The sequence below is a fragment of the Pseudarthrobacter sp. R1 genome, assembly GCF_024494415.1.
In the GTDB taxonomy this organism is placed as follows: domain Bacteria; phylum Actinomycetota; class Actinomycetes; order Actinomycetales; family Micrococcaceae; genus Arthrobacter.
Window position 1 is genome coordinate 988,180 of sequence record NZ_JAMKFI010000008.1, and the last position, 109,796, is coordinate 1,097,975.

The window sequence follows — 109,796 nt, forward strand, 5'->3', positions numbered from 1 at the left end:
GGGACCATCCTGTTGCCGTGCGCGAGGTCCTGGAAGACCTCCAGCGGGACAGGACCCTGGCCTATACCACCATCATGACGGTTATGGACAACCTTCATCGCAAAGGTCTCCTCACTCGTGAGAAGGAGGGCAGGGCCTACCTTTACCGTCCGGCGCAGACCCGCGAACAGCACACCGCGGCCTTCATGGGTGAGGTCCTGGCCGGCAGCACTGACCGGCGGGTGACCCTGCTCCACTTCCTGGAGCAAATACCCGCTGACGAAGTAGCCCGCCTTCGCCAGGCGCTGAGTGAGTACGTCCCGGGCGGAAACGCACAATGATTGCCCCGGTCGTTCTGATCCTTCTCGCAGCAGTGCTTGTCGCGTTTGGGCCAATGGTGCTGAAGCGCAGCACCTGGCTGGAGCGCTCCCCGCGGCTGGGCGTTGCCGCCTGGCAGGCCCTGAGCATCTCCCTTGTATCCACCGTCGTGCTCGCCGGCCTGTCCCTGGCAGTTCCGGTGATTCCCTGGACGGCAGATTTGGCCCACCTCGTCCGGGCCTGCGCGATGGCCCTCCAGGAGCAGTACTCCACCCCGGGCGGCGCCATTGTCAGCAGCACCGGCCTCCTTGGCGCTGCAGCCGTGATGGCCAGGGTGGCCTACAGCCTGACCAGGGGCATGACGGCGGCGGCCCGGAGCAGATCCCGGCAGCTGGAGGCCGTGGGCATGATCGCCAGCCCGCACGAGAACCTGGACGCGCTGGTCATCGAGCACGCCGCGCCGGCGGCCTACTGCCTTCCCGGCCGGAACAGCCAGATCGTTTTGACGAGCGCAACCCTCTCGGTCCTGGATCCGAAGCAGCTCGACGCGGTACTCGCCCACGAACGCGCCCACCTGCACGGGCGCCACCACCTCATACTTGCAGCCGCCGATGCCCTGCTGCACGCTTTCCCGGGCATCCCGGCCTTCCGCGAGGCCCGCGCGGCGCTCGGACGCTTGGTGGAAATGATGGCCGACGACGACGCCGCCGAAAGCAGTGACCGCATGACCGTAGCGACTGCACTCGTCCGCCTGGCAGAGCGCAGCGTGACCCCGGCAGCGGCCCTGGGCGCTGGCGGCGAATCGGCGCTGAGCCGGGTCCGGCGCCTGCTGGCCCCGGCCCGTCCTCTCGGCACGGGCCGGACTGTTGTGGCCACCATGGCAACAGGCGCGCTGCTGGCCATGCCGGTGTTCTTCGCCATCGTGCCCGCCGCTGCCGCCGGGACCATGCCCCCCTGCCCGGTGGACGGCATCTCAACGTCGGCCTAAACACCGCTTCCCGCTGGTCCGGGCCAGCCCCAGGGTGTGCCGTACCGCCGGGGAGGCAGGTACGGCAGCCGCTATCAGGATGTGGTTTCGAGCAGGGTGACTGCTGTCAGGATGAGGATGCACGCGGCGATGGTCAGGGCCCTTCCCCGCCGTGTTCTGGGGTCCTCGCGGAGCGGGAACAGCAGCTGCCGGCTGAGGGTGTAGACCGTGACGGTTGCTACGAAGACCAGTCCGGGAATATTCAGTGGCGCCGCCAGCATGAAGGGCACCGTCCCGATGCCGATCAGCAATGCAAGGAATGCCTCGTAAAGCTGGACCGGGTGTCTGCGGCGGCCCAAGCGGCGATCGGAGGACCACACTCCCCACCGTGAGGCGGTCGGCCGGCCGGCGCAGCAGCCTGTGAAAAAGCAGCCGGGGCGCCCCACCGCCATTCCGAAGAAAAGCCCGGCCGCCGTGGCATCAAGGATCCGACCCGTCGGCATGCCAAAGATCAGCGAACCGATAATGACGGTCCCCAGCGCCCCGGCGATGAAGCCCTGGATACAGGCCCCTGCCTTAAGAAAATTCGTCAGCGGCTGGCGTTTCAGCGCCAGCCACCAAAGCCGGGCGCCCACCCCTCCCACGGCGTTGGCCACGATGGTCAGCCAGAGGGGACCGGCAGGATCGATGCCCTGCCTGCTCAGGAACACGGCCTGAAGCACCATGGCCAGGATGGCACCCAGCGCTACCAGGAGCGGCCACAAGGCGACATGGACCCCCGGCCCCTGGGCGAGGGCGGCGAACCGGGTAAGAGCTGTGGAGGAGACCGGGACCGTTCCTGGAAGTACCTTGCGGGCCGCGGGTGACGATGCGGGTATCCCGCCCCGGACAGGCACCGATGTTACGTTCCAGGTTCCCGCGCCGACCCCGCTCACGCGCGAGGTGACCGCGATCCTGCCGGTCCCGGGCGTGATGGAATCCACGTCTTCGTATGTCTCGAATTGTTCGGCAGGCGCTCCGGGTTCGCTGGCGGTCCTGGTGCCGGAGAAGCGCACCGACACCCTTGTCGGGCCCTCCCACGTGTCGGTGTCGATCCAGTGCGTCGCCGCCAGCCCCTGCGGGTCCAGGCTGTCGAATAATCCGGGGTGCTCCTTGCCAGCGGCGGGATCCTGTGCTTGATCCGGGCCCGGGGGAGGGCCGTCCAAAGGCGGGGAGGACGGATCTGTCGGAACCGGGGAGGACACAGGGCCCGAGCGCAGGTCCGGGGGAGGCATGGTTTTCGGCTGGGAGTGTCGAATGCCGGATTGGGCTGGTTTATTCGTGTTCTGCCGTGGGCCGGCGGGCACATTATGCTTGGCCGCGACCGCTGCGACTATGTCGATCCCGCCGTGAAGGCCGGCACCGGGGCCCTGTTGCGGGCGTGGATTGTTCGTGGTGGCCGCGGTCGGCCTCTTCGATACCGGCCTGCGCCGTTTCTTGGTCATGATGAAAAACCTGTCTTGTGGGAATGGTCCGCGATGTGCACGGTGAAGGGCTCCGGAAGGGGCGGATGCGCCTGCGGCAGACGGGCAGGCGGAAACTCGTCGGAAGATGAGGGCGACCAGCGCCGGGCCGGAATAAACGTGTCGGCCAGGGCAGGTCAAGGAAACCGTCAGCGGGCAGCAAGGCCACGGCAGGACGGTGCCTGCATACAGCGGGTTCTTTATGTCCGGCTGATCGAAAGTTGCGTTAGAGACAGAGCGTTTGGGGCGCGGGCGCGGATAGCCTGGGCAGCCTCGGAGAAGGTGCCCGGAGCTGGCATCTCGCCAGAGAGCGGCGGTGCATCAGCCAGCTGCACAGATTGTGTCTGCTCCCGGGCGCTGGCAGGGACGGGCGTGTCACTCGCGCAGGAGGGAACCGAAACGGGCGCGGCTGGATTCTGGATTGCCGAGGCGGGGCAGGAGCCATTCGTGGCTTGCGCCGGCGCCGCTTCCTGAATGCCGTCAAGAGGGCCTGCGGCCAAGGCCGGCTCGGCCGGGAAGGCAGTGCCGGAGGGTGAAAAGTTTGTGGCACAAACAAAAGACAGGGCCAGTGCGATCAGGATGAGCAGCGCTGGGGCTGCCGGGACCGGCCCCTGTCGTGCCGGACGTCGTATGGAGGGACCGGTCCGACGGGCAGACATCACGGCCGGCCGGCCCGCCCATACGGTTACCGCCGCCCCGTCCGCAGGATCAACAGGCGGGAGAGGGCCAGTACCGGGGCATTGAGCGGAAGGGGCCAGACCGGAAGAGCCCCGGGGCTTACAACCGGGCATGGAGTTTTCCTTGCGGTGTTGGGTCCCTGGCTGGCGGGGCTACTTGGGGTCCGGCTGGGCCGATTGCGTGCGCAGGGCCGCGATCTCGGCTTTGAGGCGCGCGGCTTCTTCGGTGCCCGCTCGGTCATGGCATGCTGTGTCCGTGCCGGAGGCCAGCTGCCCCATGGCGCAGTGGCCCTGGCGCATGGGCCGGATGCAGAAGAAATATGTTGCTGCCAGGGAGAGCAGCAACACGAGGAGGGCCGTAAGGGTTCCTGTCATCGGGTTCCCTTGTCGGCGGCTCCGCTTTCGTGGGCGAGGTTCTGGCCCGAGCGCAGCCTGTCAAGATCAGCGCGCAGCTGGGCGAGCTCTGCCGCAGACGCTTCCGTAGGGGCATCTGCCGGCGCTTTCTTGCCCGAACGCATCATCAGCCACATCATGGCGCCCATGCCCAGCGGGCAAGCCAAAACTGCCAGTCCGTAGAAAATCTGTTCCATTGTTTCGCTTCCTTATGTCAGTGATCGTGAAGACGAATGGTCAGCCACCCGGCTTTTTGACTGCCAGAGGCCGGCGGGTCGGCCGGACCCTGAAACGAGCCCGAGCCCAACCACCCACATCTACTAAGTAACATAGTAGTGCATGGGGTTGCAGTAGTCGAGGTTTCAGCCCGCCAACCCGGAGACCTTGCCCTCACCAGGGGCTTGCGGACCGTCCAGCACGCTCAGGCGCCGCCTGTACTCGTCGTCATCAATCTCGCCCGCCGCAAAACGCCGGCGCAGAATCTCACCGGCCTCCTGCCCGCCGCGCGGGACTCCACGCTGCGGGACGGTACCCCGCCGGACGAGCCAGGCGACCAGCAGTGCCACGCACGCCACTGCGGCCAGTACGAGCAACAGGGCCGGAACGCTCCACGCAAGGGACCAGCCGCCCATCATTCCGTCGCCGTAACCCATCATGCCCATCACACTCTCTTCAGTACCTGACCTACGCCACAATATTACTATTCTTGATAGTAGGTAGGAAGAAGCGGGAGTTGTGCATTCCATCGGGACCTGCAGGAGAGCCGGGGGCGAAGCCGGTCCACGGCAGCTTCCATCACCGGTGCGGGTGCCGGCACTGGCGGTGCTGCAGGGCTCAGACCGGGGTTGAGAAGATTCCGATCAGATTCTGGAGCTGATAGATCCACTGGGTCCAGACGCCGGAAACCATGAGCAGTCCCAGGACGGCCAGGATAATGCCGCCGGCGATGTTGAATTTACGGATGTGCCGACTGATGAACGAGACCGTTCCGCTGACCCAGTTAACGCCCAGCGCCACCAGCAGGAACGGGATTCCGAGGCCGATGCAGTAGGCGAACGCAAGCAGGGCGCCGCGCCATGCAGAGCCGCTGGCCGTACTCAGAGCCAGTACGGCACTGAGCGTGGGTCCGATGCAGGGCGTCCAGCCCAGACCGAAAACAACGCCCAGGAAAGGTGCTCCCGCGGTCCCGGAGGATGGCTTCCACGGCAACTTCACTGTCCGCTGCAGGAAGGGGAGGCGCCCGATGAGCACCAAACCCATTACGATGACGACGATGCCGAGAACCCGGATCAGCAGGTCCTGCCACCGGGCGAGCCAGCCGCCGACGGCACCGAAGGCCGCCCCGTAGAGCACGAAGACCACCGCGAAGCCCAGAACAAACAGACTGACCCCGAGGACGATCCGGCGCTTTGCCCGTGCATGGTCCGTACCTGCCAGACCGGATACGTAGCCGAGATAGCCAGGCACCAGAGGCAGCACGCAGGGGGAAATGAACGAGACGATTCCAGCGGTAACGGCCAGCGGGACCGCGATCAGAAGCGCACCTGACAGCGCTGTCTGCGCGAAGAATTCACCGGGGCTCATGGTGCTCCTGTAGCTCATCGGGATCTGGAGGCCCGCCAATACTACCGGATGTAGTACTTAGGACCTGTGAGGGCATCCCGCACCGGGGAGCACGCTCCGTCCCCTGGTACGGGACAACGCTTGGTCGTCCTGCAGATCCGCATCCAAATTTCGTCCGCGTCCGTGCCGGCGGTGCTGTCAAAACGATTCACAGCCGGCGGTCCGGCCGCGCGTTTCTCTTCCGTCTCTGCAAGCGCTCCGGTCAGCTGTCGACACCGCCGGAGCAGACAGCGCCGGGTTCGGGGGCATCGGGGCTTTGCCGGTACTTCTTAATGAAGGTGGCGATGCGTTCATCGCTGCTTGTGTCCACCGAGAGCTGCTTACCCCATGCGGTTGCGGTAATGGGCGAGGTCTGATCGGTGACCGGGCTAAGCAGGAGGTAGTCTTGGGCGCCAGCCAGTGACGCGAGTTCGGCAACCTGGTCCTGTGGGAGGTCTGACCGGTAGGAAAGCCATACGGCCCCGTGCTCGAGTGAATGCACCGCCCGGGTCGGTTCGACCGGAGCAGTGTAGACGTCGCAGTTCGTCCAAACCGGTGCGTGATCACCGCCCGTCGGCGGGTTCCTGGGGTAGCTAACGGACCCGCGGATGTGGTTTCTGGATTGATCGGGGAACTCCTGCACGCCTTCAATTGGCCTGGAGGCCTCAGCCGTGACTGTCTCCTGTTTCTGGACCTCACCGATAACGACGAAGGCCGTGGCCCCGATGATGGAGGTGATGATGACGCCGCCGGTACCGTAAATCAACCAGGCTTTGCGCCGATCGGCCGCGCGTTGTTTGCTCCGCATCGCCTCGACCAGGGCTTTACGTTCCTCCGCGCTCATTCTCGATGATGGCATCTGTCTTCTCGCTTTCGTTAGTGCGGTCAGAGGCTGCGGCGCAGCTCTTGAAGGGCAGTGATTTCTGCTGTCTGGGCATCCATGATCAGGGTCGCGAAATCCCGTACCGTCGCGGTCTCTGCCAAACGTACTGCGGCAGAGGCCATGGCGACGCCGCCCTGGTGGTGGCGGATCATCAGGTCGATGAACAGTCGGTCAGCGTCAGCGCCGGAGGACTGACGCAGCGCCTGCATCTGCTCAGGGGCGGCCATGCCCTCCATTACGCCGTTGCCGCCGCCCGAGCCACTTTGTGAGGCATGCGGCGAGGCGCTTCCGTGACCGCCTGCCCCTGATTCCATCCATCCCATGGGCGGGATGGACCGTGCCTGTGACAGCCCCCAATCCTGCAGCCAGGCGTACATCTGCCCCTTCTGGTGCTGCTGGCTGGTGGCAATGTCGTAAGCGACAGCCCTGATCTCCGGATTACTGGACTTATCACGGATCAGCAGGGCCATCTCAACGGCCTGCGCGTGATGTTCCTGCATGTCCCGGGCAAATCCGGCGTCCACGCCCGTATCCGGCACGGGCCGCGGTGTGGCGGACGACCAACCTATACCAAAGAAAATCAGAGCAGTGAGGATAACAACGGCAACGGAGCCAAACCACAGATACCCGGCCCGTGGCCGGGGAATAACCGGTTCGATGCCGTCCGGCGGCATTGTGGATGGAAGCGGCATTAAAATCCTTCGGGTATCAACGTCGGCTAGGACGTTCCTCATACAGTTCGGGCCGGCGGCGCATCCGGACACGTCGGCAAATTCTGAAGGCCCGACACCCGCCCCTTTGGGGGAAGGGTAGGTGCCGGACATCAAGTACTATACAACCTAGTAGGGTGTGGTGTTTACCGTCGGAATGCAGTAACGCCGACGGCCGGACAGCCTGCTGGTCTGGCAGGCAGCCCCGGCGACTGTAACGAGACCGAATGGAAAAATTATGCATCTTTTCCCATGGATCTTTAAGTATTTAATCTGATGCGGCATGACAAGATGCTCCCCAAGACGGCCAAGGGAATCGCGATCAGAAGTTCCCACAGCCCCCGGGGGTACCTACTGATACGACATGCTCCTGTACCCGGGGACCTAGATGAGTAAGTCTTATTGCCGTGGCGGGGCGCGGGAGCTTTTAAAGTAGGGCGGAGAGTGTTAAGCCGGGGTTGTGAACTCGCAACTAAACGCCCGACTCTGACAACCAGCACCCGCTCCGGCCATACACTACCGACGAAAGCGAGCCCAGTGATGCCCCAGCCGCGGACACCCCAGGAGGATCGACAGGCGATCCTGAAGGCACTTCAAGCGAAACAACGTGCCAGGGACCGCCGAAAGGCCTGGCTGATCTACGGGACCGCCGCCTTCGTCGCGGCCTCCATCATCGGTGCCGTGGCGTTTGTGGTGGTTGGCGAGGTGCGCCAGCGCGAGGAAGCCAGCGCCGCAGCGTCCCGCCCGATAGAGGGTGAACAGGACTTCCCGGACCAGTCACGGAACCACACGGTCGATCCTGTCAGCTAAGGGCGTTCCACCCAAGGAAGAAGTGGCTGTCGAGGACATCCGTCTCGCACCCGGCCAGATTGTGGTGACGGTGCGTAACGACGGGCCGGATCCGGTGGCCATCGCCCAGGTCAGCGTCTCGGACTATTATGCCCAGTTCACTCAGACCCGGGAAACCATGGCCCCGCTGGAGGCGTCCACCCTGACCATCAGCTACAACTGGGTGGACGGTGGCCCCTACGAGGTGGCTCTCGTGGCCGCGATCGGCGGCAAGATCAACGCGGACATCCCGGCCGCCGCCCTGAGCCCCGAACGTGACAGTTCCTTCTTCGGTCTCATGACGCTTCTGGGTATTTATGTCGGCGTCATCCCGGTGGCCCTGGGCATGCTATGGATGCCGTTCGTCCGCCGCTCTTCCGCAGCCTGGATCCGGGTGCTCCCTGGCTTCACCATCGGCCTGCTGGCCTTCCTGACCTTCGACGCCACGCTCGAAGGCTTTGGATTCGTCGCCGGCAACGGCTCCTTCGGCGGCCCCCTCGTCGTGATCCTGGGAGCCATCATCTCCTATCTGATATTGGAGGCAACCGACGAGTGGATGCGGCGGAACCAGGACCTGCACAGCGCAGGGCAGCCGGGTGCACTCCCACCCCGCAGGCTGGCACTGCTGATCGCCGTCGGCATCGGACTGCACAACCTCGGCGAAGGCCTCGCCATCGGCTCGGCATACGCGGTGGGTCCGCTGGCCCTGGGCTCCTCGCTGATCGTCGGCTTTGCCATCCACTACACCACCGAAGGACTGGCCATTGTCACGCCCCTGGCCCGGGAGCGCCCGGGCCTTGGCCGGCTCGCGGTCTGGGCCTCATCGCCGGGGGCCCCGCGGTGCTCGGGGCCCTCATCGGCGCCAACGTGGCCCAGCCCACTCTGAGCGCGTTCCTTCTGGGGCTCGACGCCGGCGCCGTCGGCCAGGTAGCCATCAAGCTCCTGCCGATGCTCAAGGACCCCACGGGCCGGAGCGTACCCCGTTGACGACAGCGGGAATCGTGGCCGGAATCGCCGTCATGTTCGCCACCGGGCTACTGGTCATCGCGTAAAAGCTCCGCGGGGCCAGCTCAACTCGAGCTGGCCGCCGGACTGGAACGCAAATTCACGCTCAAGTTCCGCAATATGGGCTGCGTCTCCGGAATCTGCGGCTCGCACCCAGGAAACCCGGCATCGAAGCAGCAGCCGGACGGGATGGCTGAGGACGGCCCCTCGGTCCGCCCCGCAGGCACACTGACATCCGTGCCGGCCGGATCGGCCGGCACGTCAACTGCCACCGCCCGCAGTGCCTTGCTGCTCTTGGCGAGGTCCCATGCGAATGCGATGAACGCCACATGCTCGTTGCTGCAGTTCGCGGGAGCCGCCGGCATTCTGCCCTAGATCCAGGACGGCATCCACATCCGGAACCGCCAGTCCTGGTACGGAATGATCTCCGCGGTCCAGATGGGGTAGAAGAACGCCGAGAGCAGCACCGTTCCGGCCACAAACAGCGCCACCAGGTACAGCCCGGAGCGTCTGCGCCACAGCGGGTCCTGCCGCCGCCCAAGCACCAGGCCCAAACAATATGTTAGAGCGAGTACCAGGAACGGTTCAAAGGACACTGCGTAGAAGGTGAACATGGTGCGTTCCGGGTACAGGAACCACGGGAGGTAGCCCGCGCCGACCCCCGCCAGGATGGCACCGGCCCGCCAGTCCCGGCGGCCCGCCCACCAGAACAGGAGGATCACCAGCGAAACCGTGGCACTCCACCAGATCAGCGGGTTGCCCACCGAGAGGATGGCCGAGGCACAGCTGGCAACGTCGCAGCCCGGGCTTCCCGCCTTGGGGGACTCGTAGAAAAAAGATGTGGGGCGCCCCATCACCAGCCAGCTCCAGGGGCTGGCCTCGTAGGGGTGCTCGGAGCCGAGCCCCTGATGGAACTTGTAGACTTCCATATGGTAGTGGGCCAGGGACCGCAGCGGCTCCGGGATCCAGCCCCACTGGGCCGAGGGGTTGGTGTCGGCCCAATGGCGGAAGTACGCATCCTTGGACTGGAACCAGCCGGCCCACGTTGACACGTACACCAGTGAGGCAACAGGGACGATGCTCAGGAAAGCGGGGATACCGTCCTTGATGATGCCGCCGCTGATCCAGCCCCGGATCCCGGCGATCCGGCGCGCGCTCAGGTCCCAGCAGACGGTCAGCAGCCCGAAGCCAGCTATGAAGAACAGCGCTGACCACTTGGTGCCCACGGCGAGGCCCAGACAGACACCCGCCACAATGCGCCACCAGCGGACGCCCAGCCATGGTCCGGAAACCAGCTGAAGCACCGACAGCCTGCCGTCCGGGGAGGCGGCCGACTGGCGGCCCAGCCGCCCGGCCAGCCGCCGTCGGCCGTCGTCGCGGTCCATCAGGAGCGCACCGAAAGCGGCGAGGATCCAGAACATCAGGAAGATATCCAGCAAGGAGGTCCTGGACATCACCAGATGATGTCCGTCGACGGCGAGCAGGAGGCCGGCGACAGCACCCAGAGTCAGGGAGCGGAAGATTTTTTGCGCGATCAGGGTGATCAGGAGGATGGACAGGGTTCCGGTCAGCGCTGTGCCGAACCGCCAGCCTAGGGGATTGTCGGGCCCGAAAAGCCACATGCCTGCCGCGATCATCCACTTGCCGACCGGCGGGTGGACCACGTACTGGGGGGTGTCCAGCAGAACGGTCGGGTTCCCGGCATTGAAGGATTCGTTGGCCTGGTCCGGCCAACTGCGTTCATACCCGCTCACCAGCAGCGAATACCCGTCCTTGACATAGTAGGTTTCGTCGAACACCAGGCTGCGCGGAGTGTCCAGGCGGATGAAGCGGAGGACGCCGCCAATCGCGGCGTTGATGGCCGGAATCAGCCAAAACCACAGCCGCAGTGACGGCGGATAATCGCGCCATGAACGGATGCTGCCGAGCAGCCGTTCCTGCAGGGCGCCTTCCGTGAATGCCTCCTGCGGTCGGTGGATCCACCGGTGCCTCTCAAGGTTTCGGCCCAGCACCCCGGACGGCTGTTCCAAAGGTACCTGGGGGGCCTCGACAGGTGGTACGGAGGTCTGCGTCACCTGCCCATGCTATCTTTTGTCGCTGGCGCAACCTGCCAGTAGCAGGCTTGGCCCGTGGACCATACGACCGGTTCCGGAGGCCTTTCCCGGGGCCCGGTTCTCCTAGGGCTTCGCGGGTGACAGGGCCGATTTCGCCCTAGCCGAGGAGCCGGAGTCCGGGCATCACGGCGGATTTTCGCGTCCGCGCACCGGCTTCCACGATCGTGGCGCTGCCCCACGATCACTCCGTTCAAGGGCAGAGGCAGCCCGCCCAGCACGCCGGACACAATGTTGACTGACCCCTGACCCCTGACCCCTGACCCCTGACCCCTGGGCCCTGACCCCTGGGCCGTGAGGCTTCGAAACCGGGGTCGCTGTCATGCGACAGATCAGGGGTCGTGCCGGCGACACCGAGGAAAACCCCGTCGGACGCATCAAAGGGGCCCGCAGGCTGCTGACAAGTGCCGCGGTGATCATGAGCGCATTTCTGATCACGACCAGCTTCATCACCGTCGTCCTGATCCCGGGGCAGGAGTTCCAGCCAGGCGGTCCGGCGAACGGCCGGGCATTGGCGTTCCTGGCGCACGAATACCTTGGCGCAGGCTTTTGTGTGACATCAGCACCATCGCCATCCTCTGGTTCGCCGGCGCCTCGGCGATGGCAGGCCTGCTGAACCTCGTCCCCCGGTATCTTCCCCGTTACAGCATGGCCCCCCGGTTGGGCCAAGGCAGTACGCCCCCTTGTGTTGGTGTTCACCTTGATCGCGTTCCTGGTTACTTACCTCTTTGACGCCGACGTAGATGCACAGGGCGGCGCCTACACCACTGGCGTGCTGGTACTGATGACCTCCGCCGCCATAGCAGTGACGCTCTCAGCTCGTCGCAACAAGGAACCCCGGAGCACCATCGGCTTCGGGGCCATCGCCGTTGTCTTCGTCTACACGACTATCTCGAACATCATCGAACGGCCCGAAGGCATCCGGATCGCGGGGTTCTTCATTCTGGCCATCATCGTCATCTCGCTGCTCTCGCGGGTCAGACGATCCTTCGAGCTGCACGCAACCCACGTCCATCTGGACCGGGCCGCCCTGGAATTCATGTCCAGTGACCTCGCCGGGCCCATCTCCATAATCGCCCACGAGCCGCTTCGCATCAGCCCCGAGGCCTACCGCGCGAAGCGCACCTCTGCCATCGAGGTCAACCACCCCCTTCCCCTGGAGCACAATGCGATATTCCTGGAAGTCACTGTCGATGACTCCTCCGACTTCGAAACAGCATTGGAAGTCCGGGGAGTGATGCGTCACGGCTACCAGGTCCTCGACGTCCACGGCCCGGTACTTCCGAACACTATCGCCTCAGTGCTCCTGCATATCAGGGACGTAACAGGACGGATGCCGCACGTCTACTTCCGTTGGACCGAAGGCAACCCCGTGGTCAATCAATCTCCTGAACTTCCTGTTCCTCGGCGAGGGCGAAATCGCCCCTGTCACCCGCGAAGTCCTACGAGAAGCCGAACCCGACGTCACCAAACGGCCCTGGGTGCACGTGGGATAGACATACCCTCAGGCAGCCGAGGCCCTGAAGAGGGCCCCTGCCGGGCCAGCCTTGTGAAAAAAGAAGGGTCCGAACCACGGATCCGAAGCGTCCCGCGAACAATCGTCACCGGACGCTCAACCCGCCTGATCCGGCGAAAACGATGAACCTCCGCCTACTGCAGCCTGACGTTCCACACCCACCGCGGGGGATCTGGCGAGCCGCCGGTGAGCTTTCCGGCATCACAGCCCGGAGTAGGAATGCAGTCCGCTGAAGAACTGGTTCACGATGGCGAAGTTGAAGACCACACACAGGTATCCCACGATCGACAGCCAGGCCGCGCGGGTTCCGGTCCAGCCGCGGGTGGCCCGGGCGTGCAGGTAGCCGGCGTAGACGACCCAGATCACGAACGTCCAGACTTCCTTGGTGTCCCAGCCCCAGAAGCGGCCCCAGGCTTTTTCGGCCCAGATGGCGCCGAACATGAGGGTGAAGGTCCAGCCAATGAAACCGATCGCATTGATGCGGTAGGAGAGGTTTTCCAGGCTCAGGGCGTTGGGAACCAGCCGCATGAAGCCCAGCTTGTCAGGACCGCCGGCAGCCAGGGTCTTCTGCCGATGCGTCTGGACGAGCTGCAGGGCGGACATGGCGAACGTCAGGGTGAAGAGAGCCGAGGACAGCACGGCGATGGAGACGTGGATGATCAGCCAGTAGCTCTGCAGCGCAGGTACGAGGTGCCCCACGGGGGTCCAGTACAACACGGAGGCGGCCACCAGCATGATGATGGCCAGGCCAATCACGAAAGTGCCGAGGAACCGGAGGTCGCGGCGGATCAGCACGAGCAGGAAGACGGCAACGGCTACGAACGCTCCGGTGGTGAGGAATTCGTACATGTTGCCCCACGGGACGCGGCCTGCGCCGAGGGCCCGGGTGATCACGCCGGCTGCGTGGATGACTGCACCCAGCACGGTCAGTGCCACGGCAACGCGGGCGGGGACACGGCGTTCGGCTCCGTAGCGCATGCCGGGGTCGGCCGTCTGCCCGGTGGCAGGGCCGTTTGCCTGTGATGCGCGGCCGGTGGCCGATGACGGGCGCTCGGCCCGTCCCGCGGGCCCGCTGACGTCTATGCCGGCCCGATCAGCTGGACCGTCAACTGCGCCGGCACCCGCTCCGGCCGCCACCGGAATCCTGGTCGGCGCCGCGGAGGCCGCGGCGGCTTTCAGATCCACCGCGCGCAGTGCCTTGCTGCTCCTGGCGAGGTCCCAGGCGAAGGCGATGAACGCCACTGTGTACGTGCCGGCAGCCAGCAGCATAAAGAGTTCGCTGTAGGCGCCCATGGTTTCGTTGAGGTCGGGCATTATTGTTCCTTCGTTCGCTCGTACGGGCCTGCTGTTGACTGGATGAGGCCTGCTGTGGGCTGTGCCCGGGAGGAGTCTGTCACGTCATGATCCGCCTGATCGCTGGGAGCCGTCCGGGGATCGAGCCGTAATTGCCCGGCCAGCAATGACCGGACGGCCGCGGCCTCCGCTGCCAGGCGGTGGTCCTCGCCGCGGGCCAGGAGCCCGTACTCGACCATGGTCCGTCCGTCCTCGTGGATGCCTGCGCGGACCCAGACCCGGCGGCGGTTCACATAAAGGGAGGTCACCAGCCCGGCGACTGCCAGCAGTGAGAATGCCAGGACGCCGCCCTGGCCTGGAACAGTCCGGATGTCGACGCCGATGTAGCGTTTGAGTCCGTCGAAGCTGATCGAACCCTTGCCGTCGGGCAGGGTGTAGGTCTGCCCGGCGTTCAGGACAATTCCGCCGGCCGGAAGGTCGCGGCCGTTGAGCTGCGTGAGCTTCTTTACGTCCAGGCTGTAGACGTTTTGGGGCGTTCCGCCGTCCAGTCCGAGGTCGCCGTAGTAGGAGTTCAGGTTCAGCTGCGGGTTCAGTGGGTCCGGATCGAAGCTGTACGCGACCCCTCCCTCGTTTTTGATTGCGGATGGCAGGAAGAAGCCGGCAAAGCCGAGCTGGGATGGTCCGGCGTCCGGGGCCTTGATCACTATGGTCGAGGTGTAGACGCCGTCGGTGGGGATGGAGACGATCGGGCCGCTGAACGCGGTCGCGCCGTTTCCGTCTTTCACCGTGACGATTGGTGCGTAGCCGTTGCCGACGAGAAACATTCCGGTCTCCCCGAAGTACACCGGTTCGTTGACTTTCAGGATCTGCTGCCGCGGTGGCGCGCCCGGTCCCTCCTGGGTGGTCAGGGCGGCGGTGAAGTCGATCGGCTGGCCGAACTGCTTGGTTGATTCGCGGTCGAAGCGGACCTCGAATTTGTCCAGGGTGACGGTGAAGGGGTCCAGTTGGGTGCTCTGGAAGTTGGTCCCGGGCGTGAAGTTGTCGTAGCTGACGAGCGTGTTGACGAAAGTGCCGCCTTCGATGAGGATTTTCTGTCCCCGGTAGCCGAACAGCCCGCCAATCGCCATGCATACCAGCACGCCGATCAACGAGCTGTGGAAGAGAAGGTTGCCAACTTCTTTGAGCAGACCGCGTTCGGCCCCCAAAGACGGCATCGGGGTGTCGGCGTCCCGGACCTCCACGCGGTAGCCGCGCTTCGTCAGCGCTGCCGCGGCGCCCCTGATCGCGTCCCCGGGCGGGATCCCGGCGTCTGCGGGCAGCATCAGGGTGCCGTACTCCGGCAGGCGGGATAGTCGTCTGGGGGTGCGCGGCGGGGCGGAGCGCAGGGTTTTCCAATGTGCCCGGGCCCTGGGCAGCACGCAGCCGATCAGGGAGACGAACAGCAGGATGTAGATCGCGGAGAACCAGGCCGAGGAATACACATCGTAGAGCTGCAGCGCGTCAAGGATTTTCCCGTAGTCGGGGTTGTTCTTGATGTGTTGAGCCACGACGGCAGGATTCGCGGGCCGCTGAGGAAACAGCGAACCCGGCACCGCGGCTACCGCCAGCAGCAGCAGGAGGAACAGGGCTGTGCGCATGCTGGTCAGCTGGGTCCAGGACCAGCGCAGCATCCCGGGGAGCCCAAGCGGCGGGGGAACTGCGGTTCCGGCCTCCGGAGCGCTGTGTACAGGCATCGGCTACTTTCCGGTTGTGGCGGCGCGGGTGAGATTCCATTGACCGCGTCTTCTACAATACGTAGAAGTGATGATTGTGTATATCTTCATACGATTATATGAAGGCGCCAATCGCCGCGTGGCCCGGGCCTTTGACGTGAGCCGCATGGGTGCCCTCAGCACATGAGGTTCGCATCGCATCACCGGCACTGTGGCCGTCGACGTCCCCGTGGCATGAGGTACCGTTCATCCCCAAACAACCACAAAACGAAAGAGAACCAAGGTGGCCACTGACTACGACGAAGCAAGACCCGATGTCGCAGAATCGCGCTATGCCACGCTTGCGGCCCTCCGGTCCGCGAACGCCCCGGATGCCCGCAGTGTGGTCCGCGAGCTGGATGAGGCTGACCTGACCGACGGTATGGACCTGCCCGGCGCTGACCTCTCCGATGAGGTGCTGGCCATCGAGGTCATCCCGCAAGGGGACGACGAGTTCACCTGCTACTCCTGTTTCCTGGTCCGGCACCGTTCACAGATAGCCACCAGGACTGACGGCTACGCTTCCTGCCTCGAATGCGAAGGCTGACCCTTGCGACCACAGCCGGAACCAGCATTGCCCCGGCCGCGTGCGGCTGGCAAGGCAATCGATCAGGCTGCGGGGCGAACCGAAAACGAGCCCACCGAACCTGGCTCTCGATCTTATCCGGAACGATCGACGCAGCAGCAAGGGTCCGGATCTTCGCCGATGACCGGACCTTGCGGTGGCGAAGGACACTCCACCAGGTTTGGAAAGAGCCGTCACTTAGTTTAGTCGGGTCATATACGGACACCTGCCTGCTGCGCCCTGTTTGCTGCGCCGGTGCGGTTTTGCCTGGCTTTGTCGTTCTGCGAAGGCGGACATTCGCGTTCTGACGGCCGGTGTGGCAAGAGGCTGCGCCAATTTAGTTGAGGCAGTGTCGCGGTCGGTGGCGGGAACTGACAGGACTGGCCGCCTACCCGGCAGTCGTCAGTTGGTAGGCGTAGAGCAGGGGCGCGTCCACACTGGACGCAAGTATTTCCAACGGGCCTGATTTGGTAACGCTGATTTTGGCTGTTTCCTTGGCGCCGTTGCAGGCCGCCCCCAGTTCCACCACCTCGTTGCCGCCGGATCGCACGGTCAGGAAGGCCTTGCCGCCGCCTTCGCACACCAGCGTCAACGTGTAGCTGCCTGCCTACACGTCCTTCGTGTGAACCATCGGCTGCCTGTTGAGGATCCTGCCGGCGTCCGCCGCTACGATTCCCGAGCCGGCGTGAAGTGCGGTGGCCTGCCATGCCGGTACGTCGCGTCGCCCACTGAGACCTGCTTCGCGCAGCCGGACAGGGCTCCCAGGACAGCGTCGGCAGCCACACAGGAAAGGGCGCGCAGAAACTGAGGAGAAAGGTGTGCCATCCCTCTAAATTACCCGCCGCTCAGCTCCGGCACTCACCCACCCATGCAGGAGGCTGGCGCGGCAGCGCCGGTACCCGTTCCAGCGCTGCAGGTCTCGAGCCGGCCATTGTTTCCGGCGTCAGGGTGCGGGTGCTCCGACAGTGTCGCACATTGCGTAGTCATCGATGGTGAGGTGGCGTTACTGAAGAGGTTCAGGCCGAAGCTGATGGTGGCGCCGGGTTTGCTTCGCCCGGGAATCGACCAGCGGCGGCGGGGCAGGCACGGTTGTCCCGGTACGCCCGGCGGATCAACGGCGGTCCCTAATCGCCACAGCTTGCCGCCAAAGCCGGCCGCTGTGGCAAGCGCTAAGCTTACTTATTCCCGGCCCGGACTGCGGGCTGATGAGAGGACGATCTTGGAAGATGAACGACGTCACCGGACCGATGAAAGCGTGCAGGGTGAGTTGAATCAGGACCGGTTCGTCGGGGGCCGGGACCTCACCCGATGGCATTACCGGGCCGCCCGTTCGCTGGTCGATGCTGTCCAATGGATCAGTGAAAGGCTGGGCCCGCATGGTGCCCTGATACTGACACTGGCGGCAGGTGCGGTGATCGCTGCAGCCCTGACGTCGGTCTTTGCGGAGGTCTATGAGTCCGTCACCGAAGCCGACGGCGTAGCCGGGCTGGACCAGCCGGTTCTTGAGGCAGGGAAAGGTGTCCGTTCCCCTGCCATGGACGTCATCGTGACCGCGTACACCAATATCGGTGGCGGGATCGGCATGCCCGTGCTTGCACTGATCGCTATCGCTGTCCTGGGTTTCCGGCGGCGGTCCTGGACCCCGGTTATCCTGATCGCGACCTCCGGTGCCGGGGCAGTGCTGATGATCACGTCCGGCAAGCAGCTCATCGGCCGGTTACGTCCTCCGTTCAGTGATGCCGTGCCGCCCTATCAGTACTCCGCGGCCTTTCCCAGCGGCCACGCTCTCGGATCGCTGGTTGTTGCCGGGATCGTGGCCTACTTGGTAGTCCTGCGCCTGAAAACCTCCCGCCGCCGCCTGCTGGCTGTTGCCGTTGCTACAGTATTCGCGGCGACGATGGGTTTGAGTCGGGTATACCTTGGACACCACTGGCTCACCGACGTCCTCGCGGCCTGGGCCTTGGGCGCGGCATGGCTGGCAATGGTCATCACCGCCCACCGCCTCTACCTTACTGTCAGTGCGAGCAGGCAACTGCGCCCCGACCCGCCTCCCGGCTGAAGCTGAAGCGTTGTGGTGAGCGCGGCACGCGTAGCCTCGCTGGCGTTGATCCGCCGATAATGTAGGGGTTCACGGTGCTTTAAACCCGAAAATGTCGCCTGGCGGAACCTAAAAAGCCCGCCAGAGCCATTGGCCATCACCAGGCAGTCTTACTACCCATGGGGCTCGCACGTCAGGGGACCGCCCGCAGGCAGAAAGCACAGTCCATTGGCCTGCTTTGCCTCAAGTGAAACCGTTGAACGACGAGCTCAGGGTCGGTGTCCCCGTAGAACATAGGCGTGGCCGGTGTCGTGTCTGCGGAGGACTAATCTCAGCTGCACTGTATTGGAACATTCCATTGGCTGTGCCTCAGGAATTCCTAAGCTGAGACCGATACATCCAAAGCGAGGTCAAGTCGCCCGATCACCGACGCGGCGGGACAAACGATGAGGGGAAGAGATGTCATGGGACACCACGGCAGATTCAAAGGACACGGCAGCGGGCATGGAGGTTCCAGGCGCGACGGCCGTGGCTACGGCAGGGGTGACGCCCATGAGCACGACGGGCATGGCGGCGGACACGGACGAGGGCACGGGGACCACGGACGAGGGCGCGGGGGCACACGTTCGGGCGGCATCATCAGATGGCCGATGCGGCTACATATCAGAGGGCGGCACCACTGAACAGGTTGAGGAAGTGATGGCCGGTCTTCGGCACGCCCTGGCGTTCGGCGATGACGTCACAGCGGGACGCGGCGGCGCATCGCCGGGCCAGGCCGTGCTGCCGACACACAGGACCACCGGGCTGGCGGATGTCCCACATCCAGAGACGAGGACTCCGCGTCTGGAGAGGAACTGTTGTGGTGGGTGATCCTGGTGCCCGGGTGGCCGTGTCGGGGCAGTGGGTGGACCCGCGGGAGGTTTGCGCGCGGGCGTGCTTTGTGTGACGTTGCCGGTCACCAGATACATCGGAACGTTGTCCTGGCCGCCGCCAGGCCCCCGGTGCGGGAGTTTGTGGAGGCAGGCAATCAGGGCCGGCTGCCGGAGCTGATCCCGTTGCGGGTTGGCCGGATGCTTTCCTCCCCGTTCGCTTTCTTCCGGGGAAGTGCCGGGCTGATGGCCGGTGACCTCGCCGCAGGCCCGCGCAGCGGTTTGAACGCGCAATTGTGCGGTGATGCGCACGCGGGGAACTTTGGGCTGTATGGTACACGCGATGACCGCATCGTGATGGACATCAATGACTTCGACGAGACGGCACCGGGCCCCTGGGAATGGGACCTGAAGCGCCTGGCGGCCAGCCTCATCCCGGCCGGCCGGGTCGGCGGCGTCTCCGAGGCAGGTTGCCGTGACGCGGCGGAGGACGCGGTGCGTGCCTACCGCCGAACCAGCGGGCATCTGGCCCGGTTGCCGTTCCTGGACTCATGGACCGCGCTGGGGGACGAGTCCGTGCTGGACAGGGTGAAGGCCGACGATCTGATGGACGACTTCGCCGCGGCCACCCGCAAGGCCAGGAAGAACACCAGCGCTCGGATCGCAGCGAAATGCACCCGTCAGGACGACCGGGAGTGGCGTTTTGTCCCCGACCCGCCGGTGCTCAGTGCGGTGACCGCGGCAACGGCCGATGCCGTGATCGGCGCGCTGCCGCTCTACGCGGAAAGCCTGCACGAATCCCGCGGGCATCTGCTAGCCCGCTACGCCGTGTCCGATGTAGCCTTCCGCGTAGTGGGGACCGGCAGTGTCGGGCTGCGCAACTACCTCATCCTGCTCCGCGGCAACGGGGAGGAAACGCTCGTTCTGCAGGCAAAGCAGGCAAAACCCAGTGTCCTGCACGGTTACCTGGGCCACCCGCGGCCCGAACATGAGGGCAAGCGGATCGTGCACGGCGCGCGGCTGGTGCAGTCCGAAACGGATCTCTTCCTTGGCTGGACAACGATCCAGGGGCGACCGTTTATCAGCCGTCAATTCCGCAACCGGAAAGGCGAGATCGATGCGACAACGCTCAACCAGACCACCTGGATGACTATGGGCGCCTTGCCGGTGCCCTGCTCGCACGCGCCCATTCCCGCTCGATCGACCCCCGGCTGCTGGCCGGATACTGCGGTGACGAGGTGTGGATGGACGCCGCGTTCGCCACGTACGCCGTCGACTACGCCGAGTCCGATCATCTCGAGCTTGTGAAAGCGGTGAGCGGAGGGAAGCTGGCAGCAGAAATCGAGGACTGATCCGGCCGCGATACGCCGCGCAGTGCCGGCCACTTCTCCGTCCATCCTGACACGCTGCCCTCATGTCGTGGCCCTGCTGAGAGGCGGCTTGGAACGGGCGGCAAGCCGGGCCCTGTGTACACCCATGGCCGTCGCTGCCCATCAAAACCTCTGTCATAGGCCCGGACCATGGCGCCGCCAGCCTCGCGCGGGCGACACCACCGGCTGCCACTTCACGTAGAGGTGCTGTTCGGTTCAAACCCTGAATCCCGCAGAACCGCCCATCGACGTGGATATCATGTGGGCATGGATATTGGCAGACCCACATCCGCTCCCGAGGAACCCGAGGCCCGGAAGCCGGGCACGCGGCCCCACCGGTCGAAGCGGCTATGGATCGTTTTCGCCACCGTCGTGGTCCTCACCGCCGGGGCGTTCTTCGCCATCGGCCGGCTGACCGCAGTCCCCGCACCGGTGCAGGTCAATGATGCCGGCGCTGACGCCGGATTCGCCCGGGACATGCAAACCCATCACGCCCAGGCCGTCGAAATGGCCCTGCTGATCCGGGACAAGTCCGCCAACCCCGAGATCCGCGCCATAGCGTACGACATCGCCACCTCCCAGCAACAGCAGAACGGGCAACTGTTCGCCTGGCTACAGGACTGGGGCCTGCGCCAGGCAGGCACCGCACCGCCCCGAGCATGGATGGGGGCAGATGCCGGTGCCGGGCATACCATGACACCGGACGCCGGAGGCGGAATGGAGAACGCCGGCGGGATGGCGGGCATGGCCAGCGCCGAGCAGATGCAGGCGCTGCGCCAGGCGTCCGGCGCCGAGGCCGACCGGCTCTTCACCGACATGATGATCCGCCACCACCAAGCCGGCGTCGACATGGCCAAGGCCGCCGTCCGCCTCGCCGAGACGTCCAAGGTCCGGGACTTCGCCGCGCGCATCGTGGACGCCCAGACAGCGGAGATCACCGCCCTCCAGGAACTGCGCGGCAGACTCTGACCCCGTTTTGGAAGAAAGCGAGAAACCCACACATGCCGCCATCACGGAAGAGCGCCGCGGAACGAAAAGCCATCCTGAAGACCATCCAGGCAAAGCAACGCGCCAAAGACAGGCGGAGGGCGTGGCTGATCTACGGCACGGGCGCTGCCCTGATCGCTTCGATCATCGGCGCCGTGACCTTCGTGCTCGTCGCTGAAGTGCAGCAGCGCGAGCAGGCCAAAGCAGCCGCGGCCCGGCCTATCGAGGGGGAACAGGACTACCCCGGCCAGTCCCGGAACCACACCCGCGAACCCGTCAGCTATCCCCGGACCCCGGCCACCGGCGGAGACCACGCGCCGGTGTGGACCAACTGCGGGACCTACACCGTCCCGGTGGAGCAGATGCAGGCCGTGCACTCCCTCGAACACGGCGCGGTCTGGCTCTCCTACCGGCCGGACCTTTCCAGTGAGCAGATCGCCGAACTGACTTCGCTGGCGGGCAACCAGGACTACGTTCTGCTTAGCCCCGTCGCCGGCCAGGCCTCGCCCGTAACCGTGACCGCCTGGGGCAAGCAACTCTCACTGGACAGCGGCAGCGACGGGCGCCTGGCGACGTTCATCCAAAAGTACCGTCAGGGTCCGCAAACCCCCGAACCCGGGGCCGTCTGCACGGGCGGCGTCCAGGGCTGACCGCGCGGCGGCGCCGCACCAGCAAGCCCCTCCACGGCGGTAAACAGGACATCAGAAAGCGTTGCGCCTGGACGGGCGCAAGTGAACGTTCCAGCCCAGATCATTGGACCAGAGCCACGAGGGCAATAGACCAACGAGAGTCGTCCCGGTTCCCGGTTCCCGGTCCCCGGTTCTCGGAACCGGACGCGATCCCCCAGACCTTCAGGTGGCCGGCGCCTCTCCCCGCGCCACCCATCAGTGGGGGTGGCCGGCGCGGGGAGGTTCCGTGATGGTCTTGACCGGCGCCGGGCAGAACTGAAGCCGCGCGAAGCGGTATGCTGGGGTGGTGTTGAATGAGTTTTGGGCCACCGCTTCCGCATCCTACAAAGCCGTCGTTTTCGGTGCGATGGGAGCGATCGCAGTCGGAATCGTCCTCACCGTTGTGGGGCAAATTTCCAGGAACGAGACCCTGAGCTTCATATCGCTGGCCGTCATCGGTGTGGGGCTGGTGCTTCACAGCGCAGGTGTTGTCATTCGCGGCCACAAGGTCCAGAAAAGCCTCCGGAAGTAGCCACCTGCCAGGCGGCGTCGGTGCCGGACCGGCGACAGGCGGGCCTCCTGACTGGCATCCGACCCGTTTGCGGGGAACCAGCCGGACAAGACACGGCCCGGACTGCCTCCAGGGGGTTGCTACGTGGGAATTGTGTGCCGCCGTCGGGCCCGCCGGCGCCTCCACAGCCAGGACTGGCTGCGCTCTGCAACACCCATGATCCGCACGGCGATGGCCCAGTAGGCGATGCCTGCGGCCACGGACAGCACCACGGCCAGTACTGGTTGGCTGTCTTTGAAGTCCGGGAAGACCACCCAGTGGGTGACGTAGATATACAGCGATGCGCTGGCGACGACTCCGACGGCGCGGTGAAGAACCCGGGGTAACGGGATGGCCGGAATCCACGCGATCATCAGGATGCCCGCCAGGATGGTGGCTTCGCGCCGGGGGGCGTCGAAGTAGCCCGGAAGGGTCGCCGCAGCGCCTGGCACTCTCCATCCTGGAACAGCTGCCAGAGCATTCATCCACCACGGACAGGCCGGTCAGTACCAACCCGGCACCGCGGAGCAGGTGGCTGTTGATGACCGAGAGCCCGTAGCAGTAGTACATGGGCAGGGTGGTCATTGCCCGGTCATCGCCAGTGATGCCGAGGTACCCGGCGATGGACTCGGCATTGGATTGCAGGTTGCTGTGCGAAAGCCGCACGAGCTTTGGGGAACCCCGTGGAGCCTGACGTGCTCAGGAGTAATGCCAGATCCGGGTGCAGTTCGTGGATGGTCCCGGCCCGGACCTCATCGAGCTAGCGCACCCGCCCCGTTTGCATCAGACGCAGGGCGGATGACGACGTCGGGATCATTGGCCGCCACGAGGGGATCAAGGGCCGTGGGTTTGTCCGCTGGCGCCAGGAGCAGCGGATGGCCGCCGGAGAGCGCGGCCAAGTAGGCCACGAGGGCGTCGATGCTGTTGTCGGCGGCGAGCACGACCAGCCGTCGGCAGCTCCCCAAACGGTGCGCAAGATCCTGTACGCGCCCGGCCACTTCACTATAAGTGACGGCCCGGGAACCCGTGAGGATGGCGGGCCGGTCGCCATGGCGGGCAAGCCCCGCGGCAAAGGCAACCCCGGCGATTTCAAGGGGAAGAGTCACCGCGGCACCATGGAGGGAAGCTTGCCTAACTTCAACTGGAACAATTAGGAGACGGTTTTGCGACGTATAGCGTCGGTTATTCGGGCTGGGGGGGTAGGCAAACGAGTGTCCGGCCTACTGTTGTGGCCAATGACCGTTTCGCCAACCCTCAATCTCCCGGACCGCCATCGCCTGAGCCTGGTCTCGGGCGGTTCCGCTTCGTGGTGATCAGTGCTGAAGGGCAAGGGCGCCCGGCCGTGGAGACGGCCCGCGGCTCCTGGTCAGGGCCCTGGGACAAAGGCCGGCGGCAATGGCCGCAAAGGTCCTTGGATACCAGGTACGGGGTCCTGGAGGCCGGATACCCTCCAAATGGGCCAGGGGCCCAAGGCCTTGCGCTGACGCCCGCGCAGCGATTTACAGGGAACGCTCAGGCTCCCGTAAACCTGCCGTCATCTGGCCCTTATAGGTTGCTTGGTGTCCCTGATGTCGCGCGAAGGAAAACCATGACACGTCCTGCTGTTCGCCCCGCCGTTCCCGGGCCGTCCCAGCCATCGGCTTCCACAGCCCGCAGACTGCCGTTCCTGGCCGGGCTGAGGTCCGATGTGCCGGCTTCCCTGGTGGTGTTCCTGGTGGCGCTGCCGCTGTCCCTGGGCATTGCGGCGGCCTCAGGCGCCCCGGTGATGGCCGGTCTCATCGCAGCCGCGGTCGGCGGGATCGTGGCCGGCAGCCTGGGCGGATCGCCGCTTCAGGTGAGCGGGCCCGCGGCAGGCCTGACCGTGGTAGTCGCCGGGCTGGTGCAGGAGTTCGGCTGGGCGGTGACCTGCGCCATCACGGCAGCAGCCGGACTTGTGCAGCTCCTGCTGGGAATCAGCAGGGCCGGGCGGGCCGCGCTGGCCGTTTCCCCTGTGGTAGTCCGGGCGATGCTCGCCGGCATCGGGATCACCATTGTCCTGCAGCAGGTGCAGGTGCTCCTCGGTGGCAAGCCGGCAGGGTCCGCCGTGGAAAACCTGGTCCGGCTTCCTGCCGCCTTGGCCGGGGTAGAGCTCCACTCAGCCCTGCTGGGCCTGGCGGTCATTGGCCTGCTGCTGGTCTGGAAGTACCTGCCCGCAGCCGTCCGTAAGGTGCCCGGGCCGCTGGCCGCCGTCGCCGCCGGCACAGCCATCTCCGTGACAATGGCACCCGGGATCGAGCGGATCACCCTGGACGGTTCGATCTTAGCATCAGTGGCCCTCCCGGACCTGCCTGCGGGCAACTGGGGCGCGGCAGGGCTGGCGGTCATCTCGGTTGCCCTGATCGCCAGCATCGAATCGTTGCTCTCAGCGGTGGCGGTGGACAAGATGCACACCGGAGCCCGCACCGACCTCAACCGCGAACTCATGGGCCAGGGATCGGCGAACATCGTTTCCGGGCTGCTGGGCGGGCTGCCCGTGACGGGAGTGATCGTGCGCAGCGCCACGAACGTGGAAGCCGGTGCACGGACGCGAAAGTCCGCGGTGCTGCACGGCCTCTGGATCCTGCTGTTCTCGGTCCTGTTCGCCGGACTGATCCAGCTGATTCCCCTGGCGGTCCTGGCCGGGCTCCTGATCGTGATCGGGGTCCGCCTGATCAAGATCGCCGAGATCAGGACGGCAGCCCGGACCGGGGATCTGGTGGTGTATGCCCTTACGCTGCTGTCCGTGGTGTTCCTGAACCTTCTGGAAGGGGTGTTCATCGGGCTGGCGGTCGCTTGCGCGTTTGTGCTGTGGCGGGTACTGCGCGTCTCCACCCACGCCCACCCGGCCCCGCCGGAACAGGGCGGTTGGCGTGTGACGATCGCCGGGTCCTGCAGCTTTTTCGCGCTCCCGCGACTGAACCGGGTACTGCACACGGTTCCCGAGGGCGCTGAAACGCTCGTGGAGCTGAATGCCGATTACGTCGACCACGCCTTCCGCGAAGCCGTGCTGGCCTGGCAGAAGCAGCACACCGCCGCCGGCGGAGCCGTCCTGCTCGAAGAACACGGCAACACTGCGTTCCGGGACGCGGCAGAAAGCACCCCCCGGCGCCAGGAAACCCGGGAGTTCCCGCTGCCGCCCCGCGCCAGCTGGCTCACAGGTTACTTTCCGGCCGAACGCGTCCAGAGACCGGAAGACTCCCGCGTTGACGACGGCGCAGGACAGCCGCTGGTACCTTCCATCCTGCAGGGCATTGACAGGTACCACCGCCGCCATGCCGACAAAGTTCTTCCGCACGTAAAGGACATGGCCGATGGGCAGAACCCGGACACCCTCTTCATCGCCTGCGTGGATTCGCGCGTGAACCCCAATCTGATCACCAGCAGCGGCCCGGGGGACCTGCTCACCCTCCGGAACATCGGCAACGTCCTGTGCCAGGAGGGCCAGGATCCCTCCACCGAATCGGCTCTGTCCTTCGCAGTGAACGCCCTGGCAGTGGAGTCCATCGTGATCTGCGGACACTCGAACTGCGGAGCCATGAAAGCCGTGATCGATGACGCCGCAGGCACGGCCCCGGCCCTTGGTCACTCCTTCGACACCTGGCTCGGCCATTCACGGCCCAGTTACGGCGAACTTTTGGACGGCCACCCGGTAGCGATGGCCGCGGCAGCAGCGGGATACAACCAGGTCGACCAACTGGGCATGGTCAATGTTGCCGTCCAGTTGGACAAACTCAGGCAGCACCCCATCGTCGGACCGGCACTGGCCGAAGGCCGGGTGCAGGCCACCGGGCTGTTCTTCGACATCGCCACCGCCCGGGTCATCCGCCTCAACGCAGATGCCATTGACACTTTTGGCGCCATGGCTGCGGCACCGATAGGCTCCGTATCACAAAGCACCAGGTGATACTTTGTGAAATTGGGTGGGGCGTGCCAACGGCACCCATGCCGCCGGTTCGGGAATTCGTGGAGACTAACCGGCTGGCGGAACTGATGCCGCAGCGCAGTGGCGGATGCTCTCCTCTTCGTCCAGGACGAACACCAGCGAACGGGTCGCCGCGAAGCGCACCCGTCAGGACGGTAGGCATTGGCGGTGCCGCCGCACCGGCGCTCAGCGCGGTGACCGGAACGACGGCCCGTCCCAGCTTTCGCAGGGCTGACGCTTTATGCGGACAGCCCGCACGAATTTGCGGACATCTGCCCGCGCTGCACACCGCGTCCGGGGCCTTCCGTGTGGTGGGGACCGGAAGCGTCAGATTGCGCAGCTACCCGATCCTGCTCCGCGGCGACGGGGAGGAAACACCTGTTCTGCAGGCCGGCCAGGCAATATCGAAGGGTCCTGAAGGTGTTTCCCGTGAGCATCAACGCCCGGTAGCCCGGTGCACCGGGCGATAGTGTCCCTCGGATGCCGCGGCTACGATAGGGGGCATGAACCGTCGTCTTGCCGCTGTCATCGGTATCCCTTCCCTTCTCGCTGTAACCGGCTGTGGCTTGGCGCAGGACGGCGCGAAAGGCATCGCCAGCGACGCCGCATCACAGGCAGCCACGGCCGCCGCTGACATGGTACGGGGCCAGATCTGCTCGCCGCTGCAGGACGGGCGGCTCAGCTCACAGGACAAACAGGTCCTCTCAGACCTGCTCTCCCCAGCGGAGACCGCAGGCGTCCCGGCCGAGTTCGTCACCCCGCTTGAGCAGATCGCGAAGGCCGGCGACGAGGTGCCGGGCGCCTCGGTCACGGCATTGCTCCAGGCGTGCGGCATCACACCGACCCCGGCGCCCACCAGCATGTAGCGTCCCCGCACCCGGTGCCGGGGTGCAGGCCATCGTGGACCTGTCCGCGGCCCAGTCCGCGATCACGAAGAGCAGTTGGTAAAACCGCCGTCACCGATGACTACCGCCGCGTCAGCGCCCCGCCGGTCGCCATCGGCGCGGCGCTTTCATGCCCGTCCGTCGCCACGGACCGTGACGGCCACCTCGTCAAATAACGCGACCGGTAACACCCTCCCAGCGAACTACAAGCTTAGTGTGAGCATAATATGATCGAAGCCTTGGTCAACCGCTATTTGACCAGGGCTTCGCCAATTCAAGGAACGAGCAACGAATGGCATAGTTCGCTACTAACAGGTGGTCCCATGAAGGTGGCATAAAACGGGCTACAGCGGTCCCATCCTCGCCTGGCAGGCGACGCGCTACCGCTGTTGAGCGGCGCACCACCCACCTGCAGAACAGGCGGGCCCGCAGTTTCCGGCGCCGTGGCCCTCGCATCGGCGCTCACGGTTGTCGGGTGGGTGCTGCTCCTGCTGGCCGGCGGGGCTGCCGCTTTCGTGCACCGCCGGACTGTCCCGCGGACTGCCCCCATTGCCCTGAGCAGTTTCCTCTCCCGCAAGTGAGGGCCGAACGCCACTATCGGTGAGCTGCCGCTTCTATGCGGACAGCCTGCAGGCTCACCGCCGACCGGTCCGGTCTGCGTCGGGTGTGGCGTCGTGGCGGCCGAGGTGGTTGTGCCACCGGCGCAGGAGGTGGTCGATGACGATGCCGAGCACGATGGCGAACGCCACCGCGATGCCGGCGCTAAGCAGAGGGTTGCTGTGCAGCCAGGGGAAGGAGCCGGCCAGGATGCCGATTCCGAGTGAATACACCACCCAGGTGAGGCATGCGAAGGCATCCAGGACTAAGAACCGACGGCGCGGGAAGGCGGTGGTGCCCGCGACGTAATTCACGGCCACCCGTCCCCACGGGATGTAACGGGCGGTAAAGATCAGCACGGCGCCGCGCTTCTCCAGCTCGTACCGCGCCCAGCCAAAAACCTTCCGGACCTGGGGTTTACGCATCCATCCCCAGCGTTCCACGCCGATTTTCCGGCCGAGCAGGTAGGCCATATTATCCCCGGCGACGGCTCCGAGCAGGGCGGTGACGCCCAGAACCTAGAGGTTGGGCTCGCCGCTTTGCCGGGCGAACGCGGCCAGCGCGACGATGAGAGTCTCGCTGGGGACAACCATCGCGAAGCCATCGACAAAGAAGAACACGAGCAATAGCGGGTAGATCCACCACTGCCCGGCCGCTTGGAGCACAGTTTGACTAATTAAATCCACGCGGGCAGCTCCCAGACAAAGATATAGGCGAGGTCTTCAGTGTCCCATGCCGGGGGTGTCGTTCGCAGGCGCAGTCCGATCCGCAGCCGGCCCCGGTTCGACCTGGTGGCCGGGTTGGCTCACCGGGGCCGGTACGACAACCTTCCGCCGGTCCGGGCCTCCCCGCGGCCGGTCCATCGATTCTGCGCCACAGGCAACGGCAAGAAGAATGTCAGGAAGAACGGCACACCGTGGACGGAACCCGCAACAATGAGCACCAGCTTCCTGTCCCGTCGTTTATTCATCTCGTAGTGGAAGCCCTGGCCCGTGCCAACCAGGTGACCCGCGATCGACCGCCAGGCCGTGCGGGTGCCGTTCCACCCCCGGGTGGCGCGGGATGCAGGTTCCAAGTCCGACGCTGCCGTACCGGTTTGGTAAGAGCAGGTCCTCGAGGCCGGAGAAATGCACGACGTAAAAGCGGCTGGCCGTGCATGGTGGCACGCGCACCGCAGCGCCACGACACCATCGGTCCGGCCAACCTGCAAGGCACCCCCGATGCCATTGACCGCTTGCTCGCCATCGTCCGCGCCTACCCTCCCGGACGTCAGGATCGGACAGGGACTCCCACTGGCCCGGGCTCTCCTCCGCCGCGCCCCCTCAAGACCGCGCCAGCACCCGTTACCCCCGGACAGCCGCACCAGTCCTGGCCCCGCCCCGTCACCAGGCCATTACACGGCTGATGTGCACGTGAAGGACCAGCCGTGCGCACGCGTCCGGGAACGGCTTGCCCACCGCGGGGCACTGCGGGACTAACGGTGCTGCGCCACGGGGCGCTTGGGGCAGTTAGACCTAAAGGAACACATGTTCCCTATCGGCGCCGACGGGATCAACGGTTCGGACATGGACCAGCTGAAAGAAGCCAAGGTTAGCAGTAACGGCGGCCGACGATTCCGCTTTCGTTAAGGCTGCTGAGGAACTGCCTCACTTCTGCTGGCCGATACGTATCGGGACCTGACCACGTCGAGCGGTGTGATTCCGGACTCCGGGACTCGCAGCGGTGGGGTATCGGGTGAGCCGGCGCAGCCGCAGGACGAGGTCATCGAACGCATACGGCGCGGTCAGGCAGTCATCCGCGGGCTGCATCCCACCACAGAGAAGGCTGTCGAGGTTTTCCCGGGTGGTCACGAACAGTGCCGGGGCTCCCGGAAGGGATTGCCGTGTCCGCGCCGTCCTCGCCCGGTCCCTGCCGTCGAGCAGGACAACGGCAGGGACGTCCTCACCCGTGCCGGCCGTTTCGGCCGTGGCCAGGGACCACCCGGCGTTGGCCAGGACCACTGAAATCTCGGCAGCCATCCAGGGGTCCTGATAAACGATAAGAATCGGGCCCATGGCGGGCGCGGGTGCGACGGTCCAGGGAGAAACCCCGATGCTGGGAATCATGTCATGGGCACGCATAGGAACAATGTTGCGCTGTCGGGATGAGTCCGCCCTGAACCCTTTCTAAGAAATTCCTGAGTGTGTCGAACCGGCGGGTTGTACCGGTTGAGGAGTGAACCTTCCTCTGCATTTCGCCGGGAAAGTTTGTGCGTGACGCCAACTACACGAGGGCTTCCCGCGGGCGGCGAGGCTGTCCAGGGCACGTGCCAACTCCTCTGCTGTCCCGTCCCGGTTTGGTTGCCGTGGCAAAGGATATTGTCTCCGGGGTTTCGTCCTTGACCGTTTCCCGGGTTTCAAAGAAATCGTGGCTGAGCTGGGAGAAGGATGTCGCAGGCCCCGGAATGAGTGCGAGGCCTGCAACATCCCCGGCTGTTCAGGGCGGGTGAGGGAGTGCTATTTGGTTTTGGGTTCGCGGTAGGCCAGGAGGCGGAGGGCGTTGGCGACGACGAGCAGTGTTGATCCTTCGTGGATCAGGACGGCGAGCCCGATGCCGATGGTCCCGGTGATGGTGGCCGGGATGAGGATGGCGACGACGCCGAGGCTGGCCCAGAGGTTCTGGCGGATGATCCGGCTGGATTGGCGGCTGAGGTTCACGGCGAAGGGGAGCCGTTGCAGGTCGTCTCCCATGAGGGCTACGTCGGCGGTTTCCATGGCGACGTCGGAGCCGGCTGCGCCCATCGCGATCCCGACGGTGGCGTTGGCCATGGCCGGTGCGTCGTTGACGCCGTCACCGACCATGGCGACCTTGTGTTCCCGGCCGCGCAGGTCGATCACTGCTTTGACTTTGTCTTCGGGCAGCAGGTCGCCGCGGGCCTCGTCGAGTCCGAGCTTGCCGGCGACTGCGTTGGCGACGGTTTGGTTGTCGCCGGAGAGCATGATCATGTGCCGGATACCGGCCTGGCGCAGCCCGGCGATGACCGGCCCGGCGGAGTCCCGGGGTGTGTCCATCAGGCCCAGGACGCCCAGGTACCGGGACCCCCGGCGGACGATCATGGTGGTCCGTCCCGCGGCCTCGAGCCGGGCTATGGAGTCCGTGATGTCTTTAGTCAGTGATGCGCCGTCGATTTCGCTGAAGAGCTGCTGCTTGCCGATGTGGATCTGTTCACCGTCGATCAGGGCGCTGATCCCACGCCCGGTGATGCTGGTGACGGCGCCGGCTGTGAGCGGCGGTGTGCCGTCCAGCCGGGCGCGGGCCGCCGTCACGATGGCCGAGGCCAAGGGGTGGTCGCTTTGGGCCTCCACGGCGAGGGCGACGGATAGCAACTCGGATTCCTTCACGCCTGCCGCGGGTTCGACGTCGGTCATTTCCGGTTTGCCCTCCGTGAGGGTGCCGGTTTTGTCGAAGGCGATCGCGCGGAGCGTGCCCAGGTTCTCTAAAGGTCCGCCGCCTTTGATGAGCAGGCCGCCGCGGGCTGCCCGGGCCAGCCCGGACAGGACGGCGCTGGGGGTGGAGATGGCCAGCGCGCACGGACTGGCCGCGACTAACACGGCCAGGGCCCGGTAGAGCGTGGCGGAGAACGGTTCGTCGATGACCAGGCCGGCGAACAGCAGCACAACGACGAGGATCAGCACGGCAGGCACGAACACGCGCTGGAAGCGGTCCGTGAACCGCTGCGTGGGCGAAATCTGGGCCTGTGCTTCGCTGACCATCCGCACGACGCGGGCGAGCGTTGAGTCCTTCGACAGCCGGGTCACTGCGATCTCCAGCACCCCGGGTCCGTTGACGGTTCCGGCGTAGATGCGGCTTTCGGCCGGGATGTCTGCCTCCTTCCGGGACGACTGGGGCCCGATCGGGGTCTTGTCCACGGGGATGCTTTCCCCGGTCACGGCCGCCTGGTCCACGCTGCTTTGGCCGAGGGTGACGTAACCGTCGGAGGGGATGCGGGTGTTGGGTTTGATGATGACGGTGTCACTGATCTGCAGTTCCCCGACCGGGATCTCCTGCTCCGAGCCGCCACGCCTGACGAGTGCGGTGTCCGGGGCGAGTTCGGCCAGGGCCTGGATGGCGCGCCGGGCCCGTCCCATGGCGTAGCTTTCCAGGGCGTGGCCGATGCTGAACAGCGCCAGCAGCAGGGCGCCCTCGGCCAGGTCCCCGAGCACCGCGGCGCCGGCGGCCGCGACCAGCATCAGGAAATCGATCTCGAACCGCTTGGCCATCACCGTCTGGATGGCTTCCTTCGTGGTGTAGTAGCCGCCGAAGAAATACGCCGCGACATACAGCGCGGTCGAGACCGCGTCCGGCACCGCAGTGCTGAGCCCGAGCAGGAACCCCGTTGCCAGGGTCAGGGCACACAGGATTGCGAAGATCAGCTCGCTGCGCTCACCGAAGATCCCGCCATGCTTATGATCATGGTCTTCATGCTTTTCGTGTTTGTGGTCGTGCGCATCTGCCTCAGGTGCGGGGGCTTCCCCGGCACTTGGCATGGAGGTTTGGGCGGGACGGGTCCGGTCTGCCCGCGGCGGTGTCCCGAAGCGTGCCAGGAGGTCCGTGATCGTCCTCTCCGAGGTCCGGTCCGTGAGGTATTCGACCGTCACCGAGCCGGTGGCGGAGACGTGGGCCTCCGCCACGCCGTCCAGGCCACGCAGCCTTTGTTCGAGTAGTTGCGCGCGGGCGGGCCTGGAGATGCCGTCCACGTCGATGCTGAGGTGGCCGAAGTCGCTGTCCACCCGGGCCCCCAGGGACAGGGCCAGTTCACGGATCCGGCCCAGGCTGATGAGACCGGGTTCGAAATGCACGCACAGTTGCGCCGCTTCGGCGCCGTCTGCGCGTTTGACGTGGGCATCGATGACGCCCTGCCGGGCCTGCAGACCATCGGTGAGGATGCGGACGCAGGCGTCCTGTTCATCCAGGGCCTCCGGCAGGACGGTCTTCAGGTCAAGCTGGGTATCGGTTGCCATGCGTGCTCAATTCACAGTGTGTCTGGGGCCCGGTCAGGGGTAAGAGGTGGGTGTGTAAGGCGTCGGGTTAGCCGAACAGGTCCCCGAGGAACCCGCCGCGCTTGCGGCGGTCGTGCCGGTCCCCGTGCCCGGAATCGTGGTGGCCGTCCCGACGGTCGGGGTACGCAGGCGGACCGTAAGGGGGCTGCGGGCTCGCGGGTGCGGGGTTCCGGGCTGCGTAGAAGGAGCTTTCGGCGTCCATCAGGGACTCCAGCTCGCCGCGGTCCAGGAAGATTCCGCGGCATCCGTCGCATTGGTCGATAATGATGCCGTTGCGTTCGTAGGGACGCATCTCCGCTCCGCATTTGGGGCAGGTGAGTGTGGAGGGTGAAGTGTTCATGATGATGGCTCCTGATGGTTGGGTTCGGTAGGGGGATCAGTGAGGGCAGGGGTTGCCGTGATAGCCGGGGAGTGGCCGACGTGGGTGATTGCCAAGTCCAGCAGCATCCGGACGTGGCTGTCGCCGAGCCGGTAAAACACGACGCGGCCCGCGCGGCGGGCTCCCACGACGCGGTGCGCGCGCATGAGCCGAAGGGCCTGGCTCACCGAGGACTCACTTAACCCGGCCACCGAAGCGAGGTCATGCACACACACCTCACCCGCTTCGAGCAGGGTGGCGAGGATCCGGACCCGGCCCGGGTCGCCCATCAGCCGAAACACCGCGGAGACCCGTTCGACATCCTCCGCCGAGGGCAACGCCGCCTGAAGGACTTCGACCTGCGCCCGGTCACCGCTATTGTCCCGGCGCGCGGGCGGGCCCTCAGGGCCCGGGATGGACTGAAGTCGTCTACTCATATGAACACGTTATCAGTTGAGCAGATAATGGCAATGGCGGTTCGGATTCGGGGTTCCGGGTGCGGCCTTCCAACCGTCCCGGATGACCTGTCCCGCAGCCCCCGTCCCTGCGCCTCAGGCGTCCTGGTTGGCGATGATTGGCAGCCTTGGTCGGCCTCGCACTGTGGTTGACCAGGCCACGCAGGATGAAACCGAAAATACCCACCACCACCGAGGCGAGGACGGGCCGGTTCAGCCGGGCGCCGGCGACGCGAAGGTCCACGGGGCAGGCGGCGTGGTGCTCATTCCCGGATTCCTGTTCCTCTCCGCCACGGGCCTGACCTGGTCCGGGCTGGCCGATAATAACGTCACCAGCCTCAGGACCTCCCTGAACTGGACCACCCCAAGCCCCCCCCGCACACCGGTGTCCACTTCGTACTCGGCAACCAGGTTGTCCTGGCCGGAAGCGTCATTGGCGGCTACCCATGTGGTGGAAATGACGGCCCACCCGCGGCACAGCCTGGGCCGCCGGGAGGGCTCCGGCCCGGCGCTTGCTGCGCGGCACCGTGGCCCCTCACGGCCGCCGTCGGTATAGTAGCCGGCGTATTTTTTCCCCTACTGGCTGCGGACCGGCTCGATAGAACTGGGCTGAAATGTAGGGCCGCCAAACGATCCCGGGATGCAGCCGCAATTATGTGGAAGACTCTCCAGATATAACTACTGGTGGAGGCCGGCAGGGTCCGGGTAGCAGCCGGACGGTCCTGACGGTCCATTCAGCCGGCCGCGCGCCGGATCGAGTAGAAAGGTTGGCTCCATGAGCAACGAAGATGGTCATGTCCACGCCAGCGCGGTGACTGCCGGAGCCCGGCACCGGACGCCTCTTCTCATCGCGTTCGGACTGACAGCCGCCTATATGCTCGTGGAGTTCATTGTCGGGATCGCCGTCAACTCCCTCGCCCTGCTTTCGGACGCGGCCCACATGGGCACCGACGTTCTGGGGCTTGGCATGGCGCTGGCCGCGATCACGCTGGCCGCAAAGAAGACCACCACACAACGCACCTACGGTTTCTACCGGCTGGAGGTTCTGGCTGCGCTGGCCAACGGAATCCTTCTGTTCGGGGTCGCCGGTTACGTGCTGTTCGAGGCGGTGCAGCGTTTTTCTTCTCCGCCGGACGTTCCTGGGATTCCGCTCCTTGTGGTGGCGAGCATCGGCCTGGTGATAAATCTGATCAGCTTCCGGCTCCTGGTCGCCGGTTCCAAGGAAAGCCTGAACCTAAAGGGCGCCTACCTTGAGGTGCTGGGGGATCTGCTGGGTTCGGTCGGGGTCATCGCGGCCGCGATCATCATATACACCACCGGGTGGACGTACGCCGATCCGCTCATCGGCGTGGGCATCGGGCTGTTCATCCTGCCGCGTACCTGGAAACTGACCCGGCAAGCGCTGCGGATTCTGATGGAATCGGCACCTCCGGGCCTGAACGTGGAAGAGGTCCGTGTGCGGATTCTGGCGCTTCCCGGAGTGGACGGTGTCCATGACCTGCACATCTGGACGATCACCTCAGGGCTGGAAAGCGCCACGGGCCACGTCGTTACAAGTAAAGGCGCAGACGCCCAGGCAACCCTCGATTCAGTCACCACACTCTTGGCGGAGGAGTACAACATCACGCACACCACCATCCAGTGCGAATCACGGCTGTGTGCCGAGCACGCCAGCCCTATCTAAAGGCCCGGGCCGCTCCCACACGCCGGAGGCCCGCCAGAACAGTCTCACCACCGCACTGCGGGAACTGGGCAGGATGGAGCTGACCCTCTTCCTGCTGGACTGGCTCCAGGACCCCGCCCCGCGCCGCAAAGTCACCGCCGGCATGAACAAGGGCGAAGCCCGGTGTGGGACAGCCCGTCTGGCAAATGCATATGTCTGTGCGGAGAGGATCTCACCAAAACCGGATACGTGTGTCCTGAATGTCGGGTGGTCGAGGAGCGAGGGGCAGGGGAGTGGCATGGCGTCGAGGATTTCGCAGAGAATCCGGACCACTGGATCGCCGTTCGCAAGTACGGCGTGCACATGGGCGTGGAGCTCTGTTCGAAAGTCCACGGCACCTGGAAGCGGTGGCCGATCGTGCTGGACCGGGACCTGGTTAATCCAGGGGATCTCAGACTTCAGCTTGTCGAAGGGCGCACCCGTGTGGGCATCCTGCGCGGCCGTCGACTGCTGGTGAGCGTGGTCGCGGACAGGCACTGGCCTGGGTCGGCCGCCGACGAGCATGAGCGGCCAGACACCAGCCCGCAGCGCGGCGATCAACGCCCATCATGAGATGCGCGATGAAGTCCTCACCTATCCGAAAGCCCTCCACCGTGACCTCGCCAACCCAGCTCGCCACTATGATCCGCTTTCACCTAGAGACCCTTGGCGAGACCAATGCGCATCACCCGTTCGAGCAACTATGTCTCGGTCTGACCCGCCGTCGAATCGTCAGCAACGTCTTGCCTGCGACGGGTCCGGTCTCAGCCGGCGGCGACGGGGGACGTGACGCCGAGAGCTTCTGGAGCATGGTGGCCAAGGAGCTGCCGGACACGTCACTCTTTACTGCTCTTGCCACTGAGGACGCGGTCGTCCTCGCAGTGACCGCGCAGCGCGGGAACGTTCCGTCCAAGATCCGGTCCGATCTGGCGAAGATCTGCGGCAAGGGGGAGCCGGTCGACCGCGTCATTTATTTCACCGTCACGCCTGTCGACACGGCGAAGAGGCATGAGCTCCAGGCACACGCGCGCGAACAGTATTCGATTGCACTGCAGATCTGGGATGCGCAGGCGATCGCGAACGAGATCGCCAGTGCGGACCTGTTCTACCTCGCCGTCGATTTCCTCCATCTACCATCCTCCCTCGCGCCCGTGCGCGAAGAGTCCCGTGATGAGCTCCCTGACTGGTATATCGAGGAACACAATCGCTGGCGAACACCTTCAGACCGCTCGGGCTCGATGGGGGAATTCGTCGACCTGCGGGAAGGCCTTCGGTTCTCCAGCCTTAATCCCGAAGCGCGTGCCGACCTGCCCGACTGGCTCGCTTCGGCGCGGGCACTGAGAGATGCAGCACATCGAAGAGACGATGTGCTCAACCGCATCGACTACGAAATCGTCCTCGCAACCGGGTTCGGGCTCAACACCCTGAAGCCGGTCGACGGGATCCTCCGCGGCTACTTCGGGCGGCTAACCTCCCAAGCATCCGACTCCGGCGTGCTGGTCGACGCCATCACCCTGCTGCGCCTCGTGCAGGCGACGTTGCCGCGGGGCGGGACCACCATCACATCGGATGAAGCGGAAGCATGGACCGAGGACTTGGAGAGGGTGCTTGAAGCCGAGCTGCGTGCAGCGCCCGGGATGAATGCGAAGGCGGGCCTGCTGGCAGCCGGGGCGATCCTCGCTCTCGGTCCCCGGGGCTTCACGCCGGAGGAACTCGACGAAGTCTCCGGCCCTGGTCCGTTGATGTCGGATATCCACCAGGAACTGAGCGCCGCCAAGCGGGAAGGACGCGGGCTCCCGGCTGTGCCGTCCGACGCGGAGCTGCGTGACCTCGAAGCAGGCATGAGACATTTGGTCGACCTCGTGGAGACCCTGCCGGCGGCTCCGATGGTACCCCTGGATGAGCTTATGTCGATCTTCGATTTCACAGCGCCTGCCCTAATCGACCACCCTGACTATCTCAAGGTGCGCCAAGCGCTGGACGATGTAACGATCGAGCGCTCGGGGCGGGCTTCGGCAGGAGATCGGGCACAAAGCCGCGCCATGGCTCTGCTCCAAGGAGACCGGGCCTTGGACGCCCTTCGTGAGATTCATTCCGCGAAGTTCAGCTGGCTCAACGGCGACGCTGCCGAGGGCGCGGCCATCATGATGCTGCTCGCGTCGGCCGTATACAGCGATCTCGGACTTCCGCTGGCCGCGAAGCAGTACGCGATGAGCGCGGTATCGGTCGCAAGAATGAGCGGCGGCCCCCATCTCGCCGTACTCGTGGCCCGGGGCATCATCCTGACTGCGACGTACGAGCACCAGGCCGGCCAGTGGCTAACCGCCACCGAAACGTTCAGAATCGGGATCTGGGCACAGGCACAACTGGCGGGTGATCCGTGGAGCTTCGAGCGCTATCCGTATTTCATGGACATGCTGATCGACCAGTGCCACATCCTGCGGGCCGCGTCTTCCCTTCGCCCCGGGCTGTTGCGTGCCATCGAAAGCGTGGTCCAGTCCACCCAGCTCGACGAACTCGTTGCTCCGATGCTGGCCTCGGTCGCACACATTGAGCCCCCCGGAGAGGATGAGACCGCAGACGCGGCGGACCGCGGGGGCCTTGGGCGGCCCTTCTCCGATGCAGGCCCGGTGCGCGAGTACAGCTGGGCCGCGCTCGGCAACGTATGGGTCGTGACCGCCCCGAACGAGCGGGCCCACGTGCTCGCGGCCGAGAGATTCGTGGCGGCTATGCAGATCACCCTCGCTGACCTCGCCGGCGAGGACCTCCTTCTCGTGCCAGGTGAGATCCGCGTCGAGGTCGAAGTCTCGGACCGGCCCGTGGAGCCCGGATCGGTGTTCACCGCGGAGTCAGAGCGCGACCGTGGCACAGTCGGGCATCGGGTGATCCTCTCCCGTTCGGGAGCCTTGGCACCCGAAGCGGACCAGCTCGAGGTCACCTCCGCTGTGCTCCAGGCGATCGTCACCCAGTCGCTCCTCGGGCAGCCGGCATTCATCGCCGTGATGGAGCGGACCTTCGAACGCGGGCTTCCGCACATGCTGACCTGCGTGCGTCCCTACGACGACCTCGTCGACGTTCATAAAGACTCGTTCTACGACGAGATCAGGGGCTTGTCAGGGGGTCTCATCGGAGCCGACAGGCCGCGGTCGCCAAAGCCCGCCACCGGACTGCGCAGGAAGCTTCCGGAACATGCATCGGCCTACGACCGTGCCGCGTCCATTGATGCGATCGCCGCACGATACGAGAAAATGCTGCCACCGGTGCGGCTGACGCTCCCGCGGCTTGCTGGGGACACGGACTTCATCAAACTTGTGACATCGCTGCGTGCCGAAGGGTGGAAGGACTGGCACCTTCTCCTCGCGGTCGTCAACATTGTGGTCAATGGACGCGCAGCGCAGCGCGGCCTGAACATGACAACCTCGATTACCAAGGCCGACGTCGAACGAGTCAGTTTGCTCACGCAGGAGGAGGAACGGGAGGAGGACCCGGAGCCGCTGCTGAAGATTTTCACCGAAGACAGGATGTGGTTTCACCTCTCGAACGCCGCGCTCACGACCGTACGTCGGTGGGGACTGGAGGTGCGCCTCAACCGTGTGGACCCACGATCGTTCCTCGGACTTCTGGGCGACCGCTTCAACTACTGGGACGACGACGTTGAACATGAGCCAATCTTCACGACGTAGCGATGACCACATCACACCGCACGACGGACCGGGACGGGCCGACGGCTAGTATCCAAGGATGGTCAAACAGATGAGGGACGCGGCCTTCAAAGCTGAGCAGTTTGCCGGTGTGCACCTTCCACACGTCACCGCAGTGAACCAGTTGGTCGAGTCCCTCCGGGAGCCTGAGCCTTCGACCGGCCGGGGGTGGGTGCCGTACGTCGCGCCTCTTCATGGGGGCTGGGAGGCCAGGATCCTGAGCATTTTGCGTGATCCCGGGCCGATGACCCACGAGACCATGGGCTCCGGAATGCTGTGTGTGGAGAACGACGACGATTCCGCAGCGCTTCAATGCCAACTGCTCGCCTCGGAAGACCTGATGCCTGCTGACCTGACTCCTTGGAACGCCTACCCGTGGTACCGCCACGATCAGTCCAGCGGTCTGAGGAGCCCGCAGATCACGGAAGGGCTGAACCCTTTGGCCCGGTTGATTGACCTGATGCCAAAGCTCGAAGTCGTACTCCTCCAAGGCGGCGAAGCGCAGACCCTCTGGAAGCGGTTCGCCCGCAAGCACCCCGGAGTCGCTGCCCGGTATGCAGCAGTGGAAACTTATCACCCTGGAAGGACTGCGCTCAGAGATCCTGATCCGGCAGTTCGGGAAGCTCGGGCCAACCGCCGTTTCGAAGCTTTTCGCGAGGTCCGTCAGATTCTGGGCCGCGGGCAGGATGGCCGCTAGATAGGGGACATGTCGCAGCCGTTTATCCATGACCTCCCCGCAGCCATCTTGCTTGGGATACGGCAGAGCCAAGCTCTTAGCTACGCTTTTCGGCCGGCCGGTACCTGTCACCAAAGGCGACCAAGGAGCTCTGGAGCAGCGTCATGCTGCTCAGTATGTCCACTGGCCGGGAACGGGATTCTGCCGGCAGTGGGCTGACCATCCAGGCGGCGAACACGTTGTGAGGAATCTTCCAGCTCATCGCCTGATCAAAGAGACGCAACACAGGTTCGTGGAAGAGCCCATCTTTGAGCTGGAAGCCCGGGCAGAAGGTTCCCTCGCCGATGAATACCCGAACTGCCCGGCGCATGGCCTCCGGGTCGCCGAGGGATTGGAAATGCGTCTCCAGGTCTGCCGCTGTCGGCAGGGTGAATTCTTCGCGGATGCTGTCCCAGATATGCTCCGGGACAGCGGGCCAAAACCGCTCAGCCTTCACATTCGACGCAGTAGGCATGGCCGTCCTTCTCGCTCGCCTTCTGCGAACGGTGGCGGACCAGGAAGCAGGACCAGCAGGTGAACTCATCGTCAGCCTGCGGGATGACCTGGACGACGAGCTCTTCGGCAATGAACTCGCCACCAGGGGTCAGGCCGTCCAGGGCGTCAGCCTCGTCGAGCTCCTGAACCACGGATTTCGCATCCGGGGCTTTGGCGGACTTCAGGGCCTCCAGGGAGTTTTCCTGGGATTCCTTGACGTCGGTACGCAGTTCATCGTAATCGGTTGCCACGGAGGTGCATCTCTTCTCTGTTGAGGGGGTATTACCGGTCCTGCAACGTATGGGACACGGGAGAAATTCCCTATAAGAGCGGAGCTGCATGGGCACACAATAAGAACCTCAGGGAACATGGCATTGCCGACGGTCAGTGGGGCACCTGGGGTTTCAATATCAGGAAGTGACACCTAGTCTGGGACAGAGCCGATGGCCGCGACATTTGCGGAACCAACCACCGGATTCGTGCGTCTTATCACTCTGGTCTTTGGGGGAACCTTGAGCTATCCGGAATACCCGCAGCAGCAACAGCCGCGCTTCTTCGATACTTCGTTCGACTACATGACCGACACCCCTCCAGGGACTGACCCGGACAGTGGCAGTCCCAGGCTCCGGGCGGACCATCAGTTGCTGTGGACCAAGACGCTGAACTCCGGCGTCCTCTTCGAGCCGACCGCGCCGCCGAAGCGTACGGACGGCTACCTCATCTTCACCGACCCCTCCAGGGCGATGCATTGGTACGGCAGTGACGCCATCACCCACTCCTACACCGGCCGGGCACGTACGGCGTCTCTGGCGAACGCCATCGCCTCGCTGAACGAGGAGCAGCGGGCCCGCTACCTGAATCCGCCGTACACCATCGGCAGCGCGATGATCTGGCCGGTCAGGAAGAAGGACCGACCCACGATGAACCAGGCGAGGGGGCTCAGGTCGCTCATCGCCGACCGGATGGATCTGACCCTGGAGTGCATCCGGCGTCATTACGCAGGAGAACCGGAGAGCCCACTGGCCAATGTCATCAACGCGTACGCGGACTTCTTTGCGTTCTTCGACGGATTCAAGGAGTTCGTGGACTTCTTCCACTTTCAAGACCTCGTGACGCCCGACTACGAAGAGGTTCGGTTCTACCTTCCCTTCGACAACTTCAAGCGTTCCGGGATGCCAGCCACAAAAGACGAGTACGTAACGTACCGGGAGGCCACGCTGGAGTTCATCGCGGCACGGAACCGTCGGATGGCTGAGTGGGTCATAGAGAACCACCCCGAGATTGAGGTTCGCCATTCAGACTACGCACGTCGCAGGGTCATAGTCCACGCATTGAAGCCATAGGGGGATTCATGGAACTACCAGCCATCCTGAAAGAAGAGAACGTTCAAGCCGCAGCCGAACTGCTCCGGCGCTACTACCTCGAACCATCCACAAAGACGGGGCTGCTCAGTACCGGCAGCTACTTTGATGAATGGGCGAACCGCGGCGACAACCCGGAGGTGAGGGACAGGATCACCGACAGCGACGCTGTCGCCGTGTCCATGCTCAGCGTCAAAGTGCCCGCGCAGGCCATCATCGGGCTGCAGGAACAGCCGTTGGCGACCAATATACGTAATCTCCTGGCTGATATACCCACCGAGGTGAAGATGAGCGACCTCACGGTCGCCGAAGCAGCAGCAACTCTCGGGGAGGGCAGCCCCTCATGGCTGCTCTGGCAGGAGCTGAGACGCACACCCAAAACGCGATGGGATGTCGGGGCCACCACAGCCAGCAAGATCATGGCGAGGAAGCGACCGCATCTCATCCCCATCTGGGACAAAGTAATTGGGGCAGTCGTGGGCAAAGACACCGCCAAGGACCAGTGGCTGAACTGGCACAACCTCTTCATGGAAGACCCCGACCTTGCTGGACGATTGGGGCGCATTCACAAGCTTTCTATGGTCCAGACACCCATTTCCGAACTGCGCATCATCGACGCCATCCTGTGGCGCTACGGCAAGGACCATGGCATCAAGGGCGGGCGAGCCGGCAAACTCGGAATCACCTGAATCCCGCCAGTGTCAGCGATGCCACGAGGAACCTGGTCGCATAGCGGGCCAGCGCCCCGCGCCAAGTTCGTAGCCGGCCAAGGTCTGCTGACTATAGAGCTCCATCGCCTTTCATCATTTGCTGCGCCAAACGAATCGGATCGTTGGGGTCCTGGGCCGACACAATTTCATTAAGCTTCGCTGTTAGGTATGCGAGAAGCTCGCGGTTCCACTCCAGTGGCGACCCGTCAAAGGAAATCGGTCGTTCTCTGCCCGCATTCTGAATGGCACAAACGACCAGACCGTACATCTCCTGTGTGGAGTCGAGGATGAAGTCCTTTAGGGCCGCGTGTTCGGATGCGCCCAGATCACCCTGCTGCTGGTGATGATTACTGTGTTGAAGCAAGCACAGGCTTTGTCCCGCGTATGAAATGTACTTCTCAATGAGCCATTGACCATCCACTTCGTCATTGGTCATGTAGGTCCTCAAGGAGTACCGGTAGAGCATGGGTTGAAGGTACTGCTCCATAAGCGGCCACAGCATCCGGGGGTTGTTGCCGTTTTCAAAGTACCTAAACGACAGCTCTTCCATGGCGGCGGCAAAGGCTGGCAGAGACCGCCCATCCGCAAGGTCAGGTATTCGGACGGCAGGCCTTGAATCCTGGATATGTTTGGGCTCCGGGCGCAGCGGTATGTGGTCCGTTGACGTATTGTCCAGGCTGGGAGTCAGGGCTTTATCAATAATCCGAAGTAGCTCGGATATACCCTCCATCGCCTCGCCGTAGAGGTTTGGTGGGAGCCCCTCCAGCCAGACCGCGATGCGCATTCGATTGCCGTCACGGAACCAGAGCGAGGCAATGAGATTGTTCGAAGGCCCTTGATAGTCGATATGGCTGAGCGCCGGAGCGGACGAGGCGGGCATCAATATGGAGCAGGCATTGAGTTCTCCAAGCTGAGCAAGTATGGGGCTCCCTTCGGCAGGGTCATCCGCCAAGAGGTCGCTTTCCTCGAAGAATCCGATTACACCGTCCTTTGTAATGATCCAGCCATCCCATCGCCGCTCTTCTGCCCGTTCCCCAGATACGTAGGTAGCAGGGAGCATTACTCGATCCCCGAGGAAGGACAGGTCGACTGTCTCGAAGTAGCGGTCCGCTCCTTCCGCCATCGCTTTTACTTCGCGCTCCGCTGTTCCTGCCGGATAGCCAGCATCGAATACAGCGCCGCCGGCCGCGCCGAATACCCGATCACACATCTCCTGGACGAGAGCTGCCCTGGCGAAGGGATCCTGGTCGTTCTTGAGTTGCTCCTCGTACTTGCTGATCAACCAGGCCGCTTCTGCTCTTCCAACTATCGGTTGGGGAATACCGGGGATCCTGCTGTTACGAGGCAAGTAGGCTACCTGTCCCATAGCGATAGCAATCGCAGGAGGCACACCCAGAGCCTCAAGTCGACGTCGGACATCATCGGCTGCGCCGTCCAGGATTCTCCCCATGGTCATATGATCTGACCCCAATGGTTCAACGACAACCCTAAGCCGAGAAACTCCCTGCCTTGACAGCGGCCGAAACCATGTCTGGTGGAGACGGGCCCGGCGGGAAGAGACCTGGTGCGAAGGATTGCCCCCGTCCCGCTCGGTTTGGTCGTGTTGCCTGTAGGCTGCAGATCAGCACGAACCCGGTGAACGCACTCGACGACACACAATTCCTCGCTGATACCGTGGAAAGAGGGCAAATGGTCTCCTTTTGAACATGTGTGAGTCGGGGGAAGCATGACGGAGTGGAAGCCGGGTTGGTGGGCACGCGCGTTCAGAGGTGCCGGGTCATGGGTGCTGTCGATCCGTGAGGGCCGCCTGCGCGTCTGCGGAATCCCCCAGGAGGTGGACGCTGATGTCATCGGCGTCCTCGGACTCGCAGTCGATGAGGGCTCAGGGCAGCTCATCGTCACTCTCGTCCACGGGACGGAGACGGTGCTCAATGGGCTGTCTCGTCGCGCAGTGCGTGAGGTCGCCGCGGCGTACCACTCCGAGCTCGATGAGCGACGGCATCTCGCCGCCCTGCTCTCAAAGGCTGAGGAGCAGGGCGAGACGGCGCGCCTGTGGTGGTCCCGGGTGCAAGAGGTGATGAACCGACCCCGGTGGGCGGACCAGGACACGATCGCCGCACTCGAGGGCTCTCGTCCAGATGTCGCAGCGTGGTTGGCTGCCGACAGCGATCCGAGGCTCTCCGGGCTTCCCAAGGGTAAACGTGAGGACCAGCGTGCCGCAGTCGACGCCTGCCGCACCACTGACTTGTCAAGGTGGGCTGCCCAGCGGAATGAAGCATTCCTGGAGTGGGAGAAAAATGAGTTGGCGGACTTCTTCCGCACGGTCGAGAAGTCGCCGTTGACGGAAGAGCAGACGAGGGCGACGGTCTGCTTCGACAACAGGGTCCGGGTTATCGCGGCCGCAGGCTCGGGGAAGACCTCGACGATGGTGGCGCGCGCCGGGTATGCGATCCGGCGCGGCATCGCACAACCAGCTGAGATCCTCGCCCTCGCATTCAACAAAAAGGCAGCCGGCGAACTCTCGGACCGTCTCGTGTCCCGCCTCGGCAATGATGGTGCCGGCGTGGCGTCGAGCACGTTCCATGCCTTCGGGCTGCGTATCATCGGCGAGGCCACTGACCGCAAGCCGTCCCTTCCCGACGACCTGACCGCGGACAATGGGATCGGGCGGCTCGCGAGGATCGTGGATGTCCTCCGCGACCGTGACCCGGCCTTCCGGCGGGACTGGGACCTCTTCCGGCTCGTTTTCGGCCGGCAGCTTCCGGATCTCGGTGATGAAGCCGATCCTGAGAAGTCGGACAGGAACACAGGTACCAGCGGCTTCGGTACTCTCGCAGGGGAGATCGTCAAGAGCCAGGAAGAGGTGATGATCGCAAACTGGCTCTTCCTGAACGGTGTCAGCTACCAATACGAACGTCCCTACGCGTACGACGTTGCGGACGCGCACCACCGTCAGTATCAGCCGGACTTCTACTATCCGGACATCGATGTGTGGCATGAGCACTGGGCGCTCGGTTCAGCCGGCAACCCGCCGCCACATTTTGACGGGTATGCCGACAGTATGGCGTGGCGGCGTCAGACCCACAATCGATACAGCACAAGACTTATCGAGACAACCTCGGCAACCATCCGGGACGGGTCCGGGTTCGAGCACCTCGAGCAGGAGCTGCGCCGGCACGGAATCCAGCTCGAGGAAGACCCTTACCGGGAAGCAGCCGGGGAGCCACCAATCAGCGACCAGGCGATGCTGGCGCTGATGCGGTCCTTCATGACACATGCGAAGGGCAACCGCCTCACCCCTGACGTGCTGACGCAGCGGGCCGGCCGGACTTTGCGGGCCAGGCTCTTTACACGCCTGTACGGCGTCATCCTCGCCGAATGGGACCGTCAGCTCCGCGCTGCGGGCCAGATCGATTTCGAGGACATGCTGAATCTCGCCACCGATCACATAGAGTCCGGCCGGTGGATGAGTCCTTACCGGCTCGTCATGGTCGACGAGATGCAGGACAGCAGCTCTGCCCGTGCGGCGCTGGTGAGGGCGCTGATGAAGACTCCTGGAAACTACCTGTACGCGGTCGGCGACGACTGGCAGTCGATCAACAGGTTCGCGGGCTCAGACCTCAGTGTGATGACCCGCTTCGATAATTGGTTCGGGACAGCGTCCACCATCTGGCTGGACCGCACCTTCCGGTCCCCGCAGTCCCTGTGCGATGTCGCCGGTGGGTTCGTGATGAAGAACCACAATCAAATCTCCAAGAACGTCCGATCTTCAGCGCCGGAGGCTGTCGAGACCGTATGCGCCGTCAGTGTACGGGAGCGCAGCCACTACGGATCGGTCGTTCGGCAGTACCTGACAACCCTTGACTCAGAGCTCACTGAGCCAGCCACTGTGCTGCTGCTCGGCCGGTACTCCCGGTCCAAGGACGATGTCATCTCGGCGCTGGAAGCCAGATACGCCAACCTGACCATCGAGTTCAACACCGTGCACGCCTCGAAAGGAAAGGAGGCAGACTACATCGTTGTGCTCGGCCTTGAGAGGAACGGATTCCCCAACATTGTCGAGGATGATGCTCTCCTGCAACTGGCCATGGCCGCCCCCGACTCCTACCCACACGCAGAGGAACGACGCCTGTTCTATGTCGCACTGACCCGTGCCAAGCGCTCAGTGCTCTTGGTGACGCGCGCCGGTAGGGAATCAGCGTTCCTCCTCGAGTTGGTCGGAGATCGTGTCGTCAAGATCCGATCCGCGACGGGCGACGATATCACCCCAGTGGTCTGCCCGAAATGCAAGAAACACACGATGAGGGAACGCAAAGGGCGCTACGGCCGGTTCTTTGGCTGCACCGGGTACCCGACCTGCAAAGGAACGATGAAACTCGCTGAGAGTTAGGGACAAGGATACGTCCCATGTTCCGAGGCGCAGGCTCTACGCTTCGCGATATTTTGGCCGGCTGACGAGTCCAACCCACGTGGTCGGCCAAGCCGAGCCTTGCGGAATGCAGCACTTGCACGAGGCCATCATCACACCGATACACAGACCAAGGGGGTCACCACCCTTAGAAATGTATGCTTGACGGGTGCGAGCCGTTGCCTATATCCGCAGATCCAAAGACCCCGCCGAGGGCAACGCGTCGCTCGTCGACCAGCGCGCCTGGATCATGGCGGAAAGCCGGAAGCACCACCACAAGGTCGCTAAGCAGGACATCTTCGAAGAGGTCGTAAGCGCGTACCGCGACCGGAACCGCCCCGAGCGCGACCGCCTGGAGAAGGTTCTTGCCGAGGGTGACGTCAAGGCGCTCTACGTCCGGGACCTCGACCGGCTGGCGCGGCGGCTGATGGACACCGCCCGCATCGTCGACACCTGTAACCGCCATAACGTGACGATCTACACCCACGACCGGGTGTTCGCCCCACGGTCGCCCGACACCATCCTGCTGATCTCCGTCCTCGGCGGCCTGGCCGAGACCGAGGCGGCGACCACGAGCAAGCGGCTCAAGCGCACCGCCGAGAACATCCGCCAGAAGGGTGGATGGAACGGCCCGCCACCCTACGGCTGGGTGCTGCCCGAACAGCGCAATGCCGACGGCGTGAAGACGCTGAAGCTGCACCCGAAGGAGAGCCGGACGGTGCGCCGGATCGTCGACTGGCGGCTCGACGGACTCTCCGTCGCCGAGATCGTCCGGGAGCTCAACCAGCAGGGCCTGACCAACCGCGAGGGCCGGCCGTTCCAATACCGTGCCGTCGCCTCGCTACTGCGCCATCCGCTCCTGGCCGGATACAACTCCCTCACGGCCAAGGCCGATGGACGCAGCGCCGGCCCAGGTCCGGACTTCCGCGATACGCGCACGATCGTCATCGACAAGGATGGGCGTCCGGTCAAGAGTCATGAGGCGGTCTGCACGGAGGCCGAGTGGGAAACCCTGCGCCTGCTGATGAAGCCCCAGCCGCTCAAGCGGACCCGGGCCCGCGCCGGAGGCCTTCCCCTGGTCGGCCTCGTCTACTGCGCCGGCTGCGGCACCAAGATGACCAGCAACAGGTCGATGGGTGAGTCGGGAGCGTACGTGTGCAACGGACGGATGCGCGGCGCTGACTGCCCCGGCGTTGCAATCAACAGGGAAGCCCTGGAGGGCTTCATCCGTGACGTCGTCGCAGGATCGCTCGACAGCCCCGAAGTGATGGAGCTGCAGACCGAGAGGCTGAACCAGGCCGCGGCCGGGAGCATGAGCTCGGAGCTGTCCGAGCTCCACGAACAGGCTGATGCCCTGGGGGACTCCATCCTGATCCTGCGGGCCCAGATCAACACCGCGCCGGCCAGCGCGATGTCGGCACTGCTGAACCGCATCGGTGAGGAGGAGGCCCTCAAGGGTCAAATCGAGATGCGGATCTCGGAGAAGACCGAGGGGCGACCGAGGGCGATCCCCGACATCAGCGGGGCCGAGTTCCTCGAGCTCTCCGAGACGGAGCAGAAGTCCATCATCAGGGCTTTCCTCCGCAAGGTCGTGGTCTACGCCGACGACGGAAAGCGCGGGTCGGTCAAGGGGATGTTCGGCTCCCAGGGCACGAACCTGAGCCGGATCGGCTTCTGGTATCTCGGCGAAGCGGACGACCAGGAGCCGCGCCGCGGGGGCGGGTACTCGCTCATGCCCTCGAACGGCAGCTACCAGTGCCCCAAGTGCGAAGAACCCCGGACGTTCCGCTACCGGAACAACCTGCGCCACCACATGAACTACGCGCACCCGCAGCCAGTGCCGTGTCCTGAGTGCGGCGAGGAATTCCCTTTGCCCGGGCTGCCCAGCCACCGCCGCAACAAGCACGGGGTCAAGGGCTCGCGCCAGTCCTGGAGCTGACTCTCGGGGACTAAGCGGCCCGACGGCGACCCAAGCGCGCGGGCTTGGCTGCCTCAGCTGCCTCCGCCCGCCGGATGGCCACCGAGGCCGCCACGGCGGCTCCGGCATGGATGGCCTCCACCGGGATCGGGCGGACGGCGATCGCGGCTGCAGCTGCCGCCGAGATCTGCACTGGCCTGCGCGGGGAGGCAGAGGCAGACGAAGCCACACCGCGTTCAGCGGTGGTGACCTGTCCTGCCATGACTGCCTGCCTCAGATAGCTGTGCTTTGAATGCCTATCGGCACTCTATCAACTAATGAGTCAGAGGATCAATCGAATGGAATCTGATACGAGTCGAATCGTCACACTCGGGGATGAGTCGACGAGATGGAGGGGGCTCAGGCTGCGGCAGTCCCGGTGTCGCTGATCCCGGCCAGCAGCCACTGCTCGGACAAAGGGTCGCGGCGCAGCTCGAAGGTTCGCAGCGCCGAAGTGGACGTCAGGCGGATTATCTACCCTTTCCCAGCGTATTGGCTGGTCAGCGCAGAGCCGGGAAGCGAGTCACGTAAGGCACGTACGCTATCAGGCGTTGGGGGAGCGGCGTTCGATCAGGAGGGTGTCACGCCATGTGCCGCTGAGGGGTCCGTGGCCCATCTTGGCGATGCGTTGCCGGCGGCCGACGATGACGTAGCCGTGGGCGAGATGGAGCTTGAGGCTTGCTTCGTTCTCGGGGAAGACGCTGGCCTGGATGGTCCAGATCCCGCGCCGACGGGAACGATCACCGGGCTGTGGTGTCGATGGTGGACCTGTCCCGGGCCAGCTACGCCGAGATGTGGCAAAACCTCATCTGGGCCACCGTCTACAACGTCCTCGCGGTTCCTTTGGCGGCCGGTGCCCTTGGCCTTCGCCGGGGTCGTGCTGTCCCCGGCAGCAGGGGCGGTGCTGATGTCCGTGTCCACGATTGTGGTGGCTCTGAACGCCCAGCTGCTGCGGAGGCTGAAACTCAATCCCTCCCAGCCACGTTGAACAAGAGGCTCTGATCCGGCAGGGATAACCCCTGCCGGTAGGCTTAAGGCTCTGAACAACCTGCACGGAAGGGAGGGAAATGTTGTGAGCTCACCATCTCGTGGACCCTTCAGCGTGTTCTTCCTTCGTGCAGGCTTCCTGACCGCGGCCTTGGCCATCATTGCTGGTATCTTCGGCATGCACATCATCACCTGCGCACACCAAATGAGCGCAGCGAACAGCATGCCGGCAGCAGCCGCCGGGCCGTCGCTGGAACTGCAGAGTATGCCGACCGGGCACTCCGATGCACCGGGCGAATCCACGGACGGCGCGGCAGTTGGCACCGCGGCAGCTGGCTGGTCTTCTTCCTGCGGCCCTGACGGGTCCTGCCCGGAGATGTCCGCAGGCGGCAATGCCTGCGTGTTGTCCCCCGGAAGCACCTCGCTTTCAGCCCCGGCGCCGGGAACAGCACCCTATGCCTTAACGGACTTCGGTGCGGCGGCTGCAGCCAGCACGAACTATTCCTACTCACCGGGCAGCCCCTCTCCCGGTGACCTCTGTATCAGCCGGACGTAAACCGGCACGACGCGCCGTGTCCTTACCGGCGCGGCTTCGAGCTACATCGGCACGCATAAAACAGGCCGCCCCCGCTCAGGGGACCGTCACTGCGTGCAATCCCAAGGGCGCCACGCGCCGCTGATACTTTTGAGGACGCTGATTTCCATGATGAAGATGAAAAAGACCCTGACCATTTCCGCTGCCGCGATCGCAGCAGCAATCGCCCTCGCCGGCTGCGCCGCCGGCACTGAAACCGGAAGCCCGGCGACCAGCAGCACGCCCGGCATGAACCACGGCGGCTCGGCAATGCCCTCGGGTTCAGCATCGGCAACCTCGACCGCCTCCGCTGAGTTCAATGACGCGGACACCATGTTCGCGCAGATGATGATCCCGCACCACACGCAGGCCGTGACGATGAGCGAAACCATGCTCAAAAAAGAAGGCATTCCCGCCGCCGTGACGGAGCTGGCCACCAAGATCAAGGACGCGCAGGGACCGGAAATCGAGAAGATGACCGGCTGGCTTCAAAGCTGGGGACAGCCCACCGCGATGCCCACCAACATGCCTTCCGCGCACAGCATGTCCGGGATGATGGGCCAGGAGGACATGACCAAACTCGAGACCGCACAGGGCACCGAGGCCGCCAAACTCTTCCTCACCCAAATGATCGCCCACCACGAAGGGGCCATCATGATGGCCAAGACCGAAACCACCGACGGCAAGAACGCCGACGCGGTCAAGCTCAGCAAGGACATCGTCACAGCGCAGGAAGCCGAGATCCAGGAAATGCGGCAACTGCTGGTAGGTCTCTGACTCCCGCTGATCAGCATCCGGGCACCGTGGCCCTCCGGGGCCGCGGTGCCTGCCCCATCTCCTCCCGACATCTGGAGTTTCCATGCCCTTCCCAATCCCCAACCGTTCATTCACCGCAGCCCTGACGGCCGGTGCCCTCGTCCTGGCCCTGGCCGCCTGCACCCCGCCCAACGCCCCCTCGACCGAGGCACCCCCGACGGCAACAAGCGGGCTGCCCGGCACCCACATCCACGGCCTGACCATCAGCGGCGACACCAGCCAGGTGCTGATGGCCACCCACGACGGCCTGTTCGACGTCACCAAGGAACCGGCCACGAAGATCGGCGCCACCAACGACCTGATGGGCTTCACCCCCGGCAAGGACCAAGGCACCTTCTACGCCTCCGGCCACCCCGGCCCGGGATCAGACCTGCCCGAGCCTCTCGGGCTGATGAAATCCAGCGACGGCGGCAAGACCTGGGAACCGCTCTCCCGGCAGGGCGAATCGGACTTCCACGCCCTCACCACAACCAGGTCCGGAATCATCGCCTCCGATGCGGAACTGCGAACCAGCCCCGACGGGAAGACCTGGAAAACAGTCGCCGCCGGTTTCGCCCCCGCCGCCCTGGCCGGGCACCCCGACAGCGACACCGTGCTGGCCACCACCCAGGAAGGAGTGCAGCGCTCGACCGACGGCGGCAACACCTGGACCCTGCAGAAGCAGGCCCCGGTCATCCAGTTCGCCACGTTTCCCCGCCCCACCGAAGCCGTGGGCGTTGAACCGGATGGCACCGTGCACTATTCCTCCGACGCCGGCGCGACGTGGACACGGAAAGGACGGATCGACGGCCAGGTGCAGGCCATAGCCGCCGCCAAGGGCGCCGATGGAAAGCTCTCGGTCTGGGCAGCCACCGCCGAGGGAGTCCTCGTCTCCACTGACGGCGGGGCCACCTTCAGGTCCGCCAACGCATCCTGACTCCTGACATCGGGGACGGGCGGAGGCCACGGAGGGGCAGACACGTGGCCTCCACCGGTCTAGGGTAGGGCCGGAGGGCCGGTAACAGCCAGCCCCCCGTCACCGATGACAGGAGCAGGATCATGACCCACCACATCAGTGCAATGATCGGCGCGCATCCGAAGGGGACGGGCAGCCTGGACAAGGAGAAGCTGGCCGAATGTATCGCTGCCTGCTTCGAGTGTGCCCAGACCTGTACGGCCTGCGCCGATGCGTGTCTGGGTGAAGACATGGTCGCCGACCTCGCGGTATGCATCCGCACCGATCTGGACTGCGCCGACATCTGCGCCGCCACCGGCAACGTCCTCACCCGGCTGACCGGCACCAACACCGACCTGACCCGGGAGGCGCTTCAGGCCTGCCGGACCGCCTGCGCCGTCTGTGCCGAGGAATGCGAACGCCATGCCGGGATGCACGAGCACTGCAGGATCTGCGCGGAAGCCTGCCACCGCTGCGAAAACGCCTGCGCAGCCCTGCTCGACTCGATGGTCTAAGACCCCTCGGGCGCACCATCGCAGCCTGCGCGGATCCAACCCGCCGGGCGACTTAGCGCCGGGCGACCAAGGTGAAGGCAGGACCGCCATCAGCGGCACCATGTGGTCCTCACGGCACGTGGTGGCGATTCCCTTTGCCGTCCGTTTCGTCGTGCTTCCCAGGATCGTGCCCGTTTGCGCGAGTATCGAAGCCATCAACGGAACCGGCGCTTTGAGCCGTTGATCCGGACCGCGGACGGGATCTGAGGACCAGGAAGACAGCGAGGGCGGCAAGAAAGAGCAGAGCGGAAACCCAGGTGTTCACGCGCAGACCCAGAATGGTGTTGGCGTAGTCGGAGCGCATCAGTTCGAAGACAAAACGGCCGGCGGTGTACAGGACGACGTAGAGGGCGAATACGGAGCCGGCCCCGAGCTTGTACCTGCGGTCCAGGAACACCAGCAGCGCTGCGGCGGCCAGGCACCACAGTGACTCGTAGAGGAACGTCGGCTGGTAGTATCCGAGGATTTCCGGTGTTCCGTCGGCGGTGACTACGGCCTGGCCGGTGGCCGGGTTCATGTTGTGGATCTGGAGTTTCCAGGGCAGGTTTGTCGGCTCGCCGTAGAGTTCGTTGTTGAACCAGTTGCCCCAGCGGCCCATCGCCTGGGCCAGGAGCAGGCCGGGTGCGGCGGCGTCGGCGAATGTTGCCAGGCGCACGCCGGTGCGCCGTGCCCCAATAGCGGCGCCGGCCAGACCGAGGGCGACGGCGCCCCAGATCCCGAGACCACCCTCCCAGATCCGGAAAGCGCCCCACGGGTCTTTGTCGGGCCCGAAGTACAGCTGGTTGTCTGTGATGACGTGATAAAGCCTGCCGCCGACGATGCCGAATGGAACCGCCCACATGATGATGTCCATGGCCTGCGCCGTCGTGCCGCCCCGAGCCCGGAAGCGGCGGGCTGTCAGCCAGGCGCCTATGACGATGCCTGCCAGGATGCAGAGGGCATAGAAACGTATCGTCAGCGGCCCGACTTGGACGGCGCTGAGCGTCGGCGACGGAATAAAGAAGCCGGGCAGTACTGAAGGTTGCATGGGAATCTGTCCCTTATTAAGGAGAAGAGGGCCATCACGCCCTTCTTGATCGTAATCGCAAAGGCAGCGGATGCTTGATCGGTACACGTTGATCCGTGTTGCCGGGGCGGGTGTCCCCGGCTTACTGCAGGCATCATTGGGAGGATTCCGGCGGGAGAATCTGCAACGCGCCCCTCCCTGGCCAGGCTCGATGGATCCCGTGGATGTTGTAACCTCTGCCTGAATTCGCGCGGCGCTGCTTCCTTAGATGGCGGGTTTGTGGTCCCTGCCACGCATCCGGACGGCGACGATGATGCCGGATGCTGCCGTGAGGGCGCCGACGACGGCGATGGCCGCGGGGACGCCGTAGGCGTCGGCGAGGAGTCCGGAGAGCAGGGCGCCGATGGCGAATCCGCCGTCGCGCCAGAGCCTGTAGATGCCGACGGAGCGTGCGCGCCATGCGGGGTGGGCGACGTCGCCGATGGCGGCCAGCAGGGTGGGGTAGACCATGGCGGTGCCGGCCCCGAGAAGGATGGCCGCGGCGAGCCAGGTTCCGAAGCCGTTTCCGATAGCAACTATGGCCAGGGCTGCGGCCTGGACGAGCATGCCTCCGGCGATCAGCGGTTTGCGCCCGTATCTGTCGGACAGGGCACCGGTGACGAGTTGCCCTGCTCCCCAGACTGCCGGGTAGACGGCGGCGAGGATGCCGATGCGTTCGATGCTCAGCCCTGCGGCGGCGAAGAGGACGGGGAACAGTCCCCAGACCAGGCCGTCGTTGAGGTTGTTCACCATCCCGGCTTGGCTGACCGAGGATAACGATTTGTCGCGGAAGCTGGTCAGGGTGAAGATTTGCCTGTTGCTCAGCCCCGCGTGGGTTCCTGCGTGAGCGGCTCTGTGTGTGGCTGCTTCGGTTTTGGCATGCTGGTGCGTTTCGCGGATGGTCAGGATGGAGAGTCCGAGGCCGACGGCGATGAAGGCTGCGCCGAGGAGGAAGGGGCCGGGGCGCAGCCCGTAGGTTGAGGCGATGTAGCCGGTGGTCAAGGCGGTGCCGGCGACCCCGAGATACCCGGCGGCCTCGTTGAGGCCCATCGCCAGTCCCCGGCGTTCGGGGCCCACTAGGTCCATCTTCATCATGACGGTGGTGGACCAGGTCAGGCCCTGGCTGACGCCAAGGACAACGTTGGCGGCGACAATCCAGCTCCAGGACGGGCCGAAGATCAGCATCAGGGGAACGGGCAGCGCGATCAGCCAGCCGGCCACGAGGACGGGCTTGCGGCCGTAGCGGTCCGAGAGGGTGCCGGCGAAGTAGTTGGTGGCGGCTTTGGCCAGCCCGAACGCTAGGATGTAGGTCAGCGCGGACGTGTACTGATCAAGGTGGAAGACCTGCCCGGCGAGCAGCGGCAGCACGGTGCGTTCCTGGCCGAGGGTTCCGCCGACGAGGGCGTTGGCGGCGACGAGGAGCATGAACTGGGCCAGGTTCTGCCGCAGACCCAGTCTGAAGCTGTCTGTTGTCCTGTGCTGGTGGCGGGAGGGGGTGTTGCCTGAGATCATTGCGCTCCGTTGTGGAGGGACTGCTATCGGCGGCGGTCCGGTTTTCCGGGCCGCCGCCGATTATGGGTGGAACTGTTTTCGGCGCTGCCGGGTCAGCCGGCGGAGGCCATAGAGCGCTGGAAGGTGTCCCAGGCGGCGTAGCTGCCGTCGAGTTCCACGACGTCGTAGCCGGCGCGGCGCAGGGCGCTGGCTGCCACGGAGCTCCGGACGCCGCTTTGGCAGTAGGTCACGATGGGGCCTTCGGCCGGGAGCTCGTCGAGGTGCCACATGACGCGGCCGCCGCTGAGCTGGTGTGATCCCGGGATGTGTCCGGCGGTGTGCTCAGAGCGGTTGCGGACATCGAGCACCATTGCAGCGTCAAAGCCGGCCAGTTCCGCCGGCTGGATCACGCTCGGGGTGAACGTGGGCAAGCCCTCGAAGCCGGTGACGTACCCGGCGACGTTGTCGATACCGACCCGGACCAGGTGGTCCCACATTTTTTGGGCCTGTTCCTGACCGGAGGCGAGCAGAACCAGCGGGTTCTTGTCGGATTCGGGGTTCACAACCCAGGCCCCGTAGCTGGCCACGGACTTGCCCACGGGGATGTTCACGGAACCGGTGACCGTGCCCCCGTGGACTTCGGTGTTGGGACGCGTGTCAACGAAGGTCACTTTGTCCTCGGCGAGGTCCTTGGTGACGGCGGTGGGGTCCAGCTCCTGCAGCGGGGCGCGTTCGCCCATGATCGTCGGACCAACCCGGTTTTCGCGCTTCATCCGCCCGAAGTAGGCGTGGGCATCGGGCTGGCCGTCGAGGAGCTCGTCGATGAAACCCTGCTCGTCGTTGGCAGCCAGGTAGGGACCCCACCACGCGTACAGCCGCTCGTAGCCGACAGTGGAGGAGGGGATGGCGCCGAGGGCCTTCCCGCAGGCGCTGCCTGCGCCGTGGGCAGGGTGGACCTGGACGTAGTCGGGCAGGGTGAGGAACTTATCGCGCAGGCTCGCGAAGAGCTGCCTGGCACCTTCGAAGCGGGTGTCGAGGCCGCCGGCTGCTTCGTCCAGCAGGTCCGGCCTGCCCAGGTCGCCGGAGAAGACGAAGTCTCCGGAGAGGAGGTAGCCGGGCTGGTCGCTGAAGGCACCGTCTGTCACCAGGAAGGACAGGTGCTCGGGAGTGTGGCCCGGGGTGTGGCGGGCCTGGATGGTGATATTGCCAATGGTGATCTTGTCGCCGTCGTAGAGGCGTTCGCCGTCGAATTCGTACTGCCAGTCCGGTCCACCCTCACCGGAGACGTAGATCTTCGCGCCGGTGGCGGCGGCGAGTTCACGGGTGCCGGAGAGGTAGTCAGCGTGGATGTGGGTCTCGGTGACGGCCACGATCTTCATGCCGTTCTTCTCGGCGAGATCCTGGTAGACAGCGATGTCGCGGCGGCCGTCAACCACCACCGCGGTTCCGTTCGCCTGGCAGCCGATCAGGTAGCTGGCCTGGGCGAGGTCTTCGTCGTAAATACGCTCTATAAGCATCTGGTGCTCTCCTTCGTGAACTGGTGTGGAGGGGAACCCGTCCCCGTCGTTCTGAAAATAATACTAATACCCCAGGGGGTATATCGCAAGCGGGTGCGGGCCGTGCTGCCTGGGTTCAGGTGACGCCCCTGCGGTGAGTGAGGAGCCGGGTCAGAAGTGACGCAGGTAAGCGCCGGCGTCCGGGCCGGAGGTGCTCCGTCGGCAGGGGTGCGTAGGTAACAGGGTGGCCGTTGCGGTACCACTCGGTGATTCCGCCGTGGCGACGTTCACTGCGCCGTAACCGCGTCCCGAGAGAATCGTGGTGGCCTGGCTGCTGCGCTTGCCGGAGCTGCAGAGGAGATGCAGGGTTATGGCGGGGAGGTCGTTGAGACGGACAGACAGTTCAACCAGCGGGATGTTCCGGCTCCCGGGGACGTGGGCGGTGGCGTATTCCTCACGGCACGGGGATAGATGGCGGCGAGGTCATCGGCCGTTATGGTGCGCATTGATTCCGCTTTCGAGGTCGGTTTCAGGTCGGCTGCTGTGAGGCTTCGGCGCGGATTTTGTCCATGTCCAGGTTCTTTACACCCTGGATGACCTGCTCCAGGCCGGCGGCATTAAGGGCGCCAGGCTGGGAAAAGACCAGGGTCTTGTTCCGGAAGGCCGTCAGGGTGGGAATTGAGGTGATGCCGGCCGCCGCGGCGAGGGCCTCTTCGGCCTCGGTGTCCACTTTGGCGAAGGTGATGTCCGGGTGGTTTTCGGACGCCGCCTGGTAGGTGGGGACGAACATGCGGCACGGGCTGCACCAGCCTGCCCAGAAGTCAACGAAGACGACGTCGTTGTTCTCCAAAGTCTCAGCGAGGGTCTGTTGGGTGATGTCGATGGTTGCCATCAGGTTCGTGTCCTTCCGGGTGCGTATAAAGCGGTCAGTGGTGCAGGCCCTCCGGCAGGAAGGTCAGGTGGTGGGGAGTCCTGCGCGGGTCCAGGCGATCATGCCGCCGGCCATGGTGTCCGCGGTGTAGCCGGCGCCGTTGAGGGCATCGGCAACCTGGGCGCTGCGGTTGCCGCTGCGGCACACTGCGATGACGGGCACAGCCGGGTCCAGCTCGGACAGGCGTGTCTGCAGCTGTCCCATCGGGATATGCAGGGCGCCGGGGATCATGCCTTCGGCGACCTCGAAGTCCTCGCGGACATCGAGGATCCGGGCCTGGTTGCGGCGCTGGTCCGTTTCGGTGACGGTGATTTCAGCCACGGGGTTCTCCTTAGAAAGTTCTGGGTGTTGTTAGCGGACGGGTTCGCCGGCCTGGCCCCAGGCGCCCATGCCGCCGCGGAGGGAGTAGGACTCGTAGCCCTGGGCGGCGAGGATCCGGGCCGCAGAGGCCGAGCGGACCCCGGACTGGCACATGGCAATGACGGGACGCGCCTTCTGGATGCCGGCGGTGCTGGTCTGCAGCCGGTCCAGGGGGACGTGTTTGGCCTGCGGTGCGCGCCCGGACCGCCATTCCTGGGCAGAACGTACATCGATCAGGGTGGCTCCGGAGGCCAACAGGTCCTTTGCTTCGGCCACGGTGATCGTGTTGTAGGGCTTGCTGAAGGCCTTTCTGAGGGAACTGATCAGGTCCATGGGTGTTCTCCTTGGTTTGTGCGGGATGTCTGTGCGGATGATCTGTCAGGCGGTGACGGTACTGGCCGTGACCCAGGCCGCGACGGCGAAAATCAGGACCGCGAACGAGATGCGGATGTGCTTGTCTGTGAGGCGCCGGGCGAGGCGGGCGGCACCGAGCGAGCCGAGGAGCGCAGGGACCGCGAAGGCAAGGACGGTGGGCCATTCGATGGTGAAGCCGGCGGCGTGGGCTCCGAAGCCTGCGGCGGAGTTGATTACGATAATGGCCAGGGATGATCCGATGGCCTGTTTCGTGCGCAGTCCCAGGAAGAGTGTGAGGGCCGGGGTGATCAGGAATCCGCCGCCGACGCCCAGGAGTCCGGTGAGGAAGCCCACCAGGAGTCCGGTTCCCACGGCTTTGGGGGCGCAGGTGCGGAAGGCACGGTTGTGCCCGGTGCTGCAGGAGCCTTCGGTTTCGGTGGTGCGGGCCAGCATCCGGATCCCGGCGAAGACCATGATGGCCGCGAAGGCGAGCATCAGGATGTCCGGATCCAGGAGCCGGCCTACCGCAGCACCGCCCCATGCTGCAGGGATGCCGGCCGCCCCGACGAGCAGGACCACGGGCCAGTTAACGCCCTCGCGGAGCCGCGGGATCAGGGCCGCCAGCGACGAGACGCCGACCACCAGCAGGGACGTGGGGATGGCCTCGGCGGGGCTCATGCCGAGGCCATAGACCAGGGCGGGGACGGCGATGATTGACCCTCCGCCCCCCACGACGCCGAGCACGATCCCGACGAAGAGGCCCAGCGCCAGGGCCGGAATCATGCTGCCGGGGTCTGCCTGGCTGTGACCGCCGGCAGCTGCAGGATGGCGGTTTCGCGGGTGGGTTCCTTGGCAGCTTTATTCCACGGCATCGCAGAGATCGCCTGGCCCATCGCGCAGGTATTGGTTGCGGCCGAGAGGGTCAGGCCCGTGCCGATCGCGCCGGCGAGCATCCGGATCTTGGGGGAAACGAATTTGCCTCCGGCCAGCCCCAGCATCACGAGGGAACCTGCGGCGAGGCGGACCTGGCGCTCGAGATCCCACCGGCTCTTGCCCCGGACAACGTCCCCGCCGGCGGCCGCGAAGCCGGGAACCCCGCCAGTGAGAACGTACGCGGTGTCGATGCCGGCTGTGCCGAGGCGCTGGCGTGCCCGCTCGGCCCGTGCGCCGGAGTGGCAGACCAGGACCACGCGGCTGCCCAGCCGGGCGGCCAGCTCCTCGGTGTGCTCCGAGAGGAGCGGCAGGGGAACGTTGTAGGAGCCACGGATGTGCAGGGAATCAAATTCGGCCGCGGAACGCACATCGATCACGAGAAGGTCCTGGTGCTCGTTCACCCAGCTGCGCAGGGTCTCCGGCGCCAGGGACGTGACGGCGGAAACTGATGTGGAAGGGGAATTCATGGATGTCCTCTCAGACGAAACGTTGGTGCAGACGAATACCCCACCGAGTATTTCAGATACCCCTGGGGGTAGTCAACACACCCCTGGGGGTATATGATTGCATGCATAAACCCCATTATTTGGAGCTCAGCATGCAACTGGATTCAACAGAACTGACCCCCGTGGTCAACCGGCTCAAGCGCGCGCAGGGCCAGCTGGCAGCCGTGACCCGCATGCTGGAGGAGGGCCGGGACTGCAAGGACATCGTCACCCAGCTCGCCGCCGTCTCCAAGGCCCTGGACCGGGCCGGCTTCGCTATCATCGCCAGCGGCCTGGAGCAGTGCATCGTCCGGGAAGACATGAGCATGAATAAGAAGGACCTGGAGAAACTCTTCCTCTCCCTCGCCTAGACCAAGTTACGCCCAATCCCGCGGCCGAGCACCCGTAACCGAGTACAAGGAGTCCCGCATGAGCTATACGCATACCGTCACCGTCCCGCTCTCCTATGCCGAAGCAGTACAGCGCACCCGCGACGCCCTCAATGAACAGGGCTTCGGAATTCTCACGGAAATCAACGTCCGCGCCACCTTCGAGGCCAAACTCGGAACCGGCGCCGCCGGCGCCGTGGGCGACTATGTGATCCTCGGCGCCTGCAACCCCGCCCTCGCCAGCCGCGCCCTCGCGGCCGAACCGGAGCTCGGCACGCTGCTGCCATGCAATGTCGTTGTCCGTCGCGGCAAGGACGCCCTTGTCACCACCATCCAGGCCATCGACCCCCAGACCATGGTCCAGCTCAGCGGCACCCCGGCCGTCCAGGAGATCGCCGACGACGCCGGCACCCGCCTGCGTGCCGCCTTGGCCGGGATCGCCGATGGTGACGGCTCCGCATCGTGAGCGGGTCAGGAAACCCGATGCCCGGACTAGTCCTGCACACAGGCCCGTCCTCTGATCTGCCGGCTGTGCCGCACAGCGCTGCCAACGCAGTCGGGGCACTTGGTGCGGGCGTCCGGCTGGAAGTGATCGTCCAGGGTGGCCGCGGTGGCAGCCCCGGCCCGGGGACAGACCTCGCCGGGTCCCTCCCAGGCCTGCTCCGGGACGACGTCAGGATCCTGGCCCGCGAAAACAGCATGCGCTCGGCCGGACTGGAAGCAGCCGACCTGGCGCCGGGTCGGAACGGTTCCCGCCGCCGTCGGGCACGTGCACAACGTCAATGGGACGGCTGGGCGTACATCCGCTGAGCCCTTGACGCTGCCGGCCGGCGCTGGACCCTGATCGGGCCCCGGTGCGGAGTGCAGCCGGCAGGACAGCGGCCGATGCCGCAGGAAACGGAGAGCGAAAATGATGGACGGATATGGTTCGATGATGGGATGGGCGTGGCTGTTCTGGCTGCTGCTGATTATCGGTATCGTCCTGCTGGGCATCCTTGCCGTACGGGCTTTCTCCGGCGGCAGGACTAACCGGGGCGAGGGCTCCGGCCCGGGCGGGCCCGGACCTGCGGATGTGAGTACTGCCCGGCGGATCCTGGATGAACGCTACGCCAGGGGCGACATAACCACGGAGGAATACCGTGAAAGGCTGGAAGTCCTTGGGGACGGTACATGATGCAACCTCTCAGCCGCCGCAGTGCCCTGCTCCTGGGAGGCGCCGGGGCGGCGGCCGCCGCGGCGGGCGCGGCAGGATTGCTGTGGGGTCCGGGCGCCGGGTTCCAGGCTGCCGGCGGGCAGGACCTGAACGAACCCCAGGCCCTGCACAGCGCCGGTGGCCTGCTTCAGCTGAAGCTTTCAGCGGCCCCGGGACGGGTAAGGATCGCCGGCAGGGATGCCACGGCGCTGTCCTATAACGGGTCCCTTCCCGGACCCACCTTGTTCCTTCAGGCCGGAGACCGGTTGAACGTGACGCTGGAGAACCGGTTGGAGGAGGTGACGAATCTGCACGTCCACGGGCTGCACGTTTCCCCGCAGGGCAACAGCGACAATGCGCTGCTTTCCATTGAACCGGGAACATCCTTTGATTATGAGTACCGGCTGCCGGCGAACCACCCGCCGGGCGTGTTCTGGTACCACCCGCATCGTCACGGTATGGTCGCCGACCAGATTTTCGGCGGGCTGTACGGAGCCATCGTCGTCCAGGATCCCCGGCCCATCCCTGCCAGCCGGGAACGGGTCCTGGTGATTTCCGACATTTCCCTGAACGCAGACGGAAGCATAACCGCGGTGTCGGCGATGGAGAAAATGATGGGCCGGGAAGGTGAGCTCGTGCTGGTCAACGGGCAGCTGAATCCTCGCCTGGCCGCCCGGCCGGGCGAGCGTGAACGGTGGAGGATCATCAATGCCTGCACCGGGCGGTATCTGAGGCTTCGACTGGACAGCCAGCAGCTGCAGCTGCTGGGCCTGGACTCCGGCCGCCACCGGACCCCACGTGACGTCGAGGAGGTGCTGCTGGCTCCCGGCAACAGGGCGGACCTGCTGGTTACCGCCGAGGTGGGGACGTCCGTGCTGCGCGCCCTGCCCGTGAACAGGGGCAGCATGGGGTCCATGATGGGCGGCAACGGGACCACGCGGTCTCCGGCCAGTCCCGACGGTACCGCCCTGGCGACCTTCACCGTCGCCGGCGCACCCGGCGCCGCCCTCGCGCCGGTCCCCGAGCAGCCGGCGCCCCGGGACCTTCGCGCTGAGCCGGTCACCGCCCGGCGCGAACTGGTCTTCGCCATGGGCATGGGCAATAACAGCAGCGGCAGCGCAGGCATGGGCGACGGCATGGGACAGGGTTCAGGGATGATGAGTTTTACCATCAACGGCAGACCGTTTGACCCGGCACGGGTCGACACCACGGTTCCGGCCGGTGCTGTCGAAGAGTGGACGCTGAAGAACACGAGCCCGATGGACCACCCGATGCACTTGCACGTTTGGCCCATGCAGATCATTGAGCAGGCAGGCCAGCCCGTGGACACTCCCAGATGGCAGGACGTGGTCGACATCCCGGCCCGCAGCAATGTCCGGGTCCGGATCGCCTTCGATGATTTCACCGGCAAAACCGTCTATCACTGCCACATTCTGGATCACGAGGACAGCGGCATGATGGGCCTGATCGAGGCCCGGTGACCCGGTGTCCTCCCGGGCCTCGAACCCACTGCGAAAGGCCATACTGCCTGAAGCACGGGCCTGGCCGAGCCCACGGCTATACGCGTAGGCCCGCCGGCGAATGCAGGAGCTCCCATAGTGCCGGGACGAGGCAGCGAAACGAGATGCATGCCTCCGGCCGGCACCGGACGCCGGCATTGAGACGGCCGTTAGGCTTCGGCGGATCAGCTCCAGGCAGACACCTCTTGCGGTCTGGCCCGTCGATGGGCGAACGGGCAGGACGAAAGTCGACTACTATTAGTGCAGATACGCGCACGTATGCACTTATGGGAGTTGGACTGATGTTAGCGGTTCTGCGGAATGTGACCTACCGGCGGCTGTTCGCCGCACAGATCGTGGCCCTGATCGGCACCGGACTGCTCACGGTGGCCTTGGGCCTGCTGGCCTATGACCTGGCCGGCCGGAACGCCGGAGCGGTACTGGGAACGGCCCTGACGATCAAGATGCTCGCCTACGTGGGTCTGGCCCCGTTGATCAACGCACTGGTGGCGCGGCTGCCGAAAAAGCCGGTCCTGATCGGGGCGGACCTGATCCGGGCGGCGATGGCACTGTGCCTGCCGTTCATCACCGACACCTGGCAGATCTACGTCGTGATCTTCCTGCTGCAGTCCGCCTCCGCGACCTTCACCCCGGCGTTCCAGTCGCTGATCCCGACCATTTTGAAGGACGAGCGGGACTACACTCGCGCGTTGTCCCTCTCCCGGCTGGCCTACGACATGGAAGCCCTGGTCAGCCCGGCCCTTGCGGCTTTGTTGCTGGCGCTGATCAGCTACAACAACCTGTTCATCGGCACCGTCGCCGGGTTCCTGTTCTCGGCCTTCATGGTCACCATCACGGTTCTGCCCCGGCCTTCCGCCCCGGCCGGGCCGCAGACGTCGCTGTGGCACCGGACCACCCTGGGTGCACGGATCTTCTGGCGCAACCGGCGCCTGCGGTCCCTGCTGGCCCTGAACCTCGTGGTCGCAGCACCGACGGCCCTGGTGCTCGTCAACACCGTGGTCTACGTCCGCGACGTCCTGCACCGCCCCGACACCGACCTGGCCCTTGCCCTGGCCTGCTTCGGAGTCGGGTCCATGATCGTCGCCTTGTCAGCGCCCCGGGTCCTGGACCGGTTCGGGGACCGTGCCGTGATGCTCACCGGCGCCGCCCTGATCCCTGCCGTGCTGGCCGGCGCCACACTCCTGACCATCCTGGGGGCCGGTGGGTCCGGGTGGTGGCTGCTGCTGGGGCTGTGGTTCCTGCTCGGCGCGGGAAACTCCACGATCCTCACGCCCTCGTCCCGGCTGCTGCGCGATGCCTCCACCGAGGAAACCCGGCCCTACGTCTTCACCGCGCAGTTCTCCCTCTCCCACGCCTGCTACATCCTGACCTACCCGCTGGCTGGCTGGATCGGAGCCGCCGCCGGACTGGGCTGGGCCGCGCTTGCCCTGACAATCATTGCGATAATAGGCAGTGCAGCGGCATTCCTGTCCTGGCCAAGGCACACCGCCGCGGCCTCCCAGGAACCCACCAAAGAGGAGCAGAACGTTGAGCAGCCGTCCTAGCAGCGCGTTCAGCACCATCCCCCAGGAGCCTTCCCTGGTCCACCCGGTCACCCCGGGCCCGCAGTTGCTCGAAACAGCTGCCCGGACGCTGCGGATGCTCGCCGAACCCACCCGCCTGCACCTGCTCTGGCAGCTCTCCAACGGCCCGAAAACCGTCACCGAACTCACCGACGCGTCCGGGGCTGCCCGGACCGTGGTCAGCCAGCATCTGGCCAAACTCCGGCTCAGCGGCCTCGTGGACACCCGCAAGGACGGCCGGCACGTCATCTACTCCCTCCACGACGGGCACCTGATCCGGCTCATCCGCGAAACCATCAACCACGCCGACCACCGAACCACCGGAGAACCCACCCACGACTGACATCCCCTCCCCATGCCCGCTAACGTCCACTACCCAAAGGCGACCGTGGCCGCAGTCATCGACGCCTCGGGCACCTGGTCCACACGCAACCCGCTGGGCACCTCGGGGCTGCCAGCCATCGGCGAAGAAGCAACACAGGAGCGCATCTCCGCTCCGCTGCCCGGCGTCACCGGCCGTGACCGTGCCTCGTTTGCCGGGCGCCGGGTCCTGGTGGTCGGTGCCGGGCACTCCGCCGCCAACACGCTCATCAACCTCGCCGACCTCACCAAGGAGGAGCCGGACACCCGGATCCTGTGGGCCGTCCGGGGCGACTCGGCCGCGAAAGTCTACGGCGGTGGGGACCTGGACGGGCTGCCCGCGCGTGGCCAGCTCGGGGCCCGGGTCCGGCGGCTCGTGGAAGCCGGAAAAATCCAACTGCACACCGGCTTCGGCATCAGCACCCTGGAGGGCATCGATTCCGGAGTGACGGTCGAAGCCGTGGATGGCCGGACCATGGAGGCCGACGTCGTCATTCCCTGCACCGGTTTCCGCCCGGACCTGGACATCCTGCGCGAGCTCCGCCTCAACCTGGACTCTGCAGTGGAAGCGCCCATGGAGCTGGGCCCGCTGATCGACCCCGAATTCCACTCCTGCGGCACTGTCCCGCCGCACGGCGCCAAACTCCTCGCCCACCCGGACAAGGACTTCTACATTGTGGGGATGAAGTCCTACGGCCGCGCCCCCACCTTCCTGCTGGCCGCCGGCTACGAGCAGGTCCGCTCCGTCGCTGCGCCCTCGCCGGTGACCAGGAGTCCGCCGACACCGTGTACCTTGAGCTTCCCGAGACCGGGGTCTGCTCCACCGACGCCGGCACCAGCTGCGACGTCCCAGTCGCCTCATCCGCAGCAGCGGAAACCGTACCTGCAGAATCCGGCTGCTGCGCCGCACCAGAACCCGTGCTGGTGGGCTTCCCCACAGGCCTTGCCCGCGGCCGTTCCGGCGCCAACAACTCCTAAAGCAGTCAACGAACCCCTTAGTGGAGAGCTGTCATGACTGAACACCGCGATACCGGCCTTGGCCTGCGGGACAACACCGAGCTCCTGCACCGCATCAGTGAACGGCTCGCCGAGCGGTTCGCCGGGATCTTCGCCGCCGAAACCGTCGAACGCTACGTCTTCGAGTCCTACACGGCGCTGGCGCGCACCGCGAAAATCAGCGCGTACCTGCCCGCCACCACCGAGCATTTTGCGAACGATCGGCTGGCAGCCCTTGTCAGGTCCAAGGGAGCCGTTGGGTCAGAAGTTCCCGAAGTCCTGTTCGTCTGCGTGCAGAACGCCGGACACTCCCAAATGGCAGCAGCGCTGCTCACCGTCGAAGCCAAAGGCAGGATCCATGTCAGGTCCGCTGGGTCACTGCCTGCGGCCGAACTGGACCCCGGCGTCGTGACCGTGATGTCTGAAATGGGCCTGGACCTGACGAAGAACTACCCCAAGCCCCTCACCAATGACGTCGTCCGCGCATCCGACGTCGTCATCACCATGGGGTGCGGGGACTCCTGTCCCATCTACCCCGGCAAACGCTACGAGGACTGGGACCTGCCCGACCCGGCCGACCAGCCCCTCGACACCGTCCGGGACATCCGGGACCAGATCCACGAACGGGTCAAAACCCTCGTCGCCTCACTGACCGCTGTCTCACCCGAAAAGGAAACAACCTCCTCATGACCCAGGAAACGACTCCGTCCGTTTTGTTCGTCTGCAGCAAGAACGGCGGCAAATCCCAGCTCGCCGCAGGACTTATGCGCGACCTCGCGGGAGACAAAATTGCTGTCTATTCCGCCGGCACCAAGCCGGCGAAAGACCTGAACCCGCAGGCGGTTGGAGTCCCTGACCGAACTGGGTATCGACGTCACCGGCGAATACCCCAAAACAGTTACCGACGAGGTCCTGGACACTGTGGATGCCGTGATCGTCCTTGGCACAGAGGCAAAGCTGGAACCGGTTGAGGGCAAACGCTTCGAGGTCTGGGAAACGGACGAGCCCTCCGAGCGCGGGGTCGAAGGGATGGAACGGATGCGCCTGGTCCGGGACGACATCAAGGCCCGGGTCCAGACGCTCTACACGGAGCTCACCGGGAACTAGCCATGCCGCCCCGGCGCCGTCACGACACTGGCCGCGGAGGGTGCACCGCGGAGGGTGCACCGCGCAATGGACTCACCACGCTGTGCATCATCCAAATCACCGGTTGGGGCGTGCTCTACTACGCGCTGCTGGCTACCGCCGCATCGGCCGAAAGTCCCACATGCCCACTAAAGGATGGACGTCCGGCCCGATTGTGCTCGGTGTTGAGTGGAAGTTCTCACCACATCTGATCCGTACCGCAGCGGAGCTCGCGACCGCCCTGGGACAACACCTGGTCTGCGCTTTCGTGGACCCGGCCGGGTACCTCACAGAATGGGAACCGGACACGTCGCGGGACGCACATTCGCTCGATCCGGCCACCAATGAAGAAGCGGAGTACCCGGCAGATGAACTGCTTCACCGCCGCGAAGCGCTTCTGGGGCGACCTGGAAAGCAGTGGTCCTTCCGCGTGCTTAACGGAGACGTTCCCAAGGCGCTGTGCCGTCTGGCCGAAAACACCGGGGCTTCATTAATCATCGTTGGAGCCGACCGCCCCGGACCCCTGGCAAGGGTGGACAGGTTCCTTGCAGGATCTGTCTCATCATTCCTGACTCACAGACAGCAACGTCCGGTCCTCGTCGTTCCTGACCAAAGGTAGCGAAGTCCGATGGGACCGGCCGTGGGGGACGCTCTGGAAGTCACGATTGGCTGGGCAGGTGTCCTTTAGTGCGGTTGAGTTCTGCCATGAGGGAACGGTTGACCCGGTGGGCTGCCGCCAGGTCGGATGCGAGCTCATCTGTCTTCTGGCGAAGGTGGTGCACCTGTTGAAGTGCATCGCCGGCCTGCCCCGCAAGGATGGAGTTTTGATCCGTCAGTTCCTGGACGCGAACGCTTTGTGATTGGGCGTCGGTGCCGTCTATCTGGTCCCCGAGCAATTCGGAGATGCGGCGTCGGTGGTTCTGCAGGTCGTGCCGGAGCCGTTGGTTCTCCTTGCGCAGAAGATCGCGTTCGACCAGGAGCGAGCCCGCGGTTGAGTTCGCGGGTATCTCGCCCCCCTGGGCGCCTGCGAGCTGGCAGGCTTGCGCTTTCCTGAGGTGTTCAAGGAGGGGTTGCTGGCGGACCAGCCACGGGCTGACATGGGCGCGACGCGCAATCTCCGCAACCGTAATCGGAGTATTGGTCGCTTTCATTGCTTGGATGGTGGCGAGGACTGCCCGTCTTTTGGCACTGCTGTCGTTCTTCCTCTGCTGCACCATCGCCGCCGTTTTTGAACCCGCGCTCACATCTGGTCCCCTGTTGTGTCGGTCCTGATTTTTAGGCTTCCGACCGGAATGAAGGGTTTCTCGACAGCGGTCGGGACGCTGGCGCGGAGGCGGCGCAGCACCGCAGCTGCCTCGGCCAGTGACTCTCTTTCGCTGCCGGGCAGGTCGGCCACGCGCGACTCCTGGGCGGTGATGAGGGCGGTAAACGCGTCGATCTCATTCTGCGTGTCGGCAATCAGTGAGGGCCGTAGGTTCTGGGCGACCTGCCAGGCGAGGTCTTCCTTCATCCGTTCCAGATGCGCCTTGAGGTCAGGAAGGTGGGAAGGGTCGGATCTGAAGAATGTGCAGCCGCCGCATTGGAAACGGGCGGGGCAGGCTTTGCCTGCCGCTTTGATGTTGGCCGGTTCGGTGCAGTTGCCGAACGGGACGGCCACGGCCGCCATGGAGTACAGGTCTTCGGCCACCGGGGCGTGGGTGCCCTGCATGTCGAAGGAGAACCTTTTGACCGATTCGATGGCTTTGCGTTTTCGTGCGTTGGTCACCGTGTAGTACCTCGCCGTGGTGTCCGCGGAGCGGTGATCCATGAGGCGGCGCAGGGTTTCCTGGGCAACTCCTGCATCTGCCAGCCGTTGGCAGTAGGAATGTCGGAAGGCGTACGCGAAGACATTCCTCTTGTCGAACGCGCTTCCTGCTCCAGGACCGTCGGTCGGTCCGGGCAGGTCCGGGAGCTGGAGATCTATCCAGTCCCTAAGCCGTTGGTTGAACCAAATGGTCTTTAAGTGATTGTCCCTGGCACGGGAACGGAAAGTGGGGAAGAGCCAGTCCTGCTGACCTGCTGGCATGGCAGGGATGTGCTGGTCCCGGACGGCAAACCACGTTTCCATAGCTTCGGCAGTTTCAGCCCAAATGGGGAGGCGCCTGCCCCTGCGCCTGCCTTTGTCGTTGTGCCACAACAGGGTGGCTTGACCGGTGTGGTCGTAGCTAAGGCACTCGCGTCCAAGCTTCGCTATCTCACTGGGCCGTCTCCCCGCGTCCCGCAAAAGCGTCATGTAGCAGGTGAAGGCTGCTTTGTAGACGCCGTTTGGGACTGCGGCTGAAACTGGGCTGGAGACATGCGCCGTGGGTAACCGGGAGAAAAGGTACTCGATGACAGGTTCGGGAATTGCCCTACCAGTTTCGTCGTCTTCATCTGTTCCCGGGGCATCTTCGATGGGGATGTTCAGGTCATAGTCGAGGGAGAAGGAGAGGGTTGTCTTCTCGAACAGGTCCGAGCGCTTCCGGGCGTAGTCGATCATTCCCGCCACGGTCGATCCGAGGAAGCGCTTGTAATCGTTGGGGAGGGGCTTGCCGTCGATCCTGGTCAGAGCGGCCAGGGCCTGTGCCAGCACCTTGCCATGTTCGCGGGTTAGTGCGGAAGCATCGGCTGGCAGGGAAAGCGAGCGGGCGGTGCATTGCATGCTGAAGCCGGTGCAGAGCCGTGCGATGTGGGTGATGAGCGTGGTCGAGGAAGTTTCCGTGGTGGATTTTTCAAGAATCCATAGCTTCGTCATTTGTCGTGCCCATTCGAAAGGGATGGGTCGGAAGTCCAGGGCAGCCATTGATCGGGCGGAGCCCGATCTGTTCGACGAGGTCGTCAGCAGGCCAAAGGGAATGAGGTCTGACTTGAGAAGATCGCCCCCGGTGGACCAGGGGACGTAGCGTTCCAGCAGTCGTGCGCGTACGACCCGGAACATCGACCAGGCATTAGCCGAACGCATGACCTTGCCTGCAGTGAGTGCCCGAGTGTCGGCGTTTAGGAAGGATCTTGTGCCTGGCGGGAAATTCAGCGCTGACTGGATGAGCGTCTTGGTCGTGACGAGGTTGATCGGGAAGCCGATACGGTCCTGGTGCTGAAGTGCCCACAGCAGCTCCGTGGCAAGTCCTGGCTGCCGCCGGCGCAGCGGGGCAAAGCTGAGTTCGTACCTGCCCATTCGGGCCGGGGGAGCGTGGATTTCCCGGTAGCCGTCGGGCTCGAGTGAAACGACTGCTTCCCGTTCCAAGTGCAGGGCCAGTTCGGCGCGGTCGATGACGAGCTGGGCGTGCAGCCGGCAGATCCCGATCCCGTTACCGGGGTGCCGTTTGTAGCCGCACCAGGGAACGGAACAGTACTCTGGCGCCCGAACAGGCTTAGCCTCCTGGGCAACCACCCACGCGGCAATGTCTTCGACGGTGCGGATCGGATGATGACCCAGACATAGCGGAGGCAGCCGTGCTTTCTTTTGATGCCATCTCCTCGGGTTCCCCTCCGTAGCAGCCATCAGGGGCACACCCAGGCCTTTACTGCGGTTCGTACAGTTCGTCACTGAGCAAAGGATCGGGACGATCTGCGGTGTCCAGTTCGTTCCTTGCAGCCGGACTGCTCCGGCAATCCAGTCCTCGGCGCTCATGGCACCGATGCGTTTGGTGTGCCGGGAATAGCGTCCGTGGCAGACACTGCACAGTCCGCTGCTGCGCGTGAAGGATGGGCCGGAGCATCCGGGAAATCTGCATGCGTCAACGAGGGTGCCCAGATGGCCGGGAGTGCCGGTGAAAACCCAAGCCGCGCTGTCCCATTCGTTCGGGCGCCAGTCATCGTGGATCTCCCGGGCCAGCCACTGCTGGAATGCGGAGAGGTCAAGGGACGGGTCGACGGGTTCCGCCGACGCCGGAACACCGGCCTCATCACTGGCCAGTGCTTGTCCACGGCTCATAATTGCCCTCTCGGTATGGGGCGGACAGCCTCGATGGCGTCCCTAAGGTCCTGGTCGGTGGCGTGCTCATACACGTGCTGCGATGTGGCACTTCGGTGCCCGAGCAGTTCCTGCACGTCCGGTCCCGGCACTCCCGCCCGTTTCCATCGGGTCGCCGCGGTGTGCCGTGTCATGTGCGGGTTAACCCGGGGGCCGGTACGGGTCGAAGAGCGGTAGAACATTTTGATGGCGTTGGAGTACTTCAGCGCTTCCCCGAGGTGGGACCGGGAGTACAGGTTGACGAAGACCATGGGGCTGGAGTCCACGGCCAAGCGGTCGATCCGGTCCTCAACGTACAGGTGGTACAGGGTGCACACTGCTTCAGTGACCGGGACTCTGCGCGGAGTGGCGGACTTGGACAGGGCGGCGTTGGGGTTCTGGCGCCGCCGAACATGGATGTGAGGTCCGGCGGTCGCGCACCCGACGGCGCGCGAGTCCTGAAAGAGATGCAGATCCTCGGTCCGCAGCCCCAGCGCCTCGCCGATCCGGAGGCCCGTTTCAAGCATCAGCGCCACCAGGAAACGATCGCGGCGGTTCGCGGTGGCCGCCAGCAGTGACCCGGCACCCTCTTCATCGAGAAACTTGGGGGCTTCTTCGACTTCTTTGACTCGTACTGCACGTGACCTGGAAACCTTGCCCGGTAGGAGCCTGTCGCCGGAAAAGCCATACGCGATCCGGGTCTCATAGAAGCCCGCGGCAGTCTTCTCACTGATCAGATCGCTGCGCGCGGCCCACATATAGAACTGGGTCAGGGCTGCGGCGTATTGGTTCAATGTCTTCCCGCTCCGGTAGCGCGGTTCACGATATGCCGTGTCCTGTTCAGATGCGGGCAAGGCAGAAACAGCCAGTTCCCGAATGAACCGAGAAACGACGGGCACGCCATCGGCCCAGTTCAACCGTGCCGGACCGAGCCATGTGAAGAAAGCGGCCAGACGCTGAGCGTACGCCCTGATGGTGTTCGTAGAGCGGGCAGAGCCGAAGAGGTAGTGCAGGTACGAGCTGGCTTCAGGGTGCAGATCATAGGTGAAAGCATCCACAACGGCCCAGGAGGGGCCGCCGGTCTTATGGATGACCTTGAACGCGATCCACTGCCGCGAAATCGAGGGATTCGGTTGGTAGGTTGACGGAAACGGGACCGGTGACTGCGCCATGCGGACGTACCTCGTCAAGGGTAGATAATCCGTGCGTTCCGAGACGACCCTAGTTCAAAACTTACATGCCTGTGAACCCCACTTGCGGGCAGATAAACCGGACCTGGACCTGCCAGTGTTCGACGCTGATCAGGTCGCCGCAGCCCACCGGTGCCCGCTTGATGGTGTTCCACCAGTCGGTGCGGGTGAACCAGTGCACAGGTTCCGCGGCCACGGCCCAGATCGTGCCGTCATGCCTGACGGCCAGGGGAACCCCCTTCGCGGTGAAGCGGACCTCCACCGGAGTGTCCAGAGGTTTGCTATTTGATGCTGTTGCTGCCACGGGTCCGCTCTCCAAGGTTCCTGTTCATCATTTCTTCCCGGCGGGTGACCGCCGAACTCCACACCCAGGTCCGGTACGTCACCGGCCCGTCCTTCCATGTCACTTCGACCGCTTTCGCTGTCCAGGCGAAGACCTCGCCGTCCACCAGTTCTGCGCAGTTCGGGAACCGGATCCATGCCTTGACGGGGATTCCGGGATACCCGTTCTTGGCCGGGAAGTGTTCGAAGTCGAGCTCTTCCATGGTCAGTCCGATCGGGCCGGCCCGCCGCGCATACTGCGCTTGCAGTGCAGCGGCGAACTCTTCGGAGGGCATAACACAACCTTAGAACAAATATTCCCATTAGCCCTCGGCGCGTCTCTGCTTTTAGGGCATACGTTCTATAGCGAAGACACCTGTCTTTGACGACCCTCCGTTTCTGAAGCGGTGGAGGCTGTTGAAGAAGGCCCCGTGCTCGATGAATTCAGTGCTCTGAAGACGCTTCGGTGGGTTGCCTTTGCCGCCCCCCCAGAACCGGGCACTTTTGGGGGCGGTCTTACGGGAACTCAAGAGACTTTGGAACGGCGGGAATTTCAATGAACGCTACCCAGGACGGGATAGCCGCGGGTGGCGGACCGGCCTACGGGCAAGACCATGCGAAGGAATCTCAATTTGGACACTCTCGCCCTCCTCGAGGCCTGCGCTGGCGTATTCTGTGGACATGGCCACGGGGGCAGGCAAGAGCAATAACAGATATGAGTGGCAATCATGGCCACCGGATTCCCTGGAGGGTATGCCGCCCAAGCGGAGGCGCTTGGCTGGCTGGGCAATTTTTTGGTTCATTATCCTGGGATCGCTGGTGGGGTCGGCCCTCGAGGCATTCGGCGTTCCGGAACCGTGGCGCTCCACGCTTGTAGCTGCCGTTCTGGCTGCCGTGTTTGTTCCCTTGATCCGGGCGGCAGCTTCGGAGGCCCGACAGCTCCGCGCTGAAGGAATTGTACTTCCTTCCTATCCGGTTACCCGCAAGTCATTGATCTCCATGGGCGTCCTCACTGGCGTTCTTTGGGTCGCCTTTGCCGTAGTTGCATTTAGCGGGAGGCCAGTCTTCCCGCTAGTGCCGATTGCCGCCACCGCATGGTTGGTCTTTCAGGGCCGGCGGTGGAGACAACGCGTCACGGACGAAACCCCAGCTGCGGGATCCTACCCGCCTGAATCGCTGAGCTGATTACACCATACGGCTGCCGGTGAAGGACCCGTCTACCGGACACTAGCTCTCTAGCAACTGCCAGGCGAAAGGCGTCAATGTCGGGCTTCGCGTAGGGCGCCGTGTGCTCGTGCCAGCCGCTCCTCCAGGCGTATGTTTTCGTCGGTCAGTTGTCGGATTCGTTTGTGGGCGAGCTCGAGGCGCCGGTGGATTGATGCCTCGGATGCGCGAACGTCTGGTCCCGTTGGGGCCGTCTTGCCGGGTAGTTTCCGTCGTTGGAGCTGCTCCAGCAGGTCCGGTTGTGTGTAGAGCCATGAGCGGGATACGCCTGATCTTCGCGCCAGTTCACTGACGGTCACGGGTTGTGTGGTTTGTCCGAGTTGTTTGAGTGCTTCCTGCACTTGTTGACGGGCTCTAGCTGATCGACGCCGTGTGGCTGCCAGGAGGTGCTGGCTGTTGTCAGTTCTCATCGATGTTGTTTCGCTCCCCGGTGCTTTGGATGGTGTCGATGATGTTTTGCAGGTTGGCTGCGACTTGGCCGTTCATCTCCACGACGCGGGTTTGTCCTGCCGATTCTGCTTGTGCGATGAGTCTTTTCGTGGAGCGTAGATGGTCGAGGTGCTCAGTGAGGAAGTCGGGGGTGGTGACGAAGACCGGGCATGTTAGACAGGCATTGGCATGGGGGCACGCCTGTTGCAGTGGCAGGCCGCAGTAGCCGTTGGGCAGGGCCATGGTGACCCGGCCGAGGTTTTCCTTCATCCAGGCTGCGTCGTTGATTGCGTCATCTTGTGCCGGGTTTACGATCTCGCCGTGAATTGTGATTTTCCTGGCTTGTTCCCAGTGACGGCGGACTGTTTCGTCCTTTAGTCGGGCGTATCGGGCGGTCATTTCGTGTGATTCGTGGTCGAGGAGTCGGCGGACCACTTCCTGCGGGACGTCGGCGTTGATGAGGCGCGTGGCGTACGTGTGTCGGAGCTGGTGAGCGGTGAATCGGAACGGACGGTCCTGCTCATCGTGGAGTCCGATTGTTCTCTGCCAGGTCTGGATGTGGCCGGCGGCGGTTCCGGGGTTCCATGGCCGATCGCCGGTTGTGGAGGTCGGGGCGGGGGCGAGGTAGCGGGCGTCCGACAGGACGGCTTGGACTGCTTTTGCCTGCTCGGTGATCGCGGCGGCGAGTTCGTCGTCGATTGGCAGGGTCGCTTCGCGGGACATTTTGTGGTTGAAGTAGCGCATGTAGGGGGCGTTCTGGTGGTCGCTGAGGAGGCAGTCGATTTCCAGGCGGTATGTGTCGGATAGGCGTAGACCGGTGCGGGTGAGTATCTGCATCATTAGCCGGTGCGGCTGCTCTAGTTGCGCGAGAGCCTTGGGGTCTTCGATTTGGGCCATGATGAATTCCGGGAGTGCCCGGGGAAGAGCTGCAGTGCGGCGTGGGTGGTCGCTGGAACGGATTGCGGCAGATGGCGGCAGGTCTGGTTGCCAGTTGTTTTCGCGGATTGCTCGTAGGAACAGGGCTGTTGAGCTGAGCGAGTAGCTGCGGCTGGCCGGGCTCAGGCGGAGCCGGAGCAGCAGGTTGAGGTAGACCTCGATGCTTTCTCTGGTGAAGTCCTGCACCGTTCCCTTGGCGCCGGCATGTTCGGTGAAAGCATCAGCCAGGCGGTGAAGGGCCGTCATGTCCCGGTTGAGTTGGGAGTAGCTCGTGCCTGTGGAGATCCGCCACCGGATGAAACGCTTGGCGAGCAACTTTAGCCACGGCTGCGGGATGGTGCCGAACCGCAATATGCCCTGCTGACCCGTCCGGCCTCGGAAGCCCATGACTTCGAGCCGCCAGGCATCGCGTTCGAACTCTGAGGACGCATCAGGCGGTTCCAGGAAGTGTTCGAGTGCCGCGTGCAGGGCAGCATGTGCCCGCCGCATTTCCTTGGAACCCTTTTGGATTTCCGTGCTTTCTAAGGGCAGGTCCGTGAGCAATGACCCGGTCCCCAGTTGCCTCAGAACTTTGATCAGGTCGCGTAGGTCTTGTAACCGGAAGCGTCGACGGCTTCGCGGGCTGGATGCCAATAGTTGAAGTGATAGGGCCAGCTCGACCCGGAGCTTTTCTGGCAGGCCGGTGAGGTCGATTTTTTCGGGATTGGTTTTGGGGCCCGACATGGTCCGGAATTCATCGAGCGTGGGTTGGCCGAGTTTCTTCCACCGGCCGAGGTGTGTCTGGCAGAGCTGTCTGGTGCTGAGGAACCGGGCGCACCCGTCGATGCTGCAGATCGGGTACAAATTTGCCGTGAGATCCGGGTCATCAAGGACTATCACCGCGGCGTCGAAGCGTGGTGATAAGGCGACGCGCATGCGTGACAGGGAGTCGCCTGGGCCGGCAGCGACGTCCCTTGTTTTAGGCCGGTTCATCTTATGCCCCGTTCCACGAAGGGGATTCATTGCGGGTCTCCGGGCGCTGGGGAACCCACCCTGCCGCGGCCAGCGCCTTCCGCAGGTGCTGGACGTCGATATGGGAGTACGTGTCGATCGTGGTAGCGACGGATGAGTGGCCCAGAAGCTTTTGAACGACCTCCGATGGGACGTTCCTGCGTAGCAGGTCTGTGGCATAGGTGTGGCGGAACTGGTGCGGCGTGAAGTGGAATCCTGTTCGGGCACGCAGCCGGGCGACCAGGTCAAGGACAGCCTGGTAGGTCATTGGACGGCCCACGGGCTCGGCCCAAAGATTCACGAAGACGTAGTCGCAATCCAGTGTCCCGTACTCTTCGAACAGGTAGTCAGCGAACAGCCGCACCAGGCCGGGCTGGATGGGAATGTCGCGGTCACCAGTTTTTGCCCTGGCGTTGTTGGCGTTGTGCCGGAAGCGCACCTTCACGAGGCACTCTGCAGAATCCAGGTCACTATGACGAAGACCCAGCGCTTCGCCGATCCGCATTCCTGTCCCAGCCAAGAGGGCGAACAGGAGTCGGTCCCGCAGGTGGTTGCAGGCGTCCAGGACCGCCGATACCTGTTCTGGGGTGAGCATTCGTGGCGTTCGAGCCGGCACCCGCCGCTTCAATTCCTTCCCCGGCCGCCCCGGGCCGCCAAGATGTGCAAGCAGCGGTTTCCATGATCTTCCGCCGCCACGACGGCCCGTCAGCTCCGGGAACTCCAAGACCTCCCCATGCTGATGATGGAACCGATAGAACGATCCGACAGCGGAAAGCTTGCGATTGATCGTCGCGGCGGAACAATGCTGCGCCCCAACGGCCAGCCGCCGCAGTTGTCCCGCTCTCTCACTGGGAGCGAGCTGCAGCCAGTTGGCGAAGCGGCCAAGGTCCTCCAGCTGCACGTCTCGCCACTGGACCTGGGATCGCTCGAGGAAGGTGAAAAAGTCCCGCAGGTCGAAGGCATAAGACCTGACGGTCCCGGGTGACCGATCGACCGCGCCCAGATGGGCCAGGAAACGGTCGACCGGCGCCACGACATCGTATGAGGGATCGGTGACGGTCCACGACTCCCCTCCGTCGTGCTGAAGCACTCGCTGAACGGACCAGGGCATCGCGGCTCCTTGGAAGCAGGTTCCTGTGATGGCATCCGGTCTAACAGGCGCAATTGACTGAACCGTGAACTCGTGGACAACACTCCAGATAACACTCCGCGAAGCCGGGCGGGACTGTCGTAGGCCACCCGTAAGCTACGTCAAAGACATCCAGCCGAAGGCTGAAGGAAACATATATTCGAATAGGCGACCTATGAAGATGGCGGCTACGGCCGCCCCATCACTCCCGGGGATCGTTTGGTCCCGTTTTCGATCCCCTGCACACCAAGCTAGGAAAGGGCTCCGACAACGCCCGGAACGGACTGATCCCGTCCGCTGCCGGCTCGGCACAAAACGGGGCAGTGTCAGACAATGGGGACATGCCAGCTGCCTCTGCTTCCCGTACCGTCCATCACCTCTACTCCGCTTCCGGGCACCTCCTTCCGGCGTGCGGTGTGACCCCCGGCCCTGATGGGCCCGAGTGGCACACCGGGCACGACGCCGGGGTCCTGCAGGCGTTCTCCGCGCAGGGATCGGCGTGCTGCGCTCTGTGTCTGGAGTTGTCCCTGTCATCTCCTGACTGACATGTGCAAGGTGGTACAGGTGGTACGTGGTCTGCCATACTGGTAGAGAAAACAGGTATACGAGTGGAAATCCTGCTCAGCCCAGGCTGAGCAGATCGTCCGTCCAGGCGGGCGTGGATGGGCCAGCTTCGGCTCCCGGGCGTGGCCTGGGAACGGGGGCTCGGGGAAACAGTTCTGAAGTGTGGAGCCGAGACGCTGGACCTTCCGAACACTCATTGCCTGGACACAGAGCCAGGACGACAGGACCGACCAGAAGGACGAGAAGACCATGAACATCACCAGGACCGCACACGTGACGCGGACGAAGCTGGCCGCGACCGCTGCAGCTCTGGCATGCGCCGCGCTCGTGCTCAGCGGCTGCAGCAGCTCCGGCGGGGACGGGCGGTACTTCGCCACCTCGGAAGGACAGAACGGCGACATCGTCGTCGTGGACGGTGACCAGATCACCTACTTCGACACCGCCAGCCGCCAGGACCTCGCCTGCCACTCCATCAACTCCGTCCTCGACGACCCGAAGGCGGCCGCGGCGAAGGGCGAGCTCAAGGACGCCTACACCGTCCGCGGCACCGGCAAGATCAACGAGTCCAAGTCCTCCGTGGACTGGACCGAGGCTGGCCGCAGCACCACCGAGACCGGCTCGATCAGCTTCGGCAAGGGCAAGTCGACCATGGAGTTCGTCTTCTCCAACGGCGTCAACGACGTCGTGCTCGTGCCAGTCGACAGCGAGCAGGGCAAGGCCGTCAAGACCAAGTACTGCGGCTGAGGAGGCTGACCCCTTGACTGCCCCGATCGACCTGCAGTACCGGAGCCCCGTGGACCACGCGTCCGCGGGGCTCTGCCTTTTCTCTCCCAGGACGCGCCCGTGCGCCAGACAGGATGCAGGAGGTCGGGCATGACGCTCATCGGACCGATCAGGTACTACAAGGGGCGGGTGGCGTACCCCTGCGACGAGCAGCTGCGCACGGCAAGAGCCACGTGGGATTTCGACGACATCCGCCGGCCGACGGACGATGTGGACTGCACGCACATCCAGCTGATCGAAGTCTCCGGCCGCAACGCGGGGGAGCGGCGGCAGCTCGAGGAGGAGAAACTCACACGCTTCTTCGACTACATCGGCACCCGGGCCGGCTTCCGGGTGCTCACCCACCAGAAGAAGCCGGACTTCGACACTGCGACCTTCGTCTCGCACGAGATCGTCTACGTCATCGAGTCCCGGCCGACCAGGGGGTACGCCAAGCTCACCCTGCGCTCGGAGCTGCCGCGCAGCGGGACCGCCGGTGCCGTCTCGGACATCTTCAGCGCCGAGGGAATCGACCGCATCTCGCGGATCTTCGACAAGGGCCCCCGGAGGGATTGAGGCCAGTGCCACAGTACGACTGCCGCCCGACGGGAAAGGAAGACCCCGTGGACATCACGTCCACGGGGTCTTCTTGTCTCTGACTGGCTGGCAGTCCCGTATGAGCCCTACAGCCGTCCGCCCTTCAGGCGCAGCGCCCGGTACTCCTCGATCGTCTCCGGCGGCCGTCCGTACTTTGGCGCATGTGTCTCGACGAAATCGATCTCGGCCCAGGTGTCCCGGTGCCGGACCCGCGACCTGGCCAGCACTGCAAGCGCGGTTACTGACACGACCACGTTGGCCAGCCACCACACGATGGCGATGAGGACCACCACCTGGACCAGTCCCCGTTCAGAGGAGCCCGTCTGTACTGCAACGGCCGCCAGGGCCGTTGAACTGCCCAAAGCCATGCACCCAAGCAGGAGCCCGGCCACCCAACCCTCCGTCGGCACCCGCCGGCGCGCCAGATCAGCGGGGCTGTCGCGATGGCGGACCAGCCGCAGCGCCTCGCGCAGGAAGAACACAGCAGCCAACGCGGCCAGGCAGTTCACCGCCAGCTCGCGCGCTCCCTCGAGCCACCAGCGCCCCGAGTGCCACCAGCCCAGCGGAAACTCGTCGCGCGCCTTGCCTCGCAGATTCATCCGTTCCATCCTTTCCCCCGTGGCAGGCAAAGGGCGGCGCACCCCTTGTCGGAGTGCGCCGCCCTCATCACCAACGATCAGTTGTTCGGGTCCTCAGCCGGCTTCCTCCGCGACACGGGACCGTCCGTGCGCTTCGGAGCCGGATCCGCCGTCCGCCGCGGCTGGGCCGGAGCCGGCTGCGACGGCTTCGGGGCCGGGGCCTTCGGAGCCGGGGTGGGAGCCGAAGCCTTCGGAGCCTGAGCCGCCGGTGCCGATCGACGTCCGCTGCGTGGAGTCGGCTGGACACCCTGGCTGCCCTGAGCGCCTCCGGTAACCCGGCCACCGACACGGGGCTGGATAGGAGCAGGAGCAGGAGCCGGGGCCTGCGGACGCTGACCGGACTGGCCCTGCGCCTGCGCCGGAGCGCCGGTGCGGGGCTGGATCGGAGCCCAGTGGACACTGCCCTGGCCGGTCGGAGCCTGGACCGGAGCCTGCGGGCTGCGGCGCTGACTGCCGCTGGCCTGCGGGATACCCGGTCCCGCCTGCACAGCACGGGAGCCGGAACCCGCGTTGGCCTGCGGCTGCTGGCCTTCGGCGGCCCGCGACGCCCGGGTGCCCGGAATCCCCGGGACCGCTGCGACGACGGGGTTCACCTGCGCGGGCCCGCCGGTACCAGCGGTGAAGCGCGGGCCCTGGCCCGAGGAGGCCGGAGCCGCCTGCTGTCCGGTGCCGAACTGCGTCGGTGCCGACTGGCCGGCGTCCGCCTTGCGGACACCGCTGGTGTGCGCACCGCTATCGGTGCCGCCCGTGAGCCCGTCCCGCTTCTGACCCTGGCCATGGCCCGGCTGCCCGGTACCAGGAGCACCCTGCGCGCCGCCGAGCCCATGGCCGCCCCGCGAGGAGGGACCCTGGCCGGTGCTGTAGCCGAGGTTCGACAGGCCGCCCTTGCCGCTCAGGGTCTGAGCAGTCTCCTTGTCGGAGCGGGAGCTCCCCGCCTTGCCTCCCGTGAGCTGCAGAGGACCGCCCTTGTCGCCGGGACTCTCGGGACCACCAGCGGACGGGCCGCGGCCGCCGCTGTCACCACCACCGCCGGGAACCGGACCGGGACCGGCGGGGCTGCCGCCGTCGGGGCCGGCTCCCGGACCGTCGTTCGGACCGGCGGCCAGGGCCAGTGCGCCCTTCCCGGCAGCAAGCGACTTCTGCTCACCGTTCAGGCCGCCGGCGTTGGTCGACGAGCCCTTGCTGCCACCGGGGGTGCCGCCGGGCTTCGTGGCCCCGCTGCCGCCGAGCTTGCCGCCGACGCCGGAGGCGAGCTTGTTACCCATGGCCATGCCCGCTCCGGCCCCGGCTCCCGCAGCCAGCGCGGGGAGCATGCCGCTCTTGTCCGGCTTCGGTGCGGTGTTGGTCTCGAGGAACTTGTCCACCAACTTGGTGAACACCTCGTCCATCGCCTGCAGCACGACCTTGCGCACCCGCAGGAGCGCCAAGGTGATGCCGATGATCAGCAGCGAGGAGATCAGGGTCAGGATGACCACGATGATCCCGCCCAGCATGCCTGAGCCCCACAGGCCGTCCTGGGACATCCAGGCCGACACCGGCCCGGAGATGATGTCCGGGATGGAGATCAGCAGCTCCGAGACGAACTGGTAGATGAAAAGCGTCACCAGCACCTCGAGGATCAACGCGACCGAGTAGACGATCACCTTGCTGATCGCGGCGATCGCGCCCAGCGTGGCGAACGGCACCGCGGCTACGAGGCTGAAGGTGCGCTTGACCGCGCCCACCAGCATGCCGATGGCGTACCAGAAGCCGAGCAGGACCATGCTGCCCAACACGACGCCGGCGTTCTGCCAGTACATGAACTTCGCCGGGCCCGTGCCGACCTGGCTGACCGCCATGTGGTCCTCGCGGGTCAGGCCGCTGGTGACGTTGTTCGAGCTGTACATCGTCATCGAGTCGGGGCCGAAGCCGGTGTTCAGGTAGTTGTACGCCGACAGCGCCGACATGTTGCAGGAGACCGGGGCGTTGTCCGCCCAGACCGAGAACCCACAGCCGTGCTTGGTGCCCTGGGTCGAGAAGCTCGTCGTGTTCCCGCCCGGGTTCGAGGAGGTCAGGCCCTTGCCGCCGGCCGCCAGCACCGGGTGGTTGGTCGGGATGTAGTCCGACTCGCCGTGCCCGCCGAAGTTGTCGCTGTCACCGTAGGACTTCTTGTCGATGAACCACTCCTTCTTCACGTCGCTGTTGACCGGCAGGTTGGTAATCGCGCTCTTGATGCCCGACTCGAAGTCCGACGCCGATGTAATCTGGCCCGAGATGTAGCTGTTGAGCATGCCGAAGGTCTCGCCCACGGCGTTGAAGTCACCCGCCGGGCTGCCCTCCATGCCGACCAGGCTGTTCTTCCAGGCCGTCTCGGCATTGGTCGCACCGGGGCCCACGCTGATGTCGCGGAAGGTCGAACCGTGCGCCTGCTTGTTGATCGCCAGTGCCGTCGTGCGCACCGACATCATCGCGTTGTTGCTGGCCTGGCCGTTGTCCCAGGCGATAACGGCCTCATCGGGAACGCCGAGACGGTCGTTCATCATCCAGGCCTCGAAGTCCACGTACGTGGAGAGCACCACACGGGTCGGGCCGGCGTGCTGGCCCAGCAGCGAGTCATCGAACTTGTCCAGGACGCCGGTGTACATCGAACCCATCAGCGGAAGGCCCACGCCAATGAAGACGACGCGCACGACGAGCTTCTTGATCGCCGAGCCGCGGTCCATCTTCTTGAACAGCACCAGGCCAATAATCAGGAACCCGATGAAGAGCGGGACCAGCGCCTCCCAGGCGATCGACTGCAGCAGGCCGTACCAGCTTGCGATCCAGTGCTGCAGGCCCGCCAGGGCACCGCCGCTGGCCTGGCCACCGGTCATCTCGTCGGCGAGGTCCTGCTGGTGCGCGCTGTTCGTATTGCCGCCGGAGTCCGCGACGCCGGCGACCGCCTGGTAGAACCACATGAACGGGTTCAGCACCTTCAGCAGCTGGATGATGAGATAGAACAGCGTGCCCACGGCCAGCGCCATCGCGTAGAGCAGCCAGATCGCGCCGCCGCCGATGAGCGACAGGATCTGTCCACCGATGCCCGAGGACATCGTGTCCAGGCCGAGGTCGGCGTTGGCCGCGCCGAAGTGGGCGTAGTCCACCATGCCGGAGTAGACGTTCTTGCCGCTGCCGCTGGCTGTCGCATTCAGCGTGTCGTACCCGATGGTCTGCGTGGAGCCCGTCGCCTCGGCGAAGAGCCAGCCGACTACGTTGAAGAGGCTGAATTCGGAGTCGGCGTAGCCGAGCATGTCGCCGCCCGTCGCCGGGTCGGCGGTGATCGCCCGCCAGTCCTCGTTCATCCGATCCTCGGGCTTGTCCTTGCCTTCGGGGGAGTTCTCCTGACTGAAGTACGTCGAGGCATTCGACGCCAGCTGGTACAGCGAGTAATTGTCGCGGTCCTCGTCGTCGGCAGCGTGCGCCGATGGCGCGAACACCGTCATCAGCAGCGGCACAACCAGTGCCACGAGCAGCGACAGAGCCAGGACGCGCACCAGCCCGCCCCGGGCAGTCGCCGCTGCCCGGGCCCGCGCCGCGAGCGTGATGGTCCCGTTCATCTTTCCCTTCCTGTCTGTCGTGTCCGTGATGGCCGTCATGACTTGCCCAGCTTCCGCGGGGCGGTCCCGGCCTTCTTCATGGCCTTCCTGCGGTCGGCCCGCCCCACCTGGTCCTCAGAGCGGTCCTCCTCGGACTCGACGCTCTGGCGGGCGCTGGTGAGCTTCGCGCCGGGTGCCGGCTTGTCCTTCATCAGTTGGTCCATCCGGGCCGCCTCGTCGGCCTTGGCGGCCTCCAGGCGAACCTGCCTGCGCTGGGCCTCGCGGAAGGGGTTGATCCCCAGCGCGAGGTCGAGGTGGAAGACCACGTTCGACACGTCCCGGCGAAGGTAGGTAAGGTTCTCGCCCTTGGTCGTGATGAGCTGGGCGAGGTCCGGCGGGATCTGCTGGTGCAGCTGCTTCTGGTACTCCGCCACCGTGCGGTCGCGCATCGGCCCGAAGAGCGTGTAGTCCGCGGCGTCGAACTTGTTGAAGTCCGAGTCCGCGAGCATCTTGTCGACGTCGTTGTAGCTGTAGACCACGCGGCCGCCGCGCTCGTGCATATGGTCGAACTGGTCGCGCAGGTACTTTTTGACGCGGTCGTCAATCTGCTCGGTGCCGTGGATCACCACGGTGTCCCCGAGCCCGAGCTTGCCGACGGCGAAGCCGACGATGTTGACCAGCTGGGCCATGGCCACGCCCTTGCCGCGGCGCATCAGCCGCGAGAAGTCGTAGACCACGCGCCGGGCATCCCGGACCCCGTCCACGGCCGATGCCGTGTGGTTGTTGAACAGGTCGCCGTTCGTGCTGAGCATCGTGTTCGCGATGCCGCGCAGCACGTTGTACGCGCGCAGCTGGTCGGGGTCGGTCTTGCTTGAGTTCAGCAGGGCCTTGTGCGCGGTGTCGAGGTACGAGACGAACATCTGCAGCCGCGGCACCTGCTGGTGCGGGATGTTGACCACGCGCAGACGGTGCCGCTGGTCCTTGGCGTTGTGCCGCCACATGCCCTGCTCGACGTAAAAGTCGGTCGCCGTGTCCTCCAGCGCAGAGCGGATGATCGAGCCGATTGCCCCGTCCGTGGTCTCGTAGAGCTGCTCAAACATCAGCTTGAGCTTCTCCATCTGCGCGGCGAAGACCGTCAGTTCGTCGTCCTCGTCGCCGAACAGCTCGAAGGGATTGACGTCACCGCGGTTCAGGTCCACGCGCGAGGTCAGCCGCTCGAAGTTCGGGCCCAGCTTGTCCAGGTCCGCCCCGTCCAGCACGAGGTGGACCACCGAGCCGTTGCCGAGCATGCAGGCCTGCGAGATCTTCGAGCACCACATGTTCGACACACGCTGGCGGTCCAGGTACTCGCTCAGGGTCGCGTCTGCCACGACAACGTGGTGCTCGTACCGGTTCACGTCCATGAGTACGGCCGAGTTGTTGACGTCGCCGACCATGTAGCCGACGTACTCGCCGCCCCGGTCGTTCAGGCCGTTAGTCACCAGCGAGTACGAACCCGCGAGCTCGGTCGAGGTGAAGTGGAAGCCCTTGCCGCGCTTCTTCTCGTTGTTCTTGAACAGGCCCGAGAGTTCCTGGCGCTGCTCGCCGGCGTACGCCGCGGCCTTCAGCGTGCCGAAGCGGTCGATGTACAGGCGCGTGACGCGGTCGACCGAGTCGTCCAGCGTCTCGAGGTCCGGAGCCTTGAGAAACAGGCGGTTGTGCACCGACAGGTAGCTCGCGCCGTCCTGGATCTCGCCGATGGTGACCTCCAGGTCGGAGGAGATCTTGGCGGCCTTGCGCTTGGAGGAGGTCGTGCCGGTCTCCTCCTGCTCGTTCGCGTCAAGGCGGTCGAGCTTCTCCGACTGCTTGGTGAACGAATCCACCCACTTCTCGTCCATCCGGCGCACCTGCTCCAGGACGACCGCGGTGACGCGCTCGTCGAGCCCGTCCGGGATCCGGTCGATGCCCCAGAACGCGGCGAAGTTGTCGTGGGCGGCGTCGTCGTGGAAGAACGCGAGCACGCACGCCACGGAACCGTCGACCTCGAAGTAGTCGGAGCGGAAGACGTACTTCTCCCGAGGCTTGAGCGCCAGCAGGTGCGGATACGAGTCGAACCGCCCCTCCAGCTTCTTCATCTCCTGGCGGCGCTGCCACCAGTTCTTCTTCGGCTCGACCACCTCGGCCGGCTCAGCGGCGACCGCCGGCGCGGTCACCTCGGACGTCTCCACCGTCCCGCCCATGGCGGGATCGCCGTCGAGAGCGACCTCCAGTTCATCCACGCCCGGCACGGCCGTCGCGTCCCCGCCCCGGGGCTTCTTCCCCGGAATGCCCAGCTGCGCGCGGGCCTTCGTCATCAGCGCCATGTCACCCTTCGTCCTTCCTTTGTTCGTCCAGCTCGGCCCGGTCAGTTCAGTGAGGCCTTGAGAGAGTGCAGGTCGTCCTCGATGCCCTGGTAGAAGACCCGCAGCATGGGCTCGGTCTCCTCGCGGTCGAGGACCGTAGCCTCCTTGATCATCAGCGCGGACCCCTCGACCTCGGACTGCAGCACCATGTGCGCCCGGCGCAGAGCGTCAGCGCTCTTGCCCTTGAGCAGCAGGTACTGGTGGATCGAGGTGAACTTGCCACCGACGTGCTGTGTGAGGATGTCATACTGCTCGTTCTGCAGCTCGATCAGGTCAGGGTCGCGGACCTCGAGGGCGTGGTTGCGGTGCTCGAGCGAGGCCACCTGGTGGTAAATCCGCTGCGGCTCCTTCGTGGTGACGAAGGACCACTCGCAGTTCGTGTCGATCTTGCGCCAGAAGGCGTCGACCCGGTCCAGGATGCCGATGCGGTCCTCGTCGAAGAGCAGGTACGACGCTGAGCCGACGACCAGGTAGACCTGCCCCTCACCGCCGTCGGAGAAGTGGATCCGGCCGTCCTCCTCGATGCCGTCGATGCCGACGATCGAGTAGAAGTCGCTCGGGTCCGAGCTGCGGCGGGTGAAGACGTTGCGTGCCCGGGACGGGGCGTACGCCAGCAGGGCGGGCACGTTCATCGCCCGCAGCTCCTTGGTCTTGGTCATGCCGCCGAAGTAGACGATCAGTGCCAGGCCCCAGATGACGAAGAGCGTGATGAACACCGGTCCCGAGCTCGCCACGAAGGTCTGCGTCACCGCCCACAGCAGCGCCAGCGCGCCCCCGCCGAAGAAGAACAGCTGCTTGATGGGGGAGGGCTTGGCCGCCCAGCCGCCCTTGCTGAGCGTGATCTCGTGGTCGAGGAACGACCTGTTGAGGCTCGTCGGCACCTTGTACGACATCTTCGCCATGAATCTCTCCCTGCTGCCACCACTGATTTGTCTGCGCCTGTCCGAATGCCCTCATAGACGAGGGATACATGACTACTCTACCTTAGATAGACCTATCGAATTGAGCGTGACTGACGCAAGAATGGCACCGCCCAACGGACTCGGACATGCGATCCGATGCCGTCGGGCGGTGCCGTGGCGTGCTGATGTACGTGGACGGGCAGTCTATCGGACTGACCTCCGAATAATCATTCAGGAGCGAGTCTGCGCAACCTCAGCCGAAGGAGGGGACGAGCTTCCTCTTGCCGCCCTCGTCCTTCCAGGCCAAGGTCGCGTCGAACTTCTTTCCCTTGCTCGAGGTGAAGCCCGTACCCTTGATCGTCTTGCCCGCGGCCAGTGCCGCGAGCTGATCGTCGGTGAAGGCAACCCCGCACCAGCTCTTCGGCGGGGAGTCCAGTGAGGCCTCGAAGTCAGGCACGATCTTCTTACCCTCACCCTTCTTCTCCTCGCGGAAGAAGACCTTGCACTGGAAGCGGTTGCCCTTCTTTGAGACGAAGTCGCTGGACTCGACGCCCTCGCCAGCCATGAGGCGGTCGATCTCCTCGGGCGTAAAGGTGTAGTGGCACCAGGACGCCGGCGGCAGCGCGTTGCCGCTGGCGTCGCGCCGGCCGAAACCGAGCTTCTGGAATCCGACGAACTTCCGGCCCTTGAAAGTACCCTCGCCAAGCTCGCCGAAGACCTCGTAGACCTTGCCCGTGGTGCTCTTCGCCGAAAACTCGATCGTCTCCCCGGCCAGCAGCCGGGCGACCTCGTCGTCGGTGAAGCGGTGGCCGCCCCATTCACGCGCGAACACAACATCCTTGCCTGTCGTGGACCAGGTGCCCTGCACCCGTTCCTTCCGGGTGACAGCCTCCTCCTTGAGCCCCAGCTCGGAGCGCATCGTCGCAGCGTTCTTCTGCATGGTCGCGATGTCCTCGCGCACCCAGTCGGCCACGACAGCCAGGCGCTCCTCTGCGCTCGGGCCCGTGCCTGCGGCGATCTCCTTCATGTCGGCATAGACCTTCTCAGTCAGCGCCAGGTCGCCGATCCGGGTGTCCGGCAGCAGCCGCCAGCTCATGTCCCCGGCTTCGGCGAGGGTGAGCTTGCGGCCCTTTTCCAGCAGCAGCGGATACTTGGTCTTCGTCGACGTCACCTCGGAATACGTCGAAGTCCGGGTGGCACCGGTGCCCACGTCGCGCTTCTCCAGCTGCTTCATCAACCACTTCATGCTCGGGTGTTCGGGGCGCTTGTTCGCACCCTCGAAGACAAAGGGCTCAGCGTTGGTACCCAGACCCTTGGCCGACTCATTCTCGTCGCTCTCGGCGGAGTCGTCGCCGGCGTCCGGATCGAACACCGCCTTCCAGCCCGCCGACAGCGGAACGTTGGCGATGCCCACGAAGTCCGGGTAGTCCTTGACGTGGCCCTTCTGCTGCTCGTAGATGTAGTCCTCGGCGATCATCGCCAGGTAGTTCTTGCCCAGCGTCTCGTAGATCAGGCGGCCGGCCTTGCTGAAGCGCTGCTCGACATCGTCCAGCGAAGCGGGCACCTTCGGGCCCGGCCGGTTCGCACCGTGCGCGCCCTGGGGCTTGACGTGCGTCTTGCGCGGCTGGCGGTGCGTCAGGAGCTTCAGGTCCACACCCACGACCCCGGCAATCTTGTCCACCAGGGGCGCGAGCTCGTCGAACTGCTCGGGCGTGATCGTCACGTCGGCAGTGCGCGGGTAGCTGACGGCCTGGGCCTCGTACATGGACTGGTAGGTCGAAAGCACGAGCTGGGCCTTGATCCCCTTGCCCACCAGGAGCGAGGACAGTGCGGCCAGGTCCAGCAGCTTCGGTGGCGCGGTCTGCTTCGTCGCCTTGCCGTCGAGCACAACGGGGGAGGGGCCGTACTGGTTCGGCACCTGGTCCTTCCGGTCGAAGCGCGGCTCCTCCGGATTCGTGTACATCACGTCGTTCTCGTCGCGGAACCGGTTCTGGAAGAACGGCTTCTTGATGTAGTCGTTGTACGCCTTCAACTGGTCGCCGACAAGCTTCACCATCGCCGACTTCAGCCGGCCCTGGCGCAGCACCGTGTCCTGCCCGGACTGGCGCGCCATGTTCGTGGCGATGCGGGTGAACTGCATCGAGAGCAGGTCGAACTGTGAGCGGTAGCGCGCCTTGCGGTACTCGTCGAAGTCCAGGAGCGACGGAATGACCTTGCGCGCGGCGAAGGCCTTCTGCAGCGAGGCCGGAGCCTCATCAGTGAAGTACATGCGCGACCACTTGCCCGGCTTCAGCCCCAACTCGAGGAAGGCATTGACCGCGATCATGCCGCCCTCGCCCGTGGGGTCGACGTCGGTGGCGATCACGATCTCGTCGCACTTGCCCAGGGTCCGCTTCACGTCCTGGGCGACAGAGCTCGCGTTCTTGATCACCTCCAGGCTCCAGTCCAGCTGCTGAGGGTCCCAGGGCAGGTTGCCCAGGTCCCAGGTCCGGTACTTCCCGGCCACGTCCGGATCCGCCACCATCCGGTGCGGATCGACGAACTCGTACAGGTGCCCCCGGGCGTGGGCGATGACGAACTGCTCCCCGTTGTACGTGCCGTTCATGCCGCCGAGGGCTGCAGCGAAGTGCCGCGCCGCGCTCGGCTTCTCGGTGAGGATCCCGACAACCATCTTGACTCCCTTTCGTCGGTGACTCATAAACCAGTCGACTCATAAATCAGTCACAAGTCTATCGATAGAATGAGTCGAATGGCGAGTCTGAGCGAGTCGCATAGCGAGTCGAGTGGGAGCGGCGAGACCCGCGCCGGCACGCCCGTCAGAGAGGGCCTGGATCATTCACGGCGACCCCGGATCGAGGTAACGTCTATAGAGTCGCCACCCGCTCACGCCCGACCCAGGAGCACGAATCCCATGGCCCTCGACCACGCTTTCCTGCGCACACCACAGGACTTCAGCAGCATGCTCATCGAGATGCAGGAGGGCAGCTGGCCGCCGGACGAGGCGGACATCATCCGTATCGCCCAGGGGTGCTCGATGCTGATCGAGTGCATCGACGCCTGGGAGAGCGCCACGCACGGCAAGAATGTCTTCGACGTCGCCCGCGGAGAGATCTGCACGGCCGACGTACGACGGCTCCTCGCCAAGGAGGTCTCACTGAGCTACGAGGGCGACGTCGCGGTGCTGCTGGTGCCGCCTGCGGACGAACGTGTGCGCGTGGAGATCCGCGCCGACGTCGACGAATACCAGGGCCTGCTGCGCCGTCCGGAGATGGTCCTGGATTGGGAGCAGGATGGTAAGCAGCACGAGCACTACATCTCACTCAAGCCCAAGGGCGCGCACTGGTACATGCTGTCGCAGCTGCGTGACGACATGAAGGAAGGCCGGCTCACCGTCCGGTCCTAGCTCCGCCTCAGCCGCGCCAGAGCTCGAGTCTCCCCCTGAAAAAGAAAATCAGCCCGCGCCTGGCGGCAACGGGCTGATCGTGATGGACATAAAGTAGCAAGGATGGCTGTCCATGCCTCGCTGATGCTGAACGGCGCTGATCACCGTCCGGAGGTCGGCAGCGCGACGCCCAGACGAACCCGGTAGGCCTTCAGGACCTTGCCGAGCGTCTTCAGGTTCTCCGGATGGTCTACACCGGACTCCAGCTCCCTGATCCGGATCGGACGGACCCCGGCGACCTCAGCGACCTGCTTGTGGGAGGCCTTCCCCCGGAGCTTGACCAACAGGTCCGGCAGGTCCTCGTCAAGGTCCTCGAACATGCGGAACTTCTCGGCGGTCCCCATGCGGGTATGACCCAGGTGCCAGTGGCCACAGTGTCCACAGCTTTACGAGCTCATCGAGGGATCCTCGCTGAGCCGGTGCGGGATCTCGTCCTCGCATCGATAGCGGCGCTTGAAGACCTTCTTCCCTTCGCGCGTGGTCGTGCACTCCCGCGGGGCGTCCTCGGCCCGGAAGGCGGGGTTCGCCATCCCCGCGCACCGGGGAGCGCAGTACAGCCCGAGCAGCACCGGGTCCTGGGGACGCAGCCCCAGACCCTTGCCACACCCCTTGCACCGCTGTCTCTTCGGGAACAGCACCTCAGCCACGCCCGGCCTCCTTCATTTCTGCGTTGCCGGACCGGTCGTCGCGGCCCTCCTCCACCTTCTTCCTGGCGCGCCTCTCGCGCGCCGCCGCCCGGATCCGGGCGCGGTAGTCGGGGTCATCGCGGTACCGCTGCCGCTGCCGCTGCTTCTTGCGCTCGGCCCGCTGCGGGTCCGCGGCGATGTACCTGGCGCTGGCAGCAGCCTGGTCGGCCCGGAACTGCGGGTTCTGGCGGTACCGGCGGGAGTGGTCGCGCTTGCAGGGACGGCACACCCAGGTGCCGTCCTTGGCCCAGTAGCCGTTGTCGGCGTCCATCGTGTGCCCGCGGGCACAGGTACGGCTGCCCGGCCGGCGCAGCGGCTTGGCCCCCTTCTGCATGTGCCCGGGGTTTACGCAGGCACTGCGACCACAGGCCATCCACAGGATCTCGTCCTGCGTCAGGGACCCGAGCCCGAGCTCCTGCTGCAGGGCCTCCCAGATGTATCGGCGCGGCGTGACCGAGGACCGGCCGTTCGACAGGCCGAAGCGGCCCGAAGCGGTCCAGACCCAGCAGCCTGAGCCGTCGAGCCTGCCCGCCTCCTTGTCGACCTTCTCCCAGAACCGCGCGGCGTCGGTCGCTGCACTCCTGTGCGTGGCGGTGCTCACCGAATCGGACGCCCTTCCCGCTTGCGCTCGAGCTTCGCCTGCTTCTTCGTCGCCTCCCGCACCCGGTCGCGGACGAAGACCGCGTCCTTGTGCGTGATCGGTGCTTCGTGGATGTTGTGCGATCCGCGCAGGAAGTTGCTCGTGCGGTCCGCGATCGAGTACGCGAGTGCCTGCTCGATCGCCGCGCTGGTCTCCTTTACCTCACCCAGCTGCCCGTGCAGCGCGGCCAGGCCCTGTGTCTGCTCACGGCCCCTCCGCTCCAGGGCTTCCATGCGCGCCGCGATGCTGCCCAGCAGCGGATCACGGGAGCGGAACAGCTGCGCCGCGCGCCGGGTGGCGGCATCGGTCGCCAGTCCAAGGTCGAGCTGGGCCAGCAGAAAGGCCGTGACCAGGCTTGCCTGGCTCAACCGCTCGGCGAACTCGCGGGCTGCCGTGTCGCCGGCACCGAGCTCACGGACGGCCGCTGAGCGCAGCTGCTCCCGCAGCGCGCCGACGATGGCCTCGGGCAGGGCCCGGACGGCAGGCTGGCTCTTCACGCCCTCGAGCCGGAAGCCGCTCTGTGGCAACGACTCGCTGCCTTCATCCCCTCCGCCGGAGCCGCCCCTGGCCGCCGCAGACTGCACGGCCTCCTGATGGTCGGTGTGCTGGAGCGGGACGGGCGGGATGAGGTTGGCATCTTCCGGCGGCGACACCGGGAGGGCCGCGGGGTGCGCTTCGGCGTCAACGTCGTCGTGCACCTGCGGCATCGCTGCTGTGTCCACGGCGACCGCGTCGCTCTGGGCCGGGGGAGTGGCGCTGCCTGCTCCCGAGCCTCCCCGCTGTCCGGCACCGGTGTCCCGGTCAAGGTTCTCGGCGCTCTGCTGCGGGGCCTCATCCTTCTCCGGCGTGTCCTGCTCCGGCTCCGCCGGCTGTGCCCGTTCCTGGGCCCGCTTCAGGCCCTCGCTCCCGCCGGTCCGGTACGCATCGAGGAAGGACGTGTCGACGTCCATCAGCTCGTCGGTGGACGGCATGATCTCGTTCAGCCCCTGGCTCACGTCAGCTCCCCGTTCTCCTCGTCCAGCAGATAGTTGTCGCCCCTGGTCAGCCCGAGCAGGGAATCGAAGCCCATGGTCACGACCCGCTCGAGGTTGGCGTTGTTCGTCGAAAGCGCCTTGAGCTCGTCGACGACCTGGTTGATGCGCGCGGTGAGCAGATCAGGGATGTCGAAGTCGAGATTCTCGCGCCGGATCTTCTCGGCGATCGCCTCGGCGTAGTACTCGTTGGCGGAGGGGTAGCCGCGCCGCTGCGCCCAGTACTCCGCCCGCTGCTTCTCGTCCGAGGACAGGCGGGTAAAGACCCGCTCCCTGCGGTCGCTGCCATTCTGGTCGGTGCTCGGTCCACCGGACCTGGTCGCAGCCTGCGCAGCGGGAGGCGCAGCCTTCGGCTCGTCGACGACGGTCATGTCTGGCCTCTCCTGTCATATTCGACTGATGTACGAGTCCATTCTAACGTCATTCGAATGCCTGTCGCGAATGATTTGGCAATGACTTGTGACAGATCTTTGCGGAGAGGTCGGGCAGAGGGGTAGAGTCATCTGCGTCACCCGGTCAGTGCCTGATCGCGTGCCCCAGGCGGCCTCGGTTCCTCGACCCAAGACCGGGGTCGCTGGACGTTGGTTCGCACCTCCCGTGGACGTTGGTTCGCACCTCCCGTGGACGTTGGTTCGCACCTCCCGTTCATGGGGAAAAGAGAAGGCCCCGACGCACATGAAGCGCACCGGGGCCTTTATTCCTGGCTGCCGCCCCAGAGCCCCGGCCTGTCCAGTCCGCCCGGCATTTTGCTCCACGTTGCGTGCCGTTCCCGCCCGGGCATACGATTCCATCGAACATATGTTCGAAAAGGAAGTGGACATGCAGGCCTCGCAGCCAGAACCGTTGGCGCTCGACGAGCCGCTGATACTCCCGTTTGCGCCGGAAGCCGTCGCCTGCGGCTTCCCCAGCCCTGCAGAGGGATATTGGTCGGGAAACCTTGATCTTGTCCAGCACCTGGTCCGGGACCCAACCTGCACATTCGTCTGGCGTGCAGCCGGCCATTCCATGACCGGAGCCGGAATCAATGACGGCGACCTGCTGCTCGTGGACCGGGGGATCGATCCCGTTCCGGGCAAGATCGTGATCGCCGTCGTTGACGGCGAATACACCGTCAAGCGGCTGGACGTCATCCAAGGACGTACCGTTCTCGTGGCAGAGAACCTCGACTATGCGGACATCGTTCTCCACGAACACACGGAGATGTCAGTCTGGGGCGTGGTCACATGGATTCTGTCTCCTGCGAAAATCAAACGTGGTGTCAGACCCCGCCTATAGTCTCCAGCCGTGGCAATGACGACTCTGACCCCAGCACCCGATCAAATCGCTCTCGTAGACTGCGTCTCCTTTTACGCCAACGCGGAGCGTGTCTTCGACCCCACGCTGCATGACCGACCGACCCTTGTCCTCTCGAACAATGACGGCTGTGTGGTTGCCGCGTGCCCGCTGGTGAAGGAACTCGATCCTGACATCATGGGCAAGCCGTGGTTCAGGATCCGCGGCTGGTGCCAGGCCAAGGGCGTCGAAGCCAGGTCATCGAACTATGAGCTCTATGGCTCGCTGAGTGCACGGGTTGCCACCATTCTGGGCCGCTTCAGTGCGTGGCAGGAAGTGTATTCGATCGACGAAAGCTGGCTGAAGCTGCGGGGCGCTCCTGAAGAACTCGAATCACGAGGACAGGAGATCCGACGGACTGTCCTCCAGCTGACCGGCATTCCTGTCCGCGTCGCGATCGGTCCCACGAAGACCCTCGCCAAGGTAGCGGCTCTCGGCATCAAGAAAAACCCCGCTTTCAATGGAGTTCTCGATCTCCGGCGGTTTTCGGACGAGCAGCTTGACCGGATCCTTGACTCCCTCCATGTGACTGACCTCTGGGGCGTCGCCGGGCGTAACGGCAAGCGCCTGGCTGCGCTCGGCATCCACACGGCCAGAGAACTGCGCGACGCTGATGCCAAATGGCTCCGTAAACGGTTCTCCGTCGTCATGGAAAGAACCATCCTGGAGCTGCGCGGGCAAAAATGCATCGAGCTGGAGACCCAGCCGCCGGCTGCCAAGGACCAGCTGATCTATTCCAGGAGCTTTTCGCGCAAGCTTACGGACCCTGACGAGATGCATCAGGTTCTGTCGATCTACGCCCAGCGGGTCTCAGCACGTCTTCGGGCCCAGGGGTCCGTCGCCGGCGTGCTCTCGGTGTGGGCTTCGACCGGCTGGGCCGACGAAGGAACTGTCCCGCATTCAGCCCACCGGGCTGTTCCGCTGGCTATGCCGACCGATGACCCGATCGCGCTTACGAAAGCTGCCAGTGCGATCCTGCCTGATCTGTTTCCGACCGCCGGTATCCGCTACGCCCGTGCAGGAGTTGTGCTCACGGGACTGCGCGCGGGTGACGGCGTTCAGTTCTTACCTGTGTTCCAATCCGAATTCGAAGATCGGGGAGTAGGGAAGGTACTTGACGAGATCACGAGAAAGCTCGGCGCGCAGGCTGTGGGTGTGGGCCTGGGCGGCATGAAGACCCCGCCGGCATGGGAGATGAAGCGCGCCATGCTCTCGAAGCGCTGCACGACCCACTGGGACGAGCTGCCGGTCGCTGTGGCATAGCGGGGTAAGGGAAACGCAGGACCTCAACAGCACCCGCGCCGGCAGCATACTCGAGCAGCGACCTGCCACATTAAAGCGCGGCTTCGAGTTCCTCCGAGGAATACCCGAACATGTAATCCTCATCCTTACCGTGTGAGGCCCAGATCTGAGCTGCATCGTAAACACTCAGCGCCTCGCTGTCGTCATCGTCATCGTCATCTAGACCGTAGCGACACTCAAGGCAGTACATCTCGGAGTAAACAAACTTTTTCACCAGGGGCGTCCCACAGTTGGGGCACGGGGGCGTTTCACCCTCGTAGACATCGATCTCGTCCCAGCTTTTTTCCTTCTTCGCAAGGAAATCAAAGATACCCAAAGGCCCTACCGTCCCAATACGTCCCGCCGAAGCCGTTTCTGATATGAGATAAACCGCTGACGACAAGCACAACCGCAATCTTCGACACGGTCAGTATCGCATGCGCCTGTTAGGTACTACCTCCACGCGAGTAAGGCGATACCTGGACGAACTTTGTCTCGGTGCCGCCGGGACCGTAGTGCTGCACGCGCTGGTGCCCGCTGACATTATGCTCGGTCGGAGACTTTCTGCTGGCCTCCTCGCCGATGCCCTCGAAAGCCGCCTCCGTGAACTCAGGGATTTTCTCCCAGACCGCCGCGCTGACCTGCTTGAATGCTTCGGGCGACCTCAGTGTCAACAACGTGACCGCGCCAGCAGCCGCAAGAGCGCCAACGGCGAGACCTGTCTTGAAAGCCGGATGCTCCTTGATCCGCTGCCAACGGGTCGGGCCCTGGCTCATATCCTGCTCGCAGGCTCCGGCGGCCTCAGGGTTGCGCACTTCACTGGGCTCAGACTGGACTGACTTGTCCTTGGGCTGCCGAAGACGTGATGGATTGAGCGGCTGCGCCCGATCGAACGGGCCTTCTTGATCATGATTGGGCACTCGGGCAGTCTATCCTTTACCGGCAATCCCAGTCTCACTCCGGTCCGATTCAAGTTGCCGACCGTAGTCCGACACCTTTGATGGCGCGCCGATCAGAGACTCTCATTTCACAGCTTAGGCAGGCTACTCACTGCGCATGCTGTTACTTGACAACTTTCTCTTCTCCAACGGACAGAGGACGGCCGGGCAGGGCTCTATGCTCAGAGCTATGGAGGTTGAATTGACCATTGAAGATGCCCAGGGCGAAATGATGCGCGTCAGCGCGACGGGCCCCGACTATGGCACCACCCTGGCCGCGGCGAAGGCCAAAATCCCGGAAGGATCCCGGATGATCATCATTCGCGTTCCGGACCGTGAGGTGTAACCGTTTCAGTATGCTCCTCCGCCCGGATACCCTGCTGGATTCACCTGGCCCCTTCCCAGCAAGGTCCTGGTCCGGCCTGAAGCAAGCAGTCCGGCATCAGGAAGCACCAGCCATACAACCAAGACAGCGCCCGTCAAGGTTGGTCATTGCCAGGTCTGGCCACACCAGCAACGGCCCTCTTCGTGTTCCTGGATGACCTGGACCCGTTCCTCGCCGAGCAGAATGATGTCTTCGTAGCTGAGCATGCCTCCAGTGCAGCATCGGTTGCCGACTGCCGGTAGGGGAGTCCTGGCGTATGTGGAAAACCGGAGGGTCGTCAAGCCCGTTCCGGTATGCCCAGCTGCCTCTTCCGGTGCCCTTCAACCTCAGTCTGAACCGGACCTATCATGAGGGAGGGGGACACCTATTGGCCGCTTGTCGGGACAGGTCATGGCACCACACAATGCGAACAGTCGGGACAACCGCATCCCTGGAATTGCAACATTGCGCCCCGGTCACCGCATCAGGGAAATCCGCCAGGACCTCCATGACCGACACCCTGCCCGGGCCCGCTACCAGGTCATTGCTGCTCATCATCCGTTAGCCGGCGGGGCACCTCTTGCGCCCCCGGCCTCGGATGAATATCAGATCCGTCTCTACACTCGGTCCCGCAGCGGAGACGTAAGGGTGCGACTCGCCGCGGTCAGGGAGGCCATAGCAACCTCACCTTATGTCTGGGAAGACCTTGCCGACGATGGCGTGCGGGAATGGGTGGAGCCTTCGGTTCAGGACGACGCGCTGTTGGCTGCCGCCCTCGTCTCCCTGGGAACATTGAGCGCCGAGGAACGCCCATATTTGGGGAAGTTTGTGGTCGAGCAGATCTACGAGATGCTGACGAGCGCGGAAGCGGCTTACTGGCACCGGGCCGTATCAGGCCGCCGCCGGCACTGACCGAAACACCCTGGTTCCGAGATCCTAAGCTCTCAGAGCGGACCAAACGACGTTCTTGAACCATGAAGCATGGGCCTCTCGGCTGAACTCTGCAAGAATCACGGCATGGCCGACCGCACTGCGTCCGATGAGCACTACGTGCTTGACCTCTGCGATGGCGTCCTCGGCATGAGCAGCTGTCGCCAAGCGACGTTCGAATGGCTCCGCGGCGACCCGTCCTCTTTGCGACCCCTCGGCACCAAGCTACCCGTGGACGGCTTTTGGTCCGATCTCAAACTCGTCGTCGAGTTCCAGGAGGAGCAGCATTCGAAGCCGTCGCCGTTCTTCGATCGGCGGAAGACCGTCTCTGGTGTCGGTCGCGGCGAGCAACGTCGCCTCTACGACGAACGCAAGCGCCTTCTTATCCCCGAACATGGATTGACGCTCGTTGTGATCGAGAAGTCCGCGTTCATCGTCAAGTCGAAGCGGATCCGGCGCGACCCGAAGAGGGACATTGCCGTGGTGCGCGCGCACCTCGGCAATGCGCAGCCAAAACGGCTCTAGTGCCGACGTCGCCATCGAAGTGCTGTGACGCAGACACATCGGGCTCGACGCCTCAACAGGGTCCTCCGCTCTGGAATGCTGCCATCTGGGGCTTGCGATGACTTCGGCAGCCTTGTGAACAGGAAAAGAAGAACCGGTGCGAGTATGCACCGGTTCTTCTTTTTGATCGGTAGAAGCCAATCAACGGCAGGACGAAAACCCGCGATGGATAAGCCTCAGACCTTTGCGCTGGCCGTGCAGTCCACGAGTGCCGAGGTGAAGTCCTTCGACTTCCAGATCTTCTTGTCCTCGTCCTTCGGCAGGAAGTCCGAGATCGATCCGGCCCCTATTGATGCGCCGCCGGCGAGGAAGCGCAGCGTCTCCTGCGAGAACCCCACCTGGAAGACAACGCCCGCCAGGCACTCACCCGAGGCCGCGTAGGTCTTCTTCTGGTCCTCGTTCAAGGCGAAGGAGGAGAACATCGAGACCAGCCCCGCGGCCAGCTGCGAGGAGGAGTTGATGCTCGTGCCCTGCGGCACCGGGAACTTCGGCGTGAGATCCGGCTGCCGGGCCTGGGGGAGCTCCTGTCCCTGCTTCGGTGGCGCGTAGACCTGATCCTTGCCGTCCTTGCTGGTGGTGGCACCCGGGGCCGGGGTCGGCGGGATCACCGCGTCGACACAAGCGTCGAACTTGTCGCGCAGCTCGGGGGAGAGCATGATCGCGGCGTCCATCGCGCTGACCTCGCGCAGGCCATTTGCCACCGCTGCGATGTCGTCGCTGCCCTTGCCCACGATATAGGCCTGCGCGGCGTCCGAGAGCTTCTTGTCCTGGACGGCGCGGACCAGGCACGCGCCGCCGTCGGTGCTCTTGGCCCCGGTGCCCTGAAACACGAGCCGGTCCAGCGCCTTACCGAGGTCCTCGCTGGTCACCTTCGCCGCGCTGGTGCTCGGGCTCGGCGACGGCTGCGCCGTCTCTGAGCCGGCGGAGCATCCGGCGAGCAGGCTGCCCAGCACCGCCAGTGCGGCGGCGGACAATGCCGCCTTCCTCGTCATCGGGGTCTTCATCGCCATGGCCTCTCCTGTCGGGTCGATGTCTGCGCCGGATGGCACAGAGCCCGCATCCGACTGGTCTTCCATACATCTTATCCGATAGGCCAATCGAATGGTCTATCGGATGATGCGCGAAGAGCGACATAAAAGACGGCTGACAGAAGGTCTGCGCCAGGCCCTGGCGATGTCTGGTATCGCCAAGGGGCAGCTGGGCTGGGAGGGATCAACGGAGTTGATCCGGACGGGTGCTCGACGCGTCCCGAGCGCGTCACCGGTCCCTGAGTGGGCCGGGTCGGGACGGCTTGCCGCGCCCGGACGACGCCGAGCGAGAGAGGGACCGCCAATGACCCGGACGACTGTGCCGACGGACCTGATGCCGCGCTGCCAGATCGCGGACCCGCAGGTGCAGGAGCACCTGCCGTGCCAGCACCACGAGAGCGGCGGCGTCCAGTGCGAGAACCCCGATCCGCACACGGACGATCACTGGATCTCGGAGCACACAATTTCCCACGCGCTGGCGGGAAACGGCTACGCCTGCACGGCATTCGACCCCGCAGAGCCGGCCCGAGCCTTCCAAGGGCCTGTCCAGGCCTACACCGAACAGCAGATGGTCGACGCGCTCCTGCGCTGCGCCGCGGACCGGGACAGCCTCCCGCGCAACGACTACATCCGCCGCAGACACGACGACGAACCATCCGCGCCGCTGCTGGAGCGCCGGTTCGGCTCCTGGAATGCAGCCCTCGAGAGAGCGGGGCTGAACACCACCGAGCAGCCGCTGCACTTCCAGGGCGCGACCACGAAGTGGACCGAGGAGATGATCCTCGACGCCCTGCGCGAGTGCTGGATCAAGACCGGCTCCATCGCCGTGCTCGCCTACGAGGCCTGGCGCACCGGCGGCACCGACGGCATCTGCCGGACCCATGTTCCGCCGGCGGCCACCATCCGGTTCCGGATGGGGAGCTGGTCGCGGGCCACGCAGCTCGCCGTGGGCTGAGCCGGCGGCCCTGGCGCAGGTGGCTGCCATCCCGCTCATCCCACTGACCGCACACAGACCGAAGGACTCCATCATGACGATCGCCCGCCCCCTCCATGACGTCATCGACGACGCACCTCCGTCGGACGCCATCGCACAGCAGATCCAACTGCAGGCCGCCGCTGCGCTCCTGCCCGAACAAGAGTGGTGCGGCGGCTGCACCCCCGGGGACGATCCGGTCCCCGACGTCGAGGGCGGCATCCCTGGCATGCCGCAGGACGTCGTCCTGCGCACGACAGAGCAGCTGTCGCTGCCCGCGGACTGGAAGGCCGCCTGGGGCCCGGCCCCGCTCTACGACATCGCCCACCTCGCCTGTGGGCACACCGTTGCCCGCCGGGCCTCCTGACCCGGGCAGGGATGCAGCGACGCAGCGCAGCTGCGCCGGGGGACTCATCGACTGAACCATCGACCAGTGAAGGAGCGTCCCGCTCATGCCCATGACACCACTGCAGAGCTGGGCCCTCATCGTGCTCCTCGCCGTCTTTGTGCTCGGGCTCATCTGGCTCTACGCCGAGGCCGAGGCTGCGCTCCGGCGCAGACATACAGACAAGGCGGCAGCACAGCAGCCGCAGGACGAGGAGGCAGACAGCTCACTCGTTCCCAGTCCTGTACCCACCGCCCGCCCGACCCTTCGTCTCATCCAGGGGCAGGGCCAGGGCTCCGCGAGGTCCCGTCGCGGTCCCGCCGAGGTCTACGACTGGGCCCGCCGGGGAATCTAAAGAGAACCCCTTCCGGCCCCTGGCCTCCTGCGGGGCTGGGTCAAGACTTCATGCGGCCCACCGCCGCACCACGAACAGCCCCGGGCCGTCGCGAGAAGCGCCGGACACACCGTTCCTGCCGCAGCCCGGCAACGAAGCCACGGCGGCCCGGGGTCAACAACCATTCACCTGCCCGTGCAGGCATCGAAAGCGAGAAGAACCATGGACCAGACCATCGCACCGCCCGTCATCAGGCACAGCGTCGCCGTCGACTTCGGCGTCATCGAGCTCACGGGCACCCTTCAGCACGCCGACGCCCAGCGCAGCCTCGTACTCCTGACCGAGGAGGCCCCCGAGCGCATCTCGGTGAACCTCGAGGCATATGGCCTCGTAGCCGGCCCGGGGCGAGTGTTCATCAAGGACTGGTCGGAACACGCTGGCCTGGCCGAGCGCCTGCAGGAGGCGGGGCTCGTGCGCATCATGCGCTCCGTGACCGTCGGCCCGTTCGCCTCCACCGCCCACGAAGTCGAGGTGACGCTCTGATGGTCGCGGACACCCATGCGCTGAGCATCCTGAAGCTGAGCACCGGCCACCTCGAGAAGATCGAACAGCTCCAGGGACGGATGCTCGCCCTCGGCGAGGAACAGCTGGAGGTCGCGCGCCGCCAGCTCGAGGCCCAGGACACTCAGAACGTCCTCGCCTGGCTGCAGCTGCAGCAGGCCCAGGGGCATACACCGGACCCGACGCTCGTGGACCTGGTCCGCCGGCGGTTGCGAATCTGAAGCAGACAGGAGAAACGCCATGGACAACATCATCGAGAGCAGCGGAGTCCTCATCGCCACTCTTGCCTTCATGATCTGCCTCGCGTGGCTGGGCTGGTTGCTGTTCCGGCGACGGTTCCCGAACCGGGACGGGCAGATCGCGTACCTGGAGGAGGACTACCGGCGGGCCTGCGAGAGCGGAGACGTAGCCGCGGCCGATCAGATCGAGGCTGAACTCTGGGATCTGGGGGCAGCGCCAGGCTGGCCTGGGGCCGGACGTACCGGGTTCGATCAGCGCAGCTGATGCGGGACCCGTGATGCAAGGGCATCTGGGATCAACGCAGTTGATCCGGAAGGAGCACTGAGGAGCGCTCGATCAGCACAGCTGATCCGAGTCTTCATTCGAAAGATCATCGTCTGATCAGCACAGCTGATCCGGATGGGGGTCTGAGAGACAACCGAACACTTCAACTCACCATCGCGCGCGGAGCAGGGACACTGCCCGCGCGTTTCGTGCACAACGAGGAGAAACACTCATGTCGAACCCCCGCAACTCCGCCACCGTCATCGGCCGCCTGACCAAGGACCCGGTCGTCTTCAACAACCAGGACGGCTCCAAGAAGGTCGCGTTCACCCTGATGGCCGATCACAACTACACCGACAGCCAGGGCAACCGCGGAGCTGACGCTGTGCCGGTCGAGGCTTTCGTGCGCGCGACCACCAACGGCATCGGCCCGTTCGCGAGCATCCACAAGGGTGACCTCGTGGCCGTGAACCTCAAGCTGCGCCAGGACCGCTACACCAAGAACGGTGTCGAGGTCTTCGAGCTCAAGGCAGTCGTCGAGGACATCACGTTCCTCGAGCCCCGCTCGGTGACCCAGGCCCGCGTGAACGAGCGCGTCGCTGCCGCCGAGGCGCAGAACCAGGCCCTGCAGACCCAGCCGGCTCCGGCTCCCGTCGCAGCCGCTGCCGCACCGCAGCCGGCCGTCGCCAGCGCCGTCCACAGCGAGGAGCTGCCCTTCTCCTGAGAAGCGCGCCCCTCACCCAGCACAACCCACAACTGAATAACAACCGAATAGGCGGGTCACACACGCCGACAGTCCCCGTCCGAGGAGCCTCGCGCTGCTCGGACGGGGATCTGCTTTCGCTGGCCGCCGTCCTGCCCTGCCCCCAACGTCATCAGCCAAGAGAAGGAGTTCCGCCATGCAGATCGTCGCCGACGCGACCGTCGAGGCCACCGATCACGACCAGGCCCTGCACGCAGGGCTCACCGCCGTCGTCGGCTCGGTGATCACCGACCACCCCGGACCGGATGTCGAGGCCATGATCGACGACGTCGTCACTGCCATCATCCAGAAGCTGCGCCTTCACGCCAGCCAGGTCTTCGTCGCCGATCACGGTGATACCCGCCCCGTGGAGCGCTTCCGCACCGTCACCGGGCGGATGGACCTGGAGGACCCGGAATGAGCCTGGTCCAGCAGCTCGAGCCCGCCGCCGAGGTCCAGCGGGCTGCCGGGCTTCCCGCGGCGGCGCGGATCCTCGCCGAGGCATATCCCCAGATCGTCGACTTCGACCCCAGTGGGATGACGATCGAAGAAGTGCACTACTTCCTCGGTGAGTCGGCTGCCGTCGCCTTCTTCCAGTTCCTGGTCCTCACCAAGCGGTGCAAGGCCGCCGTCGGGATCCGGCGCTGAGAGCTTCCGTACAGAGCGGTTCGATCCCTCCGTGGCTCCGGCCCCATCAGCGCCCCGCGCGCCCTGCCCTGCCCTCCCGGCAGCAGCGGCGTGGCGGGGCGCTGTCTTTTCGTTCAGGTTTCGTTCCTGGCCGGGCGTGGAGGGGATCGGCACAGCCGATCCGGATCTGACGACGAAGGACAACGTCCCCGTCCTGCCACACTTCACTGGAGGTCCGCCATGTCTGGTCTCAGCTGCCCCAACGATGGCGCGCCGATGGAGTCCGACGCCACCGCCACGGCCCGCGAACGGGCCGGCCGGCGCGGTTGCGCCTGCACCCACACCTGCCCGGAGTGCGGCTACTCCGAGATCCGCTGATCACCGCCCATCAACCGAGGAGGGGCCATGTCGACCTCCGTGCAGCACCGTCATCACCGCAACCACGACCACACCCTCACCGGCTTCCTGTCCGCCGTCACAGCGGTCTGCCAGGAGCTGAACGCCGCCGACGACGCCGACGAGCTCGAGCGCCACGTCGGCTGGGTCTCGCACTCGTGCGAGCCGGACTACCAGGTGCTCGTCGAGCTGATCGGCCCCGCGCCGGGCCTCGCCCTGCAGCTGGTCATCGACCTGGACATCGACTCGACGGTCGCCTCCGCGCAGATCGTCGGCACGGCCGATGACGAGTCGTTCACGACGGACGTCGAGGTCGGAGTCCGGTTCCTGTCCCATCTCGTCGAGCACCACCTCGCGCCAGCGGCCAGGCCGTGCGACGGCTGCACGGCTCCGGACTCCCTGCGGGCACCGACCTGGAAGTGAGTGGCGAACGGCTCCTCGTCCCTTTCGTCACAACCCCTCGCCGGCTCCTTCCCGGAACCGGCCCACGGCGCTCTAGCTCAGCGGAAGAGCACTCGGCGTTCTGACTGCCCGCGGTTCGATTCCGCATCAATCCCTGGTCGGGCAGACCCAGGCAACAGGCCCGTTGCAGGGCGACGCACGAGAGGTCACGGGTTCCATCCCCGTGAGCGCCACAGACCCAGGGTCGTACAGGCCCGCGCGATCCATCAGCTGCACCAGCTGCACCAGCCAGAAGGGCACTGCCATGACCGACACCATCACCCCCGCCTTCCTCGACATCGTCAAAGACGGCGGTCCTGCGGTCCAGGAGGTTCTGTTGCGCTCGACCGAGCGCCACCGCATCCTCGGCGGCAAGAGCGCCCGGATGCTGCGCCGGGGCGACCGGGTCGCGCTGCGCGACCTGAACCCCGATCTGGATGGCGGCACAGCCGTCGTCGAGCAGGTGCGGCCCTCGGTGGGCAGCACTGTCCACATCCTCACCGTCGGCGGTGAGGCCCACCTCGTCCGCGGCTCGCGCCTCGTGCTCGTCGCCCGCGGACCTGAACAACCCTGACCAGCAAGGAAACCGCCATGTACACCGGACCCATCAGCAACGGCATGCTGCTCGGCATGACGCACAAGGGACGCAGCGCATTGATCCGCGAGCTCAGCCCGGACGTGCGCCGCAAGCTCGCACACATCGCCTCGCTCGGTGCCGAACAGGAGACCAGGAAAGCCGCAGAGCACTTCGACGCTGGCCGGCGTGTCTGGGCCGGTACCAGGCTCGACCACGCCCAGTCACTGAGCCGGCTCGCTGCTGAGCTCACGGGCGAGCCCGACGGCGTCTTCATCTTCGAACCCATCGACTCCGGATCCGTCGCGGCAGGCAACTGATCGCTCTCACAGGACCCCTGGCACCGAGCGCATCGCTCAGGGCCGGGGGTCCTGTCTTTCTCTTTCCGGAACAGCCAGCACAGCTGGCTCGGGCGTGCCCGTGGAGAAGCACGCCTGCCACCCCGGCCAGAGCGCCCGACGACCACTCCAGCAAGGAACCCCACCATGAAGCGCACCCCCTCCGGATCTGTCTTCGGCGGCCTCATCGCCGCCGTGCTCTGTATCGTCACGCTGACCGGCTGCGAGGACCTGCCGAAGGCCCCCGGCGTCCCGGGTACGCCGTCCACCAGCACTGCGGCAGCCCAGGACCCGGGACAGGTGTCCTCTGGCAAACCGGCGAGCGTGGAGACCAAAGTCATCCGTGTCATCGACGGCGACACCGTCGCCGTGCTGCCGGTGGCCGGCCCGCTCGAGGCGACCGACAAGCATATCGGGATCCCCGAGCACACAGTCAGGCTCCTGGGCATCGACGCGCCCGAAATGAACTATCACAAGGATGCCGAGCCCGAGTGCGGCGCTAGGGCCGCCACTGATCATCTTGGCGGCATCCTGCCGCAGAGCATGCCAGTGACCATCGAGTTCGACCACGGGGCAGACAGAACTGACCGTTATGGCCGTTCTCTCGCCTACGTCATCACACCGGCCCACAACGACGCCGCGCGACAGCAGGTCACCGACGGCTACGCCATGCCCTGGTTCCCCAAGGGCGAGCCGGAGCCCCAGCGGATCCCCGAGTACCGCACGGCGGCTGACAACGCCGTGGCACTGCATGCCGGTGCGCACTCACAGTGCTCCTCCATCGGCCGCGGCTGAGCCGCTGCACTTACAGACTACGAACCAGGAGAACCACATGCCCATCCCTACAGCACCCTCTGAACTGGACGAACTCCAGGTCGGCGACAAGGTCCTCGTCAAGAGGGTCCTCGACCACCCCGCCTGGATGAAGCAGGTCCCGTGCGATCCCCGCAATGGCTCCACCACGAAGTACGTCCGCGACCCGCAGGTCGTGGAGGAGCTGGGGGTGAGCAGCGTGATGGACCGGCGGGCAGTACCCGCGATCGCCGCTGCCGGCAACTGGCCGGGACGTGAGGCGCACACGCTGGTCCGCCTGCCCAACGGCTTCTGGTACGACTGCGCCACCGGCCTGCAGGACGGGTCCGGATCCACGCGCATCGAACGCATGCACTGAGCCTGAACAGAGCCCGGCACGGGGGAGAGCCCCTGGTGCCGGGCTCGTCTCTTTCCTCGCGGCTCGTCAGATCGGCACAGCCGATCCGGATCTGGACTCGAAGGAGACACCCGCTCCTTCCCGACCAGAAGGAGCAGCACGATGAGCAACGACGACCACAAGTGCAGCCTGGCCCAGTTGGAGCGGGCGCTCGAGGTGCTCGACGGAAAGCTGAAGCGCCTGGGGCCGGACGCCCCGGTGCAGATCCGTGCGATCGGCGGCTTCGCGCTCATGAAGTACGGCATCCGTGCTGCGGACCGGGCATTCACCGTCGACATCGACAGCGTCACCGGTGATTTCGCGCCAGAGGTCATGGCGGCAATCCATGAGGTGGCCGACGAACTGAACCTGGAGCGCGACTGGATCAACAACGACAACGTGATGGACGGCGACGACGCTGAGCTGGTGGCCTCGATATACCAGGCGCGCTGGATCGACGACGACACAGCGTACGAGAGCATCAGGCTTCAGCTGGCCAGTGTCCCCACGCTGACCCGCGCCAAGATCATCGCCGCGGACACCGCGGAGTTCTCCGGTCGTGCACAGGACCTGCCGGATCTCCTGGAATTGCTCCGATTCCAGGGCATCACCACCGCTGCCCGGTTCGATGCCGCTTACCCGGATCCCTACGACGAATACCCCGCCGCCCGCGAGGCCGTGCACGAGCACTTCGCTGCGGACAGGACGTTCGCCTGAAGAAGACCCCACCGTCAGAGCGCGTGCTCCGGCGGTGGGGTCTCTTTTTTTGTGTCCGTGGTTTACTGCTGGCCGGAATCTTCGGAGTTACCTCCGTCGTCGATGTCCTTCAGCCGCTGTTCCAGCCGGGTTGCGTGGGCCTCTTTGACTTTCCGGTAAACCTTGACGCCACCTGCAATGACCAGACCTGCAGCCGCCAAGACCCCGCGGCGATCAGGTCCTCTGTACGGGCATCCTGCTTGCCTGCGTAGTAGCCCTTGCCATAGACCGCACTTCCCGCCACGAATCTCTCCCTTTGTTGAATTTTGAACTCCGCCGAAAGCCTATCCCAGGGTGCGTGAAGGGGTTGTGCCGATGCTGCGGATCATCCGCGCCTTGCCGGCGCGGGGTCGGAACCTTCTTGTTGTTCTTCTTCATCTTCGATTCTCAGGTGCAGCCAGTGGTGGTGACAGCGGAGCTGTCACGGAGGAGTCATCGACGAAGGACGGCCTGCAGTGCAGCGCCGCGCCCCACAGGATTCCGAGGAGAACCGCCATGAGCACCATCGCCGCACCCATGCAGGACGCGCTGCCGTTCGACTTCGGCTCTGATGTGCTGGTCGTCAGCGCGCCCGTCTACGACGAGCAGGCCCGCCAGACCGACCGCGAGCTGTGCCAGCACTACTTCGCCGCATGGTGCGGCACGGCGTTCACGGCGGACGGCACACGGGCAGAATGCGCCCAGACCACCTTCGCGGACTTCCAGGCGGCCGCCCGCCGTCTGGCAGAGGGCTGAGGAAACAGCGCAACTGATCCAGGTCCGGCATCGAACAAACGACTTCATCAAACAGGAGGGGATCACCGTGTCCACTGCCACCACTTCCGAGCCCGACCTCGACGCTGAAGCTCAACGCGTTGCAGCCGTCCACCGGCTCGCCACGAGCAAGGCCTTCTACCCGGAGCTGCGGCGTGCCGAGGCTCAGGCCCGGGTCCAGCTCGCCGCCGCCGTCATAGCAATGGACGAGGTCGAGGACCGCATCGCCGCCGGCGAGAAGATCCACTCACTCTACGAGCAGGCTGCAATCGAACGGGCCAAAGACGCCTACGCCCAGGCGCTGGCTGATCTCGTCCGCGGCGAGTCCAGCGTTGAGGCTGACCCGTCGACTTCCCAACCCATGAACCAGGAGCACTGATCACCATGTCCTTCCTCGAGAAGATCGGATTCGTCGAGACCGCCGAGCAGGAGGCCCAGCGCCTCGCGCAGTCGCCCGAGGGCTCGGCCAACCACGAACTGTCCAAGCTGCCGGTCACCATCGAGCAGTGGCCCCAGGACCTGCTCATCGAGCTGCCCTGGCACGCCACCGAGCGGGGCTCAGGCCACCGCGTCGTCGTGGTGCCCATCGAATACCGCGGCGAGGCCCGCACCGAGGGCGAGGAAGAACCCCGTCCTCGCAAGCGCCACGCTGGTTGGTGGAACTGCGCGGTCGTCGCCAGCGACCACCCCAGCTACCCGGTCGGCGGCTACCGGCTGAGCATCCCCGCTGCCGAGCTCGCCCGCGGCAAGCGGATCGATCTCTGAGAGAACACATCCCAAGACGAAGGAGCGTGACCCCCCATGCCTGACACGATGCAGACCACCGGCCGCCGCGAGCGGATCCTCCGGAGTGTCGGCAGGACGCTCCTCGTCACGGGGATCGTGCTGAACGTCCTCGCCCTGCTGCCCGCGATCGCAGCCAGCGCCTGGACCGGCCACTGGACGGCGAGCGTGGTGCTCGTGGTCCTGTCCGGTGCTGTCTGGGCTGCTGGACTTCTGGGCCTGAAGACCTGGGCTGCCCGGCTACGCCGTCACAACGACACCCAGCCCAGCCAGCACCAATGACCAGTCGCCCTGCCTGATCCCACCAGAGCCCCGGCTCCTGCGCTCCGGCGCGGGGCCGGGGCTCTCGCTCTGTCTCTGAGGCGGGTTCACGCGCTGCGGGGCAGCGCCTGGTGTTTTGCAACAGCAAGAGAACCATCCCGAACAAAGGAAGAGCCATGACCACCCTGACCACGACGCGTGTCCCGCTCAAGCAAATGGACCCTGCGATGCTCGTGTTCGAACTCGAGCGGGAGATCCAACACCTCATGCCCGGCACCACGAACACGGAGCTCGTGACCCGCGCAGCTGCGACGGCCTCGTTCCTGCACCGGAAGCAGACCCGCTTCATCAGGGGAGACATGCCTCGCGTGCCGTACATCGAGCATCCGCTGCGCGTGGCGTTGCGCCTCCTGTGCTGGGGCGTCACCGACGCTGAACTGATTGCCGCAGCACTGCTGCATGATGTCGTCGAGGACTGCAGCAAAGAGCTGCTTGCTGCTTTCGGCCAGCCGGGTGAGGATCCCCTGGGCTGTCTGGCGCGGCTGTACGGCCGGCGCGTCTCGGTGCTCGTTGGGGCGGTGACCACCCCTAACGGCAGCACCTCCTACGAGGAGCACCTCACGCGGCTTGCCAACTCCGGTTCCCGGGCGCTGCTCATCAAGGCCAGCGACCTGAAGGACAACGCCGGTTCGATCCGGCACCAGCTCGGCCACGGCCAGGATTCGCGCATGTACCGCATGCTCTTCAAGTACATGCCGGCCGTCGAGATCGTCGGAGCAGGTCTGCGCCGTTCGCTCTGCTGCCCTGCGACCCAGCAGTGCACCAGGGCCGCCATCGCCGCGATGGAAGATCTCAGCCACGATCTTGCAGCCCTGTCGGCCGAGCATGGCATCGACTGATCAGCATGCCGCATGTCGCAAAATTCAGAAAGGAACCTGATGGGAAGCAGGCAGGTAACTCTCACCTCATGTGATCGCTGTGGAATTGAGACGGAGTCGGATGTTGCCCATGAAAATTCAGACAACTACGACCCGGCCGCCCACGTATGGCGGACATTGAAATTCCACTACATCCAGCCGTGGTTCTTCCTCTGTCCCGATTGCGTGAAGGCCTTCCTCAAATTCATGGCCATGGAAGCAGTGCTGCCGGTCAAAGTGATCCGCAGGCCCGACCGTGCCTGAACCAGAGAACCAGCACTACAGCAGAGACCCCACTGTCAGGAGCATCAGCTCCGGCGGCGGGGTCTCTTTTTTCTCTGGTCACTCCTTTCTCCAGCGGACCGGATACTCCGGCTACCAGCCGGAGCTGAAGGGCAAGCGCACGTCACCGGAGAGGATCCCGCCGCACA

At 65.0% G+C, this 109,796-nt stretch carries 119 protein-coding genes, 1 tRNA gene and 10 pseudogenes (2 of these 130 only partly in view); 73 read left to right on the forward strand and 57 right to left on the reverse strand.

The genetic code is table 11. From position 1 onward, the window contains the following. On the forward strand, positions 1–320 hold the 3' portion of the coding sequence (locus M8J71_RS15400) for a BlaI/MecI/CopY family transcriptional regulator (protein WP_256248688.1). 52 nt of this gene lie to the left of the window's left edge; only the last 320 of its 372 coding nucleotides appear in the window; its start codon lies beyond the left edge, outside the window; the stop codon is at positions 318–320. Next, positions 317–1,285 carry a M56 family metallopeptidase gene (locus tag M8J71_RS15405; protein ID WP_256248689.1) on the forward strand — a complete coding sequence of 323 codons (969 nt, stop codon included), beginning with the start codon at positions 317–319 and terminating at the stop codon, positions 1,283–1,285. Before M8J71_RS15400 ends, M8J71_RS15405 begins: the two co-directional genes overlap by 4 nt. Positions 1,286–1,359: 74 nt before the next feature. Here M8J71_RS15405 and M8J71_RS15410 read toward each other — a convergent pair whose 3' ends face one another. The 7 genes from M8J71_RS15410 to M8J71_RS15440 form a co-directional block, all read right to left on the reverse strand. After that, positions 1,360–2,538: a prolipoprotein diacylglyceryl transferase gene (locus M8J71_RS15410; protein WP_256248690.1), complete on the reverse strand. Its 1,179-nt coding sequence runs from the start codon at positions 2,536–2,538 to the stop codon at positions 1,360–1,362. Between the two features lie 1,058 nt (positions 2,539–3,596). Then, positions 3,597–3,818, reverse strand: coding sequence for a hypothetical protein (locus M8J71_RS15415; protein WP_256248691.1), 222 nt, complete (start codon positions 3,816–3,818; stop codon positions 3,597–3,599). Next, positions 3,815–4,033 carry a hypothetical protein gene (locus M8J71_RS15420; protein ID WP_256248692.1) on the reverse strand — a complete coding sequence of 73 codons (219 nt, stop codon included), beginning with the start codon at positions 4,031–4,033 and terminating at the stop codon, positions 3,815–3,817. The genes M8J71_RS15415 and M8J71_RS15420 overlap by 4 nt, the downstream gene beginning before the upstream one ends. 165 nt (positions 4,034–4,198) lie before the next feature. After that, complete coding sequence (locus M8J71_RS15425; protein WP_256248693.1) at positions 4,199–4,498, reverse strand: SHOCT domain-containing protein; 300 nt, start codon at positions 4,496–4,498, stop codon at positions 4,199–4,201. A gap of 172 nt (positions 4,499–4,670) precedes the next feature. Further along, positions 4,671–5,420 (reverse strand): cytochrome c biogenesis CcdA family protein, encoded by a 750-nt coding sequence (locus M8J71_RS15430; protein WP_256248694.1) that lies wholly within the window; start codon positions 5,418–5,420, stop codon positions 4,671–4,673. Between the two features lie 241 nt (positions 5,421–5,661). After that, complete coding sequence (locus M8J71_RS15435; RefSeq protein WP_256248695.1) at positions 5,662–6,282, reverse strand: DUF3105 domain-containing protein; 621 nt, start codon at positions 6,280–6,282, stop codon at positions 5,662–5,664. A gap of 41 nt (positions 6,283–6,323) precedes the next feature. After that, positions 6,324–7,013, reverse strand: a complete 690-nt coding sequence (locus tag M8J71_RS15440) for a DUF305 domain-containing protein (protein ID WP_256248696.1) — start codon at positions 7,011–7,013, stop codon at positions 6,324–6,326. Positions 7,014–7,568: 555 nt separating this feature from the next. Here M8J71_RS15440 and M8J71_RS15445 point away from each other — a divergent pair. Together M8J71_RS15445 and M8J71_RS15450 are read left to right on the forward strand one after the other, a co-directional pair. Further along, entirely contained in the window at positions 7,569–7,841 is a 273-nt protein-coding gene (locus M8J71_RS15445) for a hypothetical protein (protein ID WP_256248697.1), read from the forward strand. 22 nt (positions 7,842–7,863) lie between these two features. Continuing rightward, positions 7,864–8,745, forward strand: a complete 882-nt coding sequence (locus tag M8J71_RS15450) for a ZIP family metal transporter (protein ID WP_256248698.1) — start codon at positions 7,864–7,866, stop codon at positions 8,743–8,745. A gap of 310 nt (positions 8,746–9,055) precedes the next feature. Here M8J71_RS15450 and M8J71_RS23660 read toward each other — a convergent pair. After that, a pseudogene (locus M8J71_RS23660) lies at positions 9,056–9,193 on the reverse strand (c-type cytochrome biogenesis protein CcsB); the annotation flags it as partial. Between the two features lie 42 nt (positions 9,194–9,235). Next, positions 9,236–10,939: a dolichyl-phosphate-mannose--protein mannosyltransferase gene (locus M8J71_RS15455; protein WP_374114855.1), complete on the reverse strand. Its 1,704-nt coding sequence runs from the start codon at positions 10,937–10,939 to the stop codon at positions 9,236–9,238. A gap of 334 nt (positions 10,940–11,273) precedes the next feature. On the opposite strand from M8J71_RS15455, the pseudogene M8J71_RS15460 reads away from it, so the two are divergent. Continuing rightward, positions 11,274–12,471, forward strand: a pseudogene (locus tag M8J71_RS15460) (amino acid transporter); the annotation flags it as partial. A gap of 221 nt (positions 12,472–12,692) precedes the next feature. On the opposite strand, the gene ccsB reads toward M8J71_RS15460, so the two are convergent. Together ccsB and resB are read right to left on the reverse strand one after the other, a co-directional pair. Then, positions 12,693–13,805: a c-type cytochrome biogenesis protein CcsB gene (ccsB, locus tag M8J71_RS15465; protein WP_256248699.1), complete on the reverse strand. Its 1,113-nt coding sequence runs from the start codon at positions 13,803–13,805 to the stop codon at positions 12,693–12,695. Then, positions 13,805–15,517, reverse strand: a complete 1,713-nt coding sequence (gene resB / locus M8J71_RS15470) for a cytochrome c biogenesis protein ResB (protein WP_256248700.1) — start codon at positions 15,515–15,517, stop codon at positions 13,805–13,807. The genes ccsB and resB overlap by 1 nt, the downstream gene beginning before the upstream one ends. Positions 15,518–15,779: 262 nt before the next feature. On the opposite strand from resB, the gene M8J71_RS15475 reads away from it, so the two are divergent. Continuing rightward, positions 15,780–16,082, forward strand: a complete 303-nt coding sequence (locus M8J71_RS15475) for a DUF4193 domain-containing protein (protein ID WP_256248701.1) — start codon at positions 15,780–15,782, stop codon at positions 16,080–16,082. Positions 16,083–16,488: 406 nt separating this feature from the next. On the opposite strand, the gene M8J71_RS15480 is transcribed toward M8J71_RS15475, so the two are convergent. Next, entirely contained in the window at positions 16,489–16,692 is a 204-nt protein-coding gene (locus tag M8J71_RS15480) for a hypothetical protein (protein ID WP_256248702.1), read from the reverse strand. Positions 16,693–17,319: 627 nt separating this feature from the next. Here M8J71_RS15480 and M8J71_RS15485 point away from each other — a divergent pair. From M8J71_RS15485 to M8J71_RS15510, 6 genes and pseudogenes are all read left to right on the forward strand, one after another. Then, positions 17,320–18,159, forward strand: a complete 840-nt coding sequence (locus M8J71_RS15485; RefSeq protein WP_256248703.1) for a phosphatase PAP2 family protein — start codon at positions 17,320–17,322, stop codon at positions 18,157–18,159. Between the two features lie 438 nt (positions 18,160–18,597). Then, the gene (locus M8J71_RS15490) at positions 18,598–19,008 is read left to right on the forward strand and encodes a hypothetical protein (RefSeq protein WP_256248704.1); all 411 of its coding nucleotides are present in this window, start codon (positions 18,598–18,600) and stop codon (positions 19,006–19,008) included. 200 nt (positions 19,009–19,208) lie between these two features. Further along, positions 19,209–20,359, forward strand: a pseudogene (locus M8J71_RS15495) (DUF2252 domain-containing protein). Positions 20,360–20,644: 285 nt separating this feature from the next. Next, on the forward strand, positions 20,645–21,346 hold the full coding sequence (locus tag M8J71_RS15500) for a DUF305 domain-containing protein (protein ID WP_256248705.1): 702 nt from the start codon (positions 20,645–20,647) through the stop codon (positions 21,344–21,346). Between the two features lie 32 nt (positions 21,347–21,378). Continuing rightward, entirely contained in the window at positions 21,379–22,014 is a 636-nt protein-coding gene (locus M8J71_RS15505; protein WP_256248706.1) for a DUF3105 domain-containing protein, read from the forward strand. A gap of 325 nt (positions 22,015–22,339) precedes the next feature. Beyond that, positions 22,340–22,564: a DUF3188 domain-containing protein gene (locus M8J71_RS15510; protein WP_256248707.1), complete on the forward strand. Its 225-nt coding sequence runs from the start codon at positions 22,340–22,342 to the stop codon at positions 22,562–22,564. Between the two features lie 119 nt (positions 22,565–22,683). On the opposite strand, the gene M8J71_RS15515 is transcribed toward M8J71_RS15510, so the two are convergent. From M8J71_RS15515 to M8J71_RS15520, 3 genes and pseudogenes are all read right to left on the reverse strand, one after another. Then, positions 22,684–23,034, reverse strand: coding sequence for a hypothetical protein (locus tag M8J71_RS15515; RefSeq protein WP_256248708.1), 351 nt, complete (start codon positions 23,032–23,034; stop codon positions 22,684–22,686). Positions 23,035–23,146: 112 nt separating this feature from the next. Further along, positions 23,147–23,248, reverse strand: a pseudogene (locus tag M8J71_RS23665) (hypothetical protein); the annotation flags it as partial. Between the two features lie 86 nt (positions 23,249–23,334). Next, on the reverse strand, positions 23,335–23,688 hold the full coding sequence (locus M8J71_RS15520) for an AMP-binding protein (RefSeq protein ID WP_256248709.1): 354 nt from the start codon (positions 23,686–23,688) through the stop codon (positions 23,335–23,337). 482 nt (positions 23,689–24,170) lie between these two features. Here M8J71_RS15520 and M8J71_RS15525 point away from each other — a divergent pair, with 482 nt between their 5' ends. The 3 genes from M8J71_RS15525 to M8J71_RS15535 all read left to right on the forward strand — a co-directional run bounded on the left by M8J71_RS15525 (position 24,171) and on the right by M8J71_RS15535 (position 27,987). After that, complete coding sequence (locus M8J71_RS15525) at positions 24,171–26,504, forward strand: SulP family inorganic anion transporter (RefSeq protein ID WP_256248710.1); 2,334 nt, start codon at positions 24,171–24,173, stop codon at positions 26,502–26,504. Positions 26,505–27,025: 521 nt separating this feature from the next. Next, positions 27,026–27,388 (forward strand): hypothetical protein, encoded by a 363-nt coding sequence (locus tag M8J71_RS15530; RefSeq protein WP_256248711.1) that lies wholly within the window; start codon positions 27,026–27,028, stop codon positions 27,386–27,388. A 407-nt stretch (positions 27,389–27,795) separates the two neighbouring features. After that, on the forward strand, positions 27,796–27,987 hold the full coding sequence (locus tag M8J71_RS15535; RefSeq protein ID WP_256248712.1) for a hypothetical protein: 192 nt from the start codon (positions 27,796–27,798) through the stop codon (positions 27,985–27,987). Between the two features lie 54 nt (positions 27,988–28,041). Here the strand turns inward: M8J71_RS15535 and M8J71_RS15540 are convergent. The 5 genes and pseudogenes from M8J71_RS15540 to M8J71_RS15560 form a co-directional block, all read right to left on the reverse strand. Further along, positions 28,042–28,689: pseudogene (locus tag M8J71_RS15540) on the reverse strand (DedA family protein). 960 nt (positions 28,690–29,649) lie between these two features. After that, the gene (locus M8J71_RS15545; RefSeq protein ID WP_256248713.1) at positions 29,650–30,123 is read right to left on the reverse strand and encodes a hypothetical protein; all 474 of its coding nucleotides are present in this window, start codon (positions 30,121–30,123) and stop codon (positions 29,650–29,652) included. 375 nt (positions 30,124–30,498) lie between these two features. Further along, positions 30,499–33,003: a heavy metal translocating P-type ATPase gene (locus M8J71_RS15550; protein ID WP_256248714.1), complete on the reverse strand. Its 2,505-nt coding sequence runs from the start codon at positions 33,001–33,003 to the stop codon at positions 30,499–30,501. Between the two features lie 67 nt (positions 33,004–33,070). Further along, positions 33,071–33,382 (reverse strand): TFIIB-type zinc ribbon-containing protein, encoded by a 312-nt coding sequence (locus tag M8J71_RS15555; RefSeq protein WP_256248715.1) that lies wholly within the window; start codon positions 33,380–33,382, stop codon positions 33,071–33,073. Further along, positions 33,379–33,837 (reverse strand): ArsR/SmtB family transcription factor, encoded by a 459-nt coding sequence (locus tag M8J71_RS15560; RefSeq protein ID WP_256248716.1) that lies wholly within the window; start codon positions 33,835–33,837, stop codon positions 33,379–33,381. The genes M8J71_RS15555 and M8J71_RS15560 overlap by 4 nt, the downstream gene beginning before the upstream one ends. A gap of 163 nt (positions 33,838–34,000) precedes the next feature. Between M8J71_RS15560 and M8J71_RS15565 the strand changes: the two genes are divergently transcribed. From M8J71_RS15565 to M8J71_RS15590, 6 genes and pseudogenes are all read left to right on the forward strand, one after another. Next, positions 34,001–34,411, forward strand: a complete 411-nt coding sequence (locus M8J71_RS15565; RefSeq protein WP_256248717.1) for a hypothetical protein — start codon at positions 34,001–34,003, stop codon at positions 34,409–34,411. Between the two features lie 219 nt (positions 34,412–34,630). Beyond that, positions 34,631–35,539, forward strand: a complete 909-nt coding sequence (locus M8J71_RS15570; RefSeq protein ID WP_256248718.1) for a cation diffusion facilitator family transporter — start codon at positions 34,631–34,633, stop codon at positions 35,537–35,539. Positions 35,540–35,570: 31 nt separating this feature from the next. After that, positions 35,571–35,717, forward strand: a pseudogene (locus M8J71_RS23450) (Tn3 family transposase); the annotation flags it as partial. A gap of 68 nt (positions 35,718–35,785) precedes the next feature. Beyond that, positions 35,786–36,130 (forward strand): hypothetical protein, encoded by a 345-nt coding sequence (locus M8J71_RS23455; RefSeq protein WP_256249031.1) that lies wholly within the window; start codon positions 35,786–35,788, stop codon positions 36,128–36,130. A gap of 8 nt (positions 36,131–36,138) precedes the next feature. Beyond that, positions 36,139–39,240: a hypothetical protein gene (locus M8J71_RS15585; RefSeq protein WP_256248719.1), complete on the forward strand. Its 3,102-nt coding sequence runs from the start codon at positions 36,139–36,141 to the stop codon at positions 39,238–39,240. Between the two features lie 58 nt (positions 39,241–39,298). Then, positions 39,299–39,955: a uracil-DNA glycosylase gene (locus M8J71_RS15590; protein ID WP_256248720.1), complete on the forward strand. Its 657-nt coding sequence runs from the start codon at positions 39,299–39,301 to the stop codon at positions 39,953–39,955. Between the two features lie 76 nt (positions 39,956–40,031). Here M8J71_RS15590 and M8J71_RS15595 read toward each other — a convergent pair whose 3' ends face one another. Together M8J71_RS15595 and M8J71_RS15600 are read right to left on the reverse strand one after the other, a co-directional pair. Continuing rightward, positions 40,032–40,448: a hypothetical protein gene (locus tag M8J71_RS15595; protein WP_256248721.1), complete on the reverse strand. Its 417-nt coding sequence runs from the start codon at positions 40,446–40,448 to the stop codon at positions 40,032–40,034. Then, positions 40,420–40,719 (reverse strand): DUF4193 domain-containing protein, encoded by a 300-nt coding sequence (locus M8J71_RS15600; RefSeq protein ID WP_256248722.1) that lies wholly within the window; start codon positions 40,717–40,719, stop codon positions 40,420–40,422. The genes M8J71_RS15595 and M8J71_RS15600 overlap by 29 nt, the downstream gene beginning before the upstream one ends. Before the next feature lie 228 nt (positions 40,720–40,947). Here M8J71_RS15600 and M8J71_RS15605 point away from each other — a divergent pair, with 228 nt between their 5' ends. Together M8J71_RS15605 and M8J71_RS15610 are read left to right on the forward strand one after the other, a co-directional pair. Beyond that, a complete protein-coding gene (locus M8J71_RS15605; protein WP_256248723.1) occupies positions 40,948–41,811 on the forward strand; it encodes a DUF6994 family protein in 864 nt (287 codons plus the stop codon). A gap of 8 nt (positions 41,812–41,819) precedes the next feature. Beyond that, positions 41,820–42,518 (forward strand): DUF6308 family protein, encoded by a 699-nt coding sequence (locus M8J71_RS15610; RefSeq protein WP_256248724.1) that lies wholly within the window; start codon positions 41,820–41,822, stop codon positions 42,516–42,518. Between the two features lie 91 nt (positions 42,519–42,609). Here M8J71_RS15610 and M8J71_RS15615 read toward each other — a convergent pair whose 3' ends face one another. Then, positions 42,610–43,821 (reverse strand): hypothetical protein, encoded by a 1,212-nt coding sequence (locus M8J71_RS15615; protein ID WP_256248725.1) that lies wholly within the window; start codon positions 43,819–43,821, stop codon positions 42,610–42,612. A 444-nt stretch (positions 43,822–44,265) separates the two neighbouring features. On the opposite strand from M8J71_RS15615, the gene M8J71_RS15620 reads away from it, so the two are divergent. Both M8J71_RS15620 and M8J71_RS23460 read left to right on the forward strand, forming a co-directional pair. Then, entirely contained in the window at positions 44,266–46,929 is a 2,664-nt protein-coding gene (locus tag M8J71_RS15620; RefSeq protein ID WP_256248726.1) for a UvrD-helicase domain-containing protein, read from the forward strand. Between the two features lie 187 nt (positions 46,930–47,116). Then, positions 47,117–48,886, forward strand: coding sequence for a recombinase family protein (locus M8J71_RS23460; RefSeq protein ID WP_256248727.1), 1,770 nt, complete (start codon positions 47,117–47,119; stop codon positions 48,884–48,886). A gap of 10 nt (positions 48,887–48,896) precedes the next feature. Here M8J71_RS23460 and M8J71_RS15630 read toward each other — a convergent pair whose 3' ends face one another. Together M8J71_RS15630 and M8J71_RS15635 are read right to left on the reverse strand one after the other, a co-directional pair. Then, positions 48,897–49,127: a hypothetical protein gene (locus M8J71_RS15630; RefSeq protein WP_256248728.1), complete on the reverse strand. Its 231-nt coding sequence runs from the start codon at positions 49,125–49,127 to the stop codon at positions 48,897–48,899. 321 nt (positions 49,128–49,448) lie between these two features. Next, positions 49,449–49,631 (reverse strand): annotated as a pseudogene (locus M8J71_RS15635) (GNAT family N-acetyltransferase); the annotation flags it as partial. Between the two features lie 5 nt (positions 49,632–49,636). Between M8J71_RS15635 and M8J71_RS15640 the strand changes: the two are divergent. The 5 genes and pseudogenes from M8J71_RS15640 to M8J71_RS15660 all read left to right on the forward strand — a co-directional run. Then, a pseudogene (locus M8J71_RS15640) lies at positions 49,637–49,892 on the forward strand (heavy metal translocating P-type ATPase); the annotation flags it as partial. Positions 49,893–49,976: 84 nt separating this feature from the next. Beyond that, entirely contained in the window at positions 49,977–50,447 is a 471-nt protein-coding gene (locus M8J71_RS15645) for a hypothetical protein (RefSeq protein ID WP_256248729.1), read from the forward strand. 156 nt (positions 50,448–50,603) lie between these two features. Continuing rightward, a complete protein-coding gene (locus M8J71_RS15650) occupies positions 50,604–51,242 on the forward strand; it encodes a DUF305 domain-containing protein (RefSeq protein ID WP_256249016.1) in 639 nt (212 codons plus the stop codon). 82 nt (positions 51,243–51,324) lie between these two features. Beyond that, a complete protein-coding gene (locus tag M8J71_RS15655) occupies positions 51,325–52,197 on the forward strand; it encodes a F510_1955 family glycosylhydrolase (protein WP_139030530.1) in 873 nt (290 codons plus the stop codon). A 122-nt stretch (positions 52,198–52,319) separates the two neighbouring features. Beyond that, positions 52,320–52,730, forward strand: coding sequence for a four-helix bundle copper-binding protein (locus tag M8J71_RS15660; RefSeq protein WP_139030531.1), 411 nt, complete (start codon positions 52,320–52,322; stop codon positions 52,728–52,730). Positions 52,731–52,839: 109 nt separating this feature from the next. On the opposite strand, the gene lgt is transcribed toward M8J71_RS15660, so the two are convergent. From lgt to M8J71_RS15700, 9 genes are all read right to left on the reverse strand, one after another. Beyond that, positions 52,840–53,796 carry a prolipoprotein diacylglyceryl transferase gene (lgt, locus tag M8J71_RS15665; RefSeq protein WP_139030532.1) on the reverse strand — a complete coding sequence of 319 codons (957 nt, stop codon included), beginning with the start codon at positions 53,794–53,796 and terminating at the stop codon, positions 52,840–52,842. Positions 53,797–54,039: 243 nt separating this feature from the next. Then, a complete protein-coding gene (locus tag M8J71_RS15670; RefSeq protein ID WP_139030533.1) occupies positions 54,040–55,326 on the reverse strand; it encodes an MFS transporter in 1,287 nt (428 codons plus the stop codon). Positions 55,327–55,418: 92 nt separating this feature from the next. Continuing rightward, positions 55,419–56,822, reverse strand: a complete 1,404-nt coding sequence (locus M8J71_RS15675) for a rhodanese-like domain-containing protein (protein ID WP_256248730.1) — start codon at positions 56,820–56,822, stop codon at positions 55,419–55,421. A 150-nt stretch (positions 56,823–56,972) separates the two neighbouring features. Next, entirely contained in the window at positions 56,973–57,218 is a 246-nt protein-coding gene (locus M8J71_RS23670) for a hypothetical protein (protein ID WP_373683156.1), read from the reverse strand. Positions 57,219–57,330: 112 nt separating this feature from the next. Further along, on the reverse strand, positions 57,331–57,693 hold the full coding sequence (locus M8J71_RS15680) for a thioredoxin family protein (protein WP_256248731.1): 363 nt from the start codon (positions 57,691–57,693) through the stop codon (positions 57,331–57,333). 63 nt (positions 57,694–57,756) lie between these two features. After that, on the reverse strand, positions 57,757–58,053 hold the full coding sequence (locus M8J71_RS15685; protein WP_014923372.1) for a rhodanese-like domain-containing protein: 297 nt from the start codon (positions 58,051–58,053) through the stop codon (positions 57,757–57,759). A 30-nt stretch (positions 58,054–58,083) separates the two neighbouring features. Beyond that, positions 58,084–58,425 (reverse strand): rhodanese-like domain-containing protein, encoded by a 342-nt coding sequence (locus M8J71_RS15690; RefSeq protein WP_139030536.1) that lies wholly within the window; start codon positions 58,423–58,425, stop codon positions 58,084–58,086. A gap of 45 nt (positions 58,426–58,470) precedes the next feature. Then, a complete protein-coding gene (locus M8J71_RS15695) occupies positions 58,471–59,229 on the reverse strand; it encodes a sulfite exporter TauE/SafE family protein (protein WP_139030537.1) in 759 nt (252 codons plus the stop codon). Continuing rightward, complete coding sequence (locus M8J71_RS15700) at positions 59,226–59,846, reverse strand: rhodanese-like domain-containing protein (RefSeq protein ID WP_256248732.1); 621 nt, start codon at positions 59,844–59,846, stop codon at positions 59,226–59,228. Before M8J71_RS15700 ends, M8J71_RS15695 begins: the two co-directional genes overlap by 4 nt. Before the next feature lie 131 nt (positions 59,847–59,977). Here M8J71_RS15700 and M8J71_RS15705 point away from each other — a divergent pair, with 131 nt between their 5' ends. The 11 genes and pseudogenes from M8J71_RS15705 to M8J71_RS15755 all read left to right on the forward strand — a co-directional run bounded on the left by M8J71_RS15705 (position 59,978) and on the right by M8J71_RS15755 (position 67,627). Continuing rightward, entirely contained in the window at positions 59,978–60,235 is a 258-nt protein-coding gene (locus tag M8J71_RS15705; protein ID WP_014923376.1) for a metal-sensitive transcriptional regulator, read from the forward strand. 58 nt (positions 60,236–60,293) lie between these two features. After that, complete coding sequence (locus tag M8J71_RS15710) at positions 60,294–60,719, forward strand: DUF302 domain-containing protein (RefSeq protein WP_014923377.1); 426 nt, start codon at positions 60,294–60,296, stop codon at positions 60,717–60,719. A gap of 17 nt (positions 60,720–60,736) precedes the next feature. Continuing rightward, the gene (locus tag M8J71_RS15715) at positions 60,737–61,063 is read left to right on the forward strand and encodes a hypothetical protein (protein ID WP_139030540.1); all 327 of its coding nucleotides are present in this window, start codon (positions 60,737–60,739) and stop codon (positions 61,061–61,063) included. Between the two features lie 100 nt (positions 61,064–61,163). Then, positions 61,164–61,427, forward strand: coding sequence for an SHOCT domain-containing protein (locus M8J71_RS15720; RefSeq protein ID WP_043471836.1), 264 nt, complete (start codon positions 61,164–61,166; stop codon positions 61,425–61,427). Continuing rightward, positions 61,427–62,926, forward strand: coding sequence for a multicopper oxidase family protein (locus M8J71_RS15725; RefSeq protein WP_139030559.1), 1,500 nt, complete (start codon positions 61,427–61,429; stop codon positions 62,924–62,926). Before M8J71_RS15720 ends, M8J71_RS15725 begins: the two co-directional genes overlap by 1 nt. A 320-nt stretch (positions 62,927–63,246) precedes the next feature. After that, the gene (locus tag M8J71_RS15730; protein ID WP_139030541.1) at positions 63,247–64,509 is read left to right on the forward strand and encodes an MFS transporter; all 1,263 of its coding nucleotides are present in this window, start codon (positions 63,247–63,249) and stop codon (positions 64,507–64,509) included. Continuing rightward, positions 64,493–64,870 (forward strand): ArsR/SmtB family transcription factor, encoded by a 378-nt coding sequence (locus tag M8J71_RS15735; RefSeq protein ID WP_139030542.1) that lies wholly within the window; start codon positions 64,493–64,495, stop codon positions 64,868–64,870. Before M8J71_RS15730 ends, M8J71_RS15735 begins: the two co-directional genes overlap by 17 nt. Before the next feature lie 45 nt (positions 64,871–64,915). After that, positions 64,916–65,865 (forward strand): annotated as a pseudogene (locus M8J71_RS15740) (FAD-dependent oxidoreductase); the annotation flags it as partial. A 33-nt stretch (positions 65,866–65,898) separates the two neighbouring features. Then, positions 65,899–66,573 (forward strand): arsenate reductase ArsC, encoded by a 675-nt coding sequence (locus M8J71_RS15745; RefSeq protein ID WP_256248733.1) that lies wholly within the window; start codon positions 65,899–65,901, stop codon positions 66,571–66,573. Further along, positions 66,570–66,990 (forward strand): annotated as a pseudogene (locus M8J71_RS15750) (arsenate-mycothiol transferase ArsC). The gene M8J71_RS15745 and the pseudogene M8J71_RS15750 overlap by 4 nt, the downstream one beginning before the upstream one ends. A gap of 160 nt (positions 66,991–67,150) precedes the next feature. Continuing rightward, a complete protein-coding gene (locus M8J71_RS15755) occupies positions 67,151–67,627 on the forward strand; it encodes a universal stress protein (RefSeq protein ID WP_256248734.1) in 477 nt (158 codons plus the stop codon). 40 nt (positions 67,628–67,667) lie between these two features. On the opposite strand, the gene M8J71_RS15760 is transcribed toward M8J71_RS15755, so the two are convergent. The 8 genes from M8J71_RS15760 to M8J71_RS15790 all read right to left on the reverse strand — a co-directional run bounded on the left by M8J71_RS15760 (position 67,668) and on the right by M8J71_RS15790 (position 77,179). After that, the gene (locus tag M8J71_RS15760; protein WP_256248736.1) at positions 67,668–68,159 is read right to left on the reverse strand and encodes a hypothetical protein; all 492 of its coding nucleotides are present in this window, start codon (positions 68,157–68,159) and stop codon (positions 67,668–67,670) included. Between the two features lie 89 nt (positions 68,160–68,248). Beyond that, the gene (locus M8J71_RS15765; RefSeq protein WP_139030546.1) at positions 68,249–70,960 is read right to left on the reverse strand and encodes a tyrosine-type recombinase/integrase; all 2,712 of its coding nucleotides are present in this window, start codon (positions 70,958–70,960) and stop codon (positions 68,249–68,251) included. After that, positions 70,957–72,150: a tyrosine-type recombinase/integrase gene (locus tag M8J71_RS15770; RefSeq protein WP_139030547.1), complete on the reverse strand. Its 1,194-nt coding sequence runs from the start codon at positions 72,148–72,150 to the stop codon at positions 70,957–70,959. Before M8J71_RS15770 ends, M8J71_RS15765 begins: the two co-directional genes overlap by 4 nt. 61 nt (positions 72,151–72,211) lie before the next feature. After that, positions 72,212–72,472 carry a hypothetical protein gene (locus M8J71_RS15775; protein WP_305479741.1) on the reverse strand — a complete coding sequence of 87 codons (261 nt, stop codon included), beginning with the start codon at positions 72,470–72,472 and terminating at the stop codon, positions 72,212–72,214. Beyond that, a complete protein-coding gene (locus M8J71_RS15780; RefSeq protein WP_256248737.1) occupies positions 72,450–72,785 on the reverse strand; it encodes a hypothetical protein in 336 nt (111 codons plus the stop codon). The genes M8J71_RS15775 and M8J71_RS15780 overlap by 23 nt, the downstream gene beginning before the upstream one ends. A 963-nt stretch (positions 72,786–73,748) precedes the next feature. Next, complete coding sequence (locus M8J71_RS23675) at positions 73,749–74,123, reverse strand: DUF6262 family protein (protein ID WP_374114856.1); 375 nt, start codon at positions 74,121–74,123, stop codon at positions 73,749–73,751. Next, a complete protein-coding gene (locus M8J71_RS15785; protein WP_256248738.1) occupies positions 74,113–76,050 on the reverse strand; it encodes a tyrosine-type recombinase/integrase in 1,938 nt (645 codons plus the stop codon). The genes M8J71_RS23675 and M8J71_RS15785 overlap by 11 nt, the downstream gene beginning before the upstream one ends. Position 76,051: 1 nt before the next feature. Beyond that, positions 76,052–77,179, reverse strand: coding sequence for a tyrosine-type recombinase/integrase (locus tag M8J71_RS15790; protein WP_256248739.1), 1,128 nt, complete (start codon positions 77,177–77,179; stop codon positions 76,052–76,054). An 831-nt stretch (positions 77,180–78,010) separates the two neighbouring features. Here M8J71_RS15790 and M8J71_RS15795 point away from each other — a divergent pair. Next, complete coding sequence (locus M8J71_RS15795; protein WP_256248740.1) at positions 78,011–78,505, forward strand: hypothetical protein; 495 nt, start codon at positions 78,011–78,013, stop codon at positions 78,503–78,505. 129 nt (positions 78,506–78,634) lie between these two features. Further along, on the forward strand, positions 78,635–79,099 hold the full coding sequence (locus M8J71_RS15800; RefSeq protein ID WP_256248741.1) for a hypothetical protein: 465 nt from the start codon (positions 78,635–78,637) through the stop codon (positions 79,097–79,099). A 107-nt stretch (positions 79,100–79,206) separates the two neighbouring features. On the opposite strand, the gene M8J71_RS15805 is transcribed toward M8J71_RS15800, so the two are convergent. The 5 genes from M8J71_RS15805 to M8J71_RS15825 form a co-directional block, all read right to left on the reverse strand. Then, a complete protein-coding gene (locus M8J71_RS15805; protein WP_256248742.1) occupies positions 79,207–79,719 on the reverse strand; it encodes a hypothetical protein in 513 nt (170 codons plus the stop codon). Between the two features lie 77 nt (positions 79,720–79,796). Next, entirely contained in the window at positions 79,797–83,372 is a 3,576-nt protein-coding gene (locus M8J71_RS15810) for a hypothetical protein (protein ID WP_256248743.1), read from the reverse strand. Then, entirely contained in the window at positions 83,369–85,654 is a 2,286-nt protein-coding gene (locus tag M8J71_RS15815; protein ID WP_256248744.1) for a hypothetical protein, read from the reverse strand. Before M8J71_RS15815 ends, M8J71_RS15810 begins: the two co-directional genes overlap by 4 nt. 41 nt (positions 85,655–85,695) lie before the next feature. Then, complete coding sequence (locus M8J71_RS15820) at positions 85,696–86,595, reverse strand: hypothetical protein (RefSeq protein WP_133830795.1); 900 nt, start codon at positions 86,593–86,595, stop codon at positions 85,696–85,698. A 253-nt stretch (positions 86,596–86,848) separates the two neighbouring features. Beyond that, positions 86,849–89,266, reverse strand: a complete 2,418-nt coding sequence (locus tag M8J71_RS15825) for a type IA DNA topoisomerase (protein ID WP_256248745.1) — start codon at positions 89,264–89,266, stop codon at positions 86,849–86,851. 240 nt (positions 89,267–89,506) lie between these two features. Between M8J71_RS15825 and M8J71_RS15830 the strand changes: the two genes are divergently transcribed. Then, complete coding sequence (locus M8J71_RS15830) at positions 89,507–89,998, forward strand: hypothetical protein (protein ID WP_256248746.1); 492 nt, start codon at positions 89,507–89,509, stop codon at positions 89,996–89,998. Between the two features lie 140 nt (positions 89,999–90,138). On the opposite strand, the gene M8J71_RS15835 is transcribed toward M8J71_RS15830, so the two are convergent. The 5 genes from M8J71_RS15835 to M8J71_RS15855 all read right to left on the reverse strand — a co-directional run bounded on the left by M8J71_RS15835 (position 90,139) and on the right by M8J71_RS15855 (position 92,765). Then, complete coding sequence (locus M8J71_RS15835; protein ID WP_256248747.1) at positions 90,139–90,357, reverse strand: helix-turn-helix domain-containing protein; 219 nt, start codon at positions 90,355–90,357, stop codon at positions 90,139–90,141. Positions 90,358–90,423: 66 nt separating this feature from the next. Next, complete coding sequence (locus tag M8J71_RS15840; protein ID WP_256248748.1) at positions 90,424–90,684, reverse strand: hypothetical protein; 261 nt, start codon at positions 90,682–90,684, stop codon at positions 90,424–90,426. Then, complete coding sequence (locus tag M8J71_RS15845) at positions 90,677–91,324, reverse strand: hypothetical protein (protein WP_256248749.1); 648 nt, start codon at positions 91,322–91,324, stop codon at positions 90,677–90,679. Before M8J71_RS15845 ends, M8J71_RS15840 begins: the two co-directional genes overlap by 8 nt. After that, positions 91,321–92,358: a hypothetical protein gene (locus M8J71_RS15850; RefSeq protein ID WP_256248750.1), complete on the reverse strand. Its 1,038-nt coding sequence runs from the start codon at positions 92,356–92,358 to the stop codon at positions 91,321–91,323. The genes M8J71_RS15845 and M8J71_RS15850 overlap by 4 nt, the downstream gene beginning before the upstream one ends. Next, complete coding sequence (locus tag M8J71_RS15855) at positions 92,355–92,765, reverse strand: hypothetical protein (RefSeq protein ID WP_256248751.1); 411 nt, start codon at positions 92,763–92,765, stop codon at positions 92,355–92,357. Before M8J71_RS15855 ends, M8J71_RS15850 begins: the two co-directional genes overlap by 4 nt. Positions 92,766–93,192: 427 nt before the next feature. Between M8J71_RS15855 and M8J71_RS15860 the strand changes: the two genes are divergently transcribed. Together M8J71_RS15860 and M8J71_RS15865 are read left to right on the forward strand one after the other, a co-directional pair. After that, on the forward strand, positions 93,193–93,669 hold the full coding sequence (locus M8J71_RS15860; protein ID WP_256248752.1) for a LexA family protein: 477 nt from the start codon (positions 93,193–93,195) through the stop codon (positions 93,667–93,669). A 15-nt stretch (positions 93,670–93,684) separates the two neighbouring features. Continuing rightward, a complete protein-coding gene (locus M8J71_RS15865) occupies positions 93,685–94,989 on the forward strand; it encodes a Y-family DNA polymerase (RefSeq protein WP_256249018.1) in 1,305 nt (434 codons plus the stop codon). Positions 94,990–95,059: 70 nt separating this feature from the next. Here the strand turns inward: M8J71_RS15865 and M8J71_RS15870 are convergent, their stop codons facing one another. After that, entirely contained in the window at positions 95,060–95,344 is a 285-nt protein-coding gene (locus M8J71_RS15870; RefSeq protein WP_139126767.1) for a hypothetical protein, read from the reverse strand. A 109-nt stretch (positions 95,345–95,453) separates the two neighbouring features. Then, on the reverse strand, positions 95,454–95,927 hold the full coding sequence (locus tag M8J71_RS15875; protein WP_256248753.1) for a hypothetical protein: 474 nt from the start codon (positions 95,925–95,927) through the stop codon (positions 95,454–95,456). 220 nt (positions 95,928–96,147) lie between these two features. On the opposite strand from M8J71_RS15875, the gene M8J71_RS15880 reads away from it, so the two are divergent. From M8J71_RS15880 to M8J71_RS15895, 4 genes are all read left to right on the forward strand, one after another. Next, the gene (locus M8J71_RS15880) at positions 96,148–96,291 is read left to right on the forward strand and encodes a hypothetical protein (protein WP_156400145.1); all 144 of its coding nucleotides are present in this window, start codon (positions 96,148–96,150) and stop codon (positions 96,289–96,291) included. A 146-nt stretch (positions 96,292–96,437) separates the two neighbouring features. Further along, positions 96,438–96,572 carry a hypothetical protein gene (locus M8J71_RS15885; RefSeq protein ID WP_256248754.1) on the forward strand — a complete coding sequence of 45 codons (135 nt, stop codon included), beginning with the start codon at positions 96,438–96,440 and terminating at the stop codon, positions 96,570–96,572. A 385-nt stretch (positions 96,573–96,957) separates the two neighbouring features. After that, entirely contained in the window at positions 96,958–97,221 is a 264-nt protein-coding gene (locus M8J71_RS15890) for a hypothetical protein (RefSeq protein ID WP_256248755.1), read from the forward strand. A gap of 105 nt (positions 97,222–97,326) precedes the next feature. Then, positions 97,327–97,764 (forward strand): hypothetical protein, encoded by a 438-nt coding sequence (locus M8J71_RS15895; RefSeq protein WP_256248756.1) that lies wholly within the window; start codon positions 97,327–97,329, stop codon positions 97,762–97,764. 215 nt (positions 97,765–97,979) lie between these two features. On the opposite strand, the gene M8J71_RS15900 is transcribed toward M8J71_RS15895, so the two are convergent. Next, the gene (locus M8J71_RS15900; protein WP_256248757.1) at positions 97,980–98,807 is read right to left on the reverse strand and encodes a hypothetical protein; all 828 of its coding nucleotides are present in this window, start codon (positions 98,805–98,807) and stop codon (positions 97,980–97,982) included. Between the two features lie 328 nt (positions 98,808–99,135). On the opposite strand from M8J71_RS15900, the gene M8J71_RS15905 reads away from it, so the two are divergent. From M8J71_RS15905 to M8J71_RS15985, 17 genes are all read left to right on the forward strand, one after another. Then, the gene (locus M8J71_RS15905) at positions 99,136–99,786 is read left to right on the forward strand and encodes a homing endonuclease associated repeat-containing protein (protein ID WP_142938832.1); all 651 of its coding nucleotides are present in this window, start codon (positions 99,136–99,138) and stop codon (positions 99,784–99,786) included. Between the two features lie 73 nt (positions 99,787–99,859). Beyond that, positions 99,860–100,171: a hypothetical protein gene (locus M8J71_RS15910; protein WP_142938833.1), complete on the forward strand. Its 312-nt coding sequence runs from the start codon at positions 99,860–99,862 to the stop codon at positions 100,169–100,171. Between the two features lie 85 nt (positions 100,172–100,256). Next, positions 100,257–100,544, forward strand: coding sequence for a hypothetical protein (locus M8J71_RS15915; RefSeq protein ID WP_256248758.1), 288 nt, complete (start codon positions 100,257–100,259; stop codon positions 100,542–100,544). A 174-nt stretch (positions 100,545–100,718) separates the two neighbouring features. Then, the gene (locus M8J71_RS15920; protein WP_142938835.1) at positions 100,719–101,066 is read left to right on the forward strand and encodes a hypothetical protein; all 348 of its coding nucleotides are present in this window, start codon (positions 100,719–100,721) and stop codon (positions 101,064–101,066) included. Beyond that, complete coding sequence (locus M8J71_RS15925; RefSeq protein ID WP_256248759.1) at positions 101,066–101,305, forward strand: hypothetical protein; 240 nt, start codon at positions 101,066–101,068, stop codon at positions 101,303–101,305. Before M8J71_RS15920 ends, M8J71_RS15925 begins: the two co-directional genes overlap by 1 nt. Before the next feature lie 19 nt (positions 101,306–101,324). Beyond that, on the forward strand, positions 101,325–101,588 hold the full coding sequence (locus M8J71_RS15930) for a hypothetical protein (RefSeq protein ID WP_142938837.1): 264 nt from the start codon (positions 101,325–101,327) through the stop codon (positions 101,586–101,588). Positions 101,589–101,820: 232 nt separating this feature from the next. After that, complete coding sequence (locus M8J71_RS15935; RefSeq protein WP_021473537.1) at positions 101,821–102,312, forward strand: single-stranded DNA-binding protein; 492 nt, start codon at positions 101,821–101,823, stop codon at positions 102,310–102,312. Between the two features lie 175 nt (positions 102,313–102,487). Continuing rightward, complete coding sequence (locus tag M8J71_RS15940; protein ID WP_256248760.1) at positions 102,488–102,751, forward strand: hypothetical protein; 264 nt, start codon at positions 102,488–102,490, stop codon at positions 102,749–102,751. Continuing rightward, positions 102,748–102,978 (forward strand): hypothetical protein, encoded by a 231-nt coding sequence (locus M8J71_RS15945; RefSeq protein ID WP_256248761.1) that lies wholly within the window; start codon positions 102,748–102,750, stop codon positions 102,976–102,978. Before M8J71_RS15940 ends, M8J71_RS15945 begins: the two co-directional genes overlap by 4 nt. A 219-nt stretch (positions 102,979–103,197) precedes the next feature. Further along, positions 103,198–103,335, forward strand: coding sequence for a hypothetical protein (locus M8J71_RS15950; protein ID WP_256248762.1), 138 nt, complete (start codon positions 103,198–103,200; stop codon positions 103,333–103,335). A gap of 27 nt (positions 103,336–103,362) precedes the next feature. Continuing rightward, the gene (locus M8J71_RS15955) at positions 103,363–103,776 is read left to right on the forward strand and encodes a hypothetical protein (RefSeq protein ID WP_225496609.1); all 414 of its coding nucleotides are present in this window, start codon (positions 103,363–103,365) and stop codon (positions 103,774–103,776) included. 66 nt (positions 103,777–103,842) lie between these two features. After that, positions 103,843–103,988, forward strand: a tRNA-OTHER gene (locus tag M8J71_RS15960). 71 nt (positions 103,989–104,059) lie between these two features. Next, positions 104,060–104,368, forward strand: a complete 309-nt coding sequence (locus tag M8J71_RS15965) for a hypothetical protein (protein WP_142938841.1) — start codon at positions 104,060–104,062, stop codon at positions 104,366–104,368. Between the two features lie 17 nt (positions 104,369–104,385). Next, entirely contained in the window at positions 104,386–104,688 is a 303-nt protein-coding gene (locus M8J71_RS15970) for a hypothetical protein (protein WP_256248763.1), read from the forward strand. 165 nt (positions 104,689–104,853) lie between these two features. Then, positions 104,854–105,501: a thermonuclease family protein gene (locus M8J71_RS15975; RefSeq protein ID WP_256248764.1), complete on the forward strand. Its 648-nt coding sequence runs from the start codon at positions 104,854–104,856 to the stop codon at positions 105,499–105,501. Positions 105,502–105,538: 37 nt separating this feature from the next. Next, positions 105,539–105,877 carry a hypothetical protein gene (locus M8J71_RS15980; RefSeq protein ID WP_071416399.1) on the forward strand — a complete coding sequence of 113 codons (339 nt, stop codon included), beginning with the start codon at positions 105,539–105,541 and terminating at the stop codon, positions 105,875–105,877. Between the two features lie 141 nt (positions 105,878–106,018). After that, a complete protein-coding gene (locus tag M8J71_RS15985; protein ID WP_256248765.1) occupies positions 106,019–106,612 on the forward strand; it encodes a hypothetical protein in 594 nt (197 codons plus the stop codon). 62 nt (positions 106,613–106,674) lie between these two features. On the opposite strand, the gene M8J71_RS15990 is transcribed toward M8J71_RS15985, so the two are convergent. Further along, positions 106,675–106,812 (reverse strand): hypothetical protein, encoded by a 138-nt coding sequence (locus M8J71_RS15990; protein ID WP_256248766.1) that lies wholly within the window; start codon positions 106,810–106,812, stop codon positions 106,675–106,677. Between the two features lie 334 nt (positions 106,813–107,146). Between M8J71_RS15990 and M8J71_RS15995 the strand changes: the two genes are divergently transcribed. From M8J71_RS15995 to M8J71_RS16020, 6 genes are all read left to right on the forward strand, one after another. Beyond that, entirely contained in the window at positions 107,147–107,386 is a 240-nt protein-coding gene (locus tag M8J71_RS15995; protein ID WP_256248767.1) for a hypothetical protein, read from the forward strand. A gap of 67 nt (positions 107,387–107,453) precedes the next feature. Next, positions 107,454–107,783 carry a hypothetical protein gene (locus tag M8J71_RS16000; protein WP_071416403.1) on the forward strand — a complete coding sequence of 110 codons (330 nt, stop codon included), beginning with the start codon at positions 107,454–107,456 and terminating at the stop codon, positions 107,781–107,783. A gap of 5 nt (positions 107,784–107,788) precedes the next feature. Then, the gene (locus M8J71_RS16005; RefSeq protein WP_256248768.1) at positions 107,789–108,169 is read left to right on the forward strand and encodes a hypothetical protein; all 381 of its coding nucleotides are present in this window, start codon (positions 107,789–107,791) and stop codon (positions 108,167–108,169) included. 36 nt (positions 108,170–108,205) lie between these two features. Next, a complete protein-coding gene (locus tag M8J71_RS16010; protein WP_256248769.1) occupies positions 108,206–108,469 on the forward strand; it encodes a hypothetical protein in 264 nt (87 codons plus the stop codon). Between the two features lie 155 nt (positions 108,470–108,624). Continuing rightward, positions 108,625–109,347, forward strand: coding sequence for a hypothetical protein (locus M8J71_RS16015; protein ID WP_256248770.1), 723 nt, complete (start codon positions 108,625–108,627; stop codon positions 109,345–109,347). Between the two features lie 39 nt (positions 109,348–109,386). Further along, a complete protein-coding gene (locus tag M8J71_RS16020; RefSeq protein WP_142938849.1) occupies positions 109,387–109,629 on the forward strand; it encodes a hypothetical protein in 243 nt (80 codons plus the stop codon). Positions 109,630–109,740: 111 nt separating this feature from the next. On the opposite strand, the gene M8J71_RS16025 is transcribed toward M8J71_RS16020, so the two are convergent. Beyond that, on the reverse strand, positions 109,741–109,796 hold the 3' portion of the coding sequence (locus tag M8J71_RS16025) for a hypothetical protein (RefSeq protein ID WP_142938850.1). Its footprint extends 157 nt past the window's final position; only the last 56 of its 213 coding nucleotides appear in the window; its start codon lies off the right edge, out of view; it ends in the stop codon at positions 109,741–109,743.

What these genes read in the sequence shown, in the direction of transcription:
- M8J71_RS15405 (WP_256248689.1), top strand. Translation starts at nt 317, where the DNA reads ATGATTGCCCCGGTCGTTCTGATCCTTCTCGCAGCAGTGCTTGTCGCG.
- M8J71_RS15410 (WP_256248690.1), bottom strand. Translation starts at nt 2,538, where the DNA reads ATGCCTCCCCCGGACCTGCGCTCGGGCCCTGTGTCCTCCCCGGTTCCG.
- M8J71_RS15415 (WP_256248691.1), bottom strand. Translation starts at nt 3,818, where the DNA reads ATGACAGGAACCCTTACGGCCCTCCTCGTGTTGCTGCTCTCCCTGGCA.
- M8J71_RS15420 (WP_256248692.1), bottom strand. Translation starts at nt 4,033, where the DNA reads ATGGAACAGATTTTCTACGGACTGGCAGTTTTGGCTTGCCCGCTGGGC.
- M8J71_RS15425 (WP_256248693.1), bottom strand. Translation starts at nt 4,498, where the DNA reads ATGGGCATGATGGGTTACGGCGACGGAATGATGGGCGGCTGGTCCCTT.
- M8J71_RS15430 (WP_256248694.1), bottom strand. Translation starts at nt 5,420, where the DNA reads ATGAGCCCCGGTGAATTCTTCGCGCAGACAGCGCTGTCAGGTGCGCTT.
- M8J71_RS15435 (WP_256248695.1), bottom strand. Translation starts at nt 6,282, where the DNA reads ATGAGCGCGGAGGAACGTAAAGCCCTGGTCGAGGCGATGCGGAGCAAA.
- M8J71_RS15440 (WP_256248696.1), bottom strand. Translation starts at nt 7,013, where the DNA reads ATGCCGCTTCCATCCACAATGCCGCCGGACGGCATCGAACCGGTTATT.
- ccsB (WP_256248699.1), bottom strand. Translation starts at nt 13,805, where the DNA reads ATGCCCGACCTCAACGAAACCATGGGCGCCTACAGCGAACTCTTTATG.
- resB (WP_256248700.1), bottom strand. Translation starts at nt 15,517, where the DNA reads ATGCCTGTACACAGCGCTCCGGAGGCCGGAACCGCAGTTCCCCCGCCG.
- M8J71_RS15490 (WP_256248704.1), top strand. Translation starts at nt 18,598, where the DNA reads ATGTCATGGGACACCACGGCAGATTCAAAGGACACGGCAGCGGGCATG.
- M8J71_RS15500 (WP_256248705.1), top strand. Translation starts at nt 20,645, where the DNA reads ATGGATATTGGCAGACCCACATCCGCTCCCGAGGAACCCGAGGCCCGG.
- M8J71_RS15505 (WP_256248706.1), top strand. Translation starts at nt 21,379, where the DNA reads ATGCCGCCATCACGGAAGAGCGCCGCGGAACGAAAAGCCATCCTGAAG.
- M8J71_RS15525 (WP_256248710.1), top strand. Translation starts at nt 24,171, where the DNA reads ATGACACGTCCTGCTGTTCGCCCCGCCGTTCCCGGGCCGTCCCAGCCA.
- M8J71_RS15530 (WP_256248711.1), top strand. Translation starts at nt 27,026, where the DNA reads ATGAACCGTCGTCTTGCCGCTGTCATCGGTATCCCTTCCCTTCTCGCT.
- M8J71_RS15545 (WP_256248713.1), bottom strand. Translation starts at nt 30,123, where the DNA reads ATGCGTGCCCATGACATGATTCCCAGCATCGGGGTTTCTCCCTGGACC.
- M8J71_RS15550 (WP_256248714.1), bottom strand. Translation starts at nt 33,003, where the DNA reads ATGGCAACCGATACCCAGCTTGACCTGAAGACCGTCCTGCCGGAGGCC.
- M8J71_RS15555 (WP_256248715.1), bottom strand. Translation starts at nt 33,382, where the DNA reads ATGAACACTTCACCCTCCACACTCACCTGCCCCAAATGCGGAGCGGAG.
- M8J71_RS15560 (WP_256248716.1), bottom strand. Translation starts at nt 33,837, where the DNA reads ATGAGTAGACGACTTCAGTCCATCCCGGGCCCTGAGGGCCCGCCCGCG.
- M8J71_RS15570 (WP_256248718.1), top strand. Translation starts at nt 34,631, where the DNA reads ATGAGCAACGAAGATGGTCATGTCCACGCCAGCGCGGTGACTGCCGGA.
- M8J71_RS15585 (WP_256248719.1), top strand. Translation starts at nt 36,139, where the DNA reads ATGAAGTCCTCACCTATCCGAAAGCCCTCCACCGTGACCTCGCCAACC.
- M8J71_RS15590 (WP_256248720.1), top strand. Translation starts at nt 39,299, where the DNA reads ATGGTCAAACAGATGAGGGACGCGGCCTTCAAAGCTGAGCAGTTTGCC.
- M8J71_RS15595 (WP_256248721.1), bottom strand. Translation starts at nt 40,448, where the DNA reads ATGCCTACTGCGTCGAATGTGAAGGCTGAGCGGTTTTGGCCCGCTGTC.
- M8J71_RS15610 (WP_256248724.1), top strand. Translation starts at nt 41,820, where the DNA reads ATGGAACTACCAGCCATCCTGAAAGAAGAGAACGTTCAAGCCGCAGCC.
- M8J71_RS15620 (WP_256248726.1), top strand. Translation starts at nt 44,266, where the DNA reads ATGACGGAGTGGAAGCCGGGTTGGTGGGCACGCGCGTTCAGAGGTGCC.
- M8J71_RS15630 (WP_256248728.1), bottom strand. Translation starts at nt 49,127, where the DNA reads ATGGCAGGACAGGTCACCACCGCTGAACGCGGTGTGGCTTCGTCTGCC.
- M8J71_RS15650 (WP_256249016.1), top strand. Translation starts at nt 50,604, where the DNA reads ATGAAAAAGACCCTGACCATTTCCGCTGCCGCGATCGCAGCAGCAATC.
- M8J71_RS15655 (WP_139030530.1), top strand. Translation starts at nt 51,325, where the DNA reads ATGCCCTTCCCAATCCCCAACCGTTCATTCACCGCAGCCCTGACGGCC.
- M8J71_RS15660 (WP_139030531.1), top strand. Translation starts at nt 52,320, where the DNA reads ATGACCCACCACATCAGTGCAATGATCGGCGCGCATCCGAAGGGGACG.
- lgt (WP_139030532.1), bottom strand. Translation starts at nt 53,796, where the DNA reads ATGCAACCTTCAGTACTGCCCGGCTTCTTTATTCCGTCGCCGACGCTC.
- M8J71_RS15670 (WP_139030533.1), bottom strand. Translation starts at nt 55,326, where the DNA reads ATGATCTCAGGCAACACCCCCTCCCGCCACCAGCACAGGACAACAGAC.
- M8J71_RS15675 (WP_256248730.1), bottom strand. Translation starts at nt 56,822, where the DNA reads ATGCTTATAGAGCGTATTTACGACGAAGACCTCGCCCAGGCCAGCTAC.
- M8J71_RS15680 (WP_256248731.1), bottom strand. Translation starts at nt 57,693, where the DNA reads ATGGCAACCATCGACATCACCCAACAGACCCTCGCTGAGACTTTGGAG.
- M8J71_RS15690 (WP_139030536.1), bottom strand. Translation starts at nt 58,425, where the DNA reads ATGGACCTGATCAGTTCCCTCAGAAAGGCCTTCAGCAAGCCCTACAAC.
- M8J71_RS15695 (WP_139030537.1), bottom strand. Translation starts at nt 59,229, where the DNA reads ATGATTCCGGCCCTGGCGCTGGGCCTCTTCGTCGGGATCGTGCTCGGC.
- M8J71_RS15700 (WP_256248732.1), bottom strand. Translation starts at nt 59,846, where the DNA reads ATGAATTCCCCTTCCACATCAGTTTCCGCCGTCACGTCCCTGGCGCCG.
- M8J71_RS15705 (WP_014923376.1), top strand. Translation starts at nt 59,978, where the DNA reads ATGCAACTGGATTCAACAGAACTGACCCCCGTGGTCAACCGGCTCAAG.
- M8J71_RS15710 (WP_014923377.1), top strand. Translation starts at nt 60,294, where the DNA reads ATGAGCTATACGCATACCGTCACCGTCCCGCTCTCCTATGCCGAAGCA.
- M8J71_RS15715 (WP_139030540.1), top strand. Translation starts at nt 60,737, where the DNA reads ATGCCCGGACTAGTCCTGCACACAGGCCCGTCCTCTGATCTGCCGGCT.
- M8J71_RS15720 (WP_043471836.1), top strand. Translation starts at nt 61,164, where the DNA reads ATGATGGACGGATATGGTTCGATGATGGGATGGGCGTGGCTGTTCTGG.
- M8J71_RS15725 (WP_139030559.1), top strand. Translation starts at nt 61,427, where the DNA reads ATGCAACCTCTCAGCCGCCGCAGTGCCCTGCTCCTGGGAGGCGCCGGG.
- M8J71_RS15730 (WP_139030541.1), top strand. Translation starts at nt 63,247, where the DNA reads ATGTTAGCGGTTCTGCGGAATGTGACCTACCGGCGGCTGTTCGCCGCA.
- M8J71_RS15745 (WP_256248733.1), top strand. Translation starts at nt 65,899, where the DNA reads ATGACTGAACACCGCGATACCGGCCTTGGCCTGCGGGACAACACCGAG.
- M8J71_RS15755 (WP_256248734.1), top strand. Translation starts at nt 67,151, where the DNA reads ATGCCCACTAAAGGATGGACGTCCGGCCCGATTGTGCTCGGTGTTGAG.
- M8J71_RS15760 (WP_256248736.1), bottom strand. Translation starts at nt 68,159, where the DNA reads ATGAAAGCGACCAATACTCCGATTACGGTTGCGGAGATTGCGCGTCGC.
- M8J71_RS15765 (WP_139030546.1), bottom strand. Translation starts at nt 70,960, where the DNA reads ATGAGCCGTGGACAAGCACTGGCCAGTGATGAGGCCGGTGTTCCGGCG.
- M8J71_RS15770 (WP_139030547.1), bottom strand. Translation starts at nt 72,150, where the DNA reads ATGGCGCAGTCACCGGTCCCGTTTCCGTCAACCTACCAACCGAATCCC.
- M8J71_RS15780 (WP_256248737.1), bottom strand. Translation starts at nt 72,785, where the DNA reads ATGCCCTCCGAAGAGTTCGCCGCTGCACTGCAAGCGCAGTATGCGCGG.
- M8J71_RS23675 (WP_374114856.1), bottom strand. Translation starts at nt 74,123, where the DNA reads ATGAGAACTGACAACAGCCAGCACCTCCTGGCAGCCACACGGCGTCGA.
- M8J71_RS15785 (WP_256248738.1), bottom strand. Translation starts at nt 76,050, where the DNA reads ATGAACCGGCCTAAAACAAGGGACGTCGCTGCCGGCCCAGGCGACTCC.
- M8J71_RS15790 (WP_256248739.1), bottom strand. Translation starts at nt 77,179, where the DNA reads ATGCCCTGGTCCGTTCAGCGAGTGCTTCAGCACGACGGAGGGGAGTCG.
- M8J71_RS15795 (WP_256248740.1), top strand. Translation starts at nt 78,011, where the DNA reads ATGAACATCACCAGGACCGCACACGTGACGCGGACGAAGCTGGCCGCG.
- M8J71_RS15800 (WP_256248741.1), top strand. Translation starts at nt 78,635, where the DNA reads ATGACGCTCATCGGACCGATCAGGTACTACAAGGGGCGGGTGGCGTAC.
- M8J71_RS15805 (WP_256248742.1), bottom strand. Translation starts at nt 79,719, where the DNA reads ATGAATCTGCGAGGCAAGGCGCGCGACGAGTTTCCGCTGGGCTGGTGG.
- M8J71_RS15810 (WP_256248743.1), bottom strand. Translation starts at nt 83,372, where the DNA reads ATGACGGCCATCACGGACACGACAGACAGGAAGGGAAAGATGAACGGG.
- M8J71_RS15815 (WP_256248744.1), bottom strand. Translation starts at nt 85,654, where the DNA reads ATGGCGCTGATGACGAAGGCCCGCGCGCAGCTGGGCATTCCGGGGAAG.
- M8J71_RS15820 (WP_133830795.1), bottom strand. Translation starts at nt 86,595, where the DNA reads ATGGCGAAGATGTCGTACAAGGTGCCGACGAGCCTCAACAGGTCGTTC.
- M8J71_RS15825 (WP_256248745.1), bottom strand. Translation starts at nt 89,266, where the DNA reads ATGGTTGTCGGGATCCTCACCGAGAAGCCGAGCGCGGCGCGGCACTTC.
- M8J71_RS15830 (WP_256248746.1), top strand. Translation starts at nt 89,507, where the DNA reads ATGGCCCTCGACCACGCTTTCCTGCGCACACCACAGGACTTCAGCAGC.
- M8J71_RS15835 (WP_256248747.1), bottom strand. Translation starts at nt 90,357, where the DNA reads ATGTTCGAGGACCTTGACGAGGACCTGCCGGACCTGTTGGTCAAGCTC.
- M8J71_RS15855 (WP_256248751.1), bottom strand. Translation starts at nt 92,765, where the DNA reads ATGACCGTCGTCGACGAGCCGAAGGCTGCGCCTCCCGCTGCGCAGGCT.
- M8J71_RS15860 (WP_256248752.1), top strand. Translation starts at nt 93,193, where the DNA reads ATGTTCGAAAAGGAAGTGGACATGCAGGCCTCGCAGCCAGAACCGTTG.
- M8J71_RS15865 (WP_256249018.1), top strand. Translation starts at nt 93,685, where the DNA reads ATGACGACTCTGACCCCAGCACCCGATCAAATCGCTCTCGTAGACTGC.
- M8J71_RS15895 (WP_256248756.1), top strand. Translation starts at nt 97,327, where the DNA reads ATGGCCGACCGCACTGCGTCCGATGAGCACTACGTGCTTGACCTCTGC.
- M8J71_RS15900 (WP_256248757.1), bottom strand. Translation starts at nt 98,807, where the DNA reads ATGAAGACCCCGATGACGAGGAAGGCGGCATTGTCCGCCGCCGCACTG.
- M8J71_RS15905 (WP_142938832.1), top strand. Translation starts at nt 99,136, where the DNA reads ATGACCCGGACGACTGTGCCGACGGACCTGATGCCGCGCTGCCAGATC.
- M8J71_RS15910 (WP_142938833.1), top strand. Translation starts at nt 99,860, where the DNA reads ATGACGATCGCCCGCCCCCTCCATGACGTCATCGACGACGCACCTCCG.
- M8J71_RS15915 (WP_256248758.1), top strand. Translation starts at nt 100,257, where the DNA reads ATGCCCATGACACCACTGCAGAGCTGGGCCCTCATCGTGCTCCTCGCC.
- M8J71_RS15925 (WP_256248759.1), top strand. Translation starts at nt 101,066, where the DNA reads ATGGTCGCGGACACCCATGCGCTGAGCATCCTGAAGCTGAGCACCGGC.
- M8J71_RS15930 (WP_142938837.1), top strand. Translation starts at nt 101,325, where the DNA reads ATGGACAACATCATCGAGAGCAGCGGAGTCCTCATCGCCACTCTTGCC.
- M8J71_RS15935 (WP_021473537.1), top strand. Translation starts at nt 101,821, where the DNA reads ATGTCGAACCCCCGCAACTCCGCCACCGTCATCGGCCGCCTGACCAAG.
- M8J71_RS15940 (WP_256248760.1), top strand. Translation starts at nt 102,488, where the DNA reads ATGCAGATCGTCGCCGACGCGACCGTCGAGGCCACCGATCACGACCAG.
- M8J71_RS15945 (WP_256248761.1), top strand. Translation starts at nt 102,748, where the DNA reads ATGAGCCTGGTCCAGCAGCTCGAGCCCGCCGCCGAGGTCCAGCGGGCT.
- M8J71_RS15950 (WP_256248762.1), top strand. Translation starts at nt 103,198, where the DNA reads ATGTCTGGTCTCAGCTGCCCCAACGATGGCGCGCCGATGGAGTCCGAC.
- M8J71_RS15955 (WP_225496609.1), top strand. Translation starts at nt 103,363, where the DNA reads ATGTCGACCTCCGTGCAGCACCGTCATCACCGCAACCACGACCACACC.
- M8J71_RS15965 (WP_142938841.1), top strand. Translation starts at nt 104,060, where the DNA reads ATGACCGACACCATCACCCCCGCCTTCCTCGACATCGTCAAAGACGGC.
- M8J71_RS15970 (WP_256248763.1), top strand. Translation starts at nt 104,386, where the DNA reads ATGTACACCGGACCCATCAGCAACGGCATGCTGCTCGGCATGACGCAC.
- M8J71_RS15975 (WP_256248764.1), top strand. Translation starts at nt 104,854, where the DNA reads ATGAAGCGCACCCCCTCCGGATCTGTCTTCGGCGGCCTCATCGCCGCC.
- M8J71_RS15980 (WP_071416399.1), top strand. Translation starts at nt 105,539, where the DNA reads ATGCCCATCCCTACAGCACCCTCTGAACTGGACGAACTCCAGGTCGGC.
- M8J71_RS15985 (WP_256248765.1), top strand. Translation starts at nt 106,019, where the DNA reads ATGAGCAACGACGACCACAAGTGCAGCCTGGCCCAGTTGGAGCGGGCG.
- M8J71_RS15995 (WP_256248767.1), top strand. Translation starts at nt 107,147, where the DNA reads ATGAGCACCATCGCCGCACCCATGCAGGACGCGCTGCCGTTCGACTTC.
- M8J71_RS16005 (WP_256248768.1), top strand. Translation starts at nt 107,789, where the DNA reads ATGTCCTTCCTCGAGAAGATCGGATTCGTCGAGACCGCCGAGCAGGAG.
- M8J71_RS16010 (WP_256248769.1), top strand. Translation starts at nt 108,206, where the DNA reads ATGCCTGACACGATGCAGACCACCGGCCGCCGCGAGCGGATCCTCCGG.
- M8J71_RS16015 (WP_256248770.1), top strand. Translation starts at nt 108,625, where the DNA reads ATGACCACCCTGACCACGACGCGTGTCCCGCTCAAGCAAATGGACCCT.
- M8J71_RS16020 (WP_142938849.1), top strand. Translation starts at nt 109,387, where the DNA reads ATGGGAAGCAGGCAGGTAACTCTCACCTCATGTGATCGCTGTGGAATT.